The sequence below is a fragment of the Salipiger marinus genome (genome assembly GCF_900100085.1).
In the GTDB taxonomy this organism is placed as follows: Bacteria; Pseudomonadota; Alphaproteobacteria; order Rhodobacterales; family Rhodobacteraceae; genus Salipiger; species Salipiger marinus.
Genome location: NZ_FNEJ01000014.1, coordinates 1 through 109226 on the forward strand (window position 1 = coordinate 1; position 109226 = coordinate 109226).

Genomic DNA, 109226 nt, shown 5'->3' on the forward strand with positions numbered 1-109226 from the left:
CTCCGCCCTGAGCCGGGCGACCTCTTTCTTCAAGGATGAAATCTCGGCCAGATCAGCGCGCAACTGCCCGTTCCCGGGAAAGGCAACAGCAGGGGTTGCGGTCAGCTCCCGCATCCAGCGGCGCAACACGCTCTCCGCCACATCGAGGTCACGGGCGGCCTGCGCCACGGCCACACCCCGATCCGTCACCAGCCTCACGGCCTCGATCTTGAACTCGCGGCTGAACTTCCGTCTCGTCATATCCACTCTCCAGTTCATGGGTCACGATCTTATCTTCGTGTCCACGAAACCGGCAGCAGCTCATGGTGCCATATTTGGATATCTTGCTTCGACCGCGAAACATGCCGGACTGGACGGTGGCCAGATCCATGCCGCAGAACTTCAGAAACTGCCGCTGATGATGGAACCGCCGCAGGTCCCCGGTCTCGGCCAGGATCGTCAGAGCGTTGATCGGCCCGATGCCGGGAATGGTGCGCAGCAGTTGATAGTCATGGCGCTCGGCCAGCAATTCGACCGCCCGATCTTCGATGACATTGCGTTGGCGGATCAGGCTTCGCCCTTCGGCCTGCATCATGCGGACCATTCGGATGGCGTCTGAATCTGGCGATACGGGCAGCCCGGTAGATACCTTTGCCGTCTCGTAAATATCTGACAACAGGAGAGACTTCTCGATCTTGCGCCCGACCACCTCCCAAGCAGCCTTGGTGGACTCCTCCTTGGTCATGGCGCTGATCCTGTGCGGAGAGGGGAACATCTCGAGGCACGCCAGAAACCAATCCGTCCGCGAACTGCGGTGGAAACGGTCGGCTTCCGGAACATAGAGCGGCAGGTAATGGGTCAGGATGCGATGCCACAGCTTGGTCTTGGACCGCGACACGGCATCATGGGTCTTGGACAATTCCTGAATGTCGTTCGTGCCGGCCACCATCGGGTCCTGGAATATCTGCACCGCGCCGATCTGCAGCATATGCAAGATGACTCGGGCATCTTTCGGATCGTTTTTGTCCCAGCTGTTGTGCAGCGCCTCCCGTGTCCGGGCCAAAGCGACCGAAGACACCAGCTTCAGGTCGAACCCGGCGACGACGAGGTGATAGTTGCCTGTGGCCCCAAAACCGATCCGGACGGCAAGCCATATTCCCGCAAGATTCCGATCAGCCGCATGAAGTCATCAGCGCTGTTGGTGATCGTCAGGCGCCGGCGACGCGTCTTGCCCGGGAGGGCCATCAGCACCTCGTGCCGGTGCTTGGAAATGTCGATGCCTACCAGAACACGGGCATCCGAAGTATGCTCAACCTTGGCCATGGCCGGTCTCCTCTGTGGTGTGGTTCGCAAAACCACCATAGAGAACCGAGGCCCGGTTACGGTCGCCTGCTGCGCAATTTTGGGAGCTGCGCAGGCGGCCTTATCCTTCAACAGCGCGTCATTCCCAACATGCTACGATCTGGTCTTCACCAGCCGCCACTTCACGGCGCTGGTCCGAAGTTACGGCTTGAAGCAGGAGTTCATCACGCCTCACTGTCCCCAGCAAAACGGCATGGTCGAGCGCGTTACCGGACGCTCAAGGAGCGATGCGTTCACCGTCACCGCTTCGAGAGCATCCAGCATGCTGCGCGGGTCATCGGAGACTGGATCGGCTTCTATAACAACCGCCGACCTCATCAGGCGCTTGCCATGCGCACGCCAGCCGAGGCATTCAGATTGGCAGCTTAACCTGAGCAGATTCCGCTGGGTCGATACACCAATTTGACCCAGTGTTTGGCGCTAACGGTTTCTTCGGTGCCAGCCCCGCAGCATGTGCAACAGTGGATTGTTGATGATGAAGTATGTAGCCAGTAAAATCGACACCTTCGTTCAAGGGAAGCTAAACGAATTTTTCCCGGCGGAAGTCGTACTCTGCAATATTGGCTGGGTCAGTCTAGAAAACCCGGGTATTAAAAGGCGCCCAAATTTTCTAAACGCATTTAATTTCGCAACCGAGGTCGATGAAATAGAATACATTAGACAGTTCACACGAGATGCAAATATCGACATTGTCAGAGAGTTTTACAGGCAAACAAACGGAATGAGGCTACTTGCAGACAAGTTCAGCGTTCCCGGTGTTCTGTTTCACCGAAACGGGTTTAGTGGGTACGACTTCAATTGTGTGGCTTTGGATTTTTCTAATCATGGTGGATTTGCACTTCCGGCGCACAGCCCAGAAAGCGGTCTGATAATTGGCGGGAGTCATAGAAGATTTGGAGGGAGAACAGATATTCTCCACGATATTTTGACAAAATCTGGTGAAGTCATTGGCGGGTATTTTGATGCTGAGCCCAAGGTAACAGATAGGTTCGAATGTATCGACAGTTGGTTATTGGACAGGATTACAGGAGCTGCCAAGGAATTGCGGGGAGAAATCTCGCAACTAAAAATTTAATATCCTACTTTACCATATACTTTTGTCGCATCAGGTTCATCAGGAAAAAATGACTGAAATGCAATATGCGTAAAGTCAAGAAGTCACAAAAGGGCTCGGTTATTGAGCAGCTAATGAGTCACGCGTCGGCTTTGTGTGTGGCATTGCGACTGGCTTTGCCCTTCGGGATGACGGCTCTCGCCGGCATGATATTCTTGGACGTTCCACAGCGGTGGGCGATTATTGCCATGCTTCCATTTATTATTTGGGCCGCCGCGTCAGGCCTGGTTCCACAGGAAATACCGGATGCGTGCGCTGATCTTCGGTGACGTGATGATCGAGCTCGCCGCCGAGACCCCGGCGGCGCGGATTGCCGAGATCGTGCATGCGCTCGGGCGTCCTAGTGATGATACCGTCCCACACGGTCCCTATCCTGGTGGCGACACAGCCGGTCGACTTCAGGAAGGGCCATGACGGGCTTGCCGCGCAGGTTGCATCGGTGCTGAAGGAAGACCCTTTCACCGGCACCGTGTTTTTGTTCCGGGCGAAGCGCGCTGACAGGCTGAAGATCCCGTTCTGGGACGGGAGCGGGTTGGTAATGGCCTACAAGCGGCTAGAGGAGACCACCTTCACCTGGCCGGTGGTTCGGGACGGCGTGATGACGTTGAACCGGCGCAGTCCGAGGCGCAGTTTGCCGGTCTCGACTGGCGCAAAGTCAAGGTGTGAACAGGCGTGAAATTTTGGATCTGAGGCGTATTTGGTTCAGCTGAATCCTTGAAACGCTACATTTCGGCAATCTTCGGGGGAGGTTGCGGATGGCATCTGGAACGGAGCTACGAGCGTTCCTGCCCGGAGGGTTGAAGGCGGAACGGGTCGAGCTGGTTGACGGCAGGGTACTGATCCATGCGCGTCCGGTCGGCAGCGCCGCCGCCTGCCCAAGCTGCGGCGAGATGTCTCGGCGCGTTCATAGCCACTACCGGCGTCGTCTTACGGATCTGCCGGCGCATGGGCGGCAAGTCAGTATTGTTCTGTATGCTCGGCGCTTTCGGTGCCGGTCGGTCTCATGCCGGGCACGGATCTTAGCGGAGCGGCTCACGCCTGCGATTGTCAGCCTTACGGACGGCGGACGGGGCGTCTGCAAGACTTGGCCCGTCATCTCGGTGTCGCCCTCGGTGGGCGGCCAGCTCAGGCCCTGGCTTCACGACTGCTCCTGCCAGTCACCAAAGACACCTTCCTGCGCAGTGTCCGCACCGCGATGAGACCGCTGGCCAGTGCGCCACGAGTGATCGGCATCAGCTCAGCGCCCCCGCCGAGCGCGCCGATGCGATGGACGCCGGAACCGAGATCACCTGCGCACAATGGCAGTCATCCCCGGTTGGCATTGGCGGACGATGTTTTTCTCCCGCGCGGTGGCAACTTTTGCCAGCCTGCCGGACGAGACGATCTATACACTCTGCTCCTGGAGAAATCCTTTCTGTCTTGTCAGTCCGAAGCTTTTATTCCGTCAGGTGGGAAGTACTTTCTTGTGTTGTCGGATATTACTGTCCCCGCTCTGATCAGCGGCTTGCACAACGTCGGCTCCGAGCAATACGGGAATACCGACCGAAACAAATTTTTTGCTGTCCTAAGGTCGACTTCCCGGTCAGTAGTCGGTATGTTTCATTGGATTTATTGGCCTTGGCGGACCAAAAGGTTGTCCGGAGAACCGCATTGAATCAGCCAACCTCTCTTACCTTCCTCGGGGTGAATTGCGGTTTTCTGCTGAGCGATTTGGACGGTTCGAGGCGTGGCAACGCCGTTTGGCGTTCGCGAGGTATCTGGCCAAAGAGAAAAGCTTTGAGAAAGGGATTGGATACACCTCAGAATGCGCACAAGCAGACTGAAGGCGCTCCTTGAACAGGAAAACTTTTTTTCATAAAGCCAGTTGCAAGGAACGGGCCGCTGAAGGTGTTACCCGCCGGCTTTTGCGCAGCGCCGCTATAGCATCCCGATTGCCCCGGCCCGGACCACGGAGCCTTCGAACCCCGCTGGCTCCACCGGCCGCTCGGCATCCTTTCAAGATCGGCGCGCCTGCCGGGCATCAAGAGCTTGCCACAGTTCACCCTAGAACATCCGCTGCGGAGCACATACCGGAATCAGGCGCCCCGGTTCCCCCGCATGCCGGTCGAATCCTTGGGGCAGGTCAGGCGGCGTCGTAGCGGGAGAAGACCTCTGTGCTGCCGTCTCTGCGGATCAGGAAGACATTGTACGCTTCGCGGGCGTCTTCTGGGCCCATGCCGGGGGAGCCGTAGGGCATTGCCGGCACCGCAAGACCGATCGCGTCGGGACGCTCGGCCAGCAGCCTGCGGATGTCCGCCGGAGGCACGTGCCCTTCGACCATATAGCCTGCGATCTTGCCCGTGTGGCAGGAGATCATGTCCGCCGGAATGCCGTTCTCGAGCTTGTACGTCATCAGGAGCGTGCCGAAGCTGGGCTCGGTCGTGACAGCGAAGCCGTCTCTCTGGAGGATGTCAATCCAGGCCGTGCAGCAGCCGCAGTTCGGGTCCTTGAAGACATGGATCGACGGCAGGTCCTGCGCAAGAACTGCAAAAGGGGAGGTGGCGGTGAAGCCTGCTGCGCAGGCCATCAGGGCGCGTCGGGTCATGGTCATCGGTGGTCTCCTGTCAGATCGTGGCAGATGGTCCGGTGCGGTTCTGGTCGGGCAGGCTGCGTCTCCCCTGCAGGACGGCTGGAAGAATGGCAGCCGCAGGGCGTTCAGCGCAAGACGCGCGGTGGCTCCGCTCTCTGCCAGAATCGCGGGTCAGAGAGCGGTAATGCCGAATACTGGTGTCGCAAGAAAAACACCCCTCAGCCGATGCGCAAGCACAATGTTCTGTCGGATGTTCGCCATCCTCGCCCACGAGGCGCGGATCCTGCCAGCCCCGTCCCTGACGGAGTCACGCAGGATCGCCGCATCGACCGTCTCCTGCGCCACATCGGTGCCCGGGCCCAGTGCGGGGCAAGAGCGGGCGTGCCGCTCATGGGCCATCAGCCGACAGATGTGCAGGCTACCCCCTGAGAGCGCAGGCTGCCTGATCCAGAGGGCGTGACGCCGCGCGGCAGTCGTCTTTCTGGGCGACAACGTGCATATGCGCACACAGGATGAGGACGACCGATTCCCCGGCCTTCAATCGCTTGGCGACAGATGGGGCGGATTTTCCCGTAAGCGACGACATGATTTCCTGCAAAGAACCGCTACTTCTTCGCTTTGTTCAGCACCGACACCCTGCAGCCACCAAGGAGATGACCATCCGGTTCCCTGTCCTCATTGCCCTCATCCTCGCCCTTTCGGCGGTGGGGCTGACCTACGAGATCGCGGCGGGCCGTGTGCTCGCCCCGTTTTTCGGCACCTCCCTGCTGACCTGGACCACCGTGATCGCGACGGTGCTGGGCGGCTTTTCCCTTGGCAGCGCGCTTGGCGGGATCGTGGCGGAGCGGCCTCGCGCCGTCGCCTTGCGCAATGTCCGCAGTGCGCTTGTCGCGACGGCGGTGCTTATGGCGGTGTCGCCCACGCTGCTCGGCCTGCTCCATTCCTGGGGGGTTCGCGGCACCGACGGGATGATGCTCAGCGTGATCCTCGTCTTCTTCCCGGCTTCGGTCTGTGTCACGCTGCCATCGCCCCTGCTCGCCAAGCTTGCGATCGAGGCGCGTCCGGGCCGGGAGGGATCCTCGCTGGGCTTCGTTCTGGCCGCTGGTTCGGTCGGGGCGATCTTCGGGGCCATCCTTGCCGGGTTCGTCACGCTGCCATTGATCGGGTCCACGGCGACGTTTGCGGCCTGCGGGGTGGCTGTGCTGCTATGCCTGCCTTTCGTGCGCGGCGGCCAGACGGGGACACCCGGAACGACCATCGCGGCTGCGGTCTTTGTCGTCTTTGCGGGCCTCGCCGGAACCCCGGCCTGCCAGTACGAATCGGGCCTGTCCTGCCTGCACGTCGACCGGCAGGGTCCGGAGGTGCGTCTTGTCTCGGACGGAACCATGCAGGCCGCCGAAAGCACCGCGCCCGGAGAGGCCAGCGATGATGGCACGGTCGGGCTGGCCCTCAGCTACACCGAATGGTTCTGGGCGCGGATGGATCGCGACCTTGGGCCAGACCCTTCGGTGCTGTTCGTCGGTGGGGGCGGCTACACGCTGCCAACGAAGCTGCTCGCGTCGCGCCCCTTAGCAGAGGCGGTGGCGGTCGAGATTGATCCGCTGGTGACGAAGGTGGTGCGTGCACATATGCCGCGCGCGGCAGAGATGATCGCGCGGACCGGCTTTGACGCGGCCGAGGGAGACGGAGCAGGCCGGCGTCTTGGCATCTTTCACGCCGACGGGCGGGTCTATCTGAACGAAACCGAGCAGCGCTTTGATGCCGCTGTGATGGATGCATTCTCCTCCGGCTCGGTTCCGGCGCATCTGGTCACGCGCGAGGCCTTCGCGCGCCTGCGGGAGATTGTCGAAGGTCCGGTCTACGTGAACCTTCTGGACAGGCCCGACGGCCCGCTTGCCCGGGGTGTCCATGCGATCCTGCGCGAGCTTTATCCGCATGTGGAGGTCGTTCACGGCGCCCGGACCTCGACCGGTCGCACCAATGTCCTGTTTGCGGCGTCGCGCCTCCCGCTTGCCCCGCTGGACAGTTTGCCTGACAGATACAGCCCCGCGCGGATCTCGGATGCGCGGGCCTTTACCGATGACCGCGGATGGGTCGGCCACCGGTGACGCCACAACTTCGGAAGGCGTGAAAAGGCCCACAGGGCCGACACACGCTGTCATCGGCCTTTCCATGGGTCAGGCCGCCTGTCCCTGCGATGTGGCGATCCAGCGGGCAAGATGCGCGGCATACTCCTGCGCGGCGGTCTCTGTCTCTGCGGGTGACAGCTTGTCGGCACGGTAAAGGACAAAGGGATCAGCCCAGACCAGCCCGCGGCGATGCGCCGTGGCGCGCAGCGGCGCCAGCAGGTCGGCAACCGGCATGAGGTTGCGCCCGCCGTGACGATAGGCGTCGGGCGTGTTGCCCGCCGTGGCCGCGATCATCAGTGGCATGCCTTCCACGCGGCGCCCTTCGGTCTCGTAACTCAGGTAGAACATGCGCGTCAGCACGGCATCCTGCCAAGCCTTCAGAAGCGGCGGGGTCGAATACCATTGCACCGGGAATTGCAGCACGATCCGGCGGGCCGACAGCAGCCGCGCGGCCTCGGCCTCGCCATCGCGGAAAAGATCAAGCCCGTTCGGGGCGGTGGCTGTCATGTCCACCACCTCCACATCGGGCAGGGCGGCAGCGGCGCGGGCCATCGCGGCATTGGCCTTGGACCGGGACAGGTCGGGATGGAACAGCAGGATCAGGGTCTTTGTCATCGTCATCTCCGGTGTTGGACTGACGCGACGATGCGGGCTCCTAAGAAATTACTCCAATCGATAAAAAATCTGATCTATTATCATTCCCATGAATTTGCGCTCGCTTGACCTGAACCTGCTGGTGATCCTTGATGCGCTGCTGGACGAGGCGCATGTCAGCCGGGCCGCCGATCGACTGGGCCTGTCGCAGCCCGCCGCATCTGCCGCGCTGCAACGCTGCCGCCATCTGTTTCACGATGAACTGCTGGAGCGCGGGCGCGGCACGATGCGGCTGACGGCCAAGGCGGAGTCCCTGCGCGCTCCGCTGAAATCGCTGCTGGCAGGCGTGACCGATCTGGTCGAACCGCCGGAGCTGCCGCTGGCCGGGATCCGCCAGACCCTGCGGATTGCCATGGCGGATTACCCGGCGCTGTTCGTGACGGGCCCGCTGCAGCGGGCGCTGGCCGACACCGCCCCCGGCCTTGATCTGGTGATCCAGCCCTGGCACGGCGCCCGGGCCGCAAAGGCCGCGCTGATGGACGGCAGCACCGACATTGCCATTTCGGTCTTCGCCGATGACGACGCAGACCTCCAGCGGGATGAAGTGCTGGCCGAGCGGTATGTCCTTGCGCTGCGCCCCGGACATCCGGCGATTCCGGACTTCGGTCTCGACCAATGGCTGGCCTGGCCGCATATCCTCGTTTCGGGCCGGGGCGAGGCGCGCAGCCCGCTGGATGCCGAGCTGGCCCGCCTTGGCCGGACGCGCCGCGTGGGGCTGGTGGTGCCGAGCTTTGGCATGGTGCCCGACTTGCTGCGCGGCTCGGACATGATCGCCATGCTGCCCTCGCGGGTGATGGCCACGGCCCGCGACCTTGTCACCTTGCCCACCCCCATTCCGGTCACCGGCTTTACCCTCCACCTTGCGTGGCATCAGCGCCGCGCAAAGGACAGGGCCCTACGGCATGTCGCGGATCTGCTGGCGGCGGCGCTAAGATAACGCGGCGCGGGCCCGGATCGGACAGGTTCACACGCAGCCGTCGCATTCTGGATAGTGGCGCGCCAAGCGAACACGTAAACTGCGCCATGATCCGCATTCCGAAAGGCGGTCTGCACCGGGCAGGCGATACAGCCGCCTGCCTGCGCCAGCCCCGCGATGGACAGGGGCGGCTGGTGGCCAGCCCCGCCCGATCTGAATGCTGCACAGAAGGCCGAGGTCAATGAAACCGGACTTTCCCTTTTATGCCGGTCTGCCGGTTCACCTGAACGGGCGGCACTGGCTGATGCTGATGGCCGCGCTTGTGCTGGCCTTTGGCATTCTGGCCCTGCTGCCACTGCAGGGCTTTCCGCAGAGCCTGATCCCGGCGCTTTTGTTCGTGATCCTCCCGCTCTTGGCGCTGCGCAGGGTCGCCGGGCCTCACTGGACCGCGCTTTTTGGACCTGTCGGCCTGCGGCAGCTGGGCCAGATGGTTGCCTTCGCCGCGCTGACGCTGGTCGGGTCGCTGGCCATGGGGCTGATCCTGTCGCAGTTTGTCACCTTCAGCCATAATCCCGTGGCCGTTTCTTTGGGCAGCATGACCGCCCCCGAGCTTGTCGCACGGCTTATCCCGACCCTCCCGCAGCTGGTCGGAGAGGAATTGCTGGGGATCCTGCCCTTCCTTGCCGTGCTGTGGGTCTGCGTCACGCGGATGCATCTGTCGCGGCGGGTCGGGATCATGCTTGCGCTTGTCATCTCCTCCCTTCTCTTCGGGGCGGCGCATCTGCCGACCTATGACTGGAACTGGGCGCAGGCGCTGATCGGGATCGGCACGGCGCGTGTCTTGCTGACGCTGGCCTACATCGTCACCCGCAATCTGTGGGTTTCGGCGGGGGCGCATGTCCTGAATGACTGGACCGGTTTCCTGTTTGCCTTTGCCGTGGGCCACGCCCCCATCGGCACCTCTGCGTGAGCAAACGCCATGGCCGTTGTCTCGCAGCAGTGCCATCCGCCTGAGCACGCGGGTCCGGCGCCGGGGCGGTTGATAGTGCTGCGGGCCCAGCCCCGGTCCCGTCAGCCGCCGACAGTCATCGGCCCGGTCAGAAGCGACAGCGCAAGGATGGCAAGAAAGCTGGCCCCGCCCAGCGAGATCGCCAGCATCGCCTGACCGATGGCTTTGGCACGGCTGGTGTTGCGATGGACCATGAACCCGCGCGTCAGCGCCACGGCATACCAGCAGAGCCCCAGCCCGAACACCGTCAGCGCGATTCCCGACCAGTCCGCCGAAACGCTGCCCAGCATGATGGCCAGATCCAGCGTCACCACAAAAGGCACCGTGACATAACATTGCGCATAGAACATCGGTCGCAGCGTCTTGCGGCTGAGATCCTGACCGGACAGCCGCACATGCTGGATGCCCAGAAGCAGCGGGAACAGGCTGAAGGCGACCGCCCGCAGGACCAGCAGATTGCGCTGGTCCGCCAGCACGCCTTCGAAAATCGCCTCTTTGTGGATGAAGCCGCTCTGGATCATGTGGGCGATCATCAGCGTCAGGAACAGGAAGATCGGCGGGCTTAGCGCGTCAGCGAACTGATCCTCGGGCGGGCGGTTCAGCTCCTGCTCGGCATAGGCGATCATCGACATTGGCCGGAGGACGCAGCGCAACAGGGTCAACGGGTAAAAAACCAGCCAGGACACCACCTCGTAAAGCAGCAGTTCCGCCGAGCGGAGGAGGTTCATGAAATCCATGGCGCGCCTGTATCCGGGATGGATGATCCTAACCCGACGCCGCAAGTGACGCCATGGTGCGGTCGGTTTCGGTGAAGGATCGCATCCGCGCCACCGTCTGTGTATGACAGCAGCAGCATTTTTTGCAGCCGGACATTGGCGCCACGACACCGAAACGCGGCTTGCTTGCCTGCTGCTCCCGCCGCGCAGGCGGGCAGCTGTCACCTGCTGGCTCCGGGTCGGACGGAGGGAGGGGCGGGGGGCAATGCAATTGGTAAAAAATTTCTGACAAAATATCCGGCTGATGCGGCGCTGCCCGCTATTGGCCGGGGCATTTGTCCTGTAGCGGGGCAGGGGCGCCTGCCCTTGGCGGACCGGACCGGCGGGCTGGTCCGACCTGCTTTCCCGGCGCCCCGCCTTGACACTCCTCCGCGCTTCGCCCCCAAATGGCCGGATGCAACCAGAACGACTGTGATGTTGGAAAATAAAGAAAAAAGCGTTTCGAAAGTCCTTGAGGCCGCCCGTCGCAAGCTGCTTGATACCGGAACCCGCAACCGGCTGGTTCATGTGAACCGCGCCAATTCCCGGGCGAACTGCCTGACCCTCATCAACGAGCGCGCTGACGAGGTTTTTGCGATTCTGCGCGGCAGCAGCAGGCGCATGCGCTTCAAGGCCATGGGCAAGGACCGGACCGGCGAGGGCGAGGGCGAAGACATGGCGCTGGCCCTGCCTGAACCCGATCTGCCGCCCGAATCTGACCGGCTGACCGACGGCTTTCTGGAAACGCCGCTGGGGCCGGAGGCGCTGGCCCGCCGCCTGCTGCGGCTGGCCTCCGATGCGCGCACGGCGGAGGAAGAGCAGGGGCTCAACATCCTTTACCTTGCCATGGGGTTCCTGCGCTGGCGTGAAAGCCCGTCCTCGGAGGTCGTGCGCGAATCGCCGCTGGTGCTGATGCCGGTGCAGCTGCTTCGCAACGACCGCACCTCCACCTTCGACATTGCCGGGCGCGAGGATGACATCTCGACCAACCTGCCGCTCTTGGAACGGCTGCGGCAGGATTTCGGCATCCTGCTGCCCGAGATCGACGAGACCGAAGGCTGGACGCCGTCGCAGTATCTGGCGCAGGTGCAGGAGGCGGTGGCGGCGCAGCCCGGCTGGTCCGTGGATGCCGACGGCATGCAGATCGGCTTTTTCTCTTTCGCCAAGCTGCTGATGCATCGCGATCTGGACCCCGCCACATGGCCCGCCGACGCTTTCGCCAAGAACGGCCTGCTGCGCGGGCTGCTGGCTGACGGGTTCGAGGAGGACAGGCCGGTCTTTGGCGCTGAGGACCGGCTGGACGATCTGCTTGATCCGGCGGAGATCATTCAGGTCATCGATGCCGACGCCTCCCAGACCAAGGTGATCGAGGAGGTGCGGCGCGGCGCCAGCCTTGTGGTGCAGGGCCCGCCCGGCACCGGCAAGTCGCAGACCATCACCAACCTGATCGCGGCGGCAGCCCATGACGGCAAGTCGGTGCTGTTCGTGGCCGAGAAGATGGCCGCACTCTCGGTGGTGCATGACCGGCTGGTGCGCGTGGGGCTGCGCGACATCTGTCTGGAACTGCATTCGCGCACCGCGAATAAAAAGGCGCTGGCACAGGAACTGGGCCGGACGCTGATGGCCAGCACCGACAAGCTGCCGGACGCGGCGGATCCCGCCCGCCTGCGCGCCACCCGGGACCAGCTGAACCGCATCACCGCGCTGCTGCACGAGCCGCTGCCGCCCACCGGCGACACGCCGTTTCAGGCAATTTCCGAGATCGTGGGCTGCATCGGCAAGGGCGCGCCGCCGCCCGTCATCCCGCTTGCCGGGCTGGGGCAGCTGGACCGGACCGCGCGCCGCCGCGCGCAGGAGGCCATCGCGGGCTTTGTCGTGGCGCTGGACCGGGTGGGGGCGCCGGAGCAGCACCCGTTCCGGGGCACCGCCGCCTTTGATCTGCAGCCCACCGACCTGTCGCGGCTGGAGGTGGATCTGCGCGCCGCGCTGGCAGAGATCGACGCGCTGCGGCCCGAGGCGGCGCGGATCGCGCAGGCTCTGGACCTGCCGGAGCCGCAGAGCCTGACCGGCCTGCAGGCGCTGGTGGCGGGGCTGCGGGCACTGGCCGCGCAGCCTGAGGGCGCAGGAGAGTGGAGCGCGGTGCTGTTTGACGCCGCCGACCAGCCGCGCCTGCACGAGGCACTGGCGGCGGGGGCGGACTGGGCTGCGGCCCATGCCGCGGCAGAAAAACGCTTTGCCGCCCCGGCATGGACGGCGGAGGTGGCGCCGCTGCGCATGGCGCTGGCGCGTGGACAGGCCTCCCTGCTGTCGCGGATCTTTGGCGGCTATCGCCGGGCCTCGACGGATCTGGCGGGGCTGCTGTCGGGGCCGCTGCCCAAACCGCCCGCCGAGCGGCTGGCGCTGGTCGATGAACTGGCGGAGGTGCAGACCCGTCGCCGCCGCCTTGCCGAAGAAGAAAGCTGGCTGCAGGCCACGCTGGCGGGCGCATGGCGGGGCGAGCGCACGCCCTTTGCCGAAGCGCAGGCCGTGGCGCGCTGGCTGGCCGATCTGCGCCGCGCCGGCATCTTCAGCACTGCGGCGCAGCTTCTGGCGGCGCTGGACGCGCTGCCCGACCCGCAGGCCGAGGCTGACGCGCTGGACAGCCGCATCGCCGCCTGCCGCGAGCGGATCGCCGCCCCGGTGGCACGGCTGCGGCTGGATCTGGCGCAGGCGGGGCTGGGGCGCGAGCTTGACGCGGCGGCGCTGGGCGATGTGCACGCGACCTTCGCGCAGATGGCCGCCGCACCCTCGCGCTATGGCGACTGGGGCGGGCTGGCGCAGGCCATCCGCCGCGTCGTCGCCGCCGAGGCGGGGGATGTGGTCGATGCGGTGTCCTCCGGTCAGGTGGAACCGTCGCGCGCCGCGCAGGAATTCATCTATGCCTGCGCCGAGGCGCGCTGGACCGCCGCCCGCGCCGCGCGTCCCGATCTGAACAGCCTGCCGCAGCTGGACCGGCACGATCTGGTCAGCCTGTTCCGTGATCTGGAAAAGGACCGCATCGAAACCGCCAAGACGCTGATCCTGTCGCGCCATTTCGACCAGATGCCGCGCGGCACCGTGGGCGAAATGGGTATCATCCGGGGCGAGGTCGGCCGCAAGAAGGGCCACAAGTCGGTCCGCTGGCTGATGCGCAAGGCAGGCGGCATGGTGCAGCGCATCAAGCCGGTGATGCTGATGAGCCCGCTGTCGGTGGCGCAGTTCCTGCCGCCGGGCAGCGTGACCTTCGACCTTCTGGTGATCGACGAAGCCTCGCAGATCCGCCCCGAGGATGCGCTGGGGGTGATCGCCCGCGCGCGGCAGATCGTGGTGGTGGGCGACCAGAAACAGCTGCCGCCCACATCGTTCTTCGACCGGCTGGTGGATGACGCCGAAGAGAGCGAGGAAGAAGACGAGGATCTGCCCGTGGGCGCCACCGCCGCCGACATGGAAAGCATCCTGTCGCTCTGCGAGGCGCGGGGCCTGCGCCAGCGCATGCTGGAATGGCATTACCGGTCCCGCGATCCCTCGCTGATCCGGGTGTCCAACGCCGAATTCTACAATGACTCGCTGGTGCTGCCGCCCTCGCCGCTGCAGCTTGATCCGGATTACGGGCTCAAGTTCCGCCGCGTCTCCGGGGTCTATGCGCGCGGCGGCAGCGGTCTCGGGCGGCAGGGCACCAACCGCATCGAGGCGGAGGAGGTGGTGCGCGCCATGGCCGACCATGCGCGGCGCTGGCCCGACCTGTCGCTGGGCGTGGTGGCCTTTTCCAAGACACAGGCCGACATGCTGACCGAGGTGCTGGAGCTGCAGCGCCGCGCCGATCCGGTGCTGGATGCCTTCCTGCGCGAGGGCAAATCCGAGGATGTCTTCGTCAAGAACATCGAAAACGTGCAGGGGGACGAACGCGACGTGATCCTGATTTCGGTGGGCTATGGTCCGCAGGAACCGGACGGGCGGCTCGCCTCCATGTCCTTTGGTCCGGTCAATGGCGAAGGCGGGGAACGGCGGCTCAACGTGCTGTTCTCGCGCGCGCGGGTGCGCTGCGAGGTCTTTGCCTCCTTCGATCCGGGCGACATCGACCCCACCCGCGTCCGGCGCGACGGGCCGCGCGTGCTCAAGCGCTTCCTCGATTACGCCAAGACCGGGATCATGGATGTCCGCACCCCCACCGGGCTGGAGCCTGACAGCCCGTTCGAGGAGGATGTGGCCAGCGTCATCCGGGATCTGGGCTTTGTCGCGGATGCGCAGGTCGGCAGCGCGGGCTTCCGCATCGACATCGGCGTGCGGCACAAGGACCGGCCCGGTCAGTATCTGGTGGCGGTGGAATGCGACGGCGCGACCTATCACAGCGCCCTCTGGGCGCGGGAACGCGACCGGCTGCGGCAGGACATCCTCGAAAACCTCGGCTGGCGCTTTCACCGGATCTGGAGCACCGACTGGTTCCACCACCGCACGCGGGAGATCGCGCGGCTGAAGGCGGCGCTGCTGGCCGCCCATGCGGCAATGGAACAGGGCATCCGCGTGCAGGGCGCCAATCAGGCAGCGATGCCGCAGCTTCCCGACCTGCCCGCCGAGGTGGCGCCCGCAGCCGGTCCCGCGGCGGAACCGGGGCCGAAGATGCCCGCCTATGTCCGCGCCGATCTGGTGGTGCGCGCCGGGGTGGACCCGCACGAGGCGCCGGTGACCCATCTTGCCGATCTGGTGGTGCAGATCGTGTCGCTGGAAGGTCCGGTGCACCGGGACGAGATCGCCCGCCGCATCTCCGCCGCCTTCGGGCGGGCGCGGGTCGGATCCCGGATCAGCGAGGCGACGGGCCATGCCATCGGGGTCGCCCTGCGGCAGGAGCCTCAGCTGCTGCGCGACGGCGATTTCCTGATGACCGAGGCGCAGGCGGGCGATCCGCCGGTGCGCGACCGCTCCGAGGAAACCGGGAGCCTGCTCAAGGCCGCCTATCTGCCGCCGGTCGAAATCGCGGCGGCGGCGCGGCTCGTCCGGCAGGACAGCGGCGATGTCTCCGAAGACGAGATGATCCGCGCGGTGGCCCGGCTGCTGGGCTTCCAGCGGGTGGGCAGCGACCTGTCGGCGGTGATCTCCGCCGCGCTGTCCGGCTGATCGTGCTGTGGCGCGCCCCTGCTTTCGGGCGGGGGCGCGCGGGGCTCAGTCCAACGTGGCGCGGAATTCGCGCCATTCGCCCTTGGACATGCCGGAATTTTCCTGCGTGACCTCCTCGCCCTTCAGCATGCGCCGCAGGCAGTCCAGCGCGGTCTTGGACAGGGTGGCGCCGCCCAGACGGTAATCCTCGAAGGCGGCATAGGCGAAGGGCACCCAGTCGGCGACGATGCGGCACATGGTTTCGGCATAGACGCGGATTTCATACTGCGCATGGGAATCGGCGCGCAGGCGCAGGAAATGCAGCAGGTTGTGCAGATCCACCTTCCAGTACCATTGCGTGTAGATGTTGGCGGGCAGGTTCATCCGCGCCAGTTCCCGCGCCAGACCCTGCTGGCCCTCGGTCGAGATCATCTCCTGATAATGGTCATAGGCGCGCGAGGCGTCATCCTGCAGAAAGCGCAGGACGCGCTGCGCCTCCTCGCCCGACAGCGCCGCGCCGCGGCCCTGATTGTTGATGACCGACTGCGCCGCAAGCTGGTCGGGCTCGGGGATATAGAATTCCCGGTCAAGGATCGAATACCGCGCGGAATATTCGTTCACATTGGCGGTGCGGTGGCGGATCCACTGCCGCGCCACGAAGACCGGCAGCTTGACGTGGAATTTGACCTCGCACATCTCGAAGGGCGTCGAATGCCAGTGCCGCATCAGATAGCGGATCAGCCCCTCGTCATTGGACACCGATTTGGTGCCGCGCCCGTAGCTGACCCGGGCGGCCTGACAGATGGCGGCATCGTCGCCCATGTAATCCACCACCCGGACAAAGCCGTGATCCAGCACCGGATGCGCGGTATAAAGATGCGCCTCCATCCCCGGCGACGTGGCGCGCAGGGTCGGGCGGGCCGTGCTGCGCTGCTCCGCGATCTCGGCTTCTTGTTCGGGGCTAAGCGGCATGACGATTCCTTTTCCACCAGAAGACTCGCGGCGTTCCTACATGGGCTCCGCCTTCTGGGAAACCGTCCGCTCAAGGGTTCCGCCTGCTGGGAAACCGTCCGGCTGCGGGCATTCGAGACACAGTCCGGACCGGATCCAGCGCAGTCTGACGCCGCTCGTTGACAGAACCGTGATCCTCCGCGAGCCTCGTGGCAAAACCAAATTATAAACGCTTGAGGCAGCAGAATGATGGATCGTGTTCTTGTGGCCGTTCTGGCCCTTGGCCTGCTTGCGGGCTGCGGCGACGGCAATCCCCTGTCCGGATCGGACGACGACACCGATACCGGAACCGATCCGGGGACCGATACCGGCACCACCGATCCCATCGACAGCGACGGGCGGCTTCCGCCGGGCACCGAAAGCCCCACCCCCAGCAGCCGCATCGTGCGCTACGAGCCGCAGGACGAGGAGGCCGGCACCGGGATGATCCGCTCGCCCGCCTATGATCGCGAAAACGATACGTTTTTTGTCGATAACCTCGCCTTTGACGGCAATGCGCCTTACAGTCGGGACAATCAGGTGGGCAGCCTTGGGCCGTTTGCGGTCTACGAGAACGCGGCCACGGTGCTTGATCCGGTCACGAACGAGACGATCGGCCAGTTCACCCACAAGGCGATCTATGCGGTCAGCCAGTCGGGGCAGACCGAGCTCGCCATCGTGCGGACCGGCGCCTATGTGGATTACGGCTTTGGCGGCTTTGTCTATCAGCGCAACGGCGGCGTGACCCTGCCCGAGACGGGGCAGGCGATCTATCGCGGCAGCTATGCCGGGCTCAAGGATTATTCCGGGGCGGGCGGGCTTGATTATGTCACCGGCGATGCGACCGTGGCGATCGATTTCGAGGATTTCAACGACGGTTCCGGCGTCAGCGGGGTGATCTCCAACCGGCGCTATTACGATCTGGACGGCACCGATGTGACGGAAACCTATCTGACCGCGCTGGAAGAACAGTATGAAACCGACCTCTCCGCCGTGCCTGATCTGGTGTTCAAGGTCGGTCCGGGGGTCGCTGACAGCAACGGCGAAATGACGGGTGAACTGCAAAGCATCGCCGCGGGCGAAGTGTTCGAAAGCGGCAATTTCTACGCGATCCTGTCGGATGGCGCCGATGGCGACAAGGCGTCTGAAGTGGTCGGCGTGATCGTGGTGGAGTCGGAGCTGCCCGGTGTGTCGGGGGTGACCCAGCGCGAAACCGGCGGCTTCCTCGTGTCCCGCTGAGGCGGCGTGATGCGGCGGGCTGTTCTCGCGGCGCTTGTGGGGCTGATGCTGGCCACGGGCGGGGGCGCGCAGGAGCGCGCGCTGTCGCCCGGGCAGCTGCGCGCCGAAGCCGCCCTCGCGCTGCAGCTGGGCCGTCCGCAGGTCGCGCTGAGCTATGCGCAGGCGCTGGTGGCGCGGGACGGGGAAGATTTTGACGCGCAGCTGCTGCGCGCCCGGTCGGCCCGCGATCTGAGCGTATTTGACGAGGCCCGCGCCGGGGCCGCCGCCGCGCGCAGGCTGGCCGAAGGCGACGAACAGCGCTTTGCCGCAGCACTGGTCAGCGCGCAGGTGGCCGCCTCGCAGGGGCATCACATGATCGGGCAGCTGCGGCTGCGGCAGGCGATCGAGGCGGCGCCAAGCCCGGCGCTGCGCAAGGTGGCGGAGCGCGATTTCTACTATGTGCGCGCCCGCAACCCGTGGGGGGTGAACCTGAGCTTCTCGGTCGCCCCAGTGTCGAACATCAACAACGGCTCCAAGAAGACCACAGGCACCTATGAGCTGCCATTCTTCGGCGTGGTCGAGGCCGAGCTTCAGGGCAGCGCCGTCGCCCTGTCGGGAACCGAGGTCAAGGGCGGCCTGAACCTGCGCTACCGTCTGAAAGAGACGGACATGCGCCACCAGACCGATCTGCTGCTGACCCTGTCGCAGGCGGATTACACCCTGTCCGAAGACGCCAAGGACAAGGCGCCGGGGGCGGAAGGGTCGGATTTCGCCTTTGGCCTTGCCCAGCTGGGGCTGGCGCATCGCGGCCTCTCCGGCGCGCCGCAGCGGCCCTATCAGGTGATGCTTGCGGCGGGGCGCACTTGGTATGGCGGCGATCCCTATACCAGCTATGTCGACGGCACCGCCGTGCAGGGCTTTGCGCTGGGGCAGGGGCGCATGGTGCAGCTGAGCGCGGGGCTGCGCCAGCAGGAGGCCGAAAGCACGGCCACCGCCGATGCCACAAGCTGGCGGGCGGGTGCGGGCTGGCGGCAGACGCTGGGGGCGGGGCATGACCTGACGCTGGATCTGACGCGGCTTGCCAGCCAGTCCGATGCCGCCTCGCTCGATTATGCCGGGTGGAGCGCTGCGGCCGGGCTGCGTCTTGCCGAGCCGGTGCTGGGGCTTGGCATCGAGTTTGGCCTGACCGCCGGGCGCAAGGATTTTTCCAGCGGGCCGGTGGCGGGGGAGCAGCGCACCGATCACAGCTTTGGTGCCGAGATCACCGCCGAGATCCGGCAGCTTGATTATTACGGCTTCCTGCCCACGGTCACGGTCAGCGGCCAGCGGGTGGAATCCGATTTTGGCCAGTATGATGCCGATGAACTGGGGCTGCGGCTGGGGCTGCGGTCGGCCTTCTGACGCTTGGGTCTCGACAAGCGCGCGACGCTGCCTAGGTTGGGCACGGGAAGCACAAGGAGACCCGCAATGCCGATCCGCTATCTTCATACCATGGTCCGCGTGAAGGATCTGGACGCCTCCATGGCGTTTTACAAGCTTCTGGGCCTCAAGGAGCGTCGCCGGATCGAAAACGACAAGGGCCGGTTCACGCTGGTCTTTCTCTGCCCGCCGGAACAGGATGACGGCACCGCAGATGTGGAACTGACCTATAACTGGGACGGGGACGAGGGCCTGCCTTCGGACGGGCGGCATTTTGGCCATCTGGCCTATACCGTGCCGGACATCTACGAGATGTGCCAGACGCTGATGGATGCGGGCGTGACCATCAACCGCCCGCCGCGCGACGGACACATGGCCTTTGTCCGGTCGCCCGACAACGTCTCCATCGAACTGCTGCAGCAGGGCGACGCGAAAGAGCCCGCCGAACCTTGGGCGAGCATGCCCAATACCGGCCACTGGTAAGACATCCGCCAAGATTACGGCGCCGGGCCTTCGGGTCCGGTTCCCGCGCCGGTGGGGTCAGTAGATGTAGCGGATCTGGTCGGTCCAGAACCGTTCCAGCCGCCGCAGCGCGGTGTTGATATCCTCGATGCCTTCCAGATCGATGACCTTGCGCGCCTCCAGCCCTTCGGCGTGGCGTTCGAACAGCGTATCGACCAGCGCGCGGATGTCGCGCCCGCGCTGGGTCAGCTTCACGCGCACCGACCGCCGGTCGATCTCGCAGCGCTGGTGATGCATGTAGCCCATGTCCACCAGTTTCTTGAGGTTGTAGCTGACATTCGAGCCCTGATAGTAGCCGCGCGATTTCAGCTCGCCCGCCGTGACCTCGTTGTCGCCGATGTTGAACAGCAGCAGTGCCTGCACCGCGTTGATGTCGAGGATCCCGACCCGTTCGAATTCGTCCTTGATGACATCGAGCAGGAGCCGATGCAGCCGTTCCACAAGGGCGAGGGTTTCCAGATACCCCGTCAGAAACCCCTGCGCCGGCTTTTTCCCCAAGGAGGCATGAATGCTCATTTCCGTCTCCGCCAAATCCGTGTCAGGCGGTAGTTCTGGGGCAAAAACGCCAAGATTGGGTTAAGCTGCGCGGGACAGCCTCAACCGCCGCAGGAGGTGCGGGAAATGTCCTCCACCAGCGGGCGGAACGTCTCTGGCGCGGGGCTCTGGCCCGAGACCCACTGATAGAGATCCTGATCGTTCTCTTCCAGCAGCGCCTCGTAGCGGTCCAGATCGGCGGCGCTCATCTCGGACAGGCGCGCGGCGGCGTAGCGCATCAGGATGATGTCCATTTCCTTGATGCCGCGGCGCATCGACCGCATGGTCAGCCGCTTCAGCCGGATCTCGTGAGGTTCTGTCATGTGTCGGCCCTTTCCCGAAGCAGCTGGCGCAGGCGCTTTTCCAGCCGTGCCAGCCGGTCCCCCGCCATGCGGATGTCGCCCCGCAGCGCCCGAAGTTCAAGCAGCGTCTCGGCGATGTCTGCGGGCGTGGTGCCTTCATGTGCCTCGGGCGAGGGCAGGCCTTCGCCTTCGCCGGTGATCAGCCATGCCATCGGCACGTCCAGCAGCCCCGACAGCATCTGCAGCCGGTTCGCCCGCGGTTCGGAGATGTCGTTTTCCCAGTCCTGCAGCGTCTTCAGCCGCACGCCCAGACGGCGGGCCAGCGTTTCGGCATCCATGCCAGCCGCATCGCGGGCGGCGGCGAGCCGGTCGCCGAAGGTGGCGGACTCGGGGCCATACCAGTCGGTGGCGTCAGTCATCGGCGGTTCCTTCGATGCGGCTTGAACGGGCTCGGGGCCAAGCCTATGACAGGTGGCACAGCAATTCAAACGGTGCGCGCCATGACCTTTCTCTCGCAGAGCCTTGCCCGGGTCAAACCCTCGCCCACCGTGGCGGTCACGCAGCTGGCGGCGGAGCTGAAGGCGCAGGGGCGCGACGTGATCGGGCTGGGCGCGGGGGAGCCGGATTTCGACACGCCCGCGCATATCCGTGCGGCGGGGATCGCCGCCATCGAGGCGGGCAAGACCCGCTACACCGCGCCCGACGGCATCGCCGAGCTGAAACAGGCGATCTGCGCCAAGTTCGCGCGCGAGAACGGGCTGAGTTATGTGCCCGCGCAGATCAGCGTCTCCACCGGGGGCAAGCAGGTGCTGTACAACGCCTTCATGGCGACGCTCAATCCCGGCGACGAGGTCATCATCCCCGCGCCCTACTGGGTCAGCTATCCCGACATGGTGAAGCTGGGGCAGGGTACGCCGGTCATCGTGGAAGGCAAGCCCGAGCTGGGCTACCGCATCACGCCCGAGATGCTGGAGGCGGCGATCACGCCCCGCACCAAGTGGTTCCTGTTCAACTCCCCCTCCAACCCCACCGGGGCGGGCTACAGCCGCGCCGAGCTGAAGGCGCTGACCGACGTGCTGATGCGCCATCCCCATGTCTGGGTGATGAGCGACGACATGTATGAACATCTGGCCTATGACGGTTTCGAATTCTGCACGCCCGCGCAGGTGGAGCCGGGGCTTTATGACCGCACCCTGACCTGCAACGGCGTCAGCAAGGCCTATGCCATGACCGGCTGGCGCATCGGCTATGCGGGCGGGCCGGAGCCGCTGATCGCCGCGATGCGCAAGATCCAGTCGCAGAGCACCACCAACCCCTGTTCGATCAGCCAATGGGCGGCGGTGGAGGCGCTGAACGGCCCGCAGGCGTTTCTGGCGGAGTGGCGCGCGGTGTTCCAGCGGCGGCGCGATCTGGTGGTGGCGGCGCTGAACGCGGTGCCGGGGATCACCTGCCCGGTGCCGGAGGGGGCGTTCTACGTCTATCCCTCCATCGCGGGGCTGCTGGGGAAAACCACGGCGGAAGGGCGGCGGATCGACAGTGACGAAGATTTCGCCACCGCCCTGCTGGAAGAGGCGGGGGTTGCGGTGGTGTTCGGCGCGGCCTTTGGCCTGTCGCCGAATTTCCGCATTTCCTACGCCACCTCCGACACCGTGCTGGAAGAGGCCTGCGCCCGCATCGCCGCCTTCTGCGCCACGCTGCGCTAGCGACAGGGGGCGGCCCGGTGAGCGATCTGCCCGACTATCATTTCCGCATCCGCGAGAATGGCGCGGCGGTGTTCCGCATCGACACCGCCAACCGCCAGCGCCGCATCGAAATGGAGCAGATCGCCACGGTCCATCTGGGCAAGGGCGAGATCAGGCCGCAGGGCGCGCGGGCGCTGACGGAGGAGGATCTGGCCGAGATCACCCGCTGGATCGAGGCGCGGCGCGCGCTGCTGGCCCGGCGCGAGATGGACGAGATGCACCGCACGGTCGAACAGCTGAACCTGACGGCGCATTGGGCGCAGACCCGCGCCACGCCCGAGCAGCTGGACGAGGTGACCGACGCGCTGCTGCTGGCCATGCATGACCTGCGCAGCGTGCTGGTGCGCAAGAAGGCCGACCGGACCGGGCCGCCAGAGACCTGACGCGGCGCGGGCGGCGGGGCTGCCGGGGGCTCTGCCCCCGTCGCGCAGGCGCGACTCCCCCGGGATATTTGGGGCCGCTGGAAGGGCTGACTGTTTCCGCCTGGGTCGGGTTTTTCAGTCATCTGCGGGGACTGTTTCCGCATCCTGCGGCGCGCGCGCGAAATGGGACAAAAGTTTGACTTGGTGCCGGGGGCTGCTAGGCTCCGGATCAGTTCTTTCATTCCGGGTGCTGAGGGATTTCCATGCGTGTTTTGACCTTTATTGCCGCAGTGGCGGCGCTGAGCCTTGCCGGGTCCATTGCCGCCCGCGCCGAGGTGGTGAATGACATCTGGGTCGGGCCGTCGCCCGATCCGACCCAGCCGCCGCTGATCCAGTCTTATCCGATTTCCAACCTGTGCCCGGCGCCGCGCCAGCCGGTCATTCTGGGCGGGGTGATCTGGTGCGACATTCCCACGGCGGGCGCCTATTACGATCCGCAGGCCCACAGCCCGCGCAAGGCGCGCCTGCATCGTGCCGCGCCGCTGCCGCGCCCGTGGACGCCCGAAGGCGAAAAGGGCGTGATCTGGCGCTGAGCGCCTTACGGCCTTGGCATTTGGTGACGGGCCGCGTATACGCGCGGCCTGAACCATTTCGGGGATCTTCCGCATGCAGGGCAGTGCCAACCTCAACATCATGATCAAGGCCGCGCGCAAGGCGGGCCGGTCGCTGGTCAAGGATTTCCGCGAGGTCGAGAACCTGCAGGTCTCGATGAAGGGGGCGGGTGACTTTGTCAGCCGCGCCGACATCGCGGCGGAAAAAATCCTCAAGGACGAACTTCTGGGCGCGCGGCCGACCTATGGCTGGCTTGGCGAAGAGGGCGGCGGGCAGGCGGGCGAGGATCCGACCCGGCGCTGGATCGTCGATCCGCTGGACGGCACCACCAATTTCCTGCACGGCCTGCCGCATTGGGCGATTTCCGTGGCGCTGGAGCACAAGGGCAAGATCGTCGCGGGCGTGGTGTTCGACCCCGCCAAGGACGAGATGTTCTATGCCGAAAAGGGCTCTGGCGCGTGGCTGAACGACAGCCGCCGTCTGCGGGTGTCGGGGCGGTCGCGGATGATCGAGGCGATCTTTGCCACCGGCGTGCCCTTTGCCGCCAAGCGCACCCTGCCTGCCACGCTGAAGGATCTGGCGCGGCTGATGCCGGAATGCGCAGGCGTGCGGCGCTGGGGCGCGGCCTCGCTGGATCTCGCCTATGTGGCGGCGGGCCGCTATGACGGCTATTGGGAGCGCGAGCTGCAGATCTGGGATCTGGCGGCGGGGGCGCTGATCGCCTCGGAAGCCGGGGCGCTGGTCGAAGGCGTGCGCGACGATCAGGATCCCTATGAGACGGGCGCGATCCTCTGCGCCAATGGCCATCTGTTCGACCATTTCGCCAAGGTGATCCGCGAGGCCTGATCCGGCCCTGCGACCGCTATGGGGGGCGCCTTCGGGCGCCCTTTGTCATGTCTGGCGGCCGGGAGCGTCGGAGGGGTGGTTGACGCCGTCCGACCACGGGATCGGTTCGTGTTCGGCGGGGTTCACGCCCGCCAGCGTGCCCATGTTCACCCCGTATTCATTGGGGTTGGAGCGGCGGCGGTGGAACATGTAGATGCCGCAGACCGCGCAGAAATGATGCTGCGCCGTCATCGTGCCGAACTGGTAGAGCGTCAGCTGCTCGGCGCCGCGCAGCACCTCCACCCCGCCCATGGGGGCGGTGACGGCGGGGGCGCCGCGGCGGCGGCAGAAGGAACAGTCGCAGCGCCGCGCCGTGGCAAGCCCGTCGGTCAGGGTGACGCGCAGTTCAACGGCGCCGCAATGGCAGGTGGCGGTCAGCGGATCGGTCATCGGCGGTGTCCTGTGCGGGGAATGCGGGTGCGGGCGGGGATATAGCGTGCCTCGGGGTGGGGCGGGGTGCCATGGGTGCGGCGCCAGAAGGCCGGGCCGCCGCGCGCCAGCCAGACCGGGGCGATCAGCGCCAGCCCCGCGACGAAGCCGCCCGCATGCGCCCAGTAGGCCACGCCGCCTTCGGCAGCGCTGGTGCCAAGCCCGCCAAAAAGCTGCAGCGCGAACCATGCGGCCAGCAGCAGCCATGCCGGGATCGGCAGGATCTTGAAGATGATGACAAGGATGATGAGAATGTCGATCCGGGCGCGCGGAAACATCAGCAGATAGGCCCCCATCACCCCGGCGATGGCGCCCGAGGCGCCGACCATGGGGATGGGCGATCCCGGCTCCATCAGATATTGCGCCAGGGCTGCGGCAAGCCCGGTGGCAAGGTAGAAGCCCAGGAAGCGCAGATGGCCGAGCGCATCTTCGATATTGTCGCCGAAGATGAACAGGAACAGCATGTTGCCGCCCAGATGCATGAGCCCGCCATGCAGGAACATCGAGGTGACGAGCCCGGCAAACCCCATGCCGTCGGAAATCTTGGCGGGGATCATCGCCCAGTCCCAGAAAAACGCGTCCAGCGCGCGCGGGCTGTCGAACAGCGACCAATAGCTGAAGAAAATCCCCGCATTGGCGAGGATCAGCGCGTAGGTCACAAAGGGCGTGCGCCCCGAGGGGTTGTGGTCGCGGATCGGAAACATGCCCGGAGTGTGGTCTTTCCCGCGCGCCCGTCAAGCGGATCCGGCGCGGCGGAGGGCCGCGCCGGAAAAGCCGTCACATGTTGCCGCTGAGCAGCGCGGCATTGCCGCCCGAGGCGGTGGTGTCGATGCAGACATGGCGTTCGGCGCGGGCATGGCCCGCATCAGGGGCGCCGGTGACAAGGCTCAGGATCGGGCCGGGGCGGTGGGCCAGCGCCTGCCGCAGCCTGCGGGCCGTGGCTTCGTCCCCCCACCAGAGCGCGGCGGAAAAGCCGTCAAGCGTGGTCAGCGTGTCGGGCTCGACATGGCCTTGGGCGGTTACGGCCACCCCGCCAAGCGCGCGGATCGCCTGCGCCTGCGCCTCTGCCGTCTCCGGACCGGGGCCAAGGCACAGCACCGGGTCACGCGGATGGGTGACATACTGGTTGGCCTCGCCGGTGGGGCCGGGCAGGTCGGTGCGCAGCGGCGTGGGGGCGGTGCCCCGGTCGCCAAGCGCATGTTGCAGCCGGTCGGCAGGATCGCTGCTGTCCCATGCGCCGGGTGCCACGGGGGCGGGGCTGGCGCGGAAGCGGTCGACGTAAAGCGGACCGCCCGCCTTTGGCCCGGTGCCCGACAGGCCCTCGCCGCCAAAGGGCTGGCTGCCGACAATGGCGCCGATCTGGTTGCGGTTGACATAGATGTTGCCCGCATGGACCCGCTCGGTCACATGCTGCACGCGGTCGTCGATGCGGGTCTGCAGCCCGAAGGTCAGCCCGTAGCCGCGCGCGTTGATGGCGTCGATCACCGCATCCAGATCGCGGGCAGGGAAGGTGCACAGATGCAGCACGGGGCCGAAGATCTCGCGCTCCAGCGCCGCGATGCCGGGCAGGCGGATCAGGGTCGGGGCGACAAAATGGCCTTCGTCCGGCAGGTCGAGCGTTTTCAGCAGCCGTCCCTCGGACCGGGCTTGGGCGATATGGTCCAGAATGCCCGTGCGGGCCTCGGCGTCGATCACCGGGCCCAGATCGCTGGGCAGGTGCCACGGATCGGCGGGGCGCAGGGCCGCCATGGCGCCCATCAGCATTTCGGTGAAATGTGGCGCGATGTCCTCCTGCACATAAAGACAGCGCAGGGCCGAACAGCGCTGGCCCGCGGACTGGAAGGCGGATTCGAGGATGGCCTTGACCGCCTGTTCGGGCAGGGCGGTGCTGTCGACGATCATGGCATTCAGCCCGCCGGTTTCCGCGATCAGCGGCGTTCCGGGCGCCAGATGATCGGCCATGGTGCGGTGGATGATCTGCGCCGTCTCGGTCGAGCCGGTGAAGGCTACGCCCGCCACATCTGGCTGCGCGCAAAGCGCAGCCCCCACCTCGCCCGCGCCGGGCAGAAGCTGCAGCGCGCTGCGGGGCACGCCCGCTTGGTGCAGCAGCGTCACCGCCAGATGCGCGATCAGCGGCGTCTGTTCAGCGGGTTTGGCCAGCACGGCATTGCCCGCAGCCAGCGCCGCCGCGATCTGCCCGGTAAAGATCGCCAGCGGGAAATTCCACGGGCTGATGCAGGTGAAGATGCCGCGCGGCGGCGCGCCCTCGGCGCGGGCGGCATAGTAGCGCAGGAAATCCACCGCCTCGCGCAGTTCGGCCACGGCATCGGCCTGCGTCTTGCCCGCCTCGCGCGCCAGCAGGGCGAAGATCTGCCCGAACTCCGCCTCGTAAAGGTCAGCGGCCCGGTTCAGCGCGGCACTGCGGTCGGCGGCGGGGGCCTCCCAGACCCGCGCAGCCCCCGCTGCCGCCTGCACGGTCTCGGCGCTGGCCCATGTGACATGGCCCACGATGTCCGAAGGGCGGGCGGGGTTGCGGGTCTCTTCGCTCTCTCCCGCCGGGGCCGCCACGGCCAGAACCGGGCCTGCCTGCCAGACATGGGCGCGGAACGGCGCGCGCGCCGCGTCGATCCGGGCCAGCGTGGGACGGTCGGTCAGGTCGAAGCCTTCGGAATTGGGCCGTTCGGGCTGGAACAGTTCGGTGCCGCGCGCCAGCGGGCGGGGGGCGCCAGCGGTGAAGGGATCGGCGGCCACCACCTCGGCAGGCACCGACTCGTCCACGATCTGGTTCACGAAGGAGGAATTGGCGCCGTTTTCCAGCAGGCGCCGCACCAGATAGGCCAGCAGATCGCGATGCGCGCCCACCGGGGCATAGATGCGGCAGCGCGTCGCTTCGCGCTCATGCACGATCTCGTGCAGCCGTTCGCCCATGCCATGCAGGCGCTGGAATTCGAACGCGGACCTGTCCTCTGCCATGTGCAGCACGGCGGCAACGGTATGGGCGTTGTGGGTGGCAAACTGCGGATAGATGCGGTTGGTCATGCCCAGAAGTTTGCGGGCATTGGCGATGTAGCTGACATCGGTGGCGGGCTTGCCGGTGAAGACCGGGAAATCGGCCAGCCCCAGCACCTGCGCCCGCTTCACCTCGGTATCCCAGTAGGCGCCCTTGACCAGCCGCACCATGAGGCGCCGGTCCAGCCGTTCCGCCGTCTGGTAGAGCCAGTCGATGACATGGCCCGCGCGCTTGCCATAGGCCTGCACCACCACGCCGAACCCCTGCCAGCCCGACAGCTGCGGCGCGGCCAGCGCGGCCTCGATCACGTCCAGCGACAGCGCCAGCCGGTCGGCCTCCTCGGCGTCGATGTTCAGCCCGATGCGGGCCCGCGCCGCCGCCTCACAGAGCGTGACCAGACGCGGCACCAGCACGCACAGCACGTCGTCTTTCTGCGCCTCCTCATAGCGCGGATGCAGCGCCGACAGCTTGACCGAAATGCCGGGATTGTCGCGGATGTCCTGCGACCGCGCGGCCCGGGCGATGGCCGCGATGGCCTCCTCATAGGCGCGGTGATAGCGCAGGGCATCCGCCTCGGTGCGCGCGGCCTCGCCCAGCATGTCATAGCTGTAGGTATAGCCCTGCGCCTCGCGCTGGGCGCCGCGCGTCATCGCGGCCTCGATGGTCTCGCCCAGCACGAACTGCGCGCCCATCTCTTTCATCGCGCGGCTGACGGCGCTGCGGATCACCGGTTCGCCCAGCCGTTTCACCGCGTTGCGCAGATGGCCGGCGGGGCCGGGGCGGCGCGCCGGATCCAGCACCTTGCCGGTCAGCATCAGCGCCCATGTGGAGGCATTGACCAGCGGCGAGGAGGAGCGGCCCATATGCCGCCCCCAGTCGGAGGGCGCGATCTTGTCCTCGATCAGCGCGTCGATGGTGTCGGCATCGGGCACGCGCAGCAGCGCCTCGGCCAGACACATCAGCGCCACGCCCTCATCGGTGGACAGGCCGTATTCGGCCAGAAACACTTCCATCAGCCCGGGCTTGGCGCTGGTGCGGATGGCGCGCACCAGATCGGCACCGCGCGCGGTGATGGCGGCGCGGTCCGCAGGGCTCAGCGCCGCCTCCTGCGACAGCCGCGCCACAAGCGGCGCCTCGGGCGCATAGGTGGCGGCATCCATCGCGGCGCGCAGATCGGGCAGGGTGTCGTGAGGCATGGCGAACTCCAGAGATTTGTGCCATTCTACCCGCGATGCGTCAGGCGGTTGGCCTGATTATGGCGCAGGATGCAGGCGCTTTCACCAAATTGCGGGGTCCGGACGATGCAGGCAGATAGCGAAGAGTTCGACCGGTTCGACCGTGCCATCCTGACCACCCTCGCCGAAGAGGGGCGGCTGTCGATCACCGAACTGGCGCGGCGCATCGGCCTGTCCAAAAGCCCGACACAGGCGCGGCTGCGGCGGCTGGAGGATCTGGGGGTGATCCGCGGCTACCGCGCCATTCTGGACCCGATCCGGCTGGGGCTGGATCACGTCGCCTTTGTCGAGGTGCGCATGTCCGACACCCGCGAAGCGTCGCTGGAGGCGTTCAACCGCGCCGTCGCCGCCATTCCGGAAATCGAACAGGTGCATCTGATCGCGGGCAATTTCGACTATCTGCTGAAGGTGCGGACGGCGGACATGCGCAGCTATCGGCGGGTGCTGGCCGAAAAGCTGTCCACCCTGCCGCATGTCTCGACCACATCGACCTATGTTGCCATGCAGGCGGTGAAGGAGGACGGTCTGGCAGAGATCATCTGACCACCGCTCCGCAGCAGAAGGAGACGCGACATGCCGAAGCGGAGTCTGGGACTGGTGCTGGCAGGGGCGCTGACGGGACTGGCAGGACCGGTCTGGGCGCAGGGCCTGCCCGTGCAGATGGCGATCACCTGCGCCGAGGGCGGGCTGAGCCTGTCCATGTCGGGGGAAAGGGCAGAGCTTCTGTCGGGGGATGTGGCGCTGCCGCTCCGGCAGGAGCCCGCCGCTTCGGGGATGCGCATGGTGGCGGAGGTGGATCCCGACACATGGGTCTGGACCAAGGGCGACGAGGTGACGGTGATGCTGGCAGGCCGCGAGCTCAGCGCCTGCGCGGTCTCGGGCATGACCACGGTCACCGGCGCGCCCTGGACGGTGACAGAGATCGCGGGCGCCCCGGTGACCGGATCCGCGCCGGATCTGCTCTGGGACGAAGAAGGCGGGTTCACCGGCAGCGGCGGCTGCAACCGCTTCACCGGCAGCTGGGGGCCGGAGGGGCCGGGGCCGCTGGCCGCCACCCGCATGGCCTGCCCCGAACCGGTGATGGCACAGGAACAGGCGCTTTTTGCCGCGCTGGCGCGGGTCACCGGGGTGCGGCTTGACGCGCAGGGCGGGCTGGATCTGCGCGCAGGCGACGAGGTGGTGATCCGCGCGCGGCGCTGATCACCCCCGCGCGCGTGGCGGCAGGCGGGCAAGCGGGACGCCGCAGGCGATCCCGGTCACGCGGCGACGGGCACCGCCCGGCGCAAACTCTCCGCGATCAGCTGCGGCGTCTGCGGCCAGTCGATGAAGGCGGGCAGCACCGGCCCGTCAAACGCGGCCTCAGCCAGCGCCTCGGGCACGTCATCGATCATATGCCCGGCATTCAGCGCAAAATGGCACAGGCAGATCGCCTGCCGGGAACTGCGCGCCGCATCCTTCAGGAAGGGCTCCTCCTCCACATAGCCCGAGCGCGCGGCGGCAAAGCCCATCCGCCCCTGCAGCGCAGCGGCAAAATCCCGGGCGCTGTCGGCGCTGGTGCGCGACACGGCGCTGCCATGCGCGGCCACCACCAGATCCGTCTCTGCCGCGTGCCAGCCGCGCGCGGCCAGCTGCTCGGCCAGCGCCGTCTCGGCCAGCGGGATCAGCGCGGGTTCGGTGCCGAAAGGCTCCATCTGCCGCAGCCCCAGCGCCTCGGCCTTGCCCGCCAGCACCCGCCCGGTGAAATAGCCCCGCGCCATGAAGAACGGATAGATCAGCGGCGCCTCCAGCGCGGCCACGCCCGCGTCGAACGCGCCTTCGGCGGCCAGCGTGGCGCCGCGCACCTGCCAGCCGGGCAGATGCGCCGCCACCGCCTGCGCCAGCGCCTGCAGCGCGGCTTCCTGCGGATCCGGATCCGACGGGCTGCCATGGGCGACGATCAGCGCGCTCCGGGGGTGGTCCTGCGGCATCACTTTCTCCTGCGGATGATGGGCTCGGGTCATAGATAGGCGCCTCCGGCCCCGATCAAGCGCGGAAGGCCGCGACAAATGGCTCCGGCAGATCGAACTCCCGCAGCACCCGCGCCCGGCCCTCGGGCGACATCTTCAGCGCGGTACGGGTGACGATGCGGTCCAGCTCCTCTGCGTCGCGGCCCTCGGCGAAGGGCAGGAAATACCATTTCAGGAAGGTGATGCAGATCACGTCCTCCAGCGCCTGCACCTGCCGGTCGCGCTTGAGGCCCTCCTTGCGCAGCATCCGCCCCACCTGCTCCTGTGCGGCGGCGTCATAGCCCGCCTCGGCCATGAAGCCCTGCAGCCGCGCCGCGTGGCGGCGGCCCTGCTCGCGGCGCCACTCCAGATAGCCCGCGCGGCCTTCGGGATAGCTGTCGCGCGGCAGCAGCCAGCGTTCCACGTGCTGCCCGCGCGCCGCGATCCGCAGCACCTCCGAGGCGTCGGGAAAGATCCGGTCCAGTTCCGCCGTCATCCGCTGGCCATATAGCAGGGCGGCGGCGGTGCCCTCGCCGGTATCGGGATCGGCGGCATTCGCGGCGTCGATGGCGGTCAGCGTCGCGGCAAGGCGGGGCGGGTGGTCTGTCATGGGCTGGTCCTTCTGCGGCTGGGGGTCAGAGTGGCACGGGCGCGCCGTCAGGAACAGACCCGGATGGCGGTGTCCCATCCGGCACAGACCTCCGCCAGCGGGGCGGCAGGGGCGCGGTCGGTCAGCAGCGTGTCGACCTCGGCCAGCGTGCCGATGCGGGCCGGGGCGGCGCGCTGGAACTTGGACTGGTCGGCCACCAGCAGCGCGCTATGGTGCAGCAGTTCGCGCGCCACCGCCTCGGTGCTGGTGCCGATGTTGATCGCGACCGAGGCCTTGTGCGGGATCATCGCCGCGCAGGCCCGCGCCATCGCCGCCTTGGCCTCGCGGTGCAGGGCGCGGCGGTCCTCATGCGCGAGGTTGACCGTGCCGGAGGGCAGCACCGCGCCGCCATGCACCCGCGGCAGCTGTCCGGCGCTGGCCAGATCGCGGCGGATGGTCTGCAGGGTCACGCCGAATCGCGCGGCCAGATCCTCGACCTCGACCTTGCCCTGCTGGCGGGCGAGACGAAGCGACTGCGACATGATCTCCCGTGGTCGGTGGGTTTCGCACCTGCAGAAATTCGCGCAGAAGCGAATGGCCTTTCTGTTCGTTTATTTTCCATTTCGCGCGAAAATGCTACATCCCGCCCTGACAGGCAAGGGAGCGATCATGTCTGACCCGAAGTTTACCGATCTGTTCGTCATTGGTGGCGGCATCAACGGCTGTGGCATTGCCCGTGACGCGGCGGGGCGGGGGCTGTCGGTCACGCTGGCCGAACAGGGCGATCTGGCGCAGGCCACCTCGTCGAGTTCGACCAAGCTGTTCCATGGCGGGCTGCGCTATCTGGAATATTTCGAATTCCGCCTCGTGCGCGAGGCGCTGCGCGAACGCGAGGTGCTGCTGCGCGCCATGCCGCATATCAGCTGGCCCATGCGCTTCGTGCTGCCTTGGGATCCCGAGATGCGCTTTGACAGCGACACGCCCACCTCGCGGATCCTGTCGCTGGCCCTGCCATGGATGAAGGGGCGGCGCCCGGCATGGCTGATCCGGCTGGGGCTGTTCCTGTATGACCATCTGGGCGCGCGCAAGCTGCTGCCCGGCACCGCCACGCTGGATCTGCGCAACAGCCCCGAAGGGGCGCCGCTGCGCGAGGGGTTTCGCCGGGGCTGGGAATATTCCGATGGCTGGGTGGAGGATTCGCGGCTGGTGGCGCTCAATGCCCGCGACGCGGCGGATCGTGGCGCCACCATCCTGACCCGCACCAAGGTGGTGGAGGCGCAGCCCGTCACCGGCGGCTGGCGGATCGAGACGGAGGATCCGCAGGGCCAGCGCCGCACCCATCACGCCCGGCTGGTGGTCAATGCCGCCGGGCCTTGGGTCTCCGACGTGCTGAGCGACCGGCTGGGGCAGCAGGCCACCGCGCATGGCGTCCGGCTGGTGCGCGGCTCGCATGTGGTGGTGCGCAGGCTCTTTGACCATGACAAGGCGTATTTCCTGCAGGGGCAGGACGGGCGGATCATCTTCGCGATCCCCTATCAGGAGGATTTTACCCTGATCGGCACCACCGAGGCGCCGCATCCCGATCCCGACCAGCGCCCGGTCTGCACCGAGGCGGAGCAGGACTATCTGCTGGGCTTCGCCAACCGCTATTTCCGCCGCCAGCTCTCCGCCGAGGATGTGGTCTGGACCTATTCCGGCGTGCGCCCGCTTTATGAGGATGGCGCCAGCAGTGCCACCGCCGCCACCCGCGAATATGTTCTGGCGCTGGAAGAGAATGACGGCGCCCCCATGCTCAACGTCTTTGGCGGCAAGATCACCACCTATCGCCGTCTGGCCGAACAGGCGCTGGCGCGCATCGCCACGGTGCTGGACGTGCCGCGCGGCGACTGGACCGCTGGCGTGCCGCTGGCGGGGGGTGATTTTCTGGTCGGCGGGGTCGACAGGCTGGTGCAGGATCTTTGCGCGGATCACCCCTTTCTGACCGGGGTATGGGCCAAGCGTCTGGTGCGCGCCTATGGCACCGAGGCGCGGCAGGTTCTGGAGGGCGCGCAGTCTGCCGCCGATCTGGGCCGCGATTTTGGCGCCACGCTGACCGAGCGCGAGGTGCTCTGGCTGATGGAGCGGGAATTTGCCCTGACCGCCGAGGATGTGCTGTGGCGGCGCGGCAAGCTGGGGCTGCGGGTGACGGCGGCGCAGGCCGCTGATCTGCAGATCTGGATGGACGCCCGTCTGCGCGGGCAGGAGCCTGCCGCCGCCGAATGATCCCGGCGCCGTGCCGCAGCGGGGCTGCGGGCAGGCCATGATCCTGCCCGTTCCTGCCGTTTTCCCCACAGAACCCCCGTTTCGCGGTCCTTGACGCAAGGTCGGGTTTGCGACTTTATGGCAACGTCAGCGGTCCGTTTGACCGCTGCGATGGCCTCGACAGTTTCGAAACTGAAGAATATGGCCAAAATAAGGTGTCTCAGGGACAGAATAAACAGGCTGCCGGCAGCAAAAAAGGGCGGCCCGAGGGGAGCGGTGTAATCTCATGGATGCGATTGGTTTCGTGATCCGGACCCGTGCGGGTGCGGTTGAAAGCGGGCATGCGGGCGGCGGCGGTCAGGAGGGGGTGATCGACGCGGCGCCGGGCAGCCAGATCTCGTTCGATCTTGATCCGGCTGACATCCAGAGCTTTCGCCAGTCCGGCGAGGATCTGCGGATCGTGCTGGCCGATGGCGCGGCGCTGCTGCTGGTCGGGTATTTTGCCGGTCCCGACCGGCCGGAGCTGTTTGTGCGGTCAGGCGCCATGCTGCTGCCGGTCCTGCGCGGCAGCGACCTTGCCGCCCCGGCTGACCGGGGATCCGTGCTGCGGCTGACCGACGCGCTGCCGCTTCCGCATCTGCGGAGCATCGCGGCAGAATCCGGCGATGACCTGATGACCGTCGATCACCGGGAGGAGGGGCTGAGCCTGACCGGCACCGCCCCGGCGGGATCGCGCGTCAGCGTCACCGTGGCGGGCCGGGATCACGCCGCGACCGTGGCCCCGGATGGCCGCTGGTCGCTTCTGCTGACGGCACCAGACGCAGAGGGCTGGCTGGGCGAGGCGGAGGTGACCGTGACCGACCTGTCGGGCAATGCGCTGACGCGGACCCACAGAATTGCCACCGAATGCGAGATGACCGCGCCGCCCGAAGACCGGCAGATGGAAGCGCCCCTGCCGCTGACCGGCGAGGAGGCGTTCCGCGCCGAAGAACTGCGCACGGGCGTGCTGCTGACCGGCATGGCCGAGGCGGGGGCCATGGTGATGGTGGAACTGGCCGGGCTCAGCCAGCAGGCGCTGACCGAAGCGGATGGCAGCTGGAGCGTGGCCTTTTCCGATCTCGCCTCGGGCAGCTATGCGACCGAAGCAAAGGTCACCGCCACCGATGCGGAGGGCAACAGCGCCACCGCCACGCATGGCTTTCAGATCGACACCGACCTGTCGGTCAGCCTTGGCGGGCCGATCACCTTCAATGGCGGGGTGAATGCGGCGGAAGAGGCGGGCGGCCTCGCCCTGACCGGCCAGACCGATCCCGATGCGGCGATCACGCTGGTGCTGGACGGGCGCAGCCACAGCGTGATGGCGGACGGGGAGGGGGCATGGCTGCTGACCGTGCCGCCCGACGATCTGCGCATGGGCATCTACGAGACCGGCATTTCCGTTACCGCCACCGATGCGGCTGGCAACCGCGCCACCACCACCGGGACGCTGACGGTGGACACCCAGACCTCGGTCGGTGTGGCGGTGGAGGGGGAGGCCGCCGAAAGCGCGGCGGATGCGGCAGGGCTGGCCCCGGAGGCCAAGACCGACCCGCACAGGTGCATGTCGCAGCAGTAAGCGGAGCGCTCAGCTGTCGCTGTCCATCCAGATGGTGACCGGGCCGTCATTGACCAGCGACACCTTCATGTCGGCGCCAAAGCGCCCGGTGGCGACGGGGATGCCCTGCGCCGACAGGGCGGCGGCAAAGCGGGTGTAAAGCCGCTCGCCCTCTGCCGGGGCGGCGGCGCTGGAAAAGCCGGGGCGGTTGCCGCTGCGCGTGTCGGCGGAGAGGGTGAACTGGCTGATCACCAGCGCCGCACCCCCCGTGTCCAGCAGCGACAGGTTCATCTTGTCGCCTGCGTCGCGGAAGATGCGCAGCTTGGCGGCCTTGGCCGCCAGCCGCTCCGCCTCGGCATCGGTATCGCCTGCCATGGCGCAGACAAGGATCATCAGGCCGGGCCCAATTTCGCCGACCACGGCGCCCTCCACCGCCACCTGCGCCTGAGTGACGCGCTGGATCAGAAGCCTCACAGCTCGTGGTCCCATGGCGGGTTGGCACCCGCCCGGCTGACGGTGATGGCGGCCGCACGCGCGCCCAGTTCCACCGCCGGGCGCAGCGCCTCGGGCGTGGCCGCGCGCAATGCCGCGCGGGTCAGCAGCCCGGCCTGCGACAGCCCGGCCAGCAGGCCTGCATTGAACGTGTCGCCCGCGCCCACGGTGTCCACCACCTCTGTCCGGACGGCAGGCACTTCGAAGCTGGTCTCGGTCGTGCTGGCGCGTACCCCGGCGGCGCCGCGGGTCATCAGCACCAGTGCCGCGCCATCGGCATGCAGCGCGTCGGGCGTGGTGCCCAGCCAGTCCATATCCTCGTCCGAGATCTTCACGATGTCGGCGCGGCGCAGCATGGTGCCCAGCCGGGCGCGGTAGCGGCGTTCATCGGTGATGAAGCTCGGGCGGATGTTCGGGTCGATCATCACCACCCGGTCGCCGGACCGCGCACACAGCGCGGCATAGGCATCGGCCCCCGGTTCCGAAACCAGCGAGATGCCGCCAAAAAACAGCGCCTCGGTGCCGTCGCCCAGATCGGGCAGGTCGTCTTCGGTCAGCATGCGGCCTGCGGTCATCTCGTCATAAAACGCATAGCTCGCCTGCCCGTTGGTCAGGGTGACAAAGGCCAGCGTGGTGGGCCGGGCCGACCGGCGCGCAAGGCTGGCATCCACCCGCGAGGTGCTGAGCGCGCCATCAAGGATCTGGCCGAACAGATCGGTGGAGAGGCCGCCGAAATAGCCCGCAGGCGCGCCAAGCCGCCCCAGCGCGATGGCGGTGTTGAACACCGCACCCCCCGCGACGGGGGCAAAGGCGGTCTCGCCGCTGGCGGTCTGCCGCGGCAGCATGTCGATCAGCGATTCTCCGCAGCAGAGGATCATGGTGCACTCCCTTGAATGTTAGCGCCGAAACTGCCCTGTCGCCGCGGGCGGCACAAGGCCCGGAATCGCGGCGTCAGCGCGACATGACATAGCCCATGCCCGCCGCCAAGATCAGCCCCAGCACCACCGCCAGCGCGATCTTCCACGCCGACCATGGCCGTTCGCCCTGCACCCGCCCGGTGGTGCCGTTGACCACAAACCGGTAGGTTTCGCCCCGGTATTTGTAGGCGGCAAGCCAGACCGGCAGCAGGATATGCTTGAAGGTCACCGCCGACACGTCGGTGTCGATGCGGGTGATACGCTGCTGGTCGCCGCCGATGTCGAATTTTACATCCCGCGCGATCTGGCGGTCGATGATCTGCCGCGCCTCGGCAAAGCCGCTGTCCAGATCGACCTGATAGCCCTCGGCCCGGAACCCGGCGAGGTATTGCGGCTTGTAAGGCTCCAGCCGGCTCAGATCCCATGGCTCCAGCGCGTCGGTGAATTTCTTCGGCAGGGATTTTGACGCCAGCACCAGCACGTCGTCAAAAAACCGCGCGACGCGGCCCGACACCGGCGTCCAGCGCACCTTGGCCACGCGCTGCGTGGTCATCTTGCCGTCGCGCATCACCTGCCGCGTCTGGTGATAGACCGTGCCGCGCGCGCCGCTGTAGCGCGAGGCGGTCTGCGCGTCGAAGGTCCAGTAGGGCACATAGATGCCCTGCATCCGCCGCCCCTTGCGGGCGTAATCCTGCAGGCCCCCCGGCGCGAACCACAGCCCGCCCAGCCAGTCGGTCATCGCCTTGCGCGCCGCCGCCTCGTCAAGCAGGAAAGGCACCACGCCGCGCGGCTTGATCTGGCGATGCGTGCCGGTGTCGGTGACCACGGGCGTGGCGCAGAACGGGCATTCCGTGGCGTGGGTGTCGGGGGAAAACTCCACCTCCGCGCCACAATTGGGGCATTGCGTGACCCGCAGATCCTCCATCTCCTGCAGGGGCAGCAGGTTCTGCAGGGCGGCGTGGAAATCCAGCTCGCGCAGCCCGCTGTCCCATGGGCCCGCGCCTTCGATCCCGTGGCGGTCGCCGCAATGGTCGCAGATCAGCTCGCCCGTGGCCGGGTCATAGCGGTAATCGGCGCCGCAATTGTCGCAGGGAAAGCGGTGTTCCTCGTTCATCGCAGGGCTCCTGTCTGGCGGCGCCACCCTAGGCCGGGCGAAGGGCGGAGGGAACCTGTTTTCCTTGGGCGCGACAGCGGTTAGGGTCGGGGCGACCGGAGCAGATGCAGAGCCTGTGATGACCCGATTTTCCCTGATGGCCGTTCTGGCCACGCTGGCGCTTGCCGGGGCTGCCCATGCCCAGAATCTGACATGGCGCTTCGACTGGCAGGGCGGCGGCGGCTATTCCCTGCGCGGCGCGCTGGCCTTTGACGCGGCCATGGCCGAACGGGACGTGGTGGTGGCCGAGGATGTGGACTGTTTCGTGATCGAAGGCTTCCGCGACGGTGCCCCCATTGGTCGCTGGGCCTTGGGCATGCTGACCGAGGACACCACATGGCGGCTGACCTTCCATCCGCAGCGCGATGCCTTTGCGGTCTACGGCCCCGATGCGCTGATGCCGCAGGCCTGGAACATGGACGGGTTCGGCACCGATTGCGGAGCGGGCGGATTCGGGTTCAACATCGGCAACGCGGCGCAGGATCTGTGTCTGGACGGACGGCTGCTGCAGATGTCGCAGGTGGCGCCCGACCGGCCCTTTCCGGCGCAGCGTGACGACGCCTACCGCTTTCCGTCCGATGCCTGCCGCGCGCCGATGCTGATGGGCGCGTTTTCCCCCGTGCCAAAGGAGCCGCCCCATGTGCGATGACGCCACCGCCACCCCGCTGCTGTCCCACGACCAGACCCGCGTGACCCGCTTCGATTTCGCCCCCGGCGCCCAGACCGGCTGGCATGTGCATGATTACGATTATGTCATCGTGGCGCTGACCGACATGACCATGCGGCTGGAACTGCCCGGCGGCGAGGTGCGCGAGGTCACGACCCCCGCAGGCGCCGCCTATCGCCGCGAGGCGGGGACCGAACACAACGTCATCAACGCGGGCACCGCCCCGATGAGCTTTGTCGAGGTGGAATTCCTGCGCTGAGCCTCAGACCCCCGGAGGCGGCGGGGGCGGCATCACGGTAAACAGCTGCGCCAGCTCCGCCACATCCTCCGCCCGCTTCCAGCCATCCTGACCCTGGGTCCAGACATGGCTGTCGCGGCGCAGGCTGCCTTCGGTGACCATGCGCCCCAGCCGGGCCTTGGAAAACGGCCCGCTGGTCGCGCCATTTTCGGCGATGTGCCAGACATGTTCCACCGGCGGCGGCGGGGGCGGCGGCGCTGCCGCCTCGGGGCGGGCGCCCCAAGGGCCGGGCTGCGCGCCTGCCTGCTGTGCCCCGGACATCTGCGCACCCATGGCCATGCCCAGCCCGGCGCCAAAGCCGGTGCCCATGGCCTGACCAGCGGCGGAGCCTTCGGCTGCCAGCGCCTCGGCGGCCTGAAACTTGGTATAGGCGTCCAGATTGCCGATCACCCCCATGGAGGTGCGCTTGTCCATCGCCCGCTCCACCGCTGCGGGCAGGGAGACGTTTTCGATGTAAAGCTCGGGCAGGCTCAGCCCGTAGTCGGCGATGGTGGCGGAAATGCCTTCGGCCAGCATCCGGCCCAGATCGGCGGTGTTGGCGGCCATGTCCAGCACCGGAATGTTGGAACCCGCGATGAGGCGGGAAAATTCCTGCACGATGATGTTGCGGATCTGGAAGCTGATCTCGTCGGAGGTGAATTCGCCATCCGTCCCCACGATTTCGCGCAGGAAGCGGGAGGCGTCGCTGACCCGCACCGAATAGGTGCCATAGGCGCGCAGCCGCACCGGGCCGAATTCCGGATCGCGGCAGATGATCGGGTTCTTGGTGCCCCATTTCAGCCCGTTGAACCGGGTGGTGTTGACGAAATACACCTCGGATTTGAAGGGCGAGCGAAAGCCGTGATCCCAATGCTGAAGCGAAGTCATGATCGGCATGTTGTTCGTCTCAAGCATGTAAAGCCCGGGGGTGAACACATCCGCAAGCTGGCCTTCATGCACGAAGACCGCCGTCTGGCCCTCGCGCACCGTCAGCTTGGCGCCATACTTGATCTCGTGGCCTTCCCGTTCGAACCGCCACACCATCGTGTCGCGGGTGTTGTCGGTCCAGTGGATGACGTCGATGAACTGGCCGGAAAGGAAATCGAGAATGCCCATGGGGGACTCCTTGTATCAGCTGGATCCCGGCGGCGCGGTCAGCCGGGTGGCAAGCTCCTGCACGATGGGGCGCACGGTGTCGGCATCCATGCCGGGCTTCAGCCGGGGATCATAAAGGATCTGCAGCAGCTTCTCGTCCATGGAGGTCAGCAGCGCAAATTCGTCATCATCGTTGAAGATCGAGGGCCGCGCCTGCGGGCTGTCATTGCCCAGCCCCAGCCCCTGCGCCACCTCTTCATGGATGCAGGACCGGCGCAGCAGCGGCGGGTGTTCGGACCGGATCACCGCGATCGCCTGCCCGTAATCATGGCCGTTATAGGTGTCGGAAAAGGCGATCACCAGACAGTGCACGCCGCGCGGCAGGTTGTCGAAGATCGCCAGCGCCGACGGGTTCACATCGGGCACCAGCGCCTTGATGCGCGGCGCGATCTGCGCGCGGTCATCCTCGCTCATGAACAGCACGTGGAAATTGGCGGCGCTGGACTGCATGGCGATGGGATGGCCGGTGATCCGCGCCAGCCGGTTGACATAACCGGTCAGTTCGTTGCGCGCCTGCACCTGCATGTCGGCGGGCACATGGGTGCCGAATTCGGCGGTGACGCGCACGGGCTTGAGCCATTTCTTGACCCGGCCCAGTTCGCCCTTGGAGGGGCGCAGCCCCTGTCCGCGCTCGTATTCCTCGGCCAGCGCGATGCGTTCGAAATTGCGCTGCAGCATGGTGTCGGTCACCGGCGTGTCGGCGCCGCCGCCATCGGTGCGCAACAGCCCGCGCGCCAGCAGATCGGTCTGCACGCGGTTGTAATAGGTTTCCAGATCGACGCTGGCCAGCGACCGGCGAAGCGGCGCGGGATCGGGCGCGGGGGGCTCCGGGGCTACCGGGGCAGGGCGCGACGGCGGCGCCACCACGGGGGGGCGCGGCGCAGGCTCGGACCCGCCGCAGGCGGCCAGCGCCGCGCAGAGCAGAGATGACAGCAGAAGCCGCCCGCGCCGCATGGCTCAGGCCCCGGCCGGAACGGAGGTGGCGGTGGTGTCACCGGTGCCGGTGCCGCGCGCCTTGGCCGAGGACAGCGTGTCGCGCAGATCGCCCTCCATGCGCTTGAGCTCTTCTTCGGCCTTGGCGCGACGGGCCTTGCCTTCGTCGGCGATGCGCAGGCTGTCCTGAATGGTGGCGATCAGATCGGCATTGGCCTGTTTCACCGCCTCGATGTCGAACACGCCCCGCTCCATCTCGGTGCGGATGGCGGTGTTGCTGTCGCGCAGGTTCTTGGCATTGGCGGTCAGCAGTTCGTTGGTCAGGTCATTGGCGTCGCGCACCGCAGCGGCGGCTTCGGCGCTGCGCTGGATGGTGACCGCCTGCGCCAGCTGGGTTTCCCACAGCGGCACGGTGTTGACCAAGGTCGAGTTGATCTTCGTCACCAGCGACTTGTCGTTTTCCTGCACCAGCCGGATCGACGGCAGCGACTGCATGGTGACCTGCCGCGTCAGCTTCAGGTCATGCACCCGGCGTTCCAGATCGTCGCGCGCGGCGCGCAGGTCGCGCAGCTGCTGCGCGGTCATCACCTGCGCGTCGGGGCTGGCGGCCTGCACCTCGGCCTCCTTGGCGGGGATGGTCACGTTGTCCAGTTCGGCCAGCTTCTGCTGGCCCGCCGCGATGTAAAGCGCCAGCTCGTCATAGAACTGCAGCGTCTTGTCATAGAGCAGATCCAGCGACTTGATGTCTTTCAGCAGCGCATGTTCGTGCTTCAGCAGCGTGTCGGTCACCCGGTCGATCTGTGCCTGCACCTGTTCATAGCGCGCGGTGAACTTGGCAAAAGGCGCGGAGCGGCCCACCAGCTTTTCCCACCAGCTCTGCTTGCGGCGCACGTCCAGCTCGCTGACCGAAAAGCCGCGGATGGTGGTGACGATGTCGCGCAGGCTGTCGCCCGCAGGCCCCACATCCTTGTTGCGCACATCGGCCAGCATCGCCTGACTGATTTCCTGCAGTTCGGCCTGCGCGGCAGAGCCGAAGGAGACGATGGACTGGGTGTCGCCCATGTCGATCTCGTCCATGCGGGCGCGGATTTCTTCGCTCATCTCGGGGCTTGCGGTCTCCAGCGACACGACATCCTCGGCGGGGGAGGGATCCGGCAGCACGACCGAATTGACCTCGTCCACAAGCGCCACGGCATCCTGTGCTTTCGTTTTCACCTGGTCGGACATGTCCATTCCTATCTGTTCTGCGGCATCCGCTCAGTCGAGCCGGACGCCGTCGCGTTGCAACCGGCCGCGCAGCACGTCGATTTCGACGGTCAGGTCGGCATTGCTGTCCAGCAGCAGCTTGCGGGTCTTCTGCCCGAAGCTTTGTTCAAGATCGGTGAGCAGCTGCATAAAATCCGCCTTGGCGCCCGCATCCTGCGTGCGGCTGTAGATGTCGGCGAATTTCACCGCCGCATCGCGCGCGCCCATCAGGTAGACACCCAGATAACGCCGGGCACCGGACAGATCGCGCGGATCCTCTTCCACCGTGCGGATCAGAGCCTGCGCGCTGAGGTGAAACCGTTCCACCCGCGCCTCCACCTGACGGTCGCCGGAGCGGCGCGCCGCCTCTTCCATCGCGGTCAGGTAGGCTTCGGCCTCGTCGACCACGCGCGACACGCGGCCCTGCTGAAAGGTGTCGACCCCGTCCAGCCCCTTGTCGCGCAGCGGATCAAGCCCGAAGGCGCCCAGATGCAGCGCGCCGGCAGAGGCGCCGTAGATCAGCGGCGCCAGCAGGCCGGGATCAGCCTTGAAGGCGGCGAGGCCCACACCGGCCCCGGCAAGCAGGGCGGCAAAAATCTTGCGCGGGATGGCGGGACGGCGGGCCACACGGCGCGAGTCATAGGCCGCCTGCGCGCGCAGGCCGTCGCGCAGCAGCCACGCCCCCAGCAGCAGCGCCCCCGCCCCCAGAAGGCCAAGCGCCAGCCCGGTGGCCCCGTCATTGAGCGAGGTGGCGGCCAGCACGATGGGCGGAAAAAACAGCACGTTGGACCGGGCGCCCACGGGATCGACCTTGGCGCCGTGATACTGCGGCGGCGTCTCCTGCGGGGTTTCGGGATCGGGGCGGCCGGGGCTGTGTTTGCCGCCAAATCGCTGCGCCATGGTCAGAGCCCCCCCAGCCAGCCGGAAGAGACCCCGAAGAGGAGCACGATCAGAAGCACATAAGCGACCTTGCGCAAGGCCTTGTCGGACATGTCGCCCCCCGGCTGGTCTTCCTCGGTTCGGTCAGGAACTTAAGGGCTTAGCGCGCGATTTGCTAGGGGAAAGCTTTGACAATGCCGGGCAGTCGGCGATCACGCGGCGCGGTGGCGGTACATCCTTGTCCAGAGCAGGTCCGCCTCGATCTCGAAGGCGTCGCGGCCCTGCGCCAGACCGGTTTCGCGGGCGCGGTCCTCGAACGCCTCGCCAAGGGCTGCAATCCGCGCCAGATAGCGCAGCCGGGCCTTGGCGCGGTCCTCCGTCTCCCATGCGGCGTGCAGCCGGTCATTTTCGGCGGCGAACAGGTCCAGAAACCGCGCGACGGGGCGGCGCAGGCGCTTGGCCTCGGCGGGATCTTCGGACAGGGCGCGCAGCAGCGCCATGACGGTGATCCGCAGGCCTTCGGCGCGTCCGGCGATTTCGGCATCGCCAAGGCTTGCGGCCTTGTCCACCTGCTGTTTCAGCACAGCCTCCACCCGCCCCAGCGCGGCCTCGATCTGGGCCCGCCGCGCGCGGTCCTGCACGGCGGTGCTGCCGCGCAGCGGATCGCGGCCAAAGGCGGCAAGGCTCAGCGCCATGCCAAGCAGGCCAAACCCCAGCGGCAGCCAAAGCGTGGCAAAATGATGCCCCGCCAGCAGCAGCAGCGTCAGCCCGATCAGCGCCGATCCGATGGTCTTGCGCGGCAGGCGCGGCGGGCGGGCAGTTCTGTTCTGAAACCAGTCCTCCTCCACCTGCTGGCCGCGATGGATCAGCCGCAGCGCCAGCGCCAGCAGCACAAGCTGCAGCACGGCGGCAAAGGCCGAGGTGGCGGTGCCGTGAAACAGCAGCAGGATCAGCGGAAAGGCCGCCAGAAACAGCAGGAGCGGCGCTGCCTCAAGCGGGCCGCTGCGCCTTTTCCGGGCCGAAGGGGGGACGGGGTGGGACATGGCCGGGCTCCGTTACTGATAGCTCAGCGCAAAGATCAGGATCCACAGCGCCGCAAAGGCGGTGCGGGCACCCAGATGGCCGTCACCGCGCAGCCGCGTGGCCGCCAGAGCCAAGGCCTGCCACGTGTCCTGCGCGATCATCCGCAGGTTTCCCAGCACCAGCAGAGTGGTGGCACATAGCACAATAAGGGCGAAGATCGATGTCATGCCCAAAGTCTGGCGGCGAATCCGGGCAAAATCGCGGCATCACTCTGGCGCCGCGCGGGTTTTTTTCACCAAGATTAACAGAGTGTTACATTGAACATGTCAAGGATGGGGCAGGGCGGGCTCAGCGCTTTGGCTTGCCCCCCGGTTTCGGGCCGGGCTTGCCCCCCGGACCCCCCGGCTTGCCCCCCGATCGGCCCGCCGGTGCGCCACCGGGCCTGCCAGCGGGCTTGCCGCCGGGGCGGGGTGCCGCGCCCGCTGCGGATCTGGCGGTAAAGGTCTTGCCCGGACCGGAGCGCGTGCCGGTCTCCGCATCCCGCCGCCCCATCGGCTTGCCTGCGCCCGCGCCTGCACCTGCGCGCGCCATAGGCTTGCCGGTTTCAGGATCGCGGCGGCCAAAGGTCTTCGCGGCACCCGGACCGGTGCGGCCTGCCGGTTTCCCGGTTTCCGGATCGCGGCGCCCCATGGGCTTGCCCGCGCCCGTGCCTGCACCAGCGCGCGCCATCGGCTTGCCGGTTTCGGGATCGCGGCGGCCAAAGGTCTTGGCGGCACCGGCGCCGGGGCGGCCTGCTGGCTTGCCAGTCTCTGCATCGCGGCGTCCCATGGGCTTGCCCGCGCCCGCGCCCGCGCCTGCGCCAAAGCGTCCCGCAGGTCTGCCGGTCTCGGCGTCGCGGCGGCCTGCAGTCTTGGGTCCACCCGCACGCGCCATGGGTTTGCCGGTCTCCGGATCGCGCGGCAGGCCGGGTCTGCCCGGGCCGGGGCCGGGTTTGCCGCTGCGGCCCGGCTTGCCGGGTCCGGGTTTGCGGGTGCGCGTCGGCTGCGGCTTTTCGGGCGGCGGCCCTTCAAGCCCCAGCTGGTCGCGCATCACCTTGGGGCGCACCTCGATCACCTCGCCGGGGTTCATCTGGCCCAGCTGGAACGGCCCGTAGGACACCCGGATCAGCCGGTTCACCGTCAGCCCCACATCGGACATGGCGCGGCGAATCTCGCGGTTCTTGCCTTCGCGCAGGCCCACGGTCAGCCATGCATTGGCACCCTGCTGGCGGTCCAGCGTCACCTGCATCGGCTGGAAGGCCTGACCGTCCACCACGATGCCGGCGCGCAGCGGCTCCAGCATCGCCTCGGTGGGGGTGCCGTTGACCCGGACCCGGTATTTGCGCAGCCAGCCGGTGGAGGGCAGTTCCAGCTTGCGCTTGATGCCGCCATCATTGGTCAGCAGCAGCAGACCTTCGGAGTTGAGGTCAAGCCGCCCCACGCTCAGCACCCGCGGCAGATCCTCGGGCAGCTTGTCGAAAATGGTCTCGCGGCCCTTTTCGTCGCTGTTGGTCGTCACCAGCCCGATGGGTTTGTAATACATCCACAGCCGCGCCGCCTCGGGTTCGGCCAAGGGCGCATCATCCACGGTCACGCGGTCCTTGGCGATGACGTTCAGCGCCGGGCTGTCGATCACCTTGCCATTGACCGCCACGCGGCCCTCCTCGATCATCCGCTCGGCATCGCGGCGGCTGGCCACGCCCGCGCGGGCCAGCACCTTGGCGATGCGGTCGCCTGCGGCGGCGGAGGTGGGGGTCTGTTCGGGGGGCGAGGGGGGCTTTTTCATGCTGCCCTCCTACTGCATCGCCGGAGTTTGGGGAAGCCGTCTCGCACGGGGGAAAGCCGTCTCGCCAAGCGGCGGGCTTCGCGCTATGCCCGGCCCATGACGTTCCGCAGCCATATGGATCTTGCCCTGTCCGAAGCGCGTGCCGCCGCCCTGCGCGGCGAGGTGCCGGTGGGGGCCGTGGTGGTGTCGCCCGAAGGCCGGGTGGTGGCACAGGCGGGCAACCTTACCCGCGCGGCGCATGACCCCACCGCCCATGCCGAGATTGTGGCGCTGCGCGCCGCCTGTGCCGCGGCGGGGTCGGAACGGCTGCCGGGGCATGATCTTTACGTGACGCTGGAGCCCTGCCCGATGTGCGCCGCCGCCATTTCCTTTGCCCGGATCCGCAGGCTGTATTACGCCGCGTCCGACCCCAAATCGGGGGGTGTGGCGCAGGGGGCGCGGGTGTTTGCCCATCCGCAGTGCCATCACGTCCCCGAGGTTTATGACGGCATCGCCGCCCCCGAGGCGGAGGCGCTGCTGCGGGCATTTTTTGCACAAAGGCGGGAGTGACGGATGCCGCGGGTGATCCTGTTCAACAAGCCCTACGGGGTGCTGACGCAATTCACCGACAAGGGCACGGCGGACAGCCCGCGCCCCACGCTGTCAAAGTTCATCACGCTGCCCGGGGTCTATCCGGCGGGGCGGCTCGACCGCGACAGCGAGGGACTGCTGGTGCTGACCGATGACGGGCGGCTGCAGGCGCGGATCGCGGATCCGAAGTTCAAGCAGCCGAAAACCTATCTGGTGATGGTCGAAGGCACCCCGGAAGAGGCGCAGCTGCAGCAGCTGCGGCAGGGGGTGACGCTGAAGGACGGGCCGACCCGCCCGGCGCGCGCACGGCTGATCCCCGATCCCGAGCTGTGGCCGCGCAACCCGCCGGTGCGGTTCCGCAAGTCGGTGCCGGATGCGTGGCTGGAACTGACCATCACCGAAGGCCGCAACCGGCAGGTGCGGCGCATGACGGCGCATGTGGGCCTGCCCTGCCTGCGGCTGGTGCGCTGGTCGATCGGCGACTGGTCGCTGGACGGGCTGGCGCCCGGCACATGGCGCGACGCCTAGTTGGAGACGTTTTCTTCCAGCTGCAGCGGGGCGGGGTTGATGTAGTCGATCACCCCCGCTGCGGGATTGTCGGGCTGCACCGTATCGCGGAAGGTCTGGGTCATGCCCTCGGCCACCAGCAGCTGCACGGCGGCGCCGGGCTGCATGACGCCGGTGGTCCAGCTGTCATCGGTGGCGGTGGCCGACATGGCGATGTCGGAGTCGTTGCGGAACACGATGGTGTCGCCCAGTTCGGGATAGACGTAGTCGGGGAAGTAGCCGTTGCCCATCATCAGCACCTCATGCTCGGCGGCGGCGAGGGGCGCGGCGAGGCTTCCCAGCATCAGGGCCAGAGTCGTGATCTTGCGCATCCTTGCGTGCTCCTTCTGCGGCACAGGGATCCCCATCCGGGACGGACCGGCGGATAGCGGAAAACTGGGGCAGAATTTGGGCGATGCGGCGGGGCCGGGGCCCTGCCGCATCCTCCGCGACGGCGCGCCCGGTCAGGCGTGGGCCAGTTCGACCTGCACCACATCGGTGCGCCCGGTGGCAAAGGTGGCGGCACAGCTTTCGACGTAGAACTGCCAGCTGCGCAGGAAGGGCTCGCCATAGCCCAGCTTGCGGATGCGGGCGCGCTGCGCCTGCAGCGCCTCGGCCCAGATCCGGCAGGTGCGGGCGTAATGCTGGCCAAAGGCGAAATTCTCGCGGACCACCAGCCCGGCCTTGGACGCCTCGCGCGCGATCATCGCGTCGCAGGGCAGCATGCCGCCCGGAAAGGTGTAGTGCCGGATGAAATCGGTGCGCTGGCGATAGAGCGAAAATTCCGCGTCCGGCACGGTGATGGCCTGCACCATGGCCCGCCCGCCCTCGGCCAGACGCTCTTTCAGCGTGGCGAAATAGACTGGCCAGTAGCGTTCGCCCACCGCCTCGATCATCTCGATGGACACGATGTTGTCGAACCGGCCCTGCACGGCGCGGTAATCCTGCAGGCGGATGTCGGCGCGCCCGTCCAGCCGCGCATCGGCATAACCTTTCTGGCTGGGCGACAGGGTGATGCCGGTGACATGGCGCCCCGCCTCGGCGGCGCGTTCGGCAAAGCCGCCCCAGCCGCAGCCGATTTCCAGAATGCGCTCGCCCTCGGGCAGGCGGTTCAGGATGCGGTCGTATTTGCGCGCCTGCGCGGCGGGCAGATCCTCGTCTCCGGCGAACAGCGCCGAAGAATAGGTCATGCTGGGATCAAGCCACAGCTGGTAGAATTCGTTGCCCACGTCGTAATGCGCGCGGATGTTGCGCGAGGCGCCGCGCAGCGAATTGCTGCGCAGGATCCGGTCCACGATCCGGAACCGCAGCCGGGCAAAGATCCCGGGCGTGGCGTAATGATCCAGGGCGTCCAGATTGGCCAGCGTATAGGCCACCAGCCGTTCCAGCGAGGAGGTGTGCCACATCCCCGCGACAAAGGTTTCGCCAAAGCCGACCTCGCCCCGCGCCAGCATGGCGGGCAGCACGGCCCAGTCGGTGATCTGCACATCGGCCTCGGGGCCGTCGGCGCCGAAATGGTGCACGGTGCCTTCGGGGGTGGTCAGCGTCAGCCGACCCTCGGTGGCCTGTTCCAGCGTGGCCAGAAGGCGGCGTTTCATCAGGCCTGTAATCGGCAGTTTCATGAGCTGACCTCGTGATCGGGGGGCGCGGGCCGTTTTCGGTAAGCCGCGCCCTTCAGTTTCAGTCGAAGGGCATTCCAGTAGATCAGCGCCACAACCCGCAGCGCCCCGCCGGGGCGCCGGACCAGCGAGGCTGCCAGATCGCGCGTGCGCAGCGGCAGGACCGGGCCGGACATGGCGGCGATCAGACCTTCGGTGCCGTCGATCTGGATGATGCGGATGGCGATGCGTCTGTCCCCAAGCGTAAAACGGAAATGATAGGTGCCGGAGATGTCCTGAAAAGGTGACACGTGAAACACCTTGGTCGCGGTCAGGTCATCCTGCGGCGTGATCGGGACAAATCCGGGCAGGTGGCACAGATAGCTGTGGCGGTCGCCGAAGGTGTTGTTGACCTCGGCGATCACCGCGCGCAGATGCGGCCCGTCCAGCGCCAGCCAGAAGCTGACGGGGTTGAACCAGAAGCCCAGAAAGCGCGGCTGCGCCAGCAGCGCCACGGTCAGCCCGGTGCAGTCGAGCCCGGCCTGCGCGAAGATCTCGCGCGCCCAGACCACGCCGCGCCCCTTGCCGCGCGGCCCGCCATGATCGCGGTCGCGCAGCGAGGCAAGGTTGAAGCCGTTGCGCGAAAACAGCGGCTGGCTGCGCGCGTGATCGGGATCCATCAGCAGGAACTCCACCGCATAGCCGAAGGCATGGCGGATGGCGCCGCGCCGGGCATGGGTGACCTGCGCGGGCAGCCGCAGCACCGCGCCCTGTTCCAGCCGCGCGGCAAGGGGCAGGGTGGCCGCGGTCACACCCGCTCCGGCAGCATGTGGCGGGCGATGCGCACCGCGCTGGCAAAGCCGTCCTCGTGAAAGCCGTTGCGCAGCCATGCCCCGGCAAACCATGTGCGGTTGATGCCCTGCATCTGCGCGATGGTCTTCTGCGCGGTCAGCGCCGCCGGGTCAAAGACGGGATGCCGGAACACCGTTTCGTCATAGATGGCCGACTCGTGAATGATGCCCTGCGGGTTGAGGGTCACGAACATCGGATCGCTTTCGGGAATGTTCTGCAGCTTGTTCATCCAGTAGGTCACGCCCACAGAGGCGCCGGGCTGCGGGTTGCGTTCGGTGCGAAAGACCCACGAGCTCCAGCAGCGGCGGCGCTGCGGCATGGCGCGCGGATCGCGGTGCAGCACGGCGCGGTTGGGCTGGAACCGCACCGCGCCAAGGGCCGCCTGTTCCTCGGGGCTGGCATCCGCCAGCATGTCGAGCGCCACATCGGCGTGGCAGGCCAGCACCACCTGATCGAATTCGCGCGGGGTGTCATGATCCGCCTTCAGGGTGATCTGCGTGTCGTCCCGGCTGACGCTGCGCACCGGGGTGCCGCTGCGGATCTGCACGCCGCGCGCGCCAAGCGCCTGTTCCAGCCGCGACACATAGGACACGCTGCCCCCGGACACCGTCCACCACTGATGCTGGCCCTTGGGCGACAGCAGCGCGTGGTTGCGCAGGAAGCGCATCAGCGTCTCGGCGGGGAAATCGCCGATCTTGCCGGTGGGGGTGGACCAGATCGCGCCGCAGATCGGAAAAAGATAACTGTCGCGGAAGGCCTGACCCAGCCGCAGCTCGCGCACCAGATCGGTGATGGTCAGATCCGGGCGGCCTTCGGCCACCGCCTCGGCCCGGGCGTTGAAGCGCAGGATGTCCCGGATCATGCCGTGAAATGTCGGATTCAGCAGGTTTCGCCGCTGTCCGAACACCGCATCCCCCGACCGCAGGGCATATTCCAGCCGCCCGCTGTCCAGCGAGACGCCAAAGCTCATGTCGCTGCGTTCCACCGGCACGTCGAGATCGCGGAAGAGCGCGGTCAGATGCGGATAGTTGGCATAGTTGAAGACGATGAAGCCGGTATCGACGGGCTGATCCCCGGCGCGCCCTGCCACCACGGTGCGGGCATGGCCCCCCAGCCTTGGCGCGGCCTCGTAAAGCGTGACCTTGTGACGGGCCGCCAGCAGCCATGCGCAGGCCATGCCGGAAATGCCGCCGCCGATCACCGCCACACGCTGCGGAGAGCCAAGAGAAAGATCGAATGCCACGCGTCACCTCCGTGTGGATACGGGAATTAGTCTTAAATACGTGAGGTTTGTCGCCACGGATCAGCCAAGGCCGAAAAAAATCCCCGCACGAGTGATCCTTTGGCATCGGAATGCCGTAAACCCTGCATGTCTCTGGATGCAACCCTCACCGATCACGCCCCCGTGGGGCACAGCGCTGCCGACTTGCATGTCGGACAGCGGGCGGGTGAAACTCGCACCCGGACACTGGCGAGAAAAGGAGGCACGGTGACAACGCCTGACGGATTCACCGAGCCCACGCAATGGCTGATCGCGGTGCGGGATCGGCGAGACCGCGCAGCTTTTGCGCGGCTTTTTGATCATTTTGGCCCGCGGCTGAAGGCGATGCTGCTGCGCGGCGGGCTGCGCGACGGCAGCGCCGAGGATGTGGTGCAGGATGTGATGCTGGCGGTCTGGCACAAGGCCGCGCAGTTCGATCCGCACCGCGCCGAAGCCTCAGCGTGGATTTACCGGATCGCGCGGAACCGCCAGATCGACCTTGTGCGCCGCCGCCCGGCGGTGGTTCTGGAAGAACTGGAAGAGCCACCGGGAAACGAGCCGGACGCGCCGCAGATCCTCGCGCTGGCGCAGGAGGCGCGGCATCTGCGCGCGGCGCTGGACCGGCTTGCCCCCGAACAGGTGCAGGCCATCCAGAAGGCCTACATGGAAGACATGCCGCACAGCGAGATCAGCCGCACCACCGGCCTGCCGCTTGGAACCATCAAGTCCCGTATACGTCTTGGGTTGGAACGCCTGAGGCATGAGTTGAAAGACCTGAAGCCAGAATGAGTGCCATCAGTCATCATATCCCGGATCATCTGATCCGTGCCCATGCGGCGGGACAGCTGCCGCATCACTTTGCGGTGGTCGTCGCAGCGCATCTGTCGATGTGCGATGCCTGCCGCGCTCAGGCCGAGGCCGAAGAGATGGTGGGCGGTGCCCTGCTTGACCGGCTGGCGCCCGCCGCGCTGCAGGACGGCGCGCGCGACCGGCTGCTGGCCGCGCTTGACAGCGCGCCGCCACCCCCGCCCGCACCGCGCCGGTCGGGCATCTTTCCCGCGCCGGTGATGCAGGCGCTGGACGGCCAGCCGCCGCGCTGGCGCATGCTGGGCGGCGGCATCCGCCAGCAGGTGCTGTCGGCGGACGAGGACGGTTCGCTGCGGCTGCTGTACATTCCGCCGGGCCGCGCCGTGCCCGAGCACGGCCATAACGGGCTGGAACTGACGCTGGTGCTGCAGGGCGCGTTTTCCGACAGCGAAGGCCGCTTTGGGGTCGGAGACGTGGAACTGGCCGAGGATGACCTTGATCACCAGCCCGTCGCCTGCCCCGGGGCGCCCTGCATCTGTCTGGCCGCCACCGACGCGCCGCTGCGGTTCACCGCCTTCCTGCCGCGTCTGCTGCAGCCTTTGTTCCGCATTTAAGGATACGCCATGACCTCCGCCCCCCATGCCAGCCGCCGGATCTGGATCATCGGCGCCAGCGCGGGCATCGGCGCCGCTCTGGCGCGCGAACTGGCAGGGCAGGGCGCGCAGCTGATCCTGTCGGCGCGCGATGGCGACGCGCTGCAGGCGCTGGCGCAGGAAATCGGCGGCGCCCTGGTGCTGCCGCTGGATCTGCTGCAGCGCGAGACGGTGGAACAGGCCGTGGCGCAGCTGTCCGAAGGGCCAAAGCTCGATGCAGTGATCTGCACTGCAGCGCTTTATGATCCCACGCCGGTCTCCGAGATGGATCTGCAGAAAGCCGAGGCGCTGGTGCGGGTCAATGTGTTTGGCACGCTGCTGGTGGCGCGGCTGGCGCCGAAGCTGCTGCGGAAGGGCGGGCAGCTGGCGCTGTTCGGCTCGGTCGCGGGCTATTTCGGGCTGCCCAAGGGACAGGCCTATTCCGCAACCAAGGCCGCGATCATCAACCTTGCCGAGACCCTGCGCATTGAACTTGCGCCCGATGTGGATGTGCGGCTGATCTCTCCGGGCTTCGTGCGGACCCGGCTGACCGATCAGAACGATTTCAACATGCCCGCGATGATGGAACCCGAAGATGCGGCGCGCGCCATTTCCAAGGGGCTGGCGGGCCGCAGTTTCGAGATCCATTTTCCGAAGCGCTTCACCACGCTGCTGAAGCTCTTGCGCCTGCTGCCCTATGGGCTGGCCTTCCGCCTGACCTCGCGCCTGCGCTGATCCGCGCAGGCGACAGGGTGCCGGATCAGGCCAGCTTGCCGGTCAGGATCGCGACGCCCGCCCATGCGGAAAAGCCGGTCAGGAACGCGCCCCACAGACCGTCGACCACGATCTGCTCCACCGACCAGTCGGCCAGCGTGGCGTAATTGGTCATCTCGTAGGTGCCGTAGCACATCAGCCCCAGCAGCGCGCCGCCCAGCAGGGCCTGCAGCGGGGCCGCATCGCGCAGCGCATCGACCGAGACGAAATACAAAAGCCCCGCCACATAGGCGAGATAGAAGCCCGCCGCCGGTCCCAGCCGCAGCGGTTCCGCCAGCAGGTGCCCCACATGCCGGTCGAAGACCGGGCGCACGATGAACCGGATGCCCAGCATGTCCAGCCCAAGGAAGATGGCGGCGGTCACGCCATAAAGGAGAGGGATCTGCATCGGGGCCTCGCTTTGCTTGGGGTGCTCCTTTGGTCTACGCGCCACCCCGCGCGCTGGATCACCCGAAAGGCGGTGCCGCGCCAAAAAGCCCGCCCGCCACCAGATCCGCCGCCGCGGGGCTGAGCGCCACGGGGGTGTCATGCAGCATGGCAAGCCGGGTCAGCGCCTGCAGATCCACATCGCCGCCATGGGGCAGGGTGGGGTCGGCGAAAAAGATCACCGCGTCCAGCTCGCCCGTGGCGATCAGCGCGCCAAGCTGCTGGTCGCCGCCGCGAGAGCCGCGCTGCAGTCGGCGCAGGGTCAGGCCGGGCACCGCCTCGTCGATCATGCGCCCGGTGCCGCCGGTGCAGATCAGCCGGTGCCCGGCCAGCGCGCGGGAATGGCGGGTGACCCAAGCCCGAAGCTGCGCCTTGCGGGTGTCATGGGCGGCCAGCGCGATGCGGCGCGGCGCCGTGGCCACGGCGCGGGCGCGGGTGGTGATGGCAAGGATGGCGCGGACCTGCGCGGCAAAGCCCTCTGCCTCGGCGGGGAAGGCGCCCGCAAGCGCTGCGGTGCCCACGGTAAAGCCTTCGGCCCCGGCGCGCGCCGCCTCCAGCACCCGCGCCTCGCTGTCGATGCTGCCCGCCATGATCACCGGCGCCTCGACCGCGGCACAGACCTGCGCCATCAGCCCCGGCACGTCGCCCGCGAAGCGGTAGGCCAGCAGGTCGAGCCCGTGCACATGCTCCAGATCGGTCAGGCGGCGGGCAGACTCCACGATCGCGGCGGCGGGGCCCTCCAGCACGCTGGGATGGCCGGTGATGCGGCCCGGAAACGGATAGTAGCGCAGCGGATGCTGCCGGGTCAGCCGCGTCACCTCTTCGGCGCGGGTGCCGCCCAGCAGGCAGTCCACATCCAGATCCACCGCCGCGCGGGCAGAGGCCAGCTCGCTTTCGGCATCAAGGCTCACCACCTCCAGATAGGACCGGCCTCCCGCTGCGCGGATGTCTTCGGCAAGGCCTTTCAGGTCGGCGAAGGGCAGGCCCACATCCTTGAACCCGATATGGCGCACGCCGCCTTCCAACGCCTCGGCCAGACGGGCGCGGGCATCGGGGATGGTGCGGTCGTCTGCGGTCAGCATCAGGATGAAATCGAACGCCATGGCAGCATCTCCGGGCAAGGGCTGGGTCATATCCCGTTGTCAGGGGCAGGGGGCGGCGCGTCAACAACCCGCTTGACCCGCCCGAGGCCATGACTTAGGAACTGGGCCACCGCGCGGGTATAGCTTAATGGTAAAGCCCCTGCCTTCCAAGCAGGCTATGTCGGTTCGATTCCGTCTACCCGCTCCATCCTCTCCCGCCGCCTCCGGACCGTATGTCGCAGCTTTTTTGCCGCGCCGTGCCCCGGCATGGTTCGGCTTGACGCGCAGAGCCTGCACGGGGATACCCTGCCGTGCAGACAAAGGAGGGGGAATGGCCCACGGAAATCCCGCTGCCATCGTGCAGGACGATCGCGCCAAGTCGCGCAAGCTTGGCTCGCTCGGGGCGCTCTGGCCCTTCATGGCGCCCTATCGCGGGTTGATGGTCGCCTCCATCCTTGCCCTGATCGCCACGGCCACGGTGTCGCTGACCCTGCCGCTGGCGGTGCGCCGCGTGGTCGACAATTTCAACGTCGAAGACGGCGCGCTGCTTGACCGCTATTTCATGGCGGCGCTGGGCATCGCGGCGCTTCTGGCGCTGGGCACGGCGCTGCGCTACGCCTTTGTCACGCGGCTGGGCGAACGGGTGGTGGCCGATATCCGCATGGCGGTGTTCGACCGGGTCATGAGCCTGTCGCCGTCCTTCTACGAAAAGATCATGACCGGCGAGGTGCTGAGCCGGATCACCACCGACACCACGCTGATCCTGTCGGTCATCGGATCGTCGGTGTCGATCGCGCTGCGCAACGTGCTGATCTTTGCGGGCGGGCTGACCCTGATGCTGTTCACCTCGGCCAAGCTGACCGGCATGGTGCTGCTGCTGGTGCCGGTGGTGGTGGTGCCGATCCTGACGCTGGGGCGGCGCCTGCGCAAGCTCAGCCGCGAAAATCAGGACTGGATCGCCGCCTCTTCCGGCAATGCCGCCGAGGCGCTGGCGGCGGTGCAGACCGTGCAGAGCTTCACCCACGAGGTGATCTCGCGCCGGGCCTTTGCGGATGTGACCGAAAAGAGCTTCGATGCGGCGCGGCGGCGGATCTGGACCCGCGCGCTGATGACCGCCATCGTCATCTTTCTGGTGTTCACCGGCATTGTCGGCGTGCTGTGGATGGGCGCGTGGGACGTGCGTGCCGGGGTGATGAGCGCGGGTGCGCTGGTGCAGTTCGTGATCTATTCGGTGATGGTGGCGGGCGCCGTGGCCGCGCTGTCGGAAATCTTTGGCGAATTGCAGCGCGCGGCGGGGGCCACCGAACGGCTGGTGGAACTGCTGCACACCGAAGACAGCGTGCAGGATCCCGCGCAGCCCCGGGCGCTGCCCAGCCCGGTGCGCGGCGAGATCACCTTTGACCATGTGGATTTCACCTATCCCGCGCGGCCCGGCGTCAAGGCGCTGGACGGTGTGGCGCTGACCATCCGCCCCGGCGAGACGGTGGCGCTGGTCGGGCCTTCGGGCGCGGGCAAGACCACCATCGTGCAGCTGATCCAGCGCTTCTATGATCCCGATGGCGGGCAGGTGCTGCTGGACGGGGTGCCGGTGTCGGAGATGGCGCGCGACGCCTTCCGCCGCCATATCGCGCTGGTGCCGCAGGATCCGGTGATCTTTGCCGCCTCCGCCCGCGACAACATCCGCTTTGGCCGCCCCGATGCCTCGGATGCGGAAATCGAGGCCGCCGCCCGCGCCGCCGCCGCGCATGATTTCCTGACCGCGCTGCCCGAAGGCTATGACACATGGCTGGGCGAACGCGGCGTGATGCTGTCGGGCGGGCAGAAACAGCGCGTGGCCATCGCCCGCGCCATCCTGCGCGACGCGCCGGTGCTGCTGCTGGACGAGGCGACCTCGGCGCTGGATGCGGAAAGCGAACGCGCGGTGCAAAGGGCGGTGGACGTGCTGGCCGAAGGGCGCACCACGATCATCGTGGCGCATCGGCTGGCCACGGTGAAAAAGGCCGACCGCATCGTGGTGATGGAGCATGGCCGCATCGTGGCCGAAGGCAGCCATGATGCGCTGGTGGCCGAAGGCGGGCTTTACGCCCGGCTGGCGCGGCTGCAGTTCACCGACGGGCTGGCGTCGGAATAGGCCGGGGCGCCCGCGCCCGCAGCAAGGTTTCTGTGCCGCCGCGTCCGAAGATCTTGCACCAAGGCCACAACCTTTCCAGACTGATCCGCGGGGGAGACCCACCCGCGGGTCAAGGAGGAGACAGGCCCATGAGCTACGCATCCGTGGCCGACCGCGATGCCATCGAGGCGGAAATGCCATGGCAGGCGCGCGACGTGCCCGCCACGCTGCTGGCGCGTCTTGCGCGCACGGCGGCGGCCTTTCCCGACCGTCCCGCCGTCAGCTTCCAGCTGCAATCCGGGCCGCAGGACAAGGCGGAGACGCTGACATGGGCAGAGCTGCACGCGCAGGTGACGCAGGCGGCGAACCTGTTCCGCAGTCTGGGCGTGGGGCAGGGCGATGTGGTGGCCATGGTGCTGCCCAACTGCACCGAGGCGCTGCTGACCCTGCTGGGCGGCGCCGTCGCGGGGATTGTCCTGCCGGTCAATCCGCTGCTGGAGCCGGAGCAGATCGCGGCCATCCTGCGCGACTGCCGCGCCAAGGTGGTGGTGACGCTGAAATCCTTTCCGCGCAGCGACGTGGCGCAGAAGGTGGCCGAGGCCTGCCGCCACGCGCCGCAGGTGGGCACCGTGCTGGAGGTGGATCTGGCGCGCTACCTGACCCCGCCGAAACGCTGGATCGTGCCGTTCCTGCGCCCGAAGCTGCCCGCCACCCATCACGCCGATCTGCGCTGTTTCCGCAGGCTGCTGGCGCGGCAGCCCACGCGGCTCGCCTTCGAGGATGTGCCGCAGGACCGGGTCGCGGCCTATTTCCACACCGGCGGCACCACCGGCATGCCCAAGGTGGCGCAGCATCTGTGTTCCGGGATGCTCTATAACGGCTGGCTGGGGGCGCGGCTGCTGTTCCGGGAAGACGATGTCATCCTGTGCCCGCTGCCGCTGTTCCATGTCTTTGCCGCGCATGTGATCGTGATGTCGGCGCTGTCCTCTGGCGCGCATGTGATCCTGCCCACGCCCGCAGGCTATCGCGGCGAGGGCGTGTTCGACAATTTCTGGAAGCTCTGCGCGCGCTGGAAGGTCACCTTTGTCATCACCGTGCCCACGGCGGTCTCGGCCCTGATGCAGCGCCGTGTGGATGCCGACATCTCCTCGGTGAAATTCGCCTTTTCCGGATCGGCCCCCATGCCGCTGGAACTGTTCCGGCGGTTCGAGGCGGCCTGCGGGCTGACCATCTGCGAAGGCTACGGCCTGACCGAGGCGACCTGTCTTGTGGCGGTCAACCCGCCGGACGGGCCGAAGAAGGTGGGCTCGGTCGGCATTCCCTTTCCCTATACCCATGTCCGGATCGTGGCCCAGACCCCTGACGGCCCGCGCGAATGCCCGCCCGACGAGGTGGGCGAGATCTGCGTGGCCGGTCCCGGCGTCTATGCCGGGTCGACCTATACCGAGCTCGACAAGAATCACGACCTGTTCCACGAGGGGCTTTATCTGCGCACCGGCGATCTGGGACGGCTGGATGCGGACGGCTATCTGTGGATCACCGGGCGGGCCAAGGATCTGATCATCCGGGGCGGGCACAACATCGACCCCGCCGAGATCGAACAGGCGCTGCTGGCACATCCCGCCGTGGCCTTTGCCGGGGCCATCGGCCAGCCCGACGCCCATGCAGGCGAACTGCCCTGCGCCTTTGTCGAACTGGTGGCCGGTGCCTCGGTGACCGAGGCCGAGCTGATGGCCCATGCCCGCGTGCATATCCATGAACGCGCCGCCTATCCCAAACATCTGACCATCCTGCCCGAACTGCCCAAGACCGCCGTGGGCAAGGTGTTCAAGCCGGACCTGCGCAAGCAGGCGATCACCCGCGTCTGCAACGCCGCGCTGGAGTCGGCAGGCCTGCCCGCGCGGGTCGTGTCCGTGAGTGATGACCGCAAGCGCGGGCTGGTGGCGCGGGTTGCGGCCCATGGCGCGGACCGCGACGCGGTGGCGCGCTGTCTGGGGGATTTTGCCCAAGCCTGGGACTGGGCGGAGGAGTGATCCTGCCCGGGCGGTGTCAGCCCGGTCTGGGGGCGCAGAACATCTCGTAAAGCAGGGCGATCACCCGGCCAGTGTCATCGCTGGCCAGACTGTAATGGATGGTCTTGCCGTCGCGGCGGGTCTGCACCAGACCTTCCTCGCGCAGACGGGCCAGCATCTGGCTGACCGCCGCCTGCCGGATCCCCAGCAGGCTTTCCAGCTCGCCCACGGATTTCTCGCCCGAGCCCAGATGACACAGGATCATCAGCCGCCCCTCATGGGCCAGCGTCTTGAGAAAGGCCGCCGCGCTGCGGGCGTTTTCGGCCATGTCTTCAGCGGGGGGCGGGGAGATCGTCGTCTGGTCGGTCACGTCTTGGGCCTCTGTGAGCCATGGGCGGTCTGCAAGCTCAGCACTTTATATAGGCGGTCTGCGGCGGAAGGCGAGCCTGCCCCCGGACCGCGTCGCGGCTCCGGGGCCACCGGCAGGGGCCATGCCCTGATTTCGGGCAGAGGCGCTATCGCAGAGCCGCGCGCCGGGCGCAAGCCTCACGCCGCCAAGGCCTCGGCATGGCCAAGCGCCGCCCCGGCGCAGAGCAGGATCTGCGGCAGCGCCAGCCATTCGGCGGGCTGCGCCATGGCGGCATCGGGCGCGTCCAGCAGCGGCAGCAGCGCAGCGGCCTGTGCGGCAAGGGCCTGCAGCGCAGCAGCGCGCACCGGGTCGTCGGGCCGGGCCAGCGGGCAGAGCGCCCCGGCCAGCGTGGCGGCCCAGCCCGCGACGCGGCGCAGCGGGCTCCGGTCGGCGGTCCAGTCGCAGCCCGGATCGCGCAGCCCCAGCGCCGCGGCCAGCGCCGGGCGCAGCGCGGCATCGGGCAGCGACACCCACAGGGCGCCATCGCGCAGGGCGGGCAGGCCGTCCTTCTGCGCCTGCAGTGCGGCGCGCGCGCCAGCGGGCAGGTCACGGCCCAAAAGCGCGTCCAGCGCCGCCTCCATCTGCGCCAGCACCTGCCGCAGCCGCAGCATCAGCGCGCTGTCCTGCACATGGGCGGGCGCTGCGCCGGTCATCACGTAGCGCGCATGGTCGGGGGCCTGCATCAGGTCGCGGAAGGCCTGTGCCAGTGCCGGGGCGGTGGCGCCCTCTGCCGCGACGCGTGCGGCCAGCCCCGACGGGTCGATCTGCAGTTCCAGACTGGCGCGGTGGATGGCGCGGCCCGACAGGTCGGGGATCACGCCTGCCTCGCCCTGCACCCGCGCCAGCGCACCCAGCACGATCATCTGCGCGCGGATGTCGGCGCTGTCGCTGAACAGCCGGGCCATGTCGCCGGGCGCAAAAAGCCGGTGCAGATGGGCGCTGTCAAAGGGGCTGGCGGTCATGGGGCGGTCTTTCCATCGGCGGTCACAAGGCGGTCGATCACGGCGGCAAGCCCGTCGGGATCAGACAGGAAGGGTGAGTGGGAGCAGGTCATCTCCACCACCTCGTCGCGCGGCAGGACCGAGGCCATGGCGCGCTGATAGTCGGGCGGGATCGCCGCATCCTGCGCGCAGACGATATAGCTGCGCGGCACGGTTTCGGCGATGCCCGCAAGGCTTACGCCATCTTCCTGCGGGCGGATCGGCTGCGGGGTCAGGTGCCGCAGCGCCCGGTCCACCAGCGTGGGCGGGCAGTCGTGATAGAATTTCTCGCGCGCGAGCGCCGGATCAAAGCGGAAGGTCACGCCACCGGGGTCGCGCAGGATCGCGGGCAGCAGCGGCTGGCTGGGGCCCGCGCGGCGCAGGCTGGCCACGCTGTCGCCATCTTCGGGCAGATAGGCGCAGAGATAGATCAGCCGCTGCACCAGGTCAGGCGCCAGTTCGGCCACCTGCGTGGCAGGCACGCCGCCCATGGAATGCGCGACGATCACGGCAGGCTCGTCCAGCGCGGCCTGAATGGCCTGCACATAGCTCTGCAGCGTCACCTCGGCGGCGGGGGTGATGTCCTGCCCGTGCGAGGGCAGATCGATGGCCCAGGCCTGATGGCCCCGCTCTGCCAGTGCCGGGATCACGTCGCGCCAGCACCACGCCCCGTGGGCCGCGCCATGGATCAGCAGGATGCGCGCCATCACAGATGCCCCTGCGCGTGCAGGAACGCGGTGACATGGTCGGCATAGGCCTGCGGCTGGTCCACGCAGGGCAGGTGCCCCGCGCCCCGGATCAGCGCGAAGCGCGATCCGGGGATCAGATCCACCGTTTCGCGCACCAGATCGGGCGGGGTGGATCCATCCTCGCTGCCCGCAAGGCCCAGCACCGGCAGGCGCAGCCCGGCGGTGGGGGTGTAGAAATCCGTGCCCGCGATCGCCGCACAGCAGGCGGCATAGCCCTCGGGCGGGGTGCGCAGCAGCATGTTGCGCCAGCGCTGCAGGTCGGGCGTGGCGCGGAAGGCGCGGGGGAACCAGCGCTCCAGCACCGCATCGGCCAGCGCCGCCATGCCCTGCGCCTCGATCTGCGCGATGCGGTCTTCCCAGATCTGCCGGGTGGCGATGCGGGCGGCGGTGTTCGACAGGATCGCGGCGCGCACCAGATCGTGCCGCTTTACCGCCAGCCCCTGCGTGACCTGTCCGCCCAGCGACACGCCCAGCACCATCGCGTCGCGCATCCCGCAGAAGTCCATCAGCCGTTCGGCATCGCGCACCAGCGCGCCCATGGCATAGGGGCCCGGCGGAATGTCGGAAAGGCCGTGCCCACGCAGGTCATAGCGCAGCACGCGCAGCCCCTGCGGCAGCAGCGGGATCAGCGCGTCCCACAGGCGCAGGTCGGTCCCCAGCGCGTGGATCAGCACCAAGGGCGCGCCATCCTCCGGCCCGTCAAGACGGTAGTGCAGGCGGATGTCGCCCAGATCGGCCATGTGCATGCGGCAGGCTCCCTGACTGTCGCGGCCATGGTAACGGCGCTGCAGGGCAGAGAAAAGGGCGGGATCGGGTCGGGCGATGACGCTCTGTCTAACCGTCGCCGCCGAAGGCATCCTCGGAAGCCGTGCGCCCCGGATGTCGGCCCCGCGGGCCAGGACGGCGTTGCGCCCGTTCAGGCCCGTGCGCGCGAGGCGTCGATTTCCGCGGCAAGCTGCTGGCATTTGGCGCGGGCCCAGTCATGCGCATCGCGCCCGAACAGGAGCCGTCGCGCGGGTTCGGCAGACGACGCTTCGGCGACGATCAGGGCGGAAAGCGCTTCGGGATCGTTCTGCTGCGCGCCGTTCGCCTGTGTGATGAAGGCCCGGAACCCGGCCACCGCCTCGGCATAATCGGCAATCTCGACATTTCCCTGCCGCGCACGCGACGGATCAAGGAAATTCGTGCGCATCATCCCGGGGTTCACAACAAGAGAGCGGATGCCCAGCGGAGCAATCTCTTCGGCGAGCCCCTCCATCCAGCCTTCAAGCGCGAATTTGGACGAGGAATATACCGATCCACCGGGGTTCGAAACGAGGCCGTTCACCGACGAGATGGTGACCAGAAGCCCCGAGCGCTGGCGGCGCATCGTCGGCAGCACCGCACGCGCCACGGTCATCGCCCCGAAAAGGTTGACCTCGAACTGCTGGCGCATGTCGTCATCAGGGATCGTCTCGAACCATCCAAGCTGCGCGCGACCGGCGTTGTTGACCAGAACATCGATCCGGCCAAACGTTTTGATGGCGGCGTCATGCGCAGCCAAAGCCGCCCCGGCATCGGTCACGTCAAGCGGCAGCACGAGCAGGCGGCCCTGTGGCGCGGAGAGGCGTTCGGCAAGCCCGTCAGCGGTTCGACTGGTGGCCACGACCTTGGCGCCAGCCCGCAAGGCATCGCGGGCGAGCAGATGCCCCAACCCACCGCCAGCCCCGGTGATGAACCATACTTTGTCTGTCATTGTCAGATCCTCTTGTCTGGTGGGCCCTTGATTAGCATGTTTGTGAAGTGTGCGATTAGTGCCCGCAAAATTGTCGGACCAAGTAGTAAGGCTACTGAATGGAACCCCGTAAGTTTTCGGACCTCGCCATTTTCAACCGGGTTGCCGAACTGGGCAGCTTCACTGCGGCGGCGCGCAGCCTTGGGGTGACCCAGTCCGCCGTCAGCCAGACCGTGAAGCGCCTTGAGGGCGAACTGGGTCTCAGGCTGCTGTCACGTTCGACGCGCAGCCTTGCCCCGACCGCAGCGGGGGAGCGGCTGCTGGACACGCTCGCCCCGGTGATTGCAGAGCTGGATGCGGAGATCGAGGAGCTTGGGCGGCTGCGCGAGCAGCCGGGCGGGCGCCTGCGGGTGACCTGCGGAAAACATGCCGCGGATACGCTCGTCTGGCCGGCCTTTGCGCGGCTGATCGCGGCCCATCCCGAGATTGACGGCGAACTGAGCGTGGAGAACCGGCATGTCGATATCGTGGCCGAGCGGTTCGACATCGGGATACGGCTGCGCGAGGATCTGGAGATGGACATGGTCGCGGTGCCCGTGGGCCCATCTCTGAGGGCTGTCGTGGTGGGCGCGGCGCGGTATCTCGACACCTGCGATCCGCCGCGCAGGCCGCGCGAGCTGTCGGCGCATCGCTGCATCGGGTTCAGAAACGCCGGTGGCACCCTGTCGCCGTGGTCGTTCGAAAAGGATGGGCGGGCGGAGACGGTGAAGGTGGCGCCGTCCGTCATCGTCAATGACGGTGACGCGCTCGTCGGGGCGGCCTGTGCGGGGATGGGGTTGGCCTACATGCTTGAAGACCTTGCCGCGCCCGCGCTGAAGGACGGCGGTCTTGTCGAAGTCCTTGCCGACTGGTGCCCCCGGTTTCCGGGCTACCACGCGTTCTATTCTAGCCGCCGCCAGCCCACCCGTGCCTTTAGCCTGTTTCTGGAAAGCCTTCGGCAGGGGGCGGATAGAGAGAGCTGACGGGCAGGCTGCCCTGTCCGCCGCTGAGCGGTCGACACAAAAAGGGCGGGCCGAGGCCCGCCCTTGCGCGTCATGTCGTCCTGAGGGGCTCAGGCGATTTCGACCAGCTCGATGGCGAAGGTCAGATCCTTGCCAGCCAGCGGGTGGTTGGCGTCCAGCGTCACTTCGCTGTCGCTCACCTCGGCCACGGTCACCTGCACCACCTGCCCGGTGGGGGTCTGCACCTGCAGCGGCGTGCCCAGCTCCAGCGGGATGTGGTCGGGAATTTCGGTGCGCGGCACGGTCTGGCGGGCTTCGGGCTGCACGGCGCCATAGGCATCCTCGGCGGGAACCTCGACGGTCTTCTTCTCGCCCACGGCCATGCCGGGGATGGCCTTTTCAAGGCCGGGGATGATCTGGCCCGATCCCACGGTAAATTCCAGCGGGTCGCGGCCCGAGCTGGAATCGAAGGGGGTGCCATCGTTCAGCGTGCCGGTGTAATGAATGCGGACGGTATCGCCGGTCTTGACCTGCGTCATGAGAAACTCCGTATCTTTGGGGGAAATTGGTGAATGATCGAGGCCGCCTGTCACGACGGGTACTCGTTTGCTCCGCCCCAACTTAAGCAAGCCTGCCCCTGAATGCAAACCGGGGGCGGAATTTGGCCTTTCCCGGCGAGGCCGCGCATGTCACGTTCGGGCATGGGAGGCCGGTCATGACCCTGACAACCTGCGTCTTTGACGCTTATGGCACGCTGTTCGACGTGTCCGCCGCCGCGCGCCGCGCCGCCGCCGAGCCGGGGATGGAGCCGCTGGGTCCGCTCTGGCGCGATCTGGCCACCGACTGGCGACGCAAGCAGCTGGAATACACATGGCTGCGCGCCATCACCGGCCATCACGTCGATTTCTGGCAGGTAACCATGGACGGGCTGGATTGGGCGATGGCCCGGCAGGGCCTGTCCGATGCCGCGATGCGCGCCCGGCTGATGGCGCTTTACCGCGCGCTGGACGCCTATCCCGAGGTGCCCGCGCTGCTGGCAGATCTCAAGGCGCGGGGGCTGCGCTGCGCGATCCTGTCCAATGGCAGCCCCGACATGCTGCAGGCGGCGGTGGATCATGCGGGCATCGGCGCCGCGCTCGACGCGGTGCTGTCGGTGGAGGAGGCGGGCATCTACAAACCCGCCCGCGCGGTCTATGACCTTGTGGGGGCGCGGTTCGGAACCGATCCGGCGGAGGTGCTGTTTGTCTCCTCCAACGGATGGGACGCGGCGGGGGCTGCGGCCTATGGCTTTGCCACGGTCTGGGTCAACCGCGCGGGCGAGCCCGAGGACCGGCTGATGGCGCGCCCGGCCCATGTGCTGCCTGACCTGTCCTCCCTTCCGGAGCTGCTGTGATGCCACAATTTGTCACCTCTGACGGACTGACGCTGTTCTACACTGACGAAGGCGCGGGCCTGCCGCTGCTGTGCCTTGCCGGGCTGACCCGCGACGGGCGCGATTTCGACTATCTGGCGCCGCATCTGGATGCCGCGAAGGTGCGGCTGATCCGGCTGGACTATCGCGGGCGCGGGCGGTCGGACTGGGGCGATCCCGCCAGCTACACCATTCCCACCGAGGCGCGCGACGCGCTGGAACTGCTGGACCATCTGGGGCTGGCGCAGGCGGCGGTGCTGGGCACCTCGCGCGGGGGGCTGATCGCCATGGTGCTGGCGGCCAGCGCCAAGGCGCGTCTGCTGGGCGTGGCGCTGAACGACATCGGCCCCGAGATCGCGCCCGAGGGGCTGGAGGTCATCAAGGGCTATCTGGGCCGCAACCCGGTCTGGCGCAGCCATGACGAGGCGGCGGCGGCGCGCGGCGCGGTGATGCGCGGCTTTGCCGATGTGCCCGCCTCCCGCTGGCGCGCCGAGGTGGAGAAATTCTACCGCGAGACGCCGGAGGGGCTGGTCATCACCTATGATCCGGCGCTGCGCGAGGCGGTGCTCGGCAGCGGCGCGCAGCCCGCCGCCGATCTGTGGCCGCTTTTCGACGCGCTGAAGGGCCTGCCGCTGTGCGCGCTGCGCGGCGCCGGATCCGACCTGCTGTCGCCCGAGACCTTCGCGCAGATGACCGCGCGCCGCCCGGACATGATCGCGGCAGAGATTCCCGGGCGCGGTCATGTGCCGTTTCTGGACGAGCCCGCCGCGCTGGATGCGCTGGCGCGCTGGCTGCGGATGCTGGGCTGAGGCGCGATCAGCCCTGCAGGAAGACCCGGCTGGGGTGCAGCTCGCCGCCCTTGTAGACGCCCACGGCCACGGCGCGGCCTTCGAACGAGGCCCAGGCCTCGTCGCCATATTCGGCCTCGGAGGGGATCACCATGCCGGGATTGCCGTTGCGCAGCCGTGCCGCGCCTTCGGCGGTGCAGCGCAGTTCCGGCAGATCGGCCAGCCCGGTTTCCAAGGGCAGCAGATGCGCGTCAAGCTCGGGCGATTTCGCCAGCGCGTCGATCTGGTCGATGCTGAGCCCGTCCGAGGCCTCGAACGGGCCGGACCAGATGCGGCGCAGCTTGAGCACATGGCCATGGCAGCCCAGCACCTCGCCCAGATCGCGCGCGATGGAGCGCACATAGCCACCCTTGCCGCAGACCATGTCCAGTTCGACATGATCGGCATCGGGGCGGTCGACCAGCAGCAGTTCCTCCACCCAGAGCGGGCGGGCCACCAGATCCATCGTCTCGCCGTCGCGGGCGCGTTTATAGGCGCGTTCGCCATCGACTCGCACGGCGGAGAACTGCGGCGGCACCTGCTGGATCTCGCCGACAAAGCCGTGCAGCGCCTCCTTGATCTGCGCGTCGGTGGGGCGCAGGTCGCTGGTGTCGAGGATTTCGCCCTCGGCATCGTCGGTATTGGTGCGCTGCCCGAGCCGCACGGTGAAGCGATAGGCCTTCAGGGCATCGGTGATCCATGGCACGGTCTTGGTCGCCTCGCCAAGCGCCACGGCGAGAACGCCGGTCGCCTCGGGGTCGAGCGTGCCGGCATGGCCCGCCTTTTTTGCGTCCAGCGCCCAGCGGACCTTGTTCACCACCGAGGTGGAGGTCATGCCTGCGGGCTTGTCCACGACCAGCCAGCCGGAAATGTCGCGGCCCTTCTTGCGTCCCATAGTCTGCTCCGGTTGTGACGAAGCGCGCCCGTTAGCAGGCCGGGGCGCGTCCTGTCAATTGTGCTGCGTGGCGGGAGCGGCAGGGGGCGCTGCCCCCTCTTGGGGCTTTGCCCCAATTCACCCCCGGAGTTCGGGGGCAAGATGAAGCCGCATCAGCCGTCGCGGTCGAGCTTGGTGCTGAGATGGATCAGGCTTTCCGAACTGCGCACGCCGCGCGCCTCGGCGATGCGGTCGAGCGTGGCATCGAGTTCGGCGGTGCTGCTGGCGCTGAGCGTCAGCAGCAGATCCACCCGGCCCGACACGGTATGGACCTGATCCACCACCGGCATCTGGCGCAGCCGCGCCAGCAGGTCGGCCTGCGTGCGGGGTTCGAGCGTGACCAGCACCGTGGCGCGGATCGGCGCGCGGCCCGCCGCGCCGCGCCGCAGGGTGAAGCCCGCGATGACGCCGCGCGCCACCAGCCGGTCGATGCGGGCCTGCACCGTGGTGCGGGCAAGGCCGAGCCTGCGCGCCAGATCGGCCACGGGGCGGCGCGCATCGGCGGCCAGCAGCGCCAGCAGCGCGCGGTCGGTTTCGTCGATCTGTGGTGCGGTGTCGTCATTCTGTTCAGACATGCTGGTCAGTCTGGCAGATCTGCTGCCTGAAATCGAGCGGGATCGCTGGCAGGCTGGAGCTGACCGACATGGAGGCCCCTGATGAACCACGACCGCACCCTGACCACATCCGCCGACAGCTGGCTGAGGGCCAATCTGCCCGACGCGCCGGTGTTCCTGTTCTGCCCGGACCGGCTGGCGGAGACGGCGGCGGCGTTTCTGGCGGGGTTCCCCGGAACCGTCAGCTATGCGGTGAAGGCCAATCCCGATCCGGCGCTGGTGGAGGGGCTGGTGGCGGCGGGGATCACGGTGTTTGACGTGGCCTCCCCCGCCGAGATGGCGCTGGTGCGCGGGATCTGCCCCGAGGCGGTGCTGCATTACCACAACCCGGTGCGGTCGCGCGACGAGGTGGCCGAGGGGCTGCGCTTTGGCTGCGTGTCATGGTCGGTGGACCGCGCGGGGGAGCTGGCCAAGCTGGCGGCGCTGCCGCGCGGCACCGAAGTGGCGGTGCGGCTGAAGCTGCCGGTGGCGGGCGCCGTCTATGATTTTGGCGCCAAGTTCGGCGCGGCCCCCGGGGAGGCGGGGCTGCTGCTGCGCGAGGTGGCGGCGATGGGGCTGGTGCCGTCGGTCACCTTTCATCCGGGCACGCAATGCCCCGATCCCGCCGCGTGGGAGAGTTATATCGCGGCGGCGGCGCGGGTGGCGGCATCGGCAGGCGTGCGGCTGCACCGGCTCAATGTCGGCGGCGGCTTTCCTGCCCGGCGCGGCGGCGAGGCGCCGGATCTGCGCGCGATCTTTGCCGCCATCGAACGGGCGCGGGATGTGCATTTTGGCGCAGACGGCCCCGATCTGGTCTGCGAGCCGGGCCGCGCGCTTTGTGCCGAGGCGCTGATGCTGGCGCTGCGGGTCAAGGCGGTGGCGCCGGAGGCGGTGTTCCTGAATGACGGCATCTATGGCGGGCTGGCGGAATGGCGCGACATGGGGCCGCTTGACCGGCTGCGGATCTTCGCGCCCGACGGCACGCCGCGGTCGGGGGCGGGCCTGCCGCGGGTGGTGTTCGGCCCGACCTGCGACAGTCTGGACCGGCTGCCCGAGCCGGTGGCGCTGCCCGAGGATCTGGCGGAGGGAGACTTCCTGCTGATCGAGGGCATGGGCGCCTATTCGCGGGCGCTGGTCACCGGCTTCAATGGTTATGGCGCGCGCAGCATGGTGCGGATGCCCGCAGGCTGAGCCGGGTCGGCGGCGGGGGCGCTGGACTCTGCCGGTCATCTGCCTACAGTCGCGGCCAAAGGCAGACCGCGAGGAGACCCATGGAAAAATTCGGCAAGGCGCAGGCGATGCGGCGCAGCGAAGATGTGCGCTTTCTCACCGGGCACGGGCGTTATGTGGATGACATCGCGCCCGAGGGCGCGCTGCACGGGATCATGTTCCGCTCTCCGGTGGCGCATGCGGTGATTGACGCGCTGGATGTGGAAGCGGCGCGTCAGGCGCCCGGCGTGCATCTGGTGGTGACGGTGGAGGATCTGCTGGCGGCGGAGGTCGACATCACCATGACCGGCGTGGTCATGGAGAACCGCGACGGCAGCAAGGGGGCGGCGCCGACCCGGCCCTGGCTTGCGCACAAGCGGGTGCGCCATGTGGGCGAACCGGTGGCGCTGATCGTGGCCGACAGCCTGCAGGCGGCGCAGGATGCCGCCGAACTGATCGAGTTCGACTATACCGAACTGCCCGCGCATCTGGACATCTGCGCCGGGGGCGAGGCTCTGCATCCCGAGGCGCCGGACAACCGCGCCTTTGACTTCGGCATGGGGCGCGAGGCGGAAACCGCTGCCGCCATCGACAGCGCGGCCAAGGTCGTGCGGCTGGAAGTGGGCGACAACCGCGTCATCGTCAACGCGATGGAGCCGCGCGGCGCCTATGCGGAATGGGATGGCAGCCGTCTGCATGTGGCGTTCAACGGGCAGGGGGTCTGGGGGCTGAAGGGCGACATGGCGCGCGTCTTTGGTCTGGACGAGGCCAATGTGCGCGTGACCAACCCCGATGTGGGGGGCGGCTTCGGCATGAAGGCCGCGCCTTATCCGGAATATTTCGCCATCGCCTTTGCCGCGATGACGCTGGGCCAGCCGGTGCGCTGGATGTCCGACCGGACCGAGGCGATGCTGTCGGACCATGCCGGGCGCGATCTGGTGACCATGGCGGAACTGGCTTTTGATGCAGAGAACCGCATCACCGCCTACCGCGTGCACACGCTGTGCAACCTTGGCGCCTATAACTCGAATTTCGGGCAGGCGATCCAGTCGATCCTCTTTGCCAAGGTGCTGACCGGCACCTATGACATCCAGAACGCATGGATGCGCTGCGAAGGGTTCTACACCAACACCACGCAGGTGGATGCCTATCGCGGCGCGGGCCGCCCAGAGGCGATCTATGTGCTGGAGCGGATGATGGACCGCGCCGCGCGCGAGCTGGGGGTGGATCCGCAGGAGCTGCGCCGGATCAACTTCATCAAGGAGTTTCCCTACAAGACCGTCACCGGCGAGAATTACGACGTGGGCGATTTCTCCCGCGTGCTGGGCCATGCCGAAGCGGATGCCGACATCGCGGGCTTTGCCGCGCGCCGTGCCGCCTCGGAAGCGCATGGCAAGCTGCGCGGACTGGGCCTGTGCTATTACATCGAAAGCATCCTTGGCGATCCGTCGGAGGATGTGCGGGTGGAATTCACCCCCGAGGGCGGCGCGCTGATCTATGTGGGCACGCAGTCCAACGGGCAGGGCCACGAGACGGTCTATGCCAAGTTCCTGTCCGATCAGACCGGCATCCCGTTCGAGGCCATCGAGGTGGTGCAGGGCGACAGCGACCTGATCGCACGGGGCGGGGGCACCGGCGGCTCGCGCTCGGTGACGACGCAGGCCACGGTGACGCTGACCGCCGTGCGCGACATGGTGGCGGGCTTCACCGAATTCCTTGCAGGCGAAATGGGCGTGGATCCGGACGAGGTGCGTTTTGATGACGAACGCTTCCGCGCCGAGGGGTCGAACCTGACCCCCACCATGCTGGAAGTGGCGGCGCTGGCGCGCGAGAAGGGCCGCGAGGATCTGCTGACATGGTCGGCCCGCACCGCCATCGACGCGCGTTCCTATCCCAATGGCGCGCATTTCTGCGAGGTGGAGGTTGATCCCGACACCGGCGTGACGCAGGTGGTCAAATACACCGTGGTCGACGATTTCGGCAATCTCATCAACCCGATGCTGGCCGAGGGGCAGGTGCATGGCGGCGTGGTGCAGGGTCTGGGTCAGGCGCTGACCGAGCGGGTGGTCTATGACGAGGACGGCCAGCTTCTGACCGCCACCTTCATGGATTACGCCATGCCGCGCGCCAAGGATTCGCCGTGGATCGCCTTTGACGTGGAGCCGGTGCCCTCTACCGGCAACCCGATGGGCATGAAGGGCTGCGGCGAGGCGGGCACGGTGGGATCCATGGCTGCCGTGGCCAATGCGGTGCAGGACGCGCTCTGGGATCGGGGCATCCGTCAGGCCGACATGCCCTTCACCCCGCACCGGGTCTGGGAGATGCTGCAGGGCAGCCGGATGGCGGCGGAATAAGGCGCCTGCCAAATCCGGGAGTGAAGATCAAGAAAATTCTTCACGTCTTCTTGAGGGGGCTTCCGGATGTGGCATTTTCGCCTATCTTTGGATCAGGAGCGCGGATCCGGAACCCCCGCGCACCCTTCACTGTCCCTCGTTCCACGACTTGCGCCCGGGTTCGTCCCGGGCGCTTTTTCTTGTGCGGGGCTGCGCCGCGCCGTTCTGGCCGGTGGTCTGCCGGTGCGGGCCATGGCCGAGATCTGCGACAAGGAGGTGCCGCGCTGGTCCCCGGGGTCTGGTCCGGTGACCTGAGGCCAGGTCCTGCCCAATGCCGCCCCCGGCCTGCCGGGTCTGGTGCTGTGCCTGTGGAGCCTGCGGGCCCGCCGCGTTCGTCTCGCTGCTGCTGGGGCTGCTTTGTGCGCTGGCGGCAGGTGCCGCTGCCGCGGTGATCCGCCGGGGGTGGGGTTGAAGGAATTTTGCCCACGACACGGGTTTTCTTTTGCCGCAGCCGTGGCACACTGGGCGCATGACCGATGATGCCCTTCTGACGGAGATCCTGAAACGCAGCCGCGTCGTGGCGGTGGTGGGGGCCTCGCTGAATCCGGTGCGGCCCAGCCACTATGTGGCGCGGTTTCTTGTGCAGCAGGGCTATCGGGTGATCCCGGTCAATCCCGGCCATGCGGGCATGATGCTTTTTGGCGAGGAGGTGCGGGCGCGGCTGGCTGACGTCGATGCGCCGGTGGATATGGTGGACATCTTCCGCCGCTCCGACGCGGTGCCGGAAATCGTCGAGGAGGCGCTGGAGCATCTGCCGCATCTGCGCACCATCTGGATGCAGCTTGGCGTTGTGCATGACGGTGCTGCCGCGCTCGCCCGCGCGCGGGGCGTCGATGTGGTGATGAACCGCTGTCCCAAGATCGAATTCCCGCGGCTTCTGGGCGACGCCGGCCTTTGAGGGCCGGGCGGGGCGCTGCCCCGCACCCCGGGATATTTCCGGTCAGAAGAAACCAGCGGGGCGGTCCCGGCGCAGGCGAAATCTTCTTGCGCTGCGACGCGGCATCGCATTCTCTTGCCGGTGCGGGGTCCGTGGGGGGCCCCTGTCAGAAGGAGGACCAGATGCCCGAGTTCCAGAAGATCCTGATCGCCAACCGTGGCGAGATCGCCATCCGCATCATGCGGGCCGCCAACGAGATGGGCAAGCGGACCGTGGCCGTCTACGCGGAAGAGGACAAGCTGGGGCTGCATCGGTTCAAGGCGGACGAGGCCTATCGCATCGGCGAGGGGCTGGGGCCGGTCGCCGCCTATCTGTCGATCCCCGAGATCATCCGCGTGGCCAAGCTGTCGGGGGCGGATGCGATCCATCCGGGCTATGGCCTGCTGTCCGAGAACCCCGATTTTGTCGATGCCTGCGACGCGGCGGGGATCACGTTTATCGGGCCGCGCGCGGAAACCATGCGGGCGCTGGGCGACAAGGCCTCGGCGCGGCGGGTGGCGGTCGAGGCGGGCGTGCCGGTGATCCCCGCCACCGAGGTGCTGGGTGATGACTGGGAGGCCATCGCGGCGGAGGCGGAAAAGATCGGTTATCCGCTGATGCTGAAGGCCAGCTGGGGCGGCGGCGGGCGCGGCATGCGCCCGGTCAACGGCCCGAAGGAGCTGAAGGAAAAGGTGCTGGAGGGGCGGCGCGAGGCCGAGGCCGCCTTTGGCAATGGCGAGGGTTATCTGGAAAAGATGATCATCCGCGCCCGCCATGTCGAGGTGCAGATCCTTGGCGACAAGATGGGCAACATCTATCACCTCTATGAACGCGACTGTTCGGTGCAGCGCCGCAACCAGAAGGTCGTCGAGCGCGCGCCCGCCCCCTATCTGAGCGAGGCGCAGCGCGAGGAGATCTGCGAGCTGGGCCGCAAGATCTGCGCGCATGTGAATTACGAATGCGCGGGCACCGTCGAATTCCTGATGGATATGGAGACGGGCAAGTTCTACTTCATCGAGGTGAACCCGCGGGTGCAGGTCGAGCATACCGTGACCGAGGAGGTCACCGGCATCGACATCGTGCAGGCGCAGATCATGATCGCCGAGGGCAAGTCTCTGGCGGAGGCCACCGGCAAGGCCAGCCAGTATGACATCCGCCTGACCGGCCACGCGCTGCAGACCCGGATCACCACCGAGGATCCGACCAATAATTTCATCCCCGATTATGGCCGCATCACCGCCTATCGCTCGGCCACCGGCATGGGCATCCGGCTGGATGGCGGCACGGCCTATGCGGGCGGGGTTATCACCCGCTATTACGATTCGCTGCTGGTGAAGGTGACCGCCAAGGCGCCGACGCCAGAGGCCGCGATCCGCCGCATGGACCGGGCGCTGCGCGAATTCCGGATCCGGGGCGTCAGCACCAATATCGAATTCGTCATCAACCTGCTGAAACACCCGGTGTTTCTGACCAACCAGTATACGACGAAATTCATCGACACGACGCCGGAGCTGTTCGATTTCAAGAAGCGCCGCGACCGGGGCACCAAGGTGCTGACCTATATCGCCGACATCACCGTGAACGGCCATCCCGAGGTGGCGGGGCGCGCGCGCCCGGCGGCGGATCTGAAACCCGCCCGCCCGCCCGAATCGCGCACCGAGACGCTGCTGCCCGGCACGCGCACCCTGCTGGAGCGCGAGGGGCCGCAGGCGGTGGCGGACTGGATGCTGGCGCAGCAGAAGCTGCTCATCACCGACACCACGATGCGCGACGGCCACCAGTCGCTGCTGGCGACGCGGATGCGGTCCATCGACATGATCAAGGTGGCGCCCGCCTATGCCGCCAATCTGCCGCAGCTTTTCAGCGTGGAATGCTGGGGCGGCGCCACCTTCGACGTGGCCTACCGGTTCCTGCAGGAATGCCCGTGGCAGCGGCTGCGCGACATCCGCGCCAAGATGCCCAACATCCTGACCCAGATGCTGCTGCGCGCCTCCAACGGCGTGGGCTATACCAACTATCCCGACAATGTGGTGCAGAGCTTTGTCGCGCAGGCGGCGGAGTCGGGCGTGGACGTGTTCCGGGTGTTCGACAGCCTCAACTGGGTCGAGAACATGCGCGTCGCCATGGATGCGGTGCTGGAGACTGGCAAGATCTGCGAAGGCACGGTCTGCTATACCGGCGACATCCTTGATCCGGCGCGGGCCAAGTATGATCTGAAATACTATGTCGCCATGGGCAAGGACCTGCGCGACGCGGGCGCGCATGTGCTGGGGCTGAAGGACATGGCGGGGCTGCTGAAACCCTCTGCCGCAGGCGCGCTGATCCGCGCGCTGAAGGAAGAGGTGGGGCTGCCCATCCATTTCCACACCCATGACACCAGCGGTGCCGCCATCGCCACCATCATGGAGGCCTCCAGGGCCGGGGTGGATGCGGTGGATGCGGCCATGGACGCGCTGTCGGGCAATACCTCGCAGCCGACGCTGGGTTCCATCGTCGAGGCGCTGCGCCATACCGACCGCGACACCGGGCTGGAGATGGACGTGATCCGCGAGATCTCCAACTACTGGGAAGCGGTGCGCGGGCAGTATGCGGCCTTTGAATCGGGGATGCAGGCGCCCGCCTCCGAGGTCTATCTGCACGAGATGCCCGGCGGGCAGTTCACCAACCTCAAGGCGCAGGCGCGGTCGCTGGGGCTGGAGGAGCGCTGGCACGAGGTGGCCAAGACCTATGCCGACGTGAACATGATGTTCGGCGACATCGTGAAGGTCACGCCCTCCTCCAAGGTGGTGGGCGACATGGCGCTGATGATGGTGAGCCAGGGGCTGAGCCGGGCGCAGGTCGAGGATCCGAAGACCGAGGTCAGCTTTCCCGATTCGGTCATCGACATGATGCGCGGCAATCTGGGCCAGCCGCCGGGCGGCTTTCCCGAAGGCATCCTGAAAAAGGTGCTGAAGGGCGAGGCGCCGAACACCGAACGCCCCGGCAAGCACCTGCCGCCCGTGGATCTGGAGACGACCCGCGCCGAGCTTCAGGCGAAGTTCGAGGAGGTGACCATCGATGGCGAGGATCTGAACGGCTATCTGATGTATCCCAAGGTCTTCACCGATTACATGACGCGGCATCTGGAATACGGGCCGGTGCGGGTGCTGCCGACGCGGACCTATTTCTACGGGATGGAGCCGGGTGAAGAGATCTCGGCGGAGATCGATCCGGGCAAGACCATGGAAATGCGCCTGATCGCCGTGGGCGAGACGCAGGACGATGGCGAGGTGCGGGTGTTCTTCGAGCTCAACGGCCAGCCCCGCACCGTGCGCGTGCCGGACCGCAAGGCCAAGGCCTCCAGTGCGGCGCGGCCCAAGGCGCAGATGGGCAACCCCGCGCATGTGGGCGCGCCCATGCCGGGCGTGGTGGCCTCTGTCGTGGTGACGGCGGGGCAGGCGGTGAAGCTGGGCGACCTGCTGGTGACCATCGAGGCGATGAAGATGGAAACCGGCCTGCATGCCGAACGCGACGCGGTGGTGAAGACGGTGCATGTCACCCCCGGCAGCCAGATCGATGCCAAGGATCTGCTGATCGAATTCGACGAGGCCTGACCACCCCGCTCTGCGGCGGATCCGCCCCAGCCCTGCGGCCAGCATGCTCTGGCCGCGGGGTTTCTGTTTGGGGCATTGGGGCAGGGGACAAGCGGGGCTTCAGACCCCGTTTCCCCTGCGGCCAGGCGGGTCTTTTCGGCAGGGCGCGGCGCGGGCGGGAAAAAATGCCGGGGCGGGATGATTTTCCTCTTGCAGAGACATGCCGCAGACTCTAAATCGCCCTCACCCATCAGGACTGCGGGCGTAGCTCAGGGGTAGAGCATAACCTTGCCAAGGTTAGGGTCGGGCGTTCGAATCGCCTCGCCCGCTCCAGATGGACCAAATGGCGGATCACTCCGCCGCAGATGAATGGCAGCGCGGGCGTAGCTCAGGGGTAGAGCATAACCTTGCCAAGGTTAGGGTCGGGCGTTCGAATCGCCTCGCCCGCTCCATTCATCCATCCACCGATCTGCGTGATGCGGGGCCGCCTTCGGGTTGGCCCTGTTTGCGTTTCCGGCCCCGGCGGGGCGCGCGGGCTGGTCCGCGCCGCCCGACCGGGCAGGCCGGGCTCAGAACGCCTTGAAGGTCAGCGTGGTCAGCGACCGTTCGATCCCCGGCACGTCCAGCAGGTTTTCATTGATGAAATGCCCGACATCGGCGCCTTCGGGGATGTAGAGCTTCAGCAGCAGATCCCATTCGCCGGAGGTGGAATAGAGCTCGGAATGGATTTCCTTGAGCGCGATGCCGTCAGCGACCTGATAGGTGGTGCCGGGCTTGCAGCGGATCTGGACAAAGACGCAGGTGGTCATGGCTTCCTCGTTTTGGCGCAGGCTGGCACAGCCCCCCGCCGCCCGCAAGCCCGCGCGGGGTCCAAGGGCTTGGCCTGCGCGCCGGTCCTGCCTATAAGGGCCGCCGGACCAACCCGGAGAGCCCCATGCGCAAGGCCCAGATCCACCGCAGCACCGCCGAGACCAAGATCGAGGTCAGCCTCGATCTGGATGGCAGCGGCGTTTACGACATGCAGACCGGGGTCGGATTCTTCGACCACATGCTCGACCAGCTGGCGCGGCATTCGCTGATCGACATGGTGGTGCGGGCGGCAGGGGATCTGCATATCGACGACCACCACACGGTTGAGGATACCGGCATCGCGCTGGGGCAGGCGCTGGCACAGGCGCTTGGCGACAAGCGCGGCATCCGGCGCTACGGATCCTGCCTGCTGCCGATGGATGACGCGCTGGTGCGGGCGGCCCTTGATCTGTCGGGCCGCGCCTATCTGGTCTGGAACGTGGATTTGCCCACCGAAAAGATCGGCACCTTCGACACCGAACTGGTGCGCGAGTTCTTTCAGGCCTTTGCGGCGCAGGGCGGCATCACCCTGCATGTGGAGGCGCTGTCGGGGGTCAATTCGCATCATATCGTCGAGGCGGTGTTCAAGGCGGTGGCCCGCGCCCTGCGCGAGGCGGTGGAACCCGACCCCCGCAAGGGCGACGCCATCCCCTCGACCAAGGGCGCGCTGTGACAGCTGCCGGGCGCTGCCCCTCGCGCCGCAGGCGCGGCAGTCTGAAAAGGCGAGGGGCGCGGCCCCTCGCGCCTCTGGCGCGGCAGGGTAAAGAAGCGAGGGGCTCCGCCCCTCGCGCCGCAGGCGCGGCGAAATAAAGAGGCGAGGGGCGCGGCCCCTCGCGCCGCAGGCGCGGCGAAATAAAGAGGCGAGGGGCTCTGCCCCTCGCGCTCCCCGGGATATTTGAGGTCAGAAGAAGGGCAGGGTGAAGTCATGCTGACGGCGATCATCGATTACGAAAGCGGCAACCTGCATTCGGCGCAGAAGGCGTTTCAGCGCATGGCCACCGAGACCGGCGCCGGGGAGGTGGTGGTGACCGCCGATCCCGACGTCGTGGCGCGGGCCGACCGGCTGGTGCTGCCCGGCGACGGCGCCTTTCCGGCCTGTGCCGCGGCGCTGCGGCGGTCGGGCTGTTTCGAGGCCATGGTCGAGGCGGTGACGGTGAAGGCGCGGCCGTTTCTGGGCATCTGTGTCGGCATGCAGCTGCTGGCGCGGGTCGGCCATGAATATGAGGACACGGCGGGGCTGGGCTGGATCGACGGCGAGGTGGAGCGGATCGTGCCCGCCGAGCCCGCGCTGAAGGTGCCGCATATGGGCTGGAACGATCTGGTGATCGACACGCCGCATCCGGTGCTGACGGGGGTGGTGTCGGGCGATCACGCCTATTTCGTGCATTCCTACCAGATGCGGCTCAGCGATCCGGCGCAGCGTCTGGCGCATGTGGAGTATGGCGGCGACGTCACCGCCATCGTGGGGCAGGACACCCGCATCGGGCTGCAGTTCCACCCCGAGAAAAGTGCCGCCACCGGACTGCGCATGATCGCCAACTTCCTGACCTGGGCGCCCTGATCCCCCGGTCGGGCCGGGCGGCCTTGCCCCTTTGGCGCGGGCGGATTACCCCGGCGCGGAGCCGGGTTGCCAAGGCCCGCGTGCCATGAAACTCTGACAGCAGGACAGTTTATGAGCAGCCAGATGATTTTGTATCCCGCGATCGACCTCAAGGATGGCAAGGCCGTCCGGCTGCTGCGCGGGGACATGGACAAGGCCACCGTGTTCAACGACGATCCCGCCGCACAGGCGCTGGAATTTGTCGCGGCGGGCTGTGAATGGCTGCATCTGGTCGACCTGAACGGCGCCTTCGCCGGCGAGCCCGTCAACGCGGCGGCGGTGGAGGCGATCCTGCGCACCACCAACACCCCAGCCCAGCTCGGCGGCGGCATCCGCGACATGGCCACCATCGAAGCATGGCTCGGCAAGGGGCTGGCCCGGGTGATCCTTGGCACGGTCGCGGTGGAAAACCCCGCGCTGGTGCGCGAGGCGGCGCGTGCCTTTCCAGGGCAGGTGGCGGTGGGCATCGACGCGCGCGATGGCCGCGTCGCGACCAAGGGCTGGGCCGAGGTGACCGATGTCGATGCGGTGGATCTGGCGCGGAGCTTCGAGGATGCCGGTGTGGCCGCCATCATCTATACCGACATCAACCGCGATGGCGCGATGATGGGTCCGAATGTGGACTATACCGCCGCCATGGCGCGCGCCGTGACCATTCCGGTGATCGCCTCGGGCGGGGTGTCGTCGCTGCGCGATCTCAAGGCGCTGCGCGACTGTGGCGCCGCACTGAACGGGGTGATCTCGGGGCGTGCGCTTTATGACGGCGCCATCGATCTCAAGGCGGCGCTGGAGCTGCTGCGCGACTGACCCCTGCGGCCGGGCCCGCGCCTCAGCGCAGCGGCCCGGTCTGCCACAGCCGCACCTTCAGGCTGCCATGGGCCACATGTGGTCCCGGCGGCTGGAAGGGCAGGCCGGTGGCCTTGGCCAGACCCTGTTCGCTGGTCACGATCCCCACGCGCCAGCCGCGGAACTTCTCGTGCAGCACCTGCCCCAGCGCGGCATGCAACCCGGCCAGCGGGCCCTTCTCGCCGATGCGCGCGCCATAGGGCGGGTTCACCATCACCAGCCCCGGCGGGCCCTCGGGCCGCTCCAGCGCGCTGACCGGCTGGCAGGCAAAACGGCACCAGTCCTGAACCCCGGCGCGCGCGGCATTGTCGCCCGCGCCGCGCACCGCGCCCTGATCGCGGTCAGAGCCGTGAAACACCACTCCCGGCACCTGCCGCGGCGCGGGGCGCCGCAGCCCGTCCAGCGCCGCCTCAGCCACCGCCAGCCGTTCCAGATCGAAACCGCGCCCGCGCCCGGGCTGCAGTCCCGCCGCGATCTCCGCCGCCTCGATCACGAAGGTGCCCGATCCGCACATGGGATCCAGCACCGGCCCGCTGCCGTCATAGCCGCAGGCGCGCAGGAACAGCGCGGCCAGCGTCTCGCGCATCGGCGCCTTGCCCACCGCCTGCTTGTGGCCGCGCCGGTGCAGCAGCTCGCCGGAGGTGTCGACCGAAAAGGTCACGACATTGTCGTCGATCCGCGCCAGAATCCGCACCCCGTCATCGGCCAGCGGCGCGCCCAGCTCTTCGGTGATCGCGCGTTCGATCCGCTCCTTGGCGGCCCCGGCGTGATAGATCTTCGACCGGCGCGAGGTCACCACCTCCACCCGCACCGGCATGTCGGGGCGCAGCACCTCGCCCCACGGGAACTTGCGCGCGCGCTTGTCGAGCTGCGCCAGATGCAGCGCCGGAAAGCCGCCGATCCGTGCCAGCACCCGCGCCGCGCCGCGCAGCTCCAGATTGGCGCGCGCCACCTCGCGCCAGCCGCCGCGCAGGCTCACGCCACCCGCCTGCGGGGTCACGCCGGCGAAGCCCAGCCCGCCCGCCTCTGCCGCCAGCAGCGGCTCCAGCCCCGGCGCGCAGGCCAGGAAAATCTCGAATTCAGGTTCCATCCCGCCGCTCTAGCGCCTTTCCGCCCCGACGGCGAGACTGTCGCTTCCAGCGGCTGAAAATATCCCGGGGGAGTCCGCGCCAGCGGACGGGGGCAGAGCCCCCTTTTTGATGGCGGCGGGCAGAGCCCCCCCCTGCGGCATCCGACAGGGGCAGGGCGCCAGGCCTCTTCCCCCCGCCGCCGATCCGCAGTATCAGGGCGGCATGCTGAAGACGCGCATCATTCCCTGTCTCGACGTGGCCGATGGGCGCGTGGTCAAGGGTGTCAATTTTGTCGGCCTGCGCGATGCGGGCGACCCGGTGGATGCCGCCCGCGCCTATGACGCGGCGGGCGCGGACGAGATCTGTTTTCTCGACATCCATGCCACCCATGAAAACCGTGGCACCATGTTCGACGTGGTGACGCGCACCGCCGAACAGTGCTTCATTCCGCTGACCGTGGGCGGGGGCGTGCGGACCGTGGCCGATGTGCGCGCGCTGCTGCTGGCAGGGGCGGACAAGGTCAGCTTCAACTCCGCCGCCGTCGCCAATCCCGATGTGGTGGCCGAGGCGGCGGATCACTTCGGCAGCCAGTGCATCGTCTGCGCCATCGACGCCAAGACCGTGGCCCCGGGCCGGTGGGAGATTTTCACCCATGGCGGGCGCCGGGCCACCGGCATCGATGCGGTGGAATTTGCGCAGACCATCGTTGCCAAGGGCGCGGGAGAGATCCTGCTGACCTCCATGGACCGCGACGGCACCAAGGCCGGGTTCAACCTGCCGCTGACCCGCGCCATCGCCGATGCGGTGGCGGTGCCGGTGATCGCCTCGGGCGGGGTGGGCACGCTGGACCATCTGGTGGAAGGTGTCGTCGAAGGCCATGCCTCGGCGGTGCTCGCCGCCTCGATCTTCCATTTCGGCACCTTCACCATCGCCGAGGCCAAGGCGCATATGGCGGCGGCGGGCCTGCAGATGAGGCTGACATGACGCTGGACGATCTGGAATCCATCGTGGCCGCCCGCGCCGAGGCCGATCCCGATGACAGCTGGACCGCCCGGCTGCTGGCCAAGGGCCCGGAAAAATGCGCCGAAAAATTCGGCGAGGAAGCCATCGAGGCGGTGATCGAGGCGGTGAAGGGTGACCGCGACCGGCTCGCTTCGGAAGCCGCCGACGTGCTGTTTCACCTGCTGGTGATGCTGAAATCGCGCGACGTGCCGCTGCAGGCGGTCATGGACGAACTGGCGCGGCGGCAGGCCCGGTCGGGGCTTGCGGAAAAGGCCTCGCGGCAGGGATAACTGGCGGTTTCGCGCAATCTGCGGAACAAAATTGGAACGTCTCTTTATCTCGGCGGCAGGGCGCGCTATCTTCCGGCCATGAGCACATTCGACGACATGGATGCCTTTGAGGGCGCATCGCTGTCGGCGCGGGCCATGGCGGCCCGCCCGGCCCCTTATCTTGACGGGCTGAACCCCGCGCAGCGCGAGGCGGTGGAGCGGCTGGATGGCCCGGTCCTGATGCTGGCCGGGGCGGGCACCGGCAAGACCCGGGCGCTGACCGCGCGCATCGCGCATCTGCTGACCACCGGCCGGGCCCGGCCCAATGAAATCCTTGCCGTGACCTTCACCAACAAGGCCGCGCGCGAGATGAAGGACCGCATCGGGCGCCTGCTCGGGCAGGCGGTGGAGGGCATGCCATGGCTCGGCACCTTCCATTCGATCTGCGTCAAGCTGCTGCGCCGCCATGCCGAACTGGTGGATCTGAAGTCGAACTTCACCATTCTGGACAGCGATGACCAGATCCGCCTGATGAAGCAGGTGATTGCCGCCAACAATATCGACGAGAAGCGCTGGCCCGCGCGGCAGCTGGCGGGGCTCATCGACGGCTGGAAAAACCGCGCGCTGCTGCCCGAAAAGGTGCCCGCCGCCGATGCCGCGGCCTTCAACAACCGTGGCACCGAGCTTTACGCGCAATACCAGACCCGGCTGCGCGAACTGAACGCCTGCGATTTCGGCGACCTGCTGCTGCATGTGGTGACGATCTTCCAGCGCCATCCGGACGTGCTGGCGCAGTATCAGCGCTGGTTCCGCTACATCCTTGTGGACGAGTATCAGGACACCAACGTCGCACAGTATCTGTGGCTGCGGCTGCTGGCGCAGGCGCATCGCAACATCTGCTGCGTGGGCGACGACGACCAGTCGATCTATGGCTGGCGCGGCGCCGAGGTGGGCAACATCCTGCGGTTCGAAAAGGATTTTCCCGGTGCCCATGTGGTGCGGCTGGAACAGAATTACCGCTCTACCCCGCATATCCTTGCCGCCGCCTCCGGGGTGATCCGCGGCAATGAAAGCCGCCTTGGCAAGGAATTGTGGACCGAGGCGCGCGAGGGCGAGAAGGTGCGCCTGATCGGCCACTGGGATGGCGAGGAGGAGGCGCGCTGGATCGGCGAGGAGATCGAGGCGCTGCAGGGCGGCACGCGCGGGCTTCACAAGGTCTCGCTCGACCAGATGGCGATTCTGGTGCGGGCGAGCCACCAGATGCGCGCCTTCGAGGACCGGTTCCTGACCATCGGTCTGCCCTACCGGGTGATCGGCGGGCCGCGCTTCTACGAGCGGATGGAGATTCGCGATGCCATGGCCTATTTCCGGCTGGTGGTGTCGCCCGAGGATGATCTGGCCTTCGAGCGGATCGTGAACACCCCCAAGCGCGGGCTGGGCGACAAGGCGCAGCAGCTGATCCAGAGCACGGCGCGGGAGTTTGGCGTGTCGCTGCTGGAGGGCGCGCGCATCGCGGTGGAAGAAGGCCGGATCAAGGGCAAGGGCGGCGGCCAGCTGGGCGCGCTGGTGCGCGATCTGGCGCGCTGGCGCGGCATGATGCCCGAGGGGCTGACCCCGGTGCAGGGAAGTGCTGTGCCGGATCTGATCGATGACGGCGCGGCGCGCGGCGGCGGCATCAGCCATATGCAGCTGGCCGAGATCGTGCTGGACGAATCGGGCTACACCGCCATGTGGCAGAACGACAAGACGCCGGAGGCGCCGGGGCGGCTCGAAAACCTCAAGGAACTGGTCAAGGCGCTGGAAAACTTCGAGAACCTGCAGGGGTTTCTGGAGCATGTGTCGCTGATCATGGACAACAGCACCGAAGAGGCGGGCGAGAAGGTGTCGATCATGACCCTGCACGCCGCCAAGGGGCTGGAATTTCCCGCCGTGTTCCTGCCGGGCTGGGAGGACGGGCTGTTTCCGTCGCAGCGCAGCATGGACGAGGCCGGGCTGAAGGGGCTCGAGGAAGAACGGCGGCTGGCCTATGTCGGCATCACCCGGGCCGAGGAGATCTGCACCATCTCCTTTGCCGCCAACCGCCGGGTGTTCGGACAGTGGCAGTCGGCGCTGCCGTCGCGCTTCATCGACGAACTGCCCGAGGCGCATGTCGAGGTGCTGACCCCGCCGGGGCTTTATGGCGGCGGCTATGGCGCGGCGGGCATGGGGCTGGGGCGCGGATCCGGGCTCGAGGATCGCGCGGCGGAGGCCAATGTCTACAATTCGCCGGGCTGGAAACGGCTGCAGGCGCGGGCGGCGGAACGTCCGGTCAGCCAGCCGCGCGAAAGCCGGACCACGGTGATCGACCTGCAGGCGGTGTCGGCCTTCGAGACCGGGCAGCGCGTGTTCCACCAGAAATTCGGCTATGGCGCCATCACCGCCATAGAAGGCGACAAGCTGGAGATCGCCTTTGAAAAGGCCGGGGTGAAGAAGGTCGTGGCGCGCTTCGTCACCTCGGCGGATGCGGCGGACGACGTGCCGTTCTGAGGCGCGGGCGGTGAGGGGGAGGGGGCGCTGCCCCCTCTGCGGCTTTGCCGCATTCACCCCCGGAGTTTAGGGGCAAGATGAAGGGCCGGCCTCAGTCGAGGGTGAGGATGGTCTGGCCCGTGGTCCGGCGCGATTCGAGCGCGCGATGCGCCTCGGCCACCTGATCGAGCGGGAAGCGCTGGTCGATGCGGATCTTCACCGCGCCCGAGGTCACCTTGTCAAACAGCATCGCCGCCATTTCCTGACAGGCCTGCGGGTCGGCGGTATGGGCAAAGAGCGTGGGGCGGGTGACCTTGAGCGAGCCTTTCTGCGCGAGCAGGCCGAGGTTGAACGCCTCCACCGGGCCGGAGGCATTGCCGAAGGAGATCATCATGCCCAGCGGTTTCAGGCAGTCGAGCGAGCCCAGAAAGGTGGATTTGCCGATGCTGTCCATGACCACGTCGACGCCGCGCCCGTCGGTCAGCTCGCGGGTGCGGGCGGTAAAATCCTCGGTCGTGTAGTTGATGCAGGCCTCGGCGCCATGGTCCAGCGCGAGCTGGCATTTTTCATCAGATCCGGCGGTGCCGATCAGCCGGATGCCTTCGGAGCGCGCCCACTGGCAGGCGATCAGCCCGACACCCCCCGCCGCCGCGTGGAAGAGCACCGTGTCGCCCGCCTTGAGCGGGGTGGTGCGGTGGAAAAGATACTGCACCGTCATGCCCTTGAGCATCATCGCGGCGCCTTCGTCGAAGGAGATGGCGTCGGGCAGTTTGCAGACCTGCGCTGCGGGCATCACCCGCGCCTCGGTATAGGCGCCGGGGGGATTGGCGGCATAGGCGACGCGGTCGCCGGGGGCGAGATGGGTCACGCCCTCTCCCACCGCTTCCACCACGCCCGCGGCCTCCATCCCCAGTGCATGGGGCAGGGTCATCGGATAGAGGCCGGTGCGCTGGTAGCAGTCGATGAAATTGAGCCCGCAGGCCTTGTGCCGGAGACGGATCTCCCCCGCGCCGGGCTCGCCCACGGGGCGATCGGTGAGGGTCAGGACTTCGGGGCCGCCATGGGTTTCGATCACGACGGTTCTGGCTGTGGGGGTCATTGCAGGCTCCGGGCTGGGGAAGGGAGAGAGAGGGGGTCAGGCGACGCGCAGGACGATCTTGCCGATATGGCTGGAGGATTCCATGCGGGCATGGGCGGCCGCGGCCTCTGCCAGCGGGAAATCACGGTCCATGACCGGGGCGACGCGGCCTGCGGCCAGAAGCGGCCAGACATGGGTTTTCAGCGCCTCGGCGATGCGGGCCTTGGCCAGATCGGATTGCGGGCGCAGGGTGGAGCCGGTGATGGTCAGGCGGCGCATCATCACATGGGCGAAGTTCAGCGCCACGGTGGGGCCCTGCAGGAAGGCGATCTGCACCAGCCGCCCCTCGTCGGCCAGCGCCTTGACGTTGCGCGGCAGGTAATCGCCCCCCACCATGTCGAGGATCTGGTTGGCGCCGCCTTCGTTGCGCAGCACCTCCACAAAATCCTCCTCGCGGTAATTGATCGCGCGTTCTGCGCCAAGTGCGAGGCAGGCTGCGCATTTCTCTGGCGACCCGGCGGTGGTGAAGACCCGCGCGCCGAAGGCCGATGCCAACTGGATCGCCGTGGTGCCGATGCCGCTGGAGCCGCCATGCACCAGAAAGCGTTCGCCCGCCTGCAGCGCGCCGCGCTGGAAGACATTGGTCCAGACGGTGAAGAAGGTTTCCGGCAGGCAGGCCGCCTCGCGCAGCGCCATGCCCTGCGGGATCGGCAGGCAATGGGCGGCGGCGGTCACCGCATATTCGGCATAGCCGCCGCCGGGCAGCAGCGCGCAGACCTGCGTGCCGGGCAGCGGCCAGTCGACGCCCGCGCCGGTGGCCACCACCTCGCCCGCGCCTTCAAGCCCGGGCAGATCCGAGGCGCCGGGGGGCGGGCTGTAATTGCCGCCGCGCTGCAGCACGTCGGGGCGGTTCACCCCGGCCCAGTGGAGACGAATCAGCACCTGACCATGGCCGGGCTCGGGGATGGGGCGGGTGACGGGCTTCAGCACCTCGGGGCCGCCGGGTTCGGTGATCTCGACGGCGCGCATGGTTCGGGTCATGGGATGTCCTGTTGGTTGTGCGTCTTGAGGGGATCAGCGCGGTGCGGTCCAGCCGCCCGGCACGCCGACCTGACGGGAGCTGCGCGGCGGGCGCACCCGGCCCAGCATCCGGTCGGGACCGGCCATCAGCCGGTTCAGCAGCGGGTTGGCGCGGGCCTTGGCCTTGACCTCTTCGATGCGCATGACATCGGCGATGCGGCGGTCCAGAAACTCCCACGTCGCCTGATGGTCGAGCGATTCGTCGCCCAGCCAGTAAAGCACCGTGGCGGAATAGACGGCGGCGAGCGTGGCGCGCTTCGTATACCAGTTGAAATCGCGGCTGTCGTCGCCCAGTTCGGACCAGATGCGGTCGGCGGTGCCCCAGATCAGCTTCGCGCCTTCGGGCGCATAGGGCGGCAGCGAAAACAGCGTGGTGCCGCGGCGCACCGCCTCGCGGTCCTCGGTCACCTCCAGCCGCGTGCGCACGGCGGTGGCGATGCGGTCGCGAAAGCGCATCTGGGTCAGATCCATGGCGCGCAGCCGGTCGGCCATGGCGGCATCGCCACGGCGGTGGAAGGCCACGGCCAGATCCAGCGCGCCGCGCGGGAACAGCCCGCGCGCCACGGCGGGATCGGTGCCGGTATCGGCGATGGCGGCGCGGAAGGTGGTTTCCGACCAGCCGTCAAAGGCGGTGTGCGGCAGCGCCGCGTCCAGCAGGCGGGTGGACAGGTCGTCACTCATGAGGCTCTCCTTCGGCATGGGGTCCTGAGGGGACAGAGAGGAGCCTAGACAATCCGGGCGCGCCTTGCTATAGGGCTGCTTCCTGCAAATCCTTGCAACTCAAACCTAGAAAGGTGGTGAAAACCACATGCAGGTCAGTGTTCGCGACAACAATGTCGATCAGGCGCTCCGCGCTCTGAAGAAGAAGCTGCAGCGCGAAGGCGTGTTCCGCGAAATGAAGCTTCGGCAGCATTTCGAAAAACCGTCCGAGAAGAAAGCCCGCGAGAAGGCCGAGGCCATCCGCCGCGCCCGCAAGCTGGCGCGCAAGAAGGCGCAACGCGAAGGTCTTCTCTGAGGATCTGGCGTATCGGTCGGGCAGCCGACCTTCCAACACGATAACACGACGACCCCCGGGGCTTCCGCCTTTCGGGGGTTTGTCATGTCCGGGGCAGGGGCCGGGCGGCCGGGCGCAGCAAAATGCCCCCGGACCGAAGGTCGCGGGGGCAGGATTTGAGGCATAGGGCAGGGACTGGGGTCAGCTTGGCCCGATCATGAAGCAGGGCACCTGACGCGCCTGCAGGCGGCGGCAGGCCAGATCGGCGGTGTCCCGCGTCAGCCCCATGAAATTCGCGTCAAAGCCGCGGCTGCCATTGACCACCTTGCGCAGCGATCCGTCCAGCGTGCTGGTTTCCATCAGCGCGGTCTTCAGCAGGATCCGCTCTGCCGCGTAACGGCTGGGATAGCGCCCGACATTGATGCCCCAGTGCCGTTCGCCGGAAGTGGAGACGCGGGTGACCACCTCCTGCGGCTGTTCCACGGCGGCCATCTGCACCGGGGCAGCGCTGGTTGCGGCACCGCCGGCGCTGGCCATCACCACCTCCTGCGGGCGCCGCACCGGCTTGACCGAGGCGTCAGGCGCGATGCCCTGCGCGGCAATGCCCGGATTCGCGGTCGCGACCGTGTCCTGAATGGCGGAGACCTGCACCGATTCCAGCACGGTGGCGATGTCGTTCTGCACCCCTGCCACCAAGGGCGCGACATCCTGCCCGGTCACGCCGCTGCGGGCCTTGGGACGCAGGCTGGACTGCACGGCGGCGGCGGCGACGCGGATGGATTTGCCGCGCGCATCCGCTGCGGGGCTTGCCGCATCGCTCATCAGGATTTCGGCGCCGGTATCGCCGCGGCCCATATAGGGCGGCTTGGCCGGGCGCCGCAGCGACACGCTGGTGGGCGCCTTCTTGAAGCCGAGGTTCAGCAGTTCCGCCGTCTTGGCGTTGCGCGCGGCGGTGGAGGTGCCGCCGAACACCGACGTGATGATGCGCTCCTGTCCGCGCTCCGCCGAGGAGACAAGGTTGAAGCCCGCGGCGCGGGTATAGCCGGTCTTGATCCCGTCGGCGCCCTGATAGGCGTCAAGGAAGCGGCGGTTGGTGTTGTTCACCTGCGCCATGCCCGCATCGGTCGAGCGGCGGGAGAAGATGTTGTAGTATTGCGGGTAGTCATAGATCATGTGGCGCCCGAGGATCGCCATGTCGCGCGCGGTGGACAGGTGCCCGTCCTGCGTGAGACCGTTCATGTTCTTGAAGGTGGTGCGGGACATCCCCATCGCTTTTGCCGTGCGGTTCATCCGGCGGGCAAAGGCGTCTTCGGAGCCCGAGATGGCCTCGCCGATGGCGGTGGCGGCATCATTGGCGGATTTGACCGCCGCTGCCCGCACCAGATAGCGCAGCGCGATCTTCTGGCCGGAGCGCAGCCCCAGCTTCGATGGCGGCTCCGCCGAGGCGTTGCGGGAGATGCTGACCATGGTGTCCATGCTGATCTCGCCGTGCTCCACCGCCTCGAAGGCGATGTAAAGCGTCATCATCTTGGTCAGCGAGGCGGGGTGCAGACGGGTGTCCGCGTTCTCCTCGAACAGCACTTCGCCCGATCTTGCGTCCATCACCAGAGCCGCATAGGGCGCTGCAAGGGCGCTGACCGGAAGCATCAGAGCCAACCAGATCATAGTGAAAATACGCAGGCCTGCTCGGCCCGGTCGCGTGGTGCGCGGTCCCGTCACGATGTTTGCCTTCTCTGCCTCTCGCCCCCGGTTTTCCGGTCGGCTATTTTTTTTCTGATTTGACTCGAAAGTAGCATGGAGGGCGCCTGAAATAAACCCTGCAATGCCTTGATTTGCGGCGGGTTTCCGCCCCTGCGCAAGGGGCATATTTAGGGCAACACGAATTCGTGTCCCCTATAGAAGCGATTAAGGCAGCAATGCGGCGAAAGCTTAGTCCAGCGTCGCCACCAGTGCGGCCAGACCGCCCAGATCCGGCAGTTCGCGGAAGCGCGGATGGTCGGGCACGCTGTCGTGTTCAAGCCCCCAGACCAGATCATGCGGCACATGCACGCCCCATGCCCCCGCAACGATGGCCGGGTTCACGTCGGATTTCAGCGAATTGCCCACCATTACCGCCGCTTCCGGCCCGCCGGGCAGGGCGCCAAAGATCCGCGCATAGGTGTCGGGGCGCTTGTCGGACACGATTTCCACCCCGTCAAACAGCTCGCCCAGCCCGGACTGCGCCAGTTTCCGCTCCTGATGCAGCAGATCGCCCTTGGTGATCACCAGCAGGTGATGCTGGCCGCTCAGCGCCTCTACCGCGTCGCGGGCATGGGGCAGAAGTTCGATCGGATGGGCCAGCATGTCCTGCCCGGCGGCAAGGATCTGCCCGATGACATGGCCGGGCACGCGGCCTTCGGTCACCTCGATCGCGGTTTCGATCATCGACAGCACGAAGCCTTTGACGCCAAAGCCATAGGCGCCGATGTTGCGCCGCTCTGCCTCCAGCAGGCGGGCATCCAGATCGGCGCGTTCGGCGTGATCGGCCAGAAGCTCGGCGAATCGCTGCTGCGTCAGATGGAAGAAGCGCTCGTTGTGCCAGAGCGTGTCATCCGCATCGAAACCTATTGTTTGCACTTTCCGGGTCATATCTGGATCACTTCCTGACGCAGCCCTTTCCTCGCGGGCCGCTCCGATTTATATACGTCCTTCAAAGCCGGAACAGCAAAACGCAAGCGTCCCCGAACATGATCCGAGACACGACGGAACAGAAGGTCCGACTGATGACCGGTACACGCCCCTCCCGCGATGGTGAGGGCGAGGCGAGTGTCGTTGTCCAGACCAAGCCGAAGACCAAGCGCCCGCCGCTTTACAAGGTGCTGCTGCTAAATGACGATTACACGCCCATGGAGTTTGTGGTGCATGTGCTGGAACGGTTCTTTGGCATGTCGCATGCCCAAGCGTTCGAGATCATGCTGACCGTCCACAAGAAGGGCGTTGCCGTGGTCGGTGTCTTCAGCCATGAGATCGCGGAAACCAAGGTGGGGCAGGTGATGGACTTCGCGCGCCGTCACCAGCACCCGCTGCAATGCACCATGGAAAAGGAGTGATCCGCCCCGCTCGGGCGGTCCTGGCATGACTTCAGACCGATTGACCTTTGCGCTTGAGGCGGGGCTTGACCTGCCGCAAGAAGGCCCTGTGCTGGTGCTGGGAGCGCCGGGGGATGCGGTGCTTGATGCGCTGCCGCAGGACCGCTGCACGCTGGTGCAGCCCAGTTTCCCCGATCATGCTGCCTTGGCCCGCCATGGCTGGGACATGGCGCAGGCGCCGGAGGGCCCCTTTGCCGCAGCGCTGGTGTTCGTGCCCCGCGCCCGCGAATTGGCCGAGGCGCGCATCGCGCAGGCCTGCGCCGCCGCAAAGGGCGGGCTGGTGATCGTGGACGGGCAGAAGACCGATGGCGTCGAAAGCCTGCTGCGCGCCGTGCGCGACCGGGTGCCGCTGCTGGGGCAGGTGTCCAAGGCGCATGGTCGGGTGTTCTGGTTCGCCGCCACCGATGCCTTTGCCGACTGGGCGCGTGGCCCCGTGCAGCTTGCCAATGGCATGTGGACCGCGCCGGGCAGCTTTTCCGCCGATGGCGAGGATCCGGGCACCACGCTGCTGCTGGCGGCGCTGCCCGCCAAGCTGGGGGCGACCGTGGCCGATCTGGGCGCGGGCTGGGGGGCGCTGGCCGCCGGGGTGATCCCGCGCGAAACCATCGGCGCGCTGCATCTGGTCGAGGCGGATCAGGCCGCGCTGGACTGCGCGCGGCGCAACATTCCCGATCCCCGGGTGCAGTTCCACTGGGCCGATGCCACGACATGGACACCGCCCGCGCTGCTGGATGCGGTGGTGATGAACCCGCCCTTTCACACCGGGCGCGCCGCCGATCCGGGGCTGGGACAGGCCTTCATCGCGGCGGCGGCACGAGTGCTGAAACCCTCGGGGCAGCTTTGGCTGGTGGCGAACCGCCATCTGCCCTATGAATCGACGCTGGCCGAGCGGTTCCGCACGGTCGAGGAAGTTGCGGGCGACACCCGCTTCAAGATCCTCCACGCGACGCGGCCCGCACGCTGACCGCCCATCATACGGGAGTCTCCCATGAGCTTTTCCATCGAAGGCAAGACCGCCATCGTGACCGGCGCCGCCAATGGGGTGGGGCTGGCCATCGCCCGGCATTTTGCCGCGAAGGGTGCCAATGTCATGTTCGCGGACATGGACGAAACCCGGCTGGCCAAGGAATGCGGCAACCGGGACGAAGACAGCACCATGCGCTATTTCGCGGGCGACCTGCGCGAAAAGCTGACGCTGGCCAACCTGCTCTCCGCCACGCTCGATTCCTTTGACCGGGTCGACATTCTGGTGAACGGCGCGCGGCAGATCCTGCCCACGCAGGCGCTGGAGGCCGAGGATGACACGGTCGACACGCTGCTGGGCCAGAATTTCATGCCCGCGCTGCGGCTGAGCCAGATCGTGGCGCGGCGGATGATCAAGCAGGCCGAAGGGCAGCAGGACCGGCAGGCGGGTGCGATCGTCAACATCTCCTCCATCGCGGCGCGGCGCACCAATCCCCGGCTGCTGGCCTATTCGATCAGCTGCGCGGCGCTGGACCAGCTGACCCGGTCGCTGGCGGTGACGCTGGCGCCGCACCGCATCCGGGTCAATTCCGTGGCCTTCGGCTCGGTCATGTCGGCCAGCCTGAAAGCCATCCTCAAGGATCAGCCCGAATACCGTGCCGAGATCGAGGCGCATACCCCCGCAGGCCGCATTGCCGCCCCGGGCGAGGTCTGCGAGGCGGTGCAGTTTCTGGCCTCCGAAGCTTCGGGCTTCATGACCGGGCAGATCATGACCGTGGATGGCGGGCGCACGCTCGTCGATCCGGTGGCCGCCCCCGCGCATTGAGCAGGACCAGACCCCGATGACCGACGCCTTTGCAGAGCGCAAGACCCGCGCCGCCCTGTGGTTCCGCAGCCTGCGCGACCAGATCGTGACCGCGTTCGAGGGGCTGGAGGACAGCCATGCAAGCGGCCCCTTCGCCGAGGCCCCGGCGGGCCGGTTCGAGGTGACCGAAACCCGGCGCGCCAGCGAGGACGGGTCGGATGCGGGCGGCGGGCTGATGAGCGTGCTGCGCGGCGGTCGGGTGTTCGAGAAGGTGGGGGTCAATGTCTCCACCGTGCATGGCGTGCTGGGGGAGGCCGCGCAGAAAGCCATGGCGGCGCGCGGCGTGCCGGGGATCGAGGCGGATCCGCGGTTCTGGGCCAGCGGCATCAGCCTTGTCGCGCATATGCAGAACCCGCATTGCCCCGCCGTGCACATGAACACGCGGATGTTCTGGACGCCGGGCGCGTGGTGGTTCGGCGGCGGGTCGGATCTCAACCCCTGTCTGGACTATGCCGAGGACACCGCGCACTTCCACGCGACCCAGAAGGCGCATCTGGATCCGCACGGGCCCACGCTTTACCCCGAACTGAAGGCCTGGGCGGACGAATATTTCTACATCCCGCATCGCAAGCGGGCGCGCGGCGTCGGCGGCATTTTTATGGATGACCGCAATACCGGCGACTGGGAGGCGGATTTTGCCCTGACGCAGGACATTGGCCGCGCCTTTCTGCCCGCCTACCTGCCGCTGGTGGAGGCGCGCCGGCTGCAGCCCTTTACCGAAGCTGACAAGGACGCGCAGCTGATCCATCGCGGGCTTTATGCGGAATACAACCTTGTCTACGACCGGGGCACCAAGTTCGGCCTTGCCACCGGGCATGATGCCAATGCCGTGCTGATGAGCCTGCCGCCCTTGGCCAAATGGGCCTGACGGCCTGACGCGGCTCAGGCCGTGACCAGCCGCCGCCCGTTCAGCGCCAGTTCCATCACGATGCCGCCCGCCCACATGGCGCAGAGCGCGAGCCATGCCGTGCCCGCAAGGATCGATCCGCCGGTGACGCCCGCGCCGATGGCGCAGCCTCCGGCCAGCATCCCGCCAAATCCCATCATCGCGGCGCCGATCATCGCGTTGCGCAGCGGGGTGGGGCCGTCAAAGCCCTGAAGCCGCAGCTCGCCCGCCGCTGCCGCTGCCAGCAGCGCGCCCAGAAACACGCCCGCCACCAGCCCCACGTCAAAATCCAGCACCGCACCCGCGTCGAGGAAGAACATCAGCGTGCGCGCCGAAGGTCCGGTGAATGTGGCGCTTTCCACCTGCACCGGTTCGAAGGCCACATTGGCCAGCGCATGGGTCAGCCCCCAGCCAAGCGCCACGGCAAAGCCCACGCCAGAGGCAAAGACCAGCCGCGCCGCGCCGATGCGGTGGCGCCGCGCCAGATGCAGCGCCAGCGCCGCGATGGCAAGCCCCAGCGCCAGACCCGCGCCGCGCGGCAGGTGCAGCGCCGCCGCCAGATCCATGTTGCGCCCGCCGCTGGTGATCCACAGCCCCGCCAGCCGGTCGCGCAGCGGCGCGAGGATCCCCGACAGCGACATCTGCGCCACCACCGCAAAGATCAGCCCCGAGATCACCGAGCGCAGGTTGCCGGTGGCTGCCAGCACCAGCAGCCGCCCCGAACAGCCATTGGCCAGCACCATGCCCGCGCCAAAGACCAGCCCGCCCAGCACCGCGCCCGACCAGCTGCCCGGAACCGCCATCATGCGGGCATTGGCAGCGTCGAACAGCCCAAGAAGCTGCGCCGCCTGCACCCAGACCAGCGCCGTGGAAAAGGTCAGCAGCCAGACCGCCACCTTGTCCCCCAGCGCGCCATGGGCAAATTCCACCACCGCCGCGCGCAGGCAGAACCGCGACCGCTGCGCCGCCACGCCAAAGACGCCGCCGGTCAGCAGCCCGAACAGCGTGGCGGTGGGGCCTTCGCCCAGCGTATCGACAAGCGGGATCAGATCCATGGCGCCTCTCCTTGGCGGTTTGGCGAAAGATGCGCGAGGTTGAATGTATCCGCCTTGATGCAGATCACGCAGGGTCTGCGGCGGGATCTCGCCAGAGGCGGAATTTGGGCGTAAAGGACACTTATGACGCGACTCGTGCCCCTTGCCGAAGCGCGCGATCTGCCGCTTTGGCGCCGCCCGGTCGCGCTGCTGTTTCTCATGGCCATCGCCATGCCGCTCAGCTTTGCCACATGGTCGGCGCTGCTGAACAACTTCGTCCGCGAGGCGGCGCAGTTCGACGGATCGGACATCGGCTGGCTGCACACGGTGCGCGAGATTCCGGGCTTTCTGGCCTTTCTGGTGGTCTTCGTTCTGCTGGTGATGCGCGAACAGGTGCTGGCGCTGGTGGCGCTGGCGCTGCTGGCCGTCACCACCGCCGTTACCGCGTGGTTCCCGTCGATGGGCGGGCTGCTGACCGTGACGTTGCTCAGTTCCATCGGGTTTCACTACTACGAGACGGTGAACCAGTCGCTGCAGCTGCAATGGCTGACCAAGGAGCGCGCGCCGCAGATGCTGGGCTGGCTGCTGGCCGCCGCCTCGGGGGCGACGCTGGTCGCTTACGGCGTCATCGTGCTGACATGGCGGGCGTTCGAGCTGTCCTACAACTCTGTCTATCTGGTGTCGGGCGGGCTGACGCTGGCCATCGTGGTCTATTGCGCGCTGGCCTTCCCGCAATTCCAAAGCCCGAACCCGCAGCGCAAGCAGCTGGTGCTGCGCCGCCGCTACTGGCTGTATTATGCGCTGCAGTTCATGTCGGGGGCGCGGCGGCAGATCTTCGTGGTCTTCGCCGGGTTCATGATGGTCGAACGCTTCGGCTTCGAGGTTGACGAGGTGACGGCGCTGTTCCTCATCAACCTTGTGGCCAATATGGCGCTGGCGCCGCTGCTGGGCCGGGTGGTGCACCGCTTTGGCGAAGGCCGCGCGCTGCTGGTGGAATATGCCGGGCTGATGGCGATTTTCCTCGCCTATGGCGGCATTTACTGGTTCGGCTGGGGCGTGGTGCTGGCTTCGGTGCTGTATGTGCTGGATCACATCTTCTTTGCGCTGGCTCTGGCGCTGAAGACCTATTTCCAGAAGATCGCCGATCCGGGTGACATCGCGCCCACGGCGGCGGTGGCCTTTACCATTAACCATATCGCGGCGGTGTTTCTGCCCTTTGCTCTTGGCTATCTGTGGCTGGTCTCCCCCGGGGCGGTGTTCGGGCTGGCGGCAGCCATGGCGGGGGTGTCGTTCCTGCTGGCGCTGATGATCCCGCGCCATCCCGTGCCGGGCAACGAGACGATCTTTTCCGCGCGTCTGGCCGCTCCGGCGGAATAGGCAAGCTCTGGCGCTGGCGGCGCAAACAGGCTATCGGGCGCCCCAGACATAGGAGAGCCCGCATGGCCAAGACCTGGACCGCCTACACCAAGTTTTCCGATCAGGACGCCGCCGAGGCGCTGGCCGAGGCCATGGAGGATCTGGATCCCGAACCCACCGGCGTCGGCGTGTTCGAGATCGAGGACGGATCGGGCACATGGGAGGTGGGCGCCTATTTCACCGAAAGCCCCGATGGGGTCGAACTGGCGCTGCTGGCCGCAGCCTATGGCGGCACGCCTTTTGTCGTCTCCGAAGTGCCGGAAACCGACTGGGTGGACAAGGTGCGCCGCGAACTGACCCCGGTCGAGGCCGGGCGGTTTTTCGTCTATGGCAGCCATGACGCCGACAAGGTGCCCGAAGGCGCGGAGCCGCTGCTGATCGAGGCCGCGATGGCCTTCGGCACGGGTCATCACGGCACCACGCTGGGCTGCCTGCGGGCGCTGGACCGGCTGGCGCAGGACGGCATCGTGGGGCAGAGCGTGGCCGATATCGGCTGCGGCACCGCCGTGCTGGCCATGGCCGCCGCGCGGATCTGGCCGAACCCGGTGATTGCCTCGGACATCGACGAGGTCGCCGTGGAAGTGGCCGAGGTGAATGTGCGCGCCAACGGGCTGCAGGGCCGCGTCACCTGCGTGGAGGCGGCGGGTTTTGGCCATCCCGATCTGGCGGCGCGCGCGCCCTATGACCTGATCTTCGCCAATATCCTCAAGCAGCCGCTGATCGATCTGGCCCCCGAGATGGCGGCGGCGCTGGCGCCGGGCGGTCATGTCATCCTGTCGGGCATCCTGACCCGTCAGGCCGAAGAGGTGATCGACGCCTATGCCGCGCAGGGCGTGCCGCTGCTGCGGCAGGAGGTCATCGGCGACTGGGTCACGCTGACCCTGCGCAAGCCGGAGTGATCAAGACAAGGTTAACAAAGGCAAGTTTTCGACAAAGCGGGGAATTTGCCTAAATTTAGCCTTGATTTCGGCCTATCTCGGTCTTGTCTGGTGGGGGCCGGACAAGACGAGGCTGCCATGGACAGTGCGCTCCGCAATTTTGAAAAACGCCAGAAGGCGGTTGTGACCAAGCATCGCAAGCTGGCGCAGGGTTATACCACCCGTATCAACCGCAACGGCACCATCGAACATCGCCCGCTGCGCCGCGTGCCTGCGGCACCGCTGCGGGTCATGCTGCTGCTGGCGGCGGGGGGGCTGGCCTTCAAGGGGCTCGCGCTCGCGGTTCTGGGAGAGGCTGATTATCTTGGCCATCTCACGACTCTGGCGGCGGGCAGCCTGCCCGAACAGATCGGCGGCTGGCTGATGACGGCTGACCCGGTGACCCACTGGATTGCGCAGCAGCTGCAGCCCCTGATCGGCTGAGGTTCTGGCCGGGGCCGCGCGGCGGCTCTGGCCCGCGCCCTGAATGCTGAAAGGCCGCGTCACCGGGAGGGGTGACGCGGCCTTTTGCCGTCGGGATGGGTCATGCTGTCAGCGCAGATGCGCGATGCGGTCGATGTCGCCGCGGCAGAGACCGATATCGTCGAGTTCGCGGTCGGTCAGAGCTTCAAGGCTCTTGCGGGTCAGGCGGGCGTCGTTCCAGTCCGCAATGGTGGCGAACAGGGTGCGGAAGGCGCCGCCGATGGTGCCGGCAAAACCGGCGCGGGGCGTGTCGTTCACGGAAAGCGGGGCGAAGCCGCTCACGAAGATGGTGCCGATCTGGCCGGCGATCCCGGTTGCACCGTGCTGCGGGCGGTTGGCGTCATAGACGGCCATGGTCTGTATCCTTGTCTGGGGTTTTCAAAGTGCCTTAATTCTATGCGGCAGATAGACAGAGGCGGCGGACCGGACAAGCTGCCAAAACTGCATGGTCGATCTGCGTTTCACACATAGCGAAAAAACTATGCAGCGCCGCAGCGAACCGGCTGAATTTTGATCAGCTTTGGCCATGAAAAGCAGGCTTTGGGGGCTGTCATGGCCCGAACGACCGTGTCAGGACTGCCGCAGCCTGCGGAATGACGCGGTGCAGGGCTTGGCGCATGTTCGCCTTTCGTGCTAGGCCTGTGTCAAAACAACAACAGAGGCGGGCAGGCGATGCGAGTCATTGGGATTGATCCGGGTTTGCGGCACCTCGGCTGGGGGGTGATCGAGGCCGAAGGCAGCCGCTTGCGGCATGTCGCCAACGGGGTCTGCGATTCGGGGCAGGGGGAACTGGCGGGGCGGCTGCTGTCGCTTTATGATCAGCTCACCGACATCCTGCACAGGTTTCAGCCCGATCTGGCTGCGGTGGAACAGACCTTCGTGAACCGCGACGGCGCGGGCACGCTGAAGCTGGGGCAGGCGCGGGGCATCGCGCTGCTGGTGCCCGCGCAGTTCGGGCTGGAAATCGGGGAATATTCGCCCAACACCGTGAAGAAAACGGTGGTGGGCGTGGGGCACGCGGACAAGCGGCAGGTGGACCATATGGTAAAGATGCAACTGCCCGGCGTGGCGATCAGCGGGCCGGACGCGGCGGACGCGCTGGCGGTGGCGATCTGTCACGCGCATCATCTGGGCACGCAGCGCCTGCGGGTGCGCGCATGATCGGGCGCATCGCGGGGCGGGTGGATTACAAGGGCGACGATCACGTGCTGATCGACGTGCGCGGCGTGGGCTATATCGTCTACTGCTCTGACCGGGTGCTGGCGGCGCTGCCGCGTCCCGGCGAGGCGGCGGCGCTTTATACCGATCTGCTGGTGCGCGAGGATCTGCTGCAGCTTTTCGGCTTTCCCACGCTGCTGGAAAAGGAATGGTTCCGCCTGCTGCTGACGGTGCAGGGGGTGGGGGCCAAGGCCTCGCTGGCCATTCTGGGTGCGCTCGGGCCCGACGGCGTCAGCCGGGCGATTGCGCTTGGCGACTGGAACGCGGTCAAGGTGGCGCGCGGGGTCGGCCCCAAGACCGCGCAGCGCGTGGTCAACGAACTGAAGGACAAGGCGCCGGGGCTGATGGCCATGGGGCCGGGCCGGGCCACCAGCGCCGAGGATGTGGTGATCGAGGAACCGGTGCTCGCCTCCGCCCGGGCGGAGCCTCTGCCGCCCGCCTCCATGGGGGCGCAGGCCGAGGCGCTGTCGGCGCTGGCCAATCTGGGCTACGCGCCCTCCGAAGCGGCGGGCGCCGTGGCGCAGGCGGCACAGGATCTGCCCGGGGCCGAGACGCCCGCGCTGATCCGCGCCGCGCTGAAGCTCTTGGCGCCGAAGGGATAAGCCATGGCCGGACCCGATCCCACCCTGCGCCCCGATCCGCTGCCCGAAGATCACGACCGCGCCCTGCGCCCGCAGCGGCTGGAGGATTTTATCGGTCAGGCCGAGGCGCGGTCCAACCTGCGGGTGTTCATCCAGTCCGCCCGCCAGCGCGGCGAGGCGATGGACCACACGCTGTTTCACGGGCCTCCCGGTCTGGGCAAGACCACGCTGGCGCAGATCATGGCGCGGGAACTGGGGGTTGGGTTCCGCATGACCTCCGGCCCGGTTCTGGCCAAGGCGGGGGATCTGGCGGCGATCCTCACCAATCTGGAACGCAATGACGTGCTCTTCATCGACGAGATTCACCGGCTGAGCCCCGTGGTCGAAGAGGTGCTTTACCCCGCGATGGAGGATTACGAGCTGGATCTGGTGATCGGCGAAGGCCCCGCCGCGCGCACCGTCCGGATCGAACTGCAGCCCTTCACGCTGGTCGGCGCCACCACCCGGCTGGGCCTGCTGACCACGCCGCTGCGCGACCGTTTCGGCATTCCCACCCGGCTCAATTACTACACCGAGGCGGAGCTGCACGAGATCGTGACGCGCAACGCGGTGAAGCTGGGGGTGCGGTCAGAACCCGAGGGCGCGCAGGAGATCGCCCGCCGCGCGAGGGGCACGCCGCGCATCGCCGGGCGGCTGCTGCGCCGCGTGGTCGACTTTGCCGTGGTCGAAGGCGATGGCGTGGTCACCCGCGCGCTGGCCGATGGCGCGCTGACCCGGCTGGGGGTGGACCGCATCGGGCTGGATGGCGCCGACCTGCGTTATCTGACGCTGATCGCGGAAAATTACGCGGGCGGCCCGGTCGGGATCGAAACCCTGTCCGCCGCGCTGTCGGAAAGCCGCGACGCGCTGGAGGAGGTGATCGAACCCTATCTGCTGCAGCAGGGGCTGATCCAGCGCACGCCGCGCGGACGGATGCTGGCGCAGCGGGCATGGGATCATCTGGGCCTGCCGGTGCCGCGCCCGCCGGGGCAGGCCACGCTCTTTGACTGACGGGCTTGCGGCGGCGGGCCCTGCATGGCAGGCCCGCCTCCGGAGATCGGCAGAAGGAGACGGCCATGGACGCGGCAACGGTCGAGCAGTGGTTCACAAGGGCGGATGGCAGCTATCTTTGCGCGCGCTGGGGCAGGCCGCTGTCGCCGGTGGTGTTCGGGGTGGAGGATGCGACGCTGAGCCTCGTCAAGGGCGCGTTCGAGGCGGTCTGCGCGCTGACAGGGCACAAGATGGCGCAGACCGATCCCGAGCTTGGCGCCAATGTCATGGTCTTTTTCCTGCGGGACTGGGCCGATCTGCGGACCGTGCCCGATCTGGACCGCCTGATCGAGGGGCTGGACGGCATGGTGACGCGCCTGCAGGACGCGGGCGCCAACCAGTACCGGCTGTTCCATTTCGACGCGCAGGGGGCCATCCGGGCGGCCTTCGTGTTCCTGCGCATGGATGCGGCGCTGGACGCGATGGCGGCCGAGGATCTGGCGCTGGCGCAGGTGGTGCAGGTGATGCTGCTGTGGTCCGACAGCGCCTTTGCCGACCGCTCGCCGCTGGGCCAGCTTGGCGACGGGCGCGTGGTGCTGCGCCCCGAAATCGCGGCGCTGCTGCGCGCCGCCTATGATCCGGTGCTGCCCGATGTGGCGCGCGATCCGTCGCACGCGCTGCGGCTGGCGGCACGGATGGGCTGAGCCGGTTCACGGCTTGGCAAGACCTCTCTGCCAGTCTGGCTCCGGAACAGGCGGAGGGGCTGATGATCCGGAACATCCTGCTGGCGCTGCTGCTGACCCTTGCCGGGGGCGCGCAGGCGGCCATCCGGTCCAGCGTGGTGATGGATGCCCGCACGGGGGAGGTTTACGTCGAAGAGGGCGCCGACCTGCCGCATCCTCCCGCCTCCCTCACCAAGATGATGACGCTTTATCTGGCGTTCGAGGCGCTGGAGACGGGGCTGCGATCGCGGGAGGACCCTGTCACGGTTTCGGCGCGGGCGGCGGCACAGCCCGGCTCGCGCATGGGGCTGTGGGCCGGGCAGGTGGTGTCGCTGGGCGATCTGGTCACCGGGGTGGCGCTGGCCTCGGGCAATGACGCGGCGGTGGCGCTGGCCGAGGTGCTGGCGGGCAGCGAGGCGGCCTTTGTCGCCCGCATGAACGCGCGGGCGCAGGATCTGGGGCTGGATGGTACCCGCTATGCCAATCCGCACGGGCTGACCGCGCCCGGCCATCTGACCACGGCGCGCGACATGACCACGCTGGGCCGCAGGCTGTGGCTGGATTTTCCGGAGTTCTGGGGCCTTTTTGCGCAGCAGCAGGCGGGGGGGATGCGCCACACCAACAGCCGCTTCCTGTCGGGCTATGCCGGGGCGGACGGGATCAAGACCGGCTACACCCGGGCGGCGGGATACAACATCACCGCCTCGGCAATGCGCGGCGAGGCGCGGCTGATCGTCACCGTGCTGGGCGCGGGATCCTCGGCAGAGCGGCTGGCAGAGGTGACGCAGCGGATGGATCAGGGATTTGCGCAGGCCCCAGATCATGCGCCGGTGCGGCGGCGGGGCGTGCCGCGCGACTGGATGGCGCCGCGCGATCCGCTGCTGGTGGCGCAGGGCGGCGCGGCACAGGATCCCCCGCCCGTGGCGGCCACGGGGCCGCCGGGGGGCGTGGGGATCGGGGTCTTCCTGCGCTAGCCCGGTTCAGGCGCCGACCATGCCCACGATCTCGTAGGTGCGCTTCAGGATCGGTGCGGCAAGGGCATTGGCCCGTTCGGAGCCTGCGCGCAGCACCGCGTCGATTTCGGCGGGATCCTGCATCAGCCGCGCCATCTCGGTGGAGATCGGCGCCAGCTTGGCCACGGCCAGATCCGCCAGCTTCGGCTTGAATTCCGAAAACTGCTGTCCGCCCACCTCGGCCAGCACCTCGGCCACGGTGGTGTCGGCAAGGGCTGCGTAGATGTTGAGCAGGTTGCGCGCCTCGGGCCGTCCCTCCAGCCCCTCGATTTCGGAGGGCAGGGCGTCGGGATCGGTGCGTGCCTTGCGGATCTTGCTGGAAATCGCGTCGGCATCGTCGGTCATGTTGATGCGCGAGGCATCCGAAGGATCGGATTTCGACATCTTCTTCGAGCCGTCGCGCAGGCTCATGACCCGGGTGGCCGCGCCTTCGATCACCGGCTCGGTCATCGGAAAGAACTCGGTGCCGAAATCATGGTTGAACTTCGCCGCGATGTCGCGGGTCAGCTCCACATGCTGTTTCTGGTCCTCGCCCACCGGCACATGGGTGGCGTGATAGACAAGGATGTCGGCGGCCATCAGCGCCGGATAGGCATAAAGCCCGAGCGAGGCTTTTTCGGCATTCTTGCCCGCCTTGTCCTTGAACTGCGTCATGCGGTTCATCCAGCCAAGCCGCGCCACGCAGTTGAAAATCCACGCCAGCTGCGCATGGGCGGGCACCTGGCTCTGGTTGAAGAGGATCGACCGGGCGGGGTCGAGCCCCGCTGCCAGATAACCCGCCGTCAGTTCCCGGGTCTGGCGGCGCAGCGCCTCCGGATCCTGCCAGACGGTGATGGCGTGCATGTCGACCACGCAATACAGCGTCTCGATGCCGCTGTCCTGCATGTCGACAAACCGCCGGATCGCCCCCAGATAGTTGCCCAGCGTCAGCCCGCCAGAGGGCTGGATTCCGGAGAACACGCGGGGCGAGAAGGAGGTCTGGGTCTGGGCCGCCTCGGTCATGGGCTTTCCTTCGTCTGGATATTCTGTCTGCGCTGGCTTACCCATGCCCCGACATGCCGTCAAGAAAGAGGCCATCATGGCGCACCGCCACACCGAATCGCCGCTGAACCCGCTGCCGCCCGTCATCATCGCGCTGTTTGTCGTGATCGTGGGGGTGGAGGCCGCCTTTTCGCTGGGCGCGCGCGGGCTGGTCGGCGGCCCCGAGGCCGTGGGCTGGCGGCTGGAGGCGCTGCAGCGCTTCTCTTTTTCCGGCAACATCCTTGGCTGGATGATCGACACCGGGCAATACCCGCCCGAGCATCTGCTGCGCTTCTTCAGCTACCCCTTCGTGCATGGCAATTTCACCCATGCACTGTTTGCCGGGGTGATGCTGCTGGCGCTGGGCAAGATGGTGGCCGAAGCGCTGGGTCCGGCGCGCACGCTGGCGATCCTTGCCGCCTCGACCTTTGGCGGGGCACTGGCCTATGGCGTGCTGCTGGCGACGCCGGTGCCGCTGATCGGGGCCTTTCCGCCGATCTACGGTCTGATCGGCGCCTTCACCTATCTGCTGTGGCTGCGGCTGGGGCAGGTGGGCGGCCAGCAGGTCCGGGCGTTTTCACTGATCGGCATCCTGCTGGGCATCCAGCTGCTGTTTGGCCTGCTCTTCGGCGGCGGGCTGGACTGGGTGGCGGATCTGGGCGGCTTCGCCTCCGGCTTTGCGCTGACCATCCTGCTGGTGCCCGGCGGCTGGCAGCGCCTGCGCGACAGGCTGCGCCAGCGCTGAGTCAGAACATGTCGGCGGGCAGGACCGGCAGGAACCGCGAAAACGCCTTGCCCGAGGCATTGGGGTAGGGCAGGGCAAAGCCTTCGCGCTCTTCGGGCAGGCGGGCGGCATTGGCCAGCGCGGCGCGGCGCCACGTGCGCGACTGCACCGGATCGTGCCCCTCCAGATGCGCGCCCAGCCAGATTTCGGCCAGCCGCCGCTGCAGGGCGATCACCGTCTCGGGACGGCGGAACAGGATCGAGGCTTCGGTATCCCAGCGCAGCGACCGGCCATTGAGATTGGCCGAGCCCACCAGACCCACGCGGTCATCCACCAGCAGCACCTTGGAATGCACATAGACCGGGCCCGCGCCATGCAGCGGCGGCACGTCTTCGGGGGCGGGGCGCGGCTGCCCGGGAGAGATCAGCGCCAGCCGGTCGCCAAAGGCGCGGGTCAGGCGGCCCACCGCCTCGGATTGCAGCGCGTGGCCGTGTCGGGCATCCCAGCTGTCATTCGCCTCGTAAAGCACGCGGTCTGCGAAGGGCGGCAGCACCACCACCAGTTGCAGCTGCTCGTGCCGTCCGGCGGCGCGCACCAGCGCCTCGACCACGGGGCGGTGACGCAGGAACTGGGTTTCCACATAGATGTGGCGCTGCGCCTCGCCGATCAGGGCGAGGATGGTCTTTTCATGCTCGATGATGGTGGCACGCGGCGCCAGCCGCGCGGGGGCGGAACAGGGCGCGGAGAAGGTCCGCACCAGCCGCAGGTCGGCGCTGCCCTGCGGGCGGGTGTCGGTGTCAAAGCGCACGGCCTCGCCGGTCAGGCAGGGGGTGCCGCAATCCAGCGCCGCGTTCCAGCAGGTGCCGAAATGGTGGTGCAGCACGGCGGCGAACTCCGCATCCTCCACCACCATGGAGACATCGTGCCATGTCTCGTCGCTGGGGCGGTCATGTTCGGGCGTGTCATAGCGGCGTTCGTTGATGTCGAGCCCGCCGATCACGCAGCTTTGCCGGTCGGCCACGGCGAATTTCTGGTGGATGGTCACCGGGCGCAGCGCCACGGCCCCGGCCAGAACCGCGCGCTGCACCGGGGTCAGCTCGTCGGGGTCAAGCTCGCGCAGTTCGGCCAGCTTGCGGGTGATGCGCCCGCGCATGACCATGCGCCAGACCCAGCCCGCCGCCTGTCCGTGCGGCGCGCAGATCACTTGCGCGTCGCCCTGCAGCGTTTCGGCGAAGCCCTTGGCAGAAGTCCATGCCTGCCGGTGCAGATCCGAGGTGAAGACGGGATCGAAATCCGAAATCATCAGCCGCAGCCGCACGCCGCGGCGGCTGATCTCGGCCAGAAGATCGGCCCATGTCGCCAGTCCCCGCGCCAGCAGGTCGGGGCTGTGCAGCCGGGTGGTCGGGTCGAAGATGCGGAAGCTCATCACAAGCTCCTCGCGGGCGGAATCGGCCAGCCGTTCGAGCGCGGGGAAGCCCTCGGCGGCGGTAATCAGGGGAGTCAGCGTCATGTGGATCGGCCTTTGCGGCGGAATGCGGCGCGGAATTCGGACAAGCGGAATGCGCCTGTCACCTGTCCCGCCACGGCATAGGCCAGCATCCCGATGCCGATGAGCAGGGCAAGCACAAGAGCCCGCCAGAAGCTTACACTCAGGAACGGCGTCAGCAGCCACATGGTTCCCCACAGCACCGCCCCCATCAGCACGGAGGCGAGACAGATCCGCCAGATGCGGCGGCGGAACCGGTCATCGAACCGCGCCACCTCGCCCAGACGGCGCCCGCCCCATGCCAGCTGCGCCACCATGATCCATGCCGACACGGTGGTGGCGATGGCAGGCGCGATCCAGCCCAGCACCGGTGCGAGCCCGATCGCCAGCACCGCGTTCACCGCCATGGACCACAGCGCGTAGCGGAACGGGGTGCGCGTGTCCTCGCGCGCAAAGAAGAGCGGCTGCAGAACCTTCTGCAGCACGAAGGCGGGCAGGCCCAGCCCGTAGATGGCGACGGCCAGGGCAATGGCCTGCGCGTCGGCCATGCTGGTCTGGCCGCGCTGGAACAGCACCGACACGATGGGCAGCGGCACCACCACCAGCGCCACGGCGGCGGGCACGGTCAGCGCCAGCGACAGTTCGCCCGCGCGGGAAAAGGCGTGGCGCGCGCCCGCATCATCCTGCGCCTTGAGCCGCCGCGACAGGTCGGGCAGCAGCACGATGCCGACGGCAATGCCCACCACCCCCAGCGGCAGCTGATAGAGCCGGTCAGCGGCGTATAGCCAGCCCACCGCCTTTTCGAAATTCGACGCGACCTGCTGGCCGACCAGCAGGTTGATCTGCATGACCCCGCCAGCCAGCGCTGCGGGCACCGCGACCCGCACCAGCCGCTTCATGTCGGGCGTCCAGCGCGGGCGCCCGGGGCGCAGGCGAATGCCCGAGCGCGTGGTGGCGATCCAGACCAGCACAAGCTGCGCCACCCCGGCCAGCGGGATGGCCCAGATCAGCCACAGCACCACATCGCCGCCCAGCACCGCACCTGCGATCATGGCCGCGATCACGAAGATGTTCAGCAGCACCGGTGCGGCGGCGGCGGCGGCAAAATGGCCGGTGGCGTTCAGCACGCCCGAACACAGCGCCGCCAGCGAGATGAAGAAGATATAGGGAAAGACGATGCGCCCGAAGCCGACGGTCAGATCGAACCGCGCATCCCCTGCAAACCCGCCCGCCGTGGCCCAGACCAGCGCGGGCATGAACACCAGCGCCAGACCCGACAGCACCAGCAGCACGAAGGCGAGCCCGTTCATCGCTTCGGAGGCGAAGCGCGAGGGATCCTCGCCGCCTTCGTATTTCTTGGAGAAGATCGGCACAAAAGCGGCGTTGAACGCGCCTTCGGCAAAGAAGCGGCGGAACATGTTGGGCAGGCGGAAGGCCGCGACAAAGGCATCCATCACCGGGCCGGGGCCGATATAGGCAAGGATGAAGATCTCGCGGGCGACCCCCAGCACGCGGCTGGCAAGGGTCCAGAACCCGACCGTCATGATGCCCGAAATCAGGCGGATGGGTTTCATGTCTGGATCTCCGTCCGGGGTTGCAGGGCAGGCCTAGCTCATCGCCTTGGGCGGTAAAAGGGGGCGCGCATCAGCGCCGCCACAGATGCGCGTGACCGGCCAGCCAGCCCTGCGCCTTGGCCAGCGCCCGGTTGGCGGGACCAGGTCGGGGCAGGGGGCCGTGGCGCAGCCGGTCGCAGATCACCTCCACCGCGCAGGGCTGGCCGCTGACCGGATCGCGGTAGCGCGGATAGTCGATCAGCGCGGCATGCACGAGGCTTTCAAGCGTGGGGCGCGGGCCGGTCAGGCGGCGCGCGGGCGGCGGGCTCAGATCGCGGGTCAGCCCCCAGCCCGCATAGAAGGGCAGGCCCAGCGTGGTGACGGGCACGCCGCGCAGCAGCGCCTCGAACCCGGTGAGGGAGGTCAGCGTCCACACCTCCTGCACCGCGCCCAGCAGTGCGGCCATGTCGGCCTGTGCCACGGTGGCATCGGCCCAAAGCTCGGGCTGCTCCACCATGCCCGCGCGCAGCCCGGCCACCACATCGGGATGCGGGCGCCACAGGATCACCGCGCCGGGGTTTTCTGCGCGCACCCGCGCCAGCAGATCGGCGTTGCGGCGGATCTGCGGGCTGCCTTTCTGGAGGCTGGCGTCATTCTCCACCTGACCGGGCACAAGGATGCGGTGGCCCGGCGGCAGGTCGGGCAGCGCCCCGCCAAGGTTGTATTTGCTGAGCCCGCCCGCCGTCATGGTCCGGATCAGCCGCGCGGCGCGCTGGATCTGGTCCGGGCGCAGCTCTGCGCGGCGCGCAATCAGATGCTCCAGCCGCGACGGGCGGGAGGGGTCGTAATGAATGCCCAGATCGTCCAGCACCAGCGACAGCGGCGGCACCAGATCGGCCCCCAGCCCGCGCGAGCGCAGGAAACCGTCCTCAACCCGCACGGCGGTGTCGTCCTCTGCCGCCTTGCTGGCCCAGACCATGTGGCGCCGGTCAGAGGGCGGGGTGCGAGCGCTGGCAAAGATCACCGGGCGCTGCGTGCCGAAAAAGCCCTGCAGCGGGCCGCGTTTCCACGCGCGCATGCCATGGGCGACCCAGCCGCGATGATCCTCGCGCCATGCCCGGGTCTGCGCCTCGAAGGCCGAGAGCGCGTCCTCGAACTCGCAGAGCCGGTCGCGGCAGGGATCATACCAGAGCGGGTGCAGGATCATCGCCGCCGCAAACAGCTGCGCGCGGGTCAGGTGGCGTCTGCGGCGGGGAAACTGCGCCTCGTCGGTGCTAAGCCCCCAGCCCGCATAGAAGGGCGTGCCAAAGACGCGCGGGCGGTGACCGGCAAGGATCGCCTCGAACCCCAGCTGCGAGGAAACGGTATAGACCGCCACCGCCCCCTCCAGCAGCGCCCAAGGCGAGACGGAATCGGCGCAGAGGCTGACGGGGCCGGTGGCGTCTTCGGCGGTGAAATGGCCGGGGCGGTGGCCCTGCGCGGTTTCGGGATGGGTCTTGATCAGGACGCGCGCGCCGGGGTTTTCCTCGCGCGCGATCATCAGCATTTCCAGAAACCGGTTGCGGTCGGCGCCACAGGCCCGGACCGAGGCATCGCCGCGCGTCTGGTCCACCACCAGCACATAGCCCGGCGCGGGCAGCGGAGCAGCCGGGTCAAAGCCGGTATATTTGGTCAGATGCTTCTCGCGCAGCCGCGCGATGCCGCCGCGCGCCCGGTCGAGCAGGGCGTGATCGTCCAGCGGATGCGTGGCCAGCAGATGTTCCAGATCCGAAGCCTGCCGCGCATCGAAATGCACGCCGCGCGCATCCAGCATCAGCCCCAGCGGCGGCTCTCCGGCGCAGCCCGGCTGCAGCGAGCGCAGAAAGGCATCCTCGATCCGCAGCAGCGGGGCACCATGGCGGGCGGCAATCGCCTCTCCGCGCGCGGCATAGGGCGACTGGCCCCAGACACCGACATGATCGCCCGGCCCCGGCAGGCCCAGCGAGATCTGCCAGCCCGCCGCCGCCAGCATCCGGCGCAGGCGGCGCTGGGTCAGAAACCCGGCGCTGTAGACAAAAAGACGCCGGGGGATTTCTCCCCCGGCGCTGCCCTGTCCCTCGTTATGATTGTTCAGGGGCACGTTCAGCTGCCGGACAGCGAATCCGACACCGTGGCCACCGTGCTGACCGTGGTCAGCGAGCCGGTGATGGCGGCGATGGCCTTGTTCCACTGCGCGTAGGGCGCTTCGGTGACGTAGAGCGTGTCCTGATCGCGCACGACGAAGTCACGCGCCATGAAGACGCCGTTGGGCCGGGTCAGATCCAGCACATAGACCATGCGCTGCGCGCCGATCAGGTCGGTGCGGCCCAGCACCTGATTGGCGATGTCGGCGGGTTCGTTGCGGAAGATGAACACGCCGGTGGGATCGGCGGCGGTGGGCACCAGCCCGCCGACCTGTGCGATGGCCTCCACCGCCGACAGGGTCTGCGTCTCGAAGGGCACGCGGGCCTGCGTGCCGGTGGCGCCAAGCGCGGTGAAGGCGCGGGTGTCTTCCTCGACCAGAATCCGGTCGCCGCCGCGCAGCGCGATGTCATAGCGCGGGTTCTTGTAGAGATCCTGAAACCAGATCTTGCCCTGATGCCCGCCGCGCAGCACGGTGATCTGCGCGATCTCCGGCTCGATGGCGATGCCCCCGGCGCGGGCCAGCATGGCCGACAGCGTGCGCGTGGGCCGTTCGATCGGATAGACGCCCTGCGCTCCCACCGCGCCCACAAGGCTGACGCTGGATCCGTCGCCCGCCAGACGCCGCACCTCGACCTGCGGATCGGGAGTCTGGTCCTGCAGCTTGTCGGTGATCAGGCGGCGGATCGCTTCGGGGGAATTGCCGGCGGCCTGAATCCGGCCTGCATAGGGCACGAAGATGGAGCCCGAGCCATCGACCTGCACTTCTTCAAGGATGGTGGAATTGGTGGTTTCCGCCGCCAGAAGCCCGTCATCGACGTTTTCCCAGATGGTCAGGCCCAGCACGTCCCCCGGCTGGATCGTGTCCGATCCGACCAGACCCGCGCTCTGGAACTGTTCGGAAAAGCCAAGTGCCGGGACCACGGCGGTGGCGCGGGTCACGCGGTCATTGACCGAGACGACAAAGGCGTCGCCTTCCTGCATCACCGATCCGGCATAGATCTCGCGTTTGTTGGGGCCGACGCGCGGCAGGCCGCAGGAGGCCAGAAACGACACCGCGACCAGAAGTGCGACGGATTGCGCCCATCGACTGGGAAACTGTTTCACTGCTCGGTCTCCTCGACCTGTTCTTGCCTCTGGCTTTTTTGGAAAACCCTAGCGCAGGACCTTGCAAAAACATACCCTGTCGGGGCCTGCCGCTCAGCGGACAAGCCGCAACTGTTGCCGGGGCGCCGCGGTTCCGTGACGCAGCGCGTCATAGGGATCATGCGGGGCCAGCATCATGTCGACCACCTGCCGCAGCAGCTGCCGCCGCCCGCGGGCGGAATAGAAGCCGCCGGGCAGCTGGCTGGTTTCCAGCAGATAGCGGCGGAACTGCTTGTAGGCGCGGTTGTCGGGCGGGGTGGGCTGGGCAAAAAACTCGGCCAGCGGCTGGTCCGAGACGAATTCCGGCTTGGCATAGACTGCCCGGCCAAAGACCCGCAGCGGGATGCCGCGCCACAGCACCTGCTGTCCGGCGGTGGAATT

General features: G+C 67.5%; 109 protein-coding genes, 3 tRNA genes and 1 pseudogene (1 of these 113 running past the window's edge). 59 read left to right on the forward strand and 54 right to left on the reverse strand.

The window, feature by feature from the left end:
• Positions 1-240 (reverse strand): transposase (locus BLR51_RS16030; RefSeq protein ID WP_242656757.1); only part of this gene is annotated, 240 nt, incomplete at its 3' end.
• 67 nt (positions 241-307) lie between these two features.
• Positions 308-1302: pseudogene (locus BLR51_RS16035) on the reverse strand (IS110 family RNA-guided transposase); the annotation flags it as partial.
• A gap of 129 nt (positions 1303-1431) precedes the next feature.
• Between BLR51_RS16035 and BLR51_RS28565 the strand changes: the two are divergent.
• From BLR51_RS28565 to BLR51_RS16050, 5 genes are all read left to right on the forward strand, one after another.
• Complete coding sequence (locus BLR51_RS28565; protein ID WP_375342689.1) at positions 1432-1710, forward strand: integrase core domain-containing protein; 279 nt, start codon at positions 1432-1434, stop codon at positions 1708-1710.
• Positions 1711-1813: 103 nt separating this feature from the next.
• Entirely contained in the window at positions 1814-2416 is a 603-nt protein-coding gene (locus tag BLR51_RS27450; protein ID WP_131821829.1) for a hypothetical protein, read from the forward strand.
• A 285-nt stretch (positions 2417-2701) separates the two neighbouring features.
• Positions 2702-2869, forward strand: a complete 168-nt coding sequence (locus BLR51_RS27765; RefSeq protein WP_165616849.1) for a hypothetical protein — start codon at positions 2702-2704, stop codon at positions 2867-2869.
• The gene (gene tnpB, locus BLR51_RS16045) at positions 2802-3131 is read left to right on the forward strand and encodes an IS66 family insertion sequence element accessory protein TnpB (RefSeq protein ID WP_242656759.1); all 330 of its coding nucleotides are present in this window, start codon (positions 2802-2804) and stop codon (positions 3129-3131) included. The genes BLR51_RS27765 and tnpB overlap by 68 nt, the downstream gene beginning before the upstream one ends.
• A 214-nt stretch (positions 3132-3345) precedes the next feature.
• Positions 3346-3654 carry a transposase family protein gene (locus BLR51_RS16050; RefSeq protein WP_242656760.1) on the forward strand — a complete coding sequence of 103 codons (309 nt, stop codon included), beginning with the start codon at positions 3346-3348 and terminating at the stop codon, positions 3652-3654.
• A gap of 923 nt (positions 3655-4577) precedes the next feature.
• Here the strand turns inward: BLR51_RS16050 and BLR51_RS16055 are convergent.
• Entirely contained in the window at positions 4578-5045 is a 468-nt protein-coding gene (locus BLR51_RS16055) for a DUF411 domain-containing protein (protein ID WP_089848849.1), read from the reverse strand.
• Positions 5046-5677: 632 nt separating this feature from the next.
• Between BLR51_RS16055 and BLR51_RS16065 the strand changes: the two genes are divergently transcribed.
• A complete protein-coding gene (locus BLR51_RS16065; protein WP_089848853.1) occupies positions 5678-7132 on the forward strand; it encodes a fused MFS/spermidine synthase in 1455 nt (484 codons plus the stop codon).
• A 69-nt stretch (positions 7133-7201) separates the two neighbouring features.
• Here BLR51_RS16065 and BLR51_RS16070 read toward each other — a convergent pair whose 3' ends face one another.
• The gene (locus tag BLR51_RS16070) at positions 7202-7768 is read right to left on the reverse strand and encodes an NAD(P)H-dependent oxidoreductase (RefSeq protein ID WP_089848855.1); all 567 of its coding nucleotides are present in this window, start codon (positions 7766-7768) and stop codon (positions 7202-7204) included.
• An 88-nt stretch (positions 7769-7856) separates the two neighbouring features.
• On the opposite strand from BLR51_RS16070, the gene BLR51_RS16075 reads away from it, so the two are divergent.
• The gene (locus BLR51_RS16075; protein WP_089848857.1) at positions 7857-8744 is read left to right on the forward strand and encodes a LysR family transcriptional regulator; all 888 of its coding nucleotides are present in this window, start codon (positions 7857-7859) and stop codon (positions 8742-8744) included.
• Positions 8745-8964: 220 nt separating this feature from the next.
• On the forward strand, positions 8965-9693 hold the full coding sequence (locus BLR51_RS16080; protein ID WP_242656758.1) for a CPBP family intramembrane glutamic endopeptidase: 729 nt from the start codon (positions 8965-8967) through the stop codon (positions 9691-9693).
• Positions 9694-9794: 101 nt separating this feature from the next.
• Here BLR51_RS16080 and BLR51_RS16085 read toward each other — a convergent pair whose 3' ends face one another.
• Positions 9795-10469, reverse strand: a complete 675-nt coding sequence (locus BLR51_RS16085; protein WP_089848861.1) for an MFS transporter permease — start codon at positions 10467-10469, stop codon at positions 9795-9797.
• A 453-nt stretch (positions 10470-10922) separates the two neighbouring features.
• Between BLR51_RS16085 and BLR51_RS16090 the strand changes: the two genes are divergently transcribed.
• Positions 10923-15617 (forward strand): DUF3320 domain-containing protein, encoded by a 4695-nt coding sequence (locus tag BLR51_RS16090; RefSeq protein WP_089848863.1) that lies wholly within the window; start codon positions 10923-10925, stop codon positions 15615-15617.
• Between the two features lie 45 nt (positions 15618-15662).
• Here the strand turns inward: BLR51_RS16090 and thyX are convergent, their stop codons facing one another.
• Positions 15663-16568, reverse strand: coding sequence for an FAD-dependent thymidylate synthase (gene thyX / locus BLR51_RS16095; protein WP_089848864.1), 906 nt, complete (start codon positions 16566-16568; stop codon positions 15663-15665).
• Between the two features lie 225 nt (positions 16569-16793).
• On the opposite strand from thyX, the gene BLR51_RS16100 reads away from it, so the two are divergent.
• The 3 genes from BLR51_RS16100 to BLR51_RS16110 all read left to right on the forward strand — a co-directional run bounded on the left by BLR51_RS16100 (position 16794) and on the right by BLR51_RS16110 (position 19706).
• A complete protein-coding gene (locus BLR51_RS16100; protein ID WP_165616851.1) occupies positions 16794-17825 on the forward strand; it encodes a hypothetical protein in 1032 nt (343 codons plus the stop codon).
• A 9-nt stretch (positions 17826-17834) separates the two neighbouring features.
• Positions 17835-19205: a hypothetical protein gene (locus BLR51_RS16105; RefSeq protein ID WP_089848868.1), complete on the forward strand. Its 1371-nt coding sequence runs from the start codon at positions 17835-17837 to the stop codon at positions 19203-19205.
• A 66-nt stretch (positions 19206-19271) separates the two neighbouring features.
• On the forward strand, positions 19272-19706 hold the full coding sequence (locus BLR51_RS16110) for a VOC family protein (RefSeq protein WP_089848870.1): 435 nt from the start codon (positions 19272-19274) through the stop codon (positions 19704-19706).
• A gap of 57 nt (positions 19707-19763) precedes the next feature.
• Here BLR51_RS16110 and BLR51_RS16115 read toward each other — a convergent pair whose 3' ends face one another.
• From BLR51_RS16115 to BLR51_RS16125, 3 genes are all read right to left on the reverse strand, one after another.
• A complete protein-coding gene (locus BLR51_RS16115; protein ID WP_089848872.1) occupies positions 19764-20261 on the reverse strand; it encodes a MarR family winged helix-turn-helix transcriptional regulator in 498 nt (165 codons plus the stop codon).
• 80 nt (positions 20262-20341) lie between these two features.
• Entirely contained in the window at positions 20342-20602 is a 261-nt protein-coding gene (locus BLR51_RS16120) for a succinate dehydrogenase assembly factor 2 (protein ID WP_089848874.1), read from the reverse strand.
• Positions 20599-21000 (reverse strand): helix-turn-helix domain-containing protein, encoded by a 402-nt coding sequence (locus BLR51_RS16125; protein WP_089848876.1) that lies wholly within the window; start codon positions 20998-21000, stop codon positions 20599-20601. Before BLR51_RS16125 ends, BLR51_RS16120 begins: the two co-directional genes overlap by 4 nt.
• An 81-nt stretch (positions 21001-21081) precedes the next feature.
• On the opposite strand from BLR51_RS16125, the gene BLR51_RS16130 reads away from it, so the two are divergent.
• From BLR51_RS16130 to BLR51_RS16145, 4 genes are all read left to right on the forward strand, one after another.
• On the forward strand, positions 21082-22284 hold the full coding sequence (locus tag BLR51_RS16130) for a pyridoxal phosphate-dependent aminotransferase (protein ID WP_089848878.1): 1203 nt from the start codon (positions 21082-21084) through the stop codon (positions 22282-22284).
• A gap of 17 nt (positions 22285-22301) precedes the next feature.
• Entirely contained in the window at positions 22302-22706 is a 405-nt protein-coding gene (locus BLR51_RS16135; RefSeq protein WP_089848880.1) for a hypothetical protein, read from the forward strand.
• 242 nt (positions 22707-22948) lie between these two features.
• Positions 22949-23278, forward strand: coding sequence for a hypothetical protein (locus BLR51_RS16140; RefSeq protein WP_089848882.1), 330 nt, complete (start codon positions 22949-22951; stop codon positions 23276-23278).
• 73 nt (positions 23279-23351) lie between these two features.
• Complete coding sequence (locus tag BLR51_RS16145; RefSeq protein ID WP_089848884.1) at positions 23352-24143, forward strand: inositol monophosphatase family protein; 792 nt, start codon at positions 23352-23354, stop codon at positions 24141-24143.
• 45 nt (positions 24144-24188) lie between these two features.
• Here the strand turns inward: BLR51_RS16145 and BLR51_RS16150 are convergent, their stop codons facing one another.
• The 3 genes from BLR51_RS16150 to putA all read right to left on the reverse strand — a co-directional run bounded on the left by BLR51_RS16150 (position 24189) and on the right by putA (position 28817).
• Positions 24189-24572: a GFA family protein gene (locus BLR51_RS16150; RefSeq protein ID WP_089848886.1), complete on the reverse strand. Its 384-nt coding sequence runs from the start codon at positions 24570-24572 to the stop codon at positions 24189-24191.
• Positions 24569-25315, reverse strand: coding sequence for a rhomboid family intramembrane serine protease (locus BLR51_RS16155; RefSeq protein ID WP_089848888.1), 747 nt, complete (start codon positions 25313-25315; stop codon positions 24569-24571). Before BLR51_RS16155 ends, BLR51_RS16150 begins: the two co-directional genes overlap by 4 nt.
• A 73-nt stretch (positions 25316-25388) precedes the next feature.
• Positions 25389-28817, reverse strand: a complete 3429-nt coding sequence (gene putA, locus BLR51_RS16160; protein WP_089848890.1) for a bifunctional proline dehydrogenase/L-glutamate gamma-semialdehyde dehydrogenase PutA — start codon at positions 28815-28817, stop codon at positions 25389-25391.
• Positions 28818-28922: 105 nt separating this feature from the next.
• On the opposite strand from putA, the gene BLR51_RS16165 reads away from it, so the two are divergent.
• Together BLR51_RS16165 and BLR51_RS16170 are read left to right on the forward strand one after the other, a co-directional pair.
• The gene (locus BLR51_RS16165) at positions 28923-29399 is read left to right on the forward strand and encodes an Lrp/AsnC family transcriptional regulator (protein ID WP_089848892.1); all 477 of its coding nucleotides are present in this window, start codon (positions 28923-28925) and stop codon (positions 29397-29399) included.
• Positions 29400-29429: 30 nt separating this feature from the next.
• Positions 29430-30056 carry an META domain-containing protein gene (locus BLR51_RS16170; protein WP_089848894.1) on the forward strand — a complete coding sequence of 209 codons (627 nt, stop codon included), beginning with the start codon at positions 29430-29432 and terminating at the stop codon, positions 30054-30056.
• Positions 30057-30112: 56 nt separating this feature from the next.
• Here BLR51_RS16170 and BLR51_RS16175 read toward each other — a convergent pair whose 3' ends face one another.
• The 3 genes from BLR51_RS16175 to BLR51_RS16185 are packed head-to-tail and all read right to left on the reverse strand — an operon-like array spanning position 30113 to position 31972.
• On the reverse strand, positions 30113-30823 hold the full coding sequence (locus BLR51_RS16175) for a CbiX/SirB N-terminal domain-containing protein (RefSeq protein WP_089848896.1): 711 nt from the start codon (positions 30821-30823) through the stop codon (positions 30113-30115).
• A gap of 55 nt (positions 30824-30878) precedes the next feature.
• A complete protein-coding gene (locus BLR51_RS16180; RefSeq protein ID WP_089848898.1) occupies positions 30879-31451 on the reverse strand; it encodes a DUF4202 domain-containing protein in 573 nt (190 codons plus the stop codon).
• Between the two features lie 47 nt (positions 31452-31498).
• The gene (locus BLR51_RS16185; RefSeq protein WP_089848901.1) at positions 31499-31972 is read right to left on the reverse strand and encodes a DeoR family transcriptional regulator; all 474 of its coding nucleotides are present in this window, start codon (positions 31970-31972) and stop codon (positions 31499-31501) included.
• A gap of 127 nt (positions 31973-32099) precedes the next feature.
• Here BLR51_RS16185 and glpD point away from each other — a divergent pair, with 127 nt between their 5' ends.
• Both glpD and BLR51_RS16195 read left to right on the forward strand, forming a co-directional pair.
• Positions 32100-33692 carry a glycerol-3-phosphate dehydrogenase gene (glpD, locus tag BLR51_RS16190; RefSeq protein ID WP_089849085.1) on the forward strand — a complete coding sequence of 531 codons (1593 nt, stop codon included), beginning with the start codon at positions 32100-32102 and terminating at the stop codon, positions 33690-33692.
• A 265-nt stretch (positions 33693-33957) separates the two neighbouring features.
• Positions 33958-35286: an Ig-like domain-containing protein gene (locus tag BLR51_RS16195; protein ID WP_089848903.1), complete on the forward strand. Its 1329-nt coding sequence runs from the start codon at positions 33958-33960 to the stop codon at positions 35284-35286.
• A 9-nt stretch (positions 35287-35295) separates the two neighbouring features.
• Here BLR51_RS16195 and dtd read toward each other — a convergent pair whose 3' ends face one another.
• The 3 genes from dtd to BLR51_RS16210 form a co-directional block, all read right to left on the reverse strand.
• Positions 35296-35739: a D-aminoacyl-tRNA deacylase gene (gene dtd, locus BLR51_RS16200; protein WP_089848905.1), complete on the reverse strand. Its 444-nt coding sequence runs from the start codon at positions 35737-35739 to the stop codon at positions 35296-35298.
• Positions 35736-36635, reverse strand: coding sequence for a carbohydrate kinase family protein (locus tag BLR51_RS16205; RefSeq protein ID WP_089848907.1), 900 nt, complete (start codon positions 36633-36635; stop codon positions 35736-35738). The genes dtd and BLR51_RS16205 overlap by 4 nt, the downstream gene beginning before the upstream one ends.
• Positions 36636-36708: 73 nt before the next feature.
• Positions 36709-37788 carry a TFIIB-type zinc ribbon-containing protein gene (locus BLR51_RS16210; protein ID WP_089848909.1) on the reverse strand — a complete coding sequence of 360 codons (1080 nt, stop codon included), beginning with the start codon at positions 37786-37788 and terminating at the stop codon, positions 36709-36711.
• Between the two features lie 118 nt (positions 37789-37906).
• Here BLR51_RS16210 and BLR51_RS16215 point away from each other — a divergent pair, with 118 nt between their 5' ends.
• The gene (locus BLR51_RS16215; RefSeq protein ID WP_089848911.1) at positions 37907-38476 is read left to right on the forward strand and encodes a hypothetical protein; all 570 of its coding nucleotides are present in this window, start codon (positions 37907-37909) and stop codon (positions 38474-38476) included.
• Positions 38466-38753 (forward strand): cupin domain-containing protein, encoded by a 288-nt coding sequence (locus BLR51_RS16220; protein ID WP_089848913.1) that lies wholly within the window; start codon positions 38466-38468, stop codon positions 38751-38753. The genes BLR51_RS16215 and BLR51_RS16220 overlap by 11 nt, the downstream gene beginning before the upstream one ends.
• A gap of 3 nt (positions 38754-38756) precedes the next feature.
• On the opposite strand, the gene BLR51_RS16225 is transcribed toward BLR51_RS16220, so the two are convergent.
• From BLR51_RS16225 to BLR51_RS16255, 7 genes are all read right to left on the reverse strand, one after another.
• The gene (locus BLR51_RS16225; RefSeq protein ID WP_089848915.1) at positions 38757-39887 is read right to left on the reverse strand and encodes an SPFH domain-containing protein; all 1131 of its coding nucleotides are present in this window, start codon (positions 39885-39887) and stop codon (positions 38757-38759) included.
• Positions 39888-39902: 15 nt separating this feature from the next.
• Positions 39903-40880 (reverse strand): DUF2927 domain-containing protein, encoded by a 978-nt coding sequence (locus BLR51_RS16230; RefSeq protein ID WP_089848917.1) that lies wholly within the window; start codon positions 40878-40880, stop codon positions 39903-39905.
• 3 nt (positions 40881-40883) lie between these two features.
• Positions 40884-42086, reverse strand: a complete 1203-nt coding sequence (locus BLR51_RS16235) for a toxic anion resistance protein (RefSeq protein WP_089849087.1) — start codon at positions 42084-42086, stop codon at positions 40884-40886.
• A 30-nt stretch (positions 42087-42116) separates the two neighbouring features.
• On the reverse strand, positions 42117-43004 hold the full coding sequence (locus BLR51_RS16240) for a 5-bromo-4-chloroindolyl phosphate hydrolysis family protein (RefSeq protein ID WP_089848919.1): 888 nt from the start codon (positions 43002-43004) through the stop codon (positions 42117-42119).
• Between the two features lie 191 nt (positions 43005-43195).
• Positions 43196-44026, reverse strand: coding sequence for a hypothetical protein (locus BLR51_RS16245; RefSeq protein ID WP_089848921.1), 831 nt, complete (start codon positions 44024-44026; stop codon positions 43196-43198).
• 12 nt (positions 44027-44038) lie between these two features.
• Positions 44039-44233, reverse strand: a complete 195-nt coding sequence (locus BLR51_RS16250; RefSeq protein ID WP_089848923.1) for a hypothetical protein — start codon at positions 44231-44233, stop codon at positions 44039-44041.
• A 121-nt stretch (positions 44234-44354) separates the two neighbouring features.
• Positions 44355-45830, reverse strand: a complete 1476-nt coding sequence (locus BLR51_RS16255; protein WP_089848925.1) for a pseudouridine synthase — start codon at positions 45828-45830, stop codon at positions 44355-44357.
• 96 nt (positions 45831-45926) lie between these two features.
• On the opposite strand from BLR51_RS16255, the gene BLR51_RS16260 reads away from it, so the two are divergent.
• Complete coding sequence (locus BLR51_RS16260; protein ID WP_089848927.1) at positions 45927-46379, forward strand: nucleoside deaminase; 453 nt, start codon at positions 45927-45929, stop codon at positions 46377-46379.
• Positions 46380-46382: 3 nt separating this feature from the next.
• Positions 46383-46928, forward strand: coding sequence for an rRNA large subunit pseudouridine synthase E (locus tag BLR51_RS16265; protein WP_089848929.1), 546 nt, complete (start codon positions 46383-46385; stop codon positions 46926-46928).
• On the opposite strand, the gene BLR51_RS16270 is transcribed toward BLR51_RS16265, so the two are convergent.
• The 4 genes from BLR51_RS16270 to BLR51_RS16285 form a co-directional block, all read right to left on the reverse strand.
• Positions 46925-47278, reverse strand: a complete 354-nt coding sequence (locus BLR51_RS16270; RefSeq protein WP_089848931.1) for a cupredoxin domain-containing protein — start codon at positions 47276-47278, stop codon at positions 46925-46927. The genes BLR51_RS16265 and BLR51_RS16270 overlap by 4 nt on opposite strands.
• Before the next feature lie 132 nt (positions 47279-47410).
• Complete coding sequence (locus BLR51_RS16275) at positions 47411-48568, reverse strand: SAM-dependent methyltransferase (RefSeq protein ID WP_089848933.1); 1158 nt, start codon at positions 48566-48568, stop codon at positions 47411-47413.
• Positions 48565-49356 (reverse strand): DUF1365 domain-containing protein, encoded by a 792-nt coding sequence (locus BLR51_RS16280; RefSeq protein ID WP_311135845.1) that lies wholly within the window; start codon positions 49354-49356, stop codon positions 48565-48567. Before BLR51_RS16280 ends, BLR51_RS16275 begins: the two co-directional genes overlap by 4 nt.
• Positions 49353-50639: an NAD(P)/FAD-dependent oxidoreductase gene (locus BLR51_RS16285; RefSeq protein WP_089848937.1), complete on the reverse strand. Its 1287-nt coding sequence runs from the start codon at positions 50637-50639 to the stop codon at positions 49353-49355. Before BLR51_RS16285 ends, BLR51_RS16280 begins: the two co-directional genes overlap by 4 nt.
• Positions 50640-50885: 246 nt before the next feature.
• Between BLR51_RS16285 and BLR51_RS16290 the strand changes: the two genes are divergently transcribed.
• Genes BLR51_RS16290 through BLR51_RS16300 form a run of 3 tightly spaced genes read left to right on the forward strand, consistent with a single transcriptional unit; the run spans position 50886 to position 52831 of the window.
• Entirely contained in the window at positions 50886-51446 is a 561-nt protein-coding gene (locus BLR51_RS16290; RefSeq protein WP_230797266.1) for a sigma-70 family RNA polymerase sigma factor, read from the forward strand.
• Positions 51443-52078, forward strand: a complete 636-nt coding sequence (locus tag BLR51_RS16295; RefSeq protein ID WP_089848942.1) for a ChrR family anti-sigma-E factor — start codon at positions 51443-51445, stop codon at positions 52076-52078. The genes BLR51_RS16290 and BLR51_RS16295 overlap by 4 nt, the downstream gene beginning before the upstream one ends.
• A gap of 9 nt (positions 52079-52087) precedes the next feature.
• Entirely contained in the window at positions 52088-52831 is a 744-nt protein-coding gene (locus BLR51_RS16300) for an SDR family NAD(P)-dependent oxidoreductase (protein ID WP_089848944.1), read from the forward strand.
• Between the two features lie 25 nt (positions 52832-52856).
• Here BLR51_RS16300 and BLR51_RS16305 read toward each other — a convergent pair whose 3' ends face one another.
• Both BLR51_RS16305 and BLR51_RS16310 read right to left on the reverse strand, forming a co-directional pair.
• Positions 52857-53258: a DUF2177 family protein gene (locus BLR51_RS16305; RefSeq protein ID WP_089848946.1), complete on the reverse strand. Its 402-nt coding sequence runs from the start codon at positions 53256-53258 to the stop codon at positions 52857-52859.
• Positions 53259-53316: 58 nt separating this feature from the next.
• On the reverse strand, positions 53317-54399 hold the full coding sequence (locus BLR51_RS16310) for a methylglyoxal synthase (RefSeq protein WP_089848948.1): 1083 nt from the start codon (positions 54397-54399) through the stop codon (positions 53317-53319).
• Positions 54400-54512: 113 nt separating this feature from the next.
• Here BLR51_RS16310 and BLR51_RS16315 point away from each other — a divergent pair.
• The 3 genes from BLR51_RS16315 (at position 54513) to BLR51_RS16325 (ending at position 58521) form a co-directional block, all read left to right on the forward strand.
• Positions 54513-54586 (forward strand) — tRNA-Gly (locus tag BLR51_RS16315).
• A gap of 123 nt (positions 54587-54709) precedes the next feature.
• Positions 54710-56509, forward strand: coding sequence for an ABC transporter transmembrane domain-containing protein (locus BLR51_RS16320; protein WP_089848951.1), 1800 nt, complete (start codon positions 54710-54712; stop codon positions 56507-56509).
• Between the two features lie 128 nt (positions 56510-56637).
• Positions 56638-58521, forward strand: a complete 1884-nt coding sequence (locus tag BLR51_RS16325; RefSeq protein WP_089848953.1) for an acyl-CoA synthetase — start codon at positions 56638-56640, stop codon at positions 58519-58521.
• Between the two features lie 16 nt (positions 58522-58537).
• On the opposite strand, the gene BLR51_RS16330 is transcribed toward BLR51_RS16325, so the two are convergent.
• From BLR51_RS16330 to BLR51_RS16350, 5 genes are all read right to left on the reverse strand, one after another.
• A complete protein-coding gene (locus BLR51_RS16330) occupies positions 58538-58828 on the reverse strand; it encodes an ArsR/SmtB family transcription factor (protein ID WP_089848955.1) in 291 nt (96 codons plus the stop codon).
• 218 nt (positions 58829-59046) lie between these two features.
• Positions 59047-59871 (reverse strand): lyase family protein, encoded by an 825-nt coding sequence (locus BLR51_RS16335; protein WP_089848957.1) that lies wholly within the window; start codon positions 59869-59871, stop codon positions 59047-59049.
• A complete protein-coding gene (locus tag BLR51_RS16340) occupies positions 59868-60596 on the reverse strand; it encodes an alpha/beta fold hydrolase (RefSeq protein ID WP_089848959.1) in 729 nt (242 codons plus the stop codon). Before BLR51_RS16340 ends, BLR51_RS16335 begins: the two co-directional genes overlap by 4 nt.
• Positions 60596-61384 (reverse strand): 3-oxoadipate enol-lactonase, encoded by a 789-nt coding sequence (gene pcaD / locus BLR51_RS16345; protein WP_089848962.1) that lies wholly within the window; start codon positions 61382-61384, stop codon positions 60596-60598. Before pcaD ends, BLR51_RS16340 begins: the two co-directional genes overlap by 1 nt.
• Before the next feature lie 170 nt (positions 61385-61554).
• The gene (locus BLR51_RS16350; protein ID WP_089848964.1) at positions 61555-62373 is read right to left on the reverse strand and encodes an SDR family NAD(P)-dependent oxidoreductase; all 819 of its coding nucleotides are present in this window, start codon (positions 62371-62373) and stop codon (positions 61555-61557) included.
• A gap of 98 nt (positions 62374-62471) precedes the next feature.
• Here BLR51_RS16350 and BLR51_RS16355 point away from each other — a divergent pair, with 98 nt between their 5' ends.
• Complete coding sequence (locus BLR51_RS16355) at positions 62472-63374, forward strand: LysR family transcriptional regulator (protein ID WP_089848966.1); 903 nt, start codon at positions 62472-62474, stop codon at positions 63372-63374.
• Between the two features lie 89 nt (positions 63375-63463).
• Here BLR51_RS16355 and BLR51_RS16360 read toward each other — a convergent pair whose 3' ends face one another.
• Positions 63464-63892: an FKBP-type peptidyl-prolyl cis-trans isomerase gene (locus BLR51_RS16360; protein ID WP_089848967.1), complete on the reverse strand. Its 429-nt coding sequence runs from the start codon at positions 63890-63892 to the stop codon at positions 63464-63466.
• Positions 63893-64068: 176 nt separating this feature from the next.
• On the opposite strand from BLR51_RS16360, the gene BLR51_RS16365 reads away from it, so the two are divergent.
• Together BLR51_RS16365 and BLR51_RS16370 are read left to right on the forward strand one after the other, a co-directional pair.
• Positions 64069-64746, forward strand: a complete 678-nt coding sequence (locus BLR51_RS16365; protein WP_089849090.1) for a haloacid dehalogenase type II — start codon at positions 64069-64071, stop codon at positions 64744-64746.
• On the forward strand, positions 64746-65573 hold the full coding sequence (locus tag BLR51_RS16370) for an alpha/beta fold hydrolase (RefSeq protein ID WP_089848969.1): 828 nt from the start codon (positions 64746-64748) through the stop codon (positions 65571-65573). The genes BLR51_RS16365 and BLR51_RS16370 overlap by 1 nt, the downstream gene beginning before the upstream one ends.
• A gap of 7 nt (positions 65574-65580) precedes the next feature.
• Here BLR51_RS16370 and truB read toward each other — a convergent pair whose 3' ends face one another.
• Positions 65581-66486, reverse strand: a complete 906-nt coding sequence (gene truB, locus BLR51_RS16375; protein WP_089848971.1) for a tRNA pseudouridine(55) synthase TruB — start codon at positions 66484-66486, stop codon at positions 65581-65583.
• Between the two features lie 152 nt (positions 66487-66638).
• Complete coding sequence (locus BLR51_RS16380) at positions 66639-67100, reverse strand: Lrp/AsnC family transcriptional regulator (protein ID WP_089848973.1); 462 nt, start codon at positions 67098-67100, stop codon at positions 66639-66641.
• Between the two features lie 81 nt (positions 67101-67181).
• On the opposite strand from BLR51_RS16380, the gene BLR51_RS16385 reads away from it, so the two are divergent.
• The 6 genes from BLR51_RS16385 to BLR51_RS16410 all read left to right on the forward strand — a co-directional run bounded on the left by BLR51_RS16385 (position 67182) and on the right by BLR51_RS16410 (position 75660).
• Positions 67182-68309 carry a type III PLP-dependent enzyme gene (locus tag BLR51_RS16385; RefSeq protein ID WP_089848975.1) on the forward strand — a complete coding sequence of 376 codons (1128 nt, stop codon included), beginning with the start codon at positions 67182-67184 and terminating at the stop codon, positions 68307-68309.
• Positions 68310-68389: 80 nt separating this feature from the next.
• Positions 68390-70681 (forward strand): xanthine dehydrogenase family protein molybdopterin-binding subunit, encoded by a 2292-nt coding sequence (locus BLR51_RS16390; protein WP_089848977.1) that lies wholly within the window; start codon positions 68390-68392, stop codon positions 70679-70681.
• 508 nt (positions 70682-71189) lie between these two features.
• On the forward strand, positions 71190-71618 hold the full coding sequence (locus BLR51_RS16395) for a CoA-binding protein (RefSeq protein ID WP_089848979.1): 429 nt from the start codon (positions 71190-71192) through the stop codon (positions 71616-71618).
• A gap of 161 nt (positions 71619-71779) precedes the next feature.
• Entirely contained in the window at positions 71780-75229 is a 3450-nt protein-coding gene (locus BLR51_RS16400; protein ID WP_089848981.1) for a pyruvate carboxylase, read from the forward strand.
• Positions 75230-75466: 237 nt separating this feature from the next.
• Positions 75467-75541: transfer RNA gene (locus BLR51_RS16405), tRNA-Gly, on the forward strand.
• A 44-nt stretch (positions 75542-75585) separates the two neighbouring features.
• A tRNA-Gly gene (locus BLR51_RS16410) sits at positions 75586-75660 on the forward strand.
• 117 nt (positions 75661-75777) lie between these two features.
• Here the strand turns inward: BLR51_RS16410 and BLR51_RS16415 are convergent.
• Positions 75778-76017 carry an Lrp/AsnC ligand binding domain-containing protein gene (locus tag BLR51_RS16415; RefSeq protein ID WP_089848983.1) on the reverse strand — a complete coding sequence of 80 codons (240 nt, stop codon included), beginning with the start codon at positions 76015-76017 and terminating at the stop codon, positions 75778-75780.
• 125 nt (positions 76018-76142) lie between these two features.
• On the opposite strand from BLR51_RS16415, the gene hisB reads away from it, so the two are divergent.
• The 3 genes from hisB to hisA all read left to right on the forward strand — a co-directional run bounded on the left by hisB (position 76143) and on the right by hisA (position 78464).
• Positions 76143-76730: an imidazoleglycerol-phosphate dehydratase HisB gene (gene hisB, locus BLR51_RS16420; protein WP_089848985.1), complete on the forward strand. Its 588-nt coding sequence runs from the start codon at positions 76143-76145 to the stop codon at positions 76728-76730.
• Positions 76731-76982: 252 nt separating this feature from the next.
• Positions 76983-77618 (forward strand): imidazole glycerol phosphate synthase subunit HisH, encoded by a 636-nt coding sequence (gene hisH / locus BLR51_RS16425; RefSeq protein WP_089848987.1) that lies wholly within the window; start codon positions 76983-76985, stop codon positions 77616-77618.
• Positions 77619-77741: 123 nt separating this feature from the next.
• Positions 77742-78464, forward strand: a complete 723-nt coding sequence (gene hisA, locus BLR51_RS16430) for a 1-(5-phosphoribosyl)-5-[(5-phosphoribosylamino)methylideneamino]imidazole-4-carboxamide isomerase (protein WP_089849092.1) — start codon at positions 77742-77744, stop codon at positions 78462-78464.
• Positions 78465-78486: 22 nt separating this feature from the next.
• Here the strand turns inward: hisA and BLR51_RS16435 are convergent, their stop codons facing one another.
• A complete protein-coding gene (locus tag BLR51_RS16435; RefSeq protein WP_089848989.1) occupies positions 78487-79593 on the reverse strand; it encodes a THUMP domain-containing class I SAM-dependent RNA methyltransferase in 1107 nt (368 codons plus the stop codon).
• A 202-nt stretch (positions 79594-79795) separates the two neighbouring features.
• On the opposite strand from BLR51_RS16435, the gene hisF reads away from it, so the two are divergent.
• The 3 genes from hisF to BLR51_RS16450 all read left to right on the forward strand — a co-directional run bounded on the left by hisF (position 79796) and on the right by BLR51_RS16450 (position 83370).
• Positions 79796-80557 (forward strand): imidazole glycerol phosphate synthase subunit HisF, encoded by a 762-nt coding sequence (gene hisF / locus BLR51_RS16440; RefSeq protein ID WP_089848991.1) that lies wholly within the window; start codon positions 79796-79798, stop codon positions 80555-80557.
• Positions 80554-80865 (forward strand): phosphoribosyl-ATP diphosphatase, encoded by a 312-nt coding sequence (locus BLR51_RS16445; protein WP_089848993.1) that lies wholly within the window; start codon positions 80554-80556, stop codon positions 80863-80865. Before hisF ends, BLR51_RS16445 begins: the two co-directional genes overlap by 4 nt.
• A gap of 78 nt (positions 80866-80943) precedes the next feature.
• Positions 80944-83370, forward strand: coding sequence for an ATP-dependent helicase (locus BLR51_RS16450; RefSeq protein ID WP_089848995.1), 2427 nt, complete (start codon positions 80944-80946; stop codon positions 83368-83370).
• 91 nt (positions 83371-83461) lie between these two features.
• On the opposite strand, the gene BLR51_RS16455 is transcribed toward BLR51_RS16450, so the two are convergent.
• Genes BLR51_RS16455 through BLR51_RS16465 form a run of 3 tightly spaced genes read right to left on the reverse strand, consistent with a single transcriptional unit; the run spans position 83462 to position 86188 of the window.
• Positions 83462-84448, reverse strand: coding sequence for a quinone oxidoreductase family protein (locus BLR51_RS16455; protein ID WP_089848997.1), 987 nt, complete (start codon positions 84446-84448; stop codon positions 83462-83464).
• A 36-nt stretch (positions 84449-84484) separates the two neighbouring features.
• Positions 84485-85468, reverse strand: coding sequence for an NAD(P)H-quinone oxidoreductase (locus BLR51_RS16460; RefSeq protein ID WP_089848999.1), 984 nt, complete (start codon positions 85466-85468; stop codon positions 84485-84487).
• A 33-nt stretch (positions 85469-85501) separates the two neighbouring features.
• On the reverse strand, positions 85502-86188 hold the full coding sequence (locus tag BLR51_RS16465) for a COQ9 family protein (RefSeq protein WP_089849001.1): 687 nt from the start codon (positions 86186-86188) through the stop codon (positions 85502-85504).
• A gap of 127 nt (positions 86189-86315) precedes the next feature.
• On the opposite strand from BLR51_RS16465, the gene rpsU reads away from it, so the two are divergent.
• Positions 86316-86522 (forward strand): 30S ribosomal protein S21, encoded by a 207-nt coding sequence (rpsU, locus tag BLR51_RS16470; protein ID WP_007818122.1) that lies wholly within the window; start codon positions 86316-86318, stop codon positions 86520-86522.
• Positions 86523-86702: 180 nt separating this feature from the next.
• Here the strand turns inward: rpsU and BLR51_RS16475 are convergent, their stop codons facing one another.
• Together BLR51_RS16475 and BLR51_RS16480 are read right to left on the reverse strand one after the other, a co-directional pair.
• The gene (locus BLR51_RS16475; RefSeq protein ID WP_089849003.1) at positions 86703-88166 is read right to left on the reverse strand and encodes a D-alanyl-D-alanine carboxypeptidase family protein; all 1464 of its coding nucleotides are present in this window, start codon (positions 88164-88166) and stop codon (positions 86703-86705) included.
• Positions 88167-88430: 264 nt separating this feature from the next.
• Positions 88431-89129, reverse strand: coding sequence for an HAD family hydrolase (locus BLR51_RS16480; RefSeq protein ID WP_089849004.1), 699 nt, complete (start codon positions 89127-89129; stop codon positions 88431-88433).
• Positions 89130-89263: 134 nt separating this feature from the next.
• Between BLR51_RS16480 and clpS the strand changes: the two genes are divergently transcribed.
• From clpS to hemF, 4 genes are read left to right on the forward strand one after another with little or no spacing between them, the layout of a single operon-like run.
• On the forward strand, positions 89264-89590 hold the full coding sequence (clpS, locus tag BLR51_RS16485) for an ATP-dependent Clp protease adapter ClpS (protein WP_110506212.1): 327 nt from the start codon (positions 89264-89266) through the stop codon (positions 89588-89590).
• 25 nt (positions 89591-89615) lie between these two features.
• A complete protein-coding gene (locus tag BLR51_RS16490; RefSeq protein ID WP_089849008.1) occupies positions 89616-90593 on the forward strand; it encodes a class I SAM-dependent methyltransferase in 978 nt (325 codons plus the stop codon).
• Between the two features lie 24 nt (positions 90594-90617).
• Positions 90618-91418, forward strand: a complete 801-nt coding sequence (locus tag BLR51_RS16495; RefSeq protein ID WP_089849010.1) for an SDR family NAD(P)-dependent oxidoreductase — start codon at positions 90618-90620, stop codon at positions 91416-91418.
• Positions 91419-91434: 16 nt separating this feature from the next.
• Entirely contained in the window at positions 91435-92325 is an 891-nt protein-coding gene (hemF, locus tag BLR51_RS16500; protein WP_089849094.1) for an oxygen-dependent coproporphyrinogen oxidase, read from the forward strand.
• A gap of 14 nt (positions 92326-92339) precedes the next feature.
• Here hemF and BLR51_RS16505 read toward each other — a convergent pair whose 3' ends face one another.
• Positions 92340-93398: a YeeE/YedE family protein gene (locus BLR51_RS16505; RefSeq protein WP_089849012.1), complete on the reverse strand. Its 1059-nt coding sequence runs from the start codon at positions 93396-93398 to the stop codon at positions 92340-92342.
• 123 nt (positions 93399-93521) lie between these two features.
• Here BLR51_RS16505 and BLR51_RS16510 point away from each other — a divergent pair, with 123 nt between their 5' ends.
• The 3 genes from BLR51_RS16510 (at position 93522) to BLR51_RS16520 (ending at position 96154) form a co-directional block, all read left to right on the forward strand.
• Positions 93522-94754 carry an MFS transporter gene (locus tag BLR51_RS16510; RefSeq protein ID WP_089849014.1) on the forward strand — a complete coding sequence of 411 codons (1233 nt, stop codon included), beginning with the start codon at positions 93522-93524 and terminating at the stop codon, positions 94752-94754.
• A 62-nt stretch (positions 94755-94816) separates the two neighbouring features.
• Positions 94817-95692, forward strand: a complete 876-nt coding sequence (locus BLR51_RS16515) for a 50S ribosomal protein L11 methyltransferase (RefSeq protein WP_089849016.1) — start codon at positions 94817-94819, stop codon at positions 95690-95692.
• A 117-nt stretch (positions 95693-95809) separates the two neighbouring features.
• Positions 95810-96154, forward strand: a complete 345-nt coding sequence (locus BLR51_RS16520; RefSeq protein ID WP_089849018.1) for a hypothetical protein — start codon at positions 95810-95812, stop codon at positions 96152-96154.
• Between the two features lie 108 nt (positions 96155-96262).
• Here the strand turns inward: BLR51_RS16520 and BLR51_RS28570 are convergent, their stop codons facing one another.
• On the reverse strand, positions 96263-96547 hold the full coding sequence (locus BLR51_RS28570; RefSeq protein ID WP_089849020.1) for a DUF1127 domain-containing protein: 285 nt from the start codon (positions 96545-96547) through the stop codon (positions 96263-96265).
• Positions 96548-96865: 318 nt separating this feature from the next.
• On the opposite strand from BLR51_RS28570, the gene ruvC reads away from it, so the two are divergent.
• The 5 genes from ruvC to BLR51_RS16550 all read left to right on the forward strand — a co-directional run bounded on the left by ruvC (position 96866) and on the right by BLR51_RS16550 (position 100717).
• Positions 96866-97354 (forward strand): crossover junction endodeoxyribonuclease RuvC, encoded by a 489-nt coding sequence (gene ruvC, locus BLR51_RS16530; RefSeq protein WP_089849022.1) that lies wholly within the window; start codon positions 96866-96868, stop codon positions 97352-97354.
• Positions 97351-98013: a Holliday junction branch migration protein RuvA gene (gene ruvA / locus BLR51_RS16535; RefSeq protein WP_089849024.1), complete on the forward strand. Its 663-nt coding sequence runs from the start codon at positions 97351-97353 to the stop codon at positions 98011-98013. Before ruvC ends, ruvA begins: the two co-directional genes overlap by 4 nt.
• A gap of 3 nt (positions 98014-98016) precedes the next feature.
• Entirely contained in the window at positions 98017-99042 is a 1026-nt protein-coding gene (gene ruvB / locus BLR51_RS16540) for a Holliday junction branch migration DNA helicase RuvB (protein WP_089849026.1), read from the forward strand.
• Positions 99043-99107: 65 nt separating this feature from the next.
• On the forward strand, positions 99108-99725 hold the full coding sequence (locus BLR51_RS16545; RefSeq protein ID WP_089849028.1) for a hypothetical protein: 618 nt from the start codon (positions 99108-99110) through the stop codon (positions 99723-99725).
• Between the two features lie 62 nt (positions 99726-99787).
• Positions 99788-100717 (forward strand): D-alanyl-D-alanine carboxypeptidase family protein, encoded by a 930-nt coding sequence (locus tag BLR51_RS16550; protein ID WP_089849030.1) that lies wholly within the window; start codon positions 99788-99790, stop codon positions 100715-100717.
• 6 nt (positions 100718-100723) lie between these two features.
• Here BLR51_RS16550 and trpS read toward each other — a convergent pair whose 3' ends face one another.
• Complete coding sequence (gene trpS / locus BLR51_RS16555; RefSeq protein ID WP_089849032.1) at positions 100724-101758, reverse strand: tryptophan--tRNA ligase; 1035 nt, start codon at positions 101756-101758, stop codon at positions 100724-100726.
• Positions 101759-101834: 76 nt separating this feature from the next.
• On the opposite strand from trpS, the gene BLR51_RS16560 reads away from it, so the two are divergent.
• Positions 101835-102521: a rhomboid family intramembrane serine protease gene (locus BLR51_RS16560; RefSeq protein ID WP_089849034.1), complete on the forward strand. Its 687-nt coding sequence runs from the start codon at positions 101835-101837 to the stop codon at positions 102519-102521.
• 1 nt (position 102522) lies between these two features.
• Here BLR51_RS16560 and BLR51_RS16565 read toward each other — a convergent pair whose 3' ends face one another.
• From BLR51_RS16565 to BLR51_RS16585, 5 genes are all read right to left on the reverse strand, one after another.
• Positions 102523-104010, reverse strand: a complete 1488-nt coding sequence (locus tag BLR51_RS16565) for a phospholipase D family protein (RefSeq protein ID WP_089849035.1) — start codon at positions 104008-104010, stop codon at positions 102523-102525.
• The gene (gene murJ / locus BLR51_RS16570) at positions 104007-105560 is read right to left on the reverse strand and encodes a murein biosynthesis integral membrane protein MurJ (RefSeq protein WP_089849037.1); all 1554 of its coding nucleotides are present in this window, start codon (positions 105558-105560) and stop codon (positions 104007-104009) included. The genes BLR51_RS16565 and murJ overlap by 4 nt, the downstream gene beginning before the upstream one ends.
• Positions 105561-105630: 70 nt before the next feature.
• On the reverse strand, positions 105631-107658 hold the full coding sequence (locus BLR51_RS16575) for a capsule polysaccharide biogenesis protein (RefSeq protein ID WP_446000282.1): 2028 nt from the start codon (positions 107656-107658) through the stop codon (positions 105631-105633).
• Positions 107659-107660: 2 nt separating this feature from the next.
• Positions 107661-108806: a polysaccharide biosynthesis/export family protein gene (locus tag BLR51_RS16580; protein ID WP_089849039.1), complete on the reverse strand. Its 1146-nt coding sequence runs from the start codon at positions 108804-108806 to the stop codon at positions 107661-107663.
• A 93-nt stretch (positions 108807-108899) separates the two neighbouring features.
• On the reverse strand, positions 108900-109226 hold the 3' end of the coding sequence (locus tag BLR51_RS16585) for a capsule polysaccharide biogenesis protein (RefSeq protein WP_089849040.1). The gene runs 966 nt beyond the window's last position; the window shows 327 of its 1293 coding nt (coding positions 967-1293); its start codon lies off the right edge, out of view; it ends in the stop codon at positions 108900-108902.

What these genes read in the sequence shown, in the direction of transcription:
- BLR51_RS28565 (WP_375342689.1), top strand. Translation starts at nt 1,432, where the DNA reads ATGCTACGATCTGGTCTTCACCAGCCGCCACTTCACGGCGCTGGTCCG.
- BLR51_RS27450 (WP_131821829.1), top strand. Translation starts at nt 1,814, where the DNA reads ATGATGAAGTATGTAGCCAGTAAAATCGACACCTTCGTTCAAGGGAAG.
- BLR51_RS27765 (WP_165616849.1), top strand. Translation starts at nt 2,702, where the DNA reads ATGCGTGCGCTGATCTTCGGTGACGTGATGATCGAGCTCGCCGCCGAG.
- tnpB (WP_242656759.1), top strand. Translation starts at nt 2,802, where the DNA reads ATGATACCGTCCCACACGGTCCCTATCCTGGTGGCGACACAGCCGGTC.
- BLR51_RS16050 (WP_242656760.1), top strand. Translation starts at nt 3,346, where the DNA reads ATGTCTCGGCGCGTTCATAGCCACTACCGGCGTCGTCTTACGGATCTG.
- BLR51_RS16055 (WP_089848849.1), bottom strand. Translation starts at nt 5,045, where the DNA reads ATGACCATGACCCGACGCGCCCTGATGGCCTGCGCAGCAGGCTTCACC.
- BLR51_RS16065 (WP_089848853.1), top strand. Translation starts at nt 5,678, where the DNA reads ATGACCATCCGGTTCCCTGTCCTCATTGCCCTCATCCTCGCCCTTTCG.
- BLR51_RS16070 (WP_089848855.1), bottom strand. Translation starts at nt 7,768, where the DNA reads ATGACAAAGACCCTGATCCTGCTGTTCCATCCCGACCTGTCCCGGTCC.
- BLR51_RS16075 (WP_089848857.1), top strand. Translation starts at nt 7,857, where the DNA reads ATGAATTTGCGCTCGCTTGACCTGAACCTGCTGGTGATCCTTGATGCG.
- BLR51_RS16080 (WP_242656758.1), top strand. Translation starts at nt 8,965, where the DNA reads ATGAAACCGGACTTTCCCTTTTATGCCGGTCTGCCGGTTCACCTGAAC.
- BLR51_RS16085 (WP_089848861.1), bottom strand. Translation starts at nt 10,469, where the DNA reads ATGGATTTCATGAACCTCCTCCGCTCGGCGGAACTGCTGCTTTACGAG.
- BLR51_RS16090 (WP_089848863.1), top strand. Translation starts at nt 10,923, where the DNA reads ATGTTGGAAAATAAAGAAAAAAGCGTTTCGAAAGTCCTTGAGGCCGCC.
- thyX (WP_089848864.1), bottom strand. Translation starts at nt 16,568, where the DNA reads ATGCCGCTTAGCCCCGAACAAGAAGCCGAGATCGCGGAGCAGCGCAGC.
- BLR51_RS16100 (WP_165616851.1), top strand. Translation starts at nt 16,794, where the DNA reads ATGATGGATCGTGTTCTTGTGGCCGTTCTGGCCCTTGGCCTGCTTGCG.
- BLR51_RS16105 (WP_089848868.1), top strand. Translation starts at nt 17,835, where the DNA reads ATGCGGCGGGCTGTTCTCGCGGCGCTTGTGGGGCTGATGCTGGCCACG.
- BLR51_RS16110 (WP_089848870.1), top strand. Translation starts at nt 19,272, where the DNA reads ATGCCGATCCGCTATCTTCATACCATGGTCCGCGTGAAGGATCTGGAC.
- BLR51_RS16115 (WP_089848872.1), bottom strand. Translation starts at nt 20,261, where the DNA reads ATGAGCATTCATGCCTCCTTGGGGAAAAAGCCGGCGCAGGGGTTTCTG.
- BLR51_RS16120 (WP_089848874.1), bottom strand. Translation starts at nt 20,602, where the DNA reads ATGACAGAACCTCACGAGATCCGGCTGAAGCGGCTGACCATGCGGTCG.
- BLR51_RS16125 (WP_089848876.1), bottom strand. Translation starts at nt 21,000, where the DNA reads ATGACTGACGCCACCGACTGGTATGGCCCCGAGTCCGCCACCTTCGGC.
- BLR51_RS16130 (WP_089848878.1), top strand. Translation starts at nt 21,082, where the DNA reads ATGACCTTTCTCTCGCAGAGCCTTGCCCGGGTCAAACCCTCGCCCACC.
- BLR51_RS16140 (WP_089848882.1), top strand. Translation starts at nt 22,949, where the DNA reads ATGCGTGTTTTGACCTTTATTGCCGCAGTGGCGGCGCTGAGCCTTGCC.
- BLR51_RS16145 (WP_089848884.1), top strand. Translation starts at nt 23,352, where the DNA reads ATGCAGGGCAGTGCCAACCTCAACATCATGATCAAGGCCGCGCGCAAG.
- BLR51_RS16150 (WP_089848886.1), bottom strand. Translation starts at nt 24,572, where the DNA reads ATGACCGATCCGCTGACCGCCACCTGCCATTGCGGCGCCGTTGAACTG.
- BLR51_RS16155 (WP_089848888.1), bottom strand. Translation starts at nt 25,315, where the DNA reads ATGTTTCCGATCCGCGACCACAACCCCTCGGGGCGCACGCCCTTTGTG.
- putA (WP_089848890.1), bottom strand. Translation starts at nt 28,817, where the DNA reads ATGCCTCACGACACCCTGCCCGATCTGCGCGCCGCGATGGATGCCGCC.
- BLR51_RS16165 (WP_089848892.1), top strand. Translation starts at nt 28,923, where the DNA reads ATGCAGGCAGATAGCGAAGAGTTCGACCGGTTCGACCGTGCCATCCTG.
- BLR51_RS16170 (WP_089848894.1), top strand. Translation starts at nt 29,430, where the DNA reads ATGCCGAAGCGGAGTCTGGGACTGGTGCTGGCAGGGGCGCTGACGGGA.
- BLR51_RS16175 (WP_089848896.1), bottom strand. Translation starts at nt 30,823, where the DNA reads ATGCCGCAGGACCACCCCCGGAGCGCGCTGATCGTCGCCCATGGCAGC.
- BLR51_RS16180 (WP_089848898.1), bottom strand. Translation starts at nt 31,451, where the DNA reads ATGACAGACCACCCGCCCCGCCTTGCCGCGACGCTGACCGCCATCGAC.
- BLR51_RS16185 (WP_089848901.1), bottom strand. Translation starts at nt 31,972, where the DNA reads ATGTCGCAGTCGCTTCGTCTCGCCCGCCAGCAGGGCAAGGTCGAGGTC.
- glpD (WP_089849085.1), top strand. Translation starts at nt 32,100, where the DNA reads ATGTCTGACCCGAAGTTTACCGATCTGTTCGTCATTGGTGGCGGCATC.
- BLR51_RS16195 (WP_089848903.1), top strand. Translation starts at nt 33,958, where the DNA reads ATGGATGCGATTGGTTTCGTGATCCGGACCCGTGCGGGTGCGGTTGAA.
- BLR51_RS16205 (WP_089848907.1), bottom strand. Translation starts at nt 36,635, where the DNA reads ATGATCCTCTGCTGCGGAGAATCGCTGATCGACATGCTGCCGCGGCAG.
- BLR51_RS16210 (WP_089848909.1), bottom strand. Translation starts at nt 37,788, where the DNA reads ATGAACGAGGAACACCGCTTTCCCTGCGACAATTGCGGCGCCGATTAC.
- BLR51_RS16215 (WP_089848911.1), top strand. Translation starts at nt 37,907, where the DNA reads ATGACCCGATTTTCCCTGATGGCCGTTCTGGCCACGCTGGCGCTTGCC.
- BLR51_RS16220 (WP_089848913.1), top strand. Translation starts at nt 38,466, where the DNA reads ATGTGCGATGACGCCACCGCCACCCCGCTGCTGTCCCACGACCAGACC.
- BLR51_RS16225 (WP_089848915.1), bottom strand. Translation starts at nt 39,887, where the DNA reads ATGGGCATTCTCGATTTCCTTTCCGGCCAGTTCATCGACGTCATCCAC.
- BLR51_RS16230 (WP_089848917.1), bottom strand. Translation starts at nt 40,880, where the DNA reads ATGCGGCGCGGGCGGCTTCTGCTGTCATCTCTGCTCTGCGCGGCGCTG.
- BLR51_RS16235 (WP_089849087.1), bottom strand. Translation starts at nt 42,086, where the DNA reads ATGTCCGACCAGGTGAAAACGAAAGCACAGGATGCCGTGGCGCTTGTG.
- BLR51_RS16240 (WP_089848919.1), bottom strand. Translation starts at nt 43,004, where the DNA reads ATGGCGCAGCGATTTGGCGGCAAACACAGCCCCGGCCGCCCCGATCCC.
- BLR51_RS16245 (WP_089848921.1), bottom strand. Translation starts at nt 44,026, where the DNA reads ATGTCCCACCCCGTCCCCCCTTCGGCCCGGAAAAGGCGCAGCGGCCCG.
- BLR51_RS16250 (WP_089848923.1), bottom strand. Translation starts at nt 44,233, where the DNA reads ATGACATCGATCTTCGCCCTTATTGTGCTATGTGCCACCACTCTGCTG.
- BLR51_RS16255 (WP_089848925.1), bottom strand. Translation starts at nt 45,830, where the DNA reads ATGAAAAAGCCCCCCTCGCCCCCCGAACAGACCCCCACCTCCGCCGCC.
- BLR51_RS16260 (WP_089848927.1), top strand. Translation starts at nt 45,927, where the DNA reads ATGACGTTCCGCAGCCATATGGATCTTGCCCTGTCCGAAGCGCGTGCC.
- BLR51_RS16265 (WP_089848929.1), top strand. Translation starts at nt 46,383, where the DNA reads ATGCCGCGGGTGATCCTGTTCAACAAGCCCTACGGGGTGCTGACGCAA.
- BLR51_RS16270 (WP_089848931.1), bottom strand. Translation starts at nt 47,278, where the DNA reads ATGCGCAAGATCACGACTCTGGCCCTGATGCTGGGAAGCCTCGCCGCG.
- BLR51_RS16275 (WP_089848933.1), bottom strand. Translation starts at nt 48,568, where the DNA reads ATGAAACTGCCGATTACAGGCCTGATGAAACGCCGCCTTCTGGCCACG.
- BLR51_RS16295 (WP_089848942.1), top strand. Translation starts at nt 51,443, where the DNA reads ATGAGTGCCATCAGTCATCATATCCCGGATCATCTGATCCGTGCCCAT.
- BLR51_RS16300 (WP_089848944.1), top strand. Translation starts at nt 52,088, where the DNA reads ATGACCTCCGCCCCCCATGCCAGCCGCCGGATCTGGATCATCGGCGCC.
- BLR51_RS16305 (WP_089848946.1), bottom strand. Translation starts at nt 53,258, where the DNA reads ATGCAGATCCCTCTCCTTTATGGCGTGACCGCCGCCATCTTCCTTGGG.
- BLR51_RS16310 (WP_089848948.1), bottom strand. Translation starts at nt 54,399, where the DNA reads ATGGCGTTCGATTTCATCCTGATGCTGACCGCAGACGACCGCACCATC.
- BLR51_RS16320 (WP_089848951.1), top strand. Translation starts at nt 54,710, where the DNA reads ATGGCCCACGGAAATCCCGCTGCCATCGTGCAGGACGATCGCGCCAAG.
- BLR51_RS16325 (WP_089848953.1), top strand. Translation starts at nt 56,638, where the DNA reads ATGAGCTACGCATCCGTGGCCGACCGCGATGCCATCGAGGCGGAAATG.
- BLR51_RS16330 (WP_089848955.1), bottom strand. Translation starts at nt 58,828, where the DNA reads ATGGCCGAAAACGCCCGCAGCGCGGCGGCCTTTCTCAAGACGCTGGCC.
- BLR51_RS16335 (WP_089848957.1), bottom strand. Translation starts at nt 59,871, where the DNA reads ATGACCGCCAGCCCCTTTGACAGCGCCCATCTGCACCGGCTTTTTGCG.
- BLR51_RS16340 (WP_089848959.1), bottom strand. Translation starts at nt 60,596, where the DNA reads ATGGCGCGCATCCTGCTGATCCATGGCGCGGCCCACGGGGCGTGGTGC.
- pcaD (WP_089848962.1), bottom strand. Translation starts at nt 61,384, where the DNA reads ATGCACATGGCCGATCTGGGCGACATCCGCCTGCACTACCGTCTTGAC.
- BLR51_RS16350 (WP_089848964.1), bottom strand. Translation starts at nt 62,373, where the DNA reads ATGACAGACAAAGTATGGTTCATCACCGGGGCTGGCGGTGGGTTGGGG.
- BLR51_RS16355 (WP_089848966.1), top strand. Translation starts at nt 62,472, where the DNA reads ATGGAACCCCGTAAGTTTTCGGACCTCGCCATTTTCAACCGGGTTGCC.
- BLR51_RS16360 (WP_089848967.1), bottom strand. Translation starts at nt 63,892, where the DNA reads ATGACGCAGGTCAAGACCGGCGATACCGTCCGCATTCATTACACCGGC.
- BLR51_RS16365 (WP_089849090.1), top strand. Translation starts at nt 64,069, where the DNA reads ATGACCCTGACAACCTGCGTCTTTGACGCTTATGGCACGCTGTTCGAC.
- BLR51_RS16370 (WP_089848969.1), top strand. Translation starts at nt 64,746, where the DNA reads ATGCCACAATTTGTCACCTCTGACGGACTGACGCTGTTCTACACTGAC.
- truB (WP_089848971.1), bottom strand. Translation starts at nt 66,486, where the DNA reads ATGGGACGCAAGAAGGGCCGCGACATTTCCGGCTGGCTGGTCGTGGAC.
- BLR51_RS16380 (WP_089848973.1), bottom strand. Translation starts at nt 67,100, where the DNA reads ATGTCTGAACAGAATGACGACACCGCACCACAGATCGACGAAACCGAC.
- BLR51_RS16385 (WP_089848975.1), top strand. Translation starts at nt 67,182, where the DNA reads ATGAACCACGACCGCACCCTGACCACATCCGCCGACAGCTGGCTGAGG.
- BLR51_RS16390 (WP_089848977.1), top strand. Translation starts at nt 68,390, where the DNA reads ATGGAAAAATTCGGCAAGGCGCAGGCGATGCGGCGCAGCGAAGATGTG.
- BLR51_RS16395 (WP_089848979.1), top strand. Translation starts at nt 71,190, where the DNA reads ATGACCGATGATGCCCTTCTGACGGAGATCCTGAAACGCAGCCGCGTC.
- BLR51_RS16400 (WP_089848981.1), top strand. Translation starts at nt 71,780, where the DNA reads ATGCCCGAGTTCCAGAAGATCCTGATCGCCAACCGTGGCGAGATCGCC.
- BLR51_RS16415 (WP_089848983.1), bottom strand. Translation starts at nt 76,017, where the DNA reads ATGACCACCTGCGTCTTTGTCCAGATCCGCTGCAAGCCCGGCACCACC.
- hisB (WP_089848985.1), top strand. Translation starts at nt 76,143, where the DNA reads ATGCGCAAGGCCCAGATCCACCGCAGCACCGCCGAGACCAAGATCGAG.
- hisH (WP_089848987.1), top strand. Translation starts at nt 76,983, where the DNA reads ATGCTGACGGCGATCATCGATTACGAAAGCGGCAACCTGCATTCGGCG.
- hisA (WP_089849092.1), top strand. Translation starts at nt 77,742, where the DNA reads ATGATTTTGTATCCCGCGATCGACCTCAAGGATGGCAAGGCCGTCCGG.
- BLR51_RS16435 (WP_089848989.1), bottom strand. Translation starts at nt 79,593, where the DNA reads ATGGAACCTGAATTCGAGATTTTCCTGGCCTGCGCGCCGGGGCTGGAG.
- hisF (WP_089848991.1), top strand. Translation starts at nt 79,796, where the DNA reads ATGCTGAAGACGCGCATCATTCCCTGTCTCGACGTGGCCGATGGGCGC.
- BLR51_RS16445 (WP_089848993.1), top strand. Translation starts at nt 80,554, where the DNA reads ATGACGCTGGACGATCTGGAATCCATCGTGGCCGCCCGCGCCGAGGCC.
- BLR51_RS16450 (WP_089848995.1), top strand. Translation starts at nt 80,944, where the DNA reads ATGAGCACATTCGACGACATGGATGCCTTTGAGGGCGCATCGCTGTCG.
- BLR51_RS16455 (WP_089848997.1), bottom strand. Translation starts at nt 84,448, where the DNA reads ATGACCCCCACAGCCAGAACCGTCGTGATCGAAACCCATGGCGGCCCC.
- BLR51_RS16460 (WP_089848999.1), bottom strand. Translation starts at nt 85,468, where the DNA reads ATGACCCGAACCATGCGCGCCGTCGAGATCACCGAACCCGGCGGCCCC.
- BLR51_RS16465 (WP_089849001.1), bottom strand. Translation starts at nt 86,188, where the DNA reads ATGAGTGACGACCTGTCCACCCGCCTGCTGGACGCGGCGCTGCCGCAC.
- rpsU (WP_007818122.1), top strand. Translation starts at nt 86,316, where the DNA reads ATGCAGGTCAGTGTTCGCGACAACAATGTCGATCAGGCGCTCCGCGCT.
- BLR51_RS16475 (WP_089849003.1), bottom strand. Translation starts at nt 88,166, where the DNA reads ATGATCTGGTTGGCTCTGATGCTTCCGGTCAGCGCCCTTGCAGCGCCC.
- BLR51_RS16480 (WP_089849004.1), bottom strand. Translation starts at nt 89,129, where the DNA reads ATGACCCGGAAAGTGCAAACAATAGGTTTCGATGCGGATGACACGCTC.
- clpS (WP_110506212.1), top strand. Translation starts at nt 89,264, where the DNA reads ATGACCGGTACACGCCCCTCCCGCGATGGTGAGGGCGAGGCGAGTGTC.
- BLR51_RS16490 (WP_089849008.1), top strand. Translation starts at nt 89,616, where the DNA reads ATGACTTCAGACCGATTGACCTTTGCGCTTGAGGCGGGGCTTGACCTG.
- BLR51_RS16495 (WP_089849010.1), top strand. Translation starts at nt 90,618, where the DNA reads ATGAGCTTTTCCATCGAAGGCAAGACCGCCATCGTGACCGGCGCCGCC.
- hemF (WP_089849094.1), top strand. Translation starts at nt 91,435, where the DNA reads ATGACCGACGCCTTTGCAGAGCGCAAGACCCGCGCCGCCCTGTGGTTC.
- BLR51_RS16505 (WP_089849012.1), bottom strand. Translation starts at nt 93,398, where the DNA reads ATGGATCTGATCCCGCTTGTCGATACGCTGGGCGAAGGCCCCACCGCC.
- BLR51_RS16510 (WP_089849014.1), top strand. Translation starts at nt 93,522, where the DNA reads ATGACGCGACTCGTGCCCCTTGCCGAAGCGCGCGATCTGCCGCTTTGG.
- BLR51_RS16515 (WP_089849016.1), top strand. Translation starts at nt 94,817, where the DNA reads ATGGCCAAGACCTGGACCGCCTACACCAAGTTTTCCGATCAGGACGCC.
- BLR51_RS16520 (WP_089849018.1), top strand. Translation starts at nt 95,810, where the DNA reads ATGGACAGTGCGCTCCGCAATTTTGAAAAACGCCAGAAGGCGGTTGTG.
- BLR51_RS28570 (WP_089849020.1), bottom strand. Translation starts at nt 96,547, where the DNA reads ATGGCCGTCTATGACGCCAACCGCCCGCAGCACGGTGCAACCGGGATC.
- ruvC (WP_089849022.1), top strand. Translation starts at nt 96,866, where the DNA reads ATGCGAGTCATTGGGATTGATCCGGGTTTGCGGCACCTCGGCTGGGGG.
- ruvA (WP_089849024.1), top strand. Translation starts at nt 97,351, where the DNA reads ATGATCGGGCGCATCGCGGGGCGGGTGGATTACAAGGGCGACGATCAC.
- ruvB (WP_089849026.1), top strand. Translation starts at nt 98,017, where the DNA reads ATGGCCGGACCCGATCCCACCCTGCGCCCCGATCCGCTGCCCGAAGAT.
- BLR51_RS16545 (WP_089849028.1), top strand. Translation starts at nt 99,108, where the DNA reads ATGGACGCGGCAACGGTCGAGCAGTGGTTCACAAGGGCGGATGGCAGC.
- BLR51_RS16550 (WP_089849030.1), top strand. Translation starts at nt 99,788, where the DNA reads ATGATCCGGAACATCCTGCTGGCGCTGCTGCTGACCCTTGCCGGGGGC.
- trpS (WP_089849032.1), bottom strand. Translation starts at nt 101,758, where the DNA reads ATGACCGAGGCGGCCCAGACCCAGACCTCCTTCTCGCCCCGCGTGTTC.
- BLR51_RS16560 (WP_089849034.1), top strand. Translation starts at nt 101,835, where the DNA reads ATGGCGCACCGCCACACCGAATCGCCGCTGAACCCGCTGCCGCCCGTC.
- BLR51_RS16565 (WP_089849035.1), bottom strand. Translation starts at nt 104,010, where the DNA reads ATGACGCTGACTCCCCTGATTACCGCCGCCGAGGGCTTCCCCGCGCTC.
- murJ (WP_089849037.1), bottom strand. Translation starts at nt 105,560, where the DNA reads ATGAAACCCATCCGCCTGATTTCGGGCATCATGACGGTCGGGTTCTGG.